This is a genomic window from Vibrio sp. 704 (assembly GCF_033339295.1).
In genome coordinates this window covers 57,672-173,014 of record NZ_JAWOUH010000010.1, presented here as the reverse complement: position 1 = coordinate 173,014, position 115,343 = coordinate 57,672, and the positions used below count along the sequence as shown (strand labels likewise).

Genomic DNA, 115,343 nt, shown 5'->3' with positions numbered 1-115,343 from the left:
AAGTAGCCAAAAGCAAAGTACAAACCTCAAAGCCTGTTCGCGACGCCGTCCGTGAACAGCAATTATTGGTCAAGCTGATTTCTAATGGCCAAGATAAATACGAACTTGACGCGCAGTACATCACCAAGCTTTTCCATACCATCATTGAAGACTCAGTTCTGCTTCAACAAAGTTATCTGCAAAATCTCGTTAACCCACAGCAAAGCCGTAAGCCACTTGCTCGCGTCGCTTTTTTAGGAGCCAAAGGCTCTTATTCGCACTTGGCAAGTCGCGAATACTTCAGTCGTAAAAATACGGAGCTTATCGAGCTCAACTGCGAGCACTTTAAAGAAGTGACTCAAACGGTTGAATCTGGCCATGCTGATTATGGCGTTCTGCCAATCGAAAACACCAGCTCAGGCTCTATTAATGAAGTGTATGACTTACTACAACACACGACGCTTTACATCGTTGGAGAGCTAACTCAACCAATCGAACACTGCTTGGTTGCGAAAAAAGACATTCGTCTGGAAGATATTAAAACGCTGTATTCTCACCCTCAGCCACACCAACAGTGCAGTGAGTTTTTAAGCCGTATGAAAGGGGTAAAGCTGGAGTCCTGCGCGAGCACAGCAGATGCAATGCAGAAAGTCCAAGAGATGGATCGTGATGATGTGGCTGCAATTGGTAGTGCATCAAGCGGTAAGCTATATGGCTTGCAAGCAATTCAAGGCAACATCGCAAACCAAACCGAAAATCATACTCGCTTTATCGTGGTTGCTCGTAAACCGGTTGAAGTTTCTACTCAGATTCCAGCAAAAACCACATTGATCATGTCGACCTCCCAAGAGGCAGGCTCATTGGTTGAAACACTATTAGTGCTGCAACGTTACGGCATCAATATGACCAAGCTAGAATCACGCCCAATTATGGGGAACCCGTGGGAAGAGATGTTCTACGTAGACTTGACATCACATCTTGCTTCGACAGAAATGCAACAGGCACTTGAAGAGCTAACAAAAATCACTAAGCACTTGAAAGTATTAGGCTGTTACCCGAGTGAGAACGTAAAGCCTACGCAAGTAAAATTGAGTTAATAGACACCAGTGAGTAAAAAGATCATGGCAACCCAAAAAGTCGTAATCGCATCGCTAAACCCAGCCAAAATTAATGCAGTTCAAAGTGCATTTCGTAATGCATTTCCGCATCAAGAGTTCAACTTCGTTGGCATCAGTGTACCTAGTGAGGTCGCAGATCAGCCCATGACGAATGAAGAAACTCATCGTGGTGCGCTAAACCGCGTTAAAAACGCAAAAGTAGAGATGCCAAACGCGGATTACTATGTCGGTCTCGAAGCGGGAATTGAAGCAAACGTGACGTTTGCTTGGATGGTGGTTGAATCAGAGACTCACCGCGGTGAATCTCGTTCTGCAAGCTTAATGTTGCCGCCAAAAGTCTTGGAAAAACTCAAGGATGCGAATGAGTTGGGAGATGTAATGGACGAAGTGTTTGGTACTGATAACATCAAACAGAAAGGTGGCGCTATTAGCCTGCTAACCCAAAACCAGCTAACTCGAAGCTCGGTCTATCACCAAGCCTTGATTCTGGCTTTAATTCCATTCACAAACCCTGAGCACTTTCCTTCAAATTTATAACACTCAGCCTAGTCTCTAGATACGCAAAAAGGGCGGATATTTCCGCCCTTTGTAACACGTTATCTTAGTCACTTGTAACACCAAGGCCTAAAAGCAAATTGGATATACTGTCTACTTAGATACCGCAACTTGTTCTAACAAGACTTTCAACTTGTCTTTTTCTTCATCAGATTTCGACTTTAGTTCGTTAGAGCCACGAGTAATGGTGGCAATGCCCACACCAAGCATCTGACTGATCTGACGTTGAGATAATTCTCCTTTAAGAAGTTCGTTAATTATATTAACGCGTGATATTAATGACTCTCTCTCATCACGTGACATCAGCATAGTTAACAGCATGTCATCTTGCTGGGTGCCCATACTTGTTCGAATTAGCTCAATAATCTGTTGCCAGTCTTTGTACTCGGGTTCGTGCGACATCAAGTTACCTCACTCAATACTTGGTATTGATCTCATGTTGATTCAAGAACGCGCCATCGATACCCAAAAGATCACGATAGTATGTTTCAAACATCAAGATGTTTTGTACATAACCGCGCGTCTCTTTAAATGGAATTGCCTCAATAAAGGCATAAGCATCCACTTTTCCTTGGGTACGCTCTCGCCACGTTTTTACTCTGTTAGGACCTGCATTATAAGCAGCAAGAGCAAAAATACGATTATTATCGTAATCCTCTAATAAACCTTGCAAATAATGGCTACCAATTTCGATATTTTTTCCTACATTGTAGAGATCCTGCGTACCTTGATAACTCAACTTATATTTACGTGCCGTGTACTTCGCCGTCGCAGGCATAATCTGCATAAGACCACGAGCGCCGACTGGAGAGCGGGCTTCAACATCTAACGCACTTTCCTGTCGAGCGAGAGACATCATCGTGATGGGATCAATGTTGTGCTTTTTCGCATAAAAGTTAAACCACCAGCGGTGTGCTATTGGGAACCTAAGTTCGATATTATCCCACATCTGCGCTTGAATACTCGCGGTCACCGTTAGGTTATGCCAACGTTTAAATGATGCATAAGCCGCCAACATCGCCTTTTCATCTTTCCCTACGCGGCGCAGTAAGTGTGCCCATTCACTCTTCGCTGCTGCGATTTTATCCGTCGCGATCAACTCTTCGATACGAGCTAGCGAGTCTTGATAGGGTTGAACAACTTTCTTATCCAGCTTAACCGTATGCGTTGGGTATTTGATTGATTGTCCGATTGCATTGGCGGCAGCCACACTGTAGAAGTTTCGTTGCCCAAGCAGAGTTGCTAAACGCTGTTTCCCCGCGATGTCATCACCTAATGCAATTTCACTTCTTCCAAGCCAATATTGCCAGCGTAGCGTGGCTTGTTCTTCTTTATTTAGAACAGCAATCCACTCTTGTACGCCTTTCCAATCTGCATTTTGAATCGCTAAGCGGATGCGCGTTTCAATCAACGGTAAGTACTGACTGGTTTTCGTTTTATCATCGCGCCATTTAGCTAATGACTCAGACTCCGTACGAGTCAATCGAAATGCAATATAGTCGGCAAGTTCTTGCGCTTTTTCTGGAGAAAACTTCTGTCCTTTAATGACGACATCGTACGCACCTTGAGCTTGGCTAGTGTTCATACGAGCCAACTTTTCTAACGCATATTCACTTTGCGCTCGATTAAAATCATTCGCAGGTTTTTTCTTCGCGAATTCCGCAACACTTGAAGGATTATCAAACAACGCTTTCATTTCTTTGGCTTGTTGCTTTGCCTGCGCTGATTTAGGCAGTTTGAGCAAGTAACTCATCAAACCGCCATTACGAGCATCAAACGCCAGTAACATACGCTGTAGAATCAGTTCATCGGTACGCTCACCCGCCTTGTCCCATGCCGCAAATAATGGGTCACACTCATCAGCAATGCTGATGCCACGTAACCACATATGTTCAGCCCCTTTAAATGCCGCGACTTTCTTGCCTTGCTTTAACTGAGCGACGTAGAAAATACATTGGTAACGCTCACCACTAGGAATGACTTTTTGAAACTCAGTAATAGTTTTCCAATCTTTTTGCTTATAAAGATGATTGAGGTATGGAGCGCGAACTCGACGAGAAAATGGAAAAGACTCGTACTCAGAAATAAACTCGTTTACCTGTTGTGGTGACTTTTCCGGTAACTGTCTAATAAAAGTGCGGTAATCCACATAAGGCGTTAGTGGATAGTTAGAAATTTTAGGACGAATCGAAAGGTATCCATCGATGTCATTTTTATCTAATAAATCTTGAGCTTGCTCATATACTTCGCGCTGCTTTTCCAAACTCAGCGCGGCATTAGCACTCAAACTCATAGCACACAACGCGGCGGCGCAGCATACCTTTTTAGCCAATTCAGATACGTTGAATCTCATTTGTGTCATTTTCCCCAGACATATACTGCCCTAAAGCCTAGTTTTGTTAGAGTTCATGTGATGTTAAGGCAATTTTCACACATGCATCTATTTACACAGAATGCAGATGTCCATGTAAAGCAACTTTGTGTATTAAAAATTGTACTCGTCAAACTTTTAAGACGATGGAGACAAAGCGTTTCTAACTCGCATAGAACACACTTCGTCATTCTTAACGAATAACAAAAGTGTATACCCTAACCGTGTAAGTTTCCGGTCAGCTCAAAATAAGAAATCCATTCGTTAGGGAAATTCTTGCAATGCGGTAACAAAAACAAAGCACTTGGTATAAAATGATGGGTTTGAATGACAGTTAATTTAGGAACGATCGGCAATGGCTGAATACGTATATACCATGTCGCGGGTGAGCAAAATTGTGCCACCTAAGCGTCAAATTCTTAAAGACATCTCTCTGAGCTTCTTCCCTGGTGCGAAAATCGGTGTTTTAGGTCTGAACGGTGCAGGTAAATCCACACTGCTACGTATCATGGCAGGTATCGACACGGATATCGACGGTGAAGCGCGTCCACAACCTGGTCTAAACGTAGGTTACCTACCTCAGGAACCAGTATTAGACGAATCAAAAACCGTTCGTGAAGTTGTTGAAGAAGCGGTTGCTGACGTTGCTGACGCTCTGAAACGTTTGGACGCAGTCTACGCAGCATACGCTGAACCAGATGCAGACTTCGACGCACTTGCAAAAGAGCAAGGCGAGCTAGAAGCCCTTATCCAAGCGAAAGATGGCCACAACCTAGAAAATGCGCTTGAGCGTGCGGCAAACGCACTTCGTTTACCTGAATGGGACCAAAAAATTGCGCACCTATCAGGTGGTGAACGCCGCCGTGTGGCTATTTGTCGCTTGCTACTTTCTAAGCCAGACATGCTATTGCTTGATGAACCTACCAACCACCTAGATGCAGAATCAGTTGCTTGGCTAGAGCGCTTCTTAGTGGATTACACAGGTACCGTAGTAGCCATCACCCACGACCGTTACTTCCTAGATAACGCTGCGGGCTGGATCTTAGAACTGGACCGTGGTGAAGGTATCCCATGGGAAGGCAACTACACCTCATGGCTGGAGCAAAAAGACGCTCGTCTACAACAAGAAGCCTCCCAAGAGAGTGCTCGCCAAAAGACTATCGAGAAAGAGCTTGAGTGGGTACGTAAAAACCCTAAAGGTCGTCAAGCGAAGTCAAAAGCACGTATGGCTCGCTTTGAAGAGCTACAAAGCTCTGATCACCAAAAACGTAATGAAACCAACGAACTGTTTATCCCACCTGGTGAGCGTCTAGGTGATAAGGTTATTGAAGTGAAGAACCTGACCAAGTCATTTGACGGTCGTGTTCTGATTGATGACCTGTCATTCAGCATCCCTAAAGGTGCGATTGTTGGTATCATCGGTGCGAACGGCGCAGGTAAATCGACGCTATTCAAGATGTTAAGTGGTACTGAACAACCAGACTCGGGCACAATTGAGATGGGCGATACAGTAAAACTAGCATCTGTCGATCAGTTCCGTGACAGCATGGACGATTCTAAAACCGTATTCCAAGAGATCTCTGAAGGTGCTGATATCATTAAGATCAACAACTTCGAAATCCCAGCTCGCGCATACTGTTCACGCTTTAACTTTAAAGGCAGTGACCAACAAAAGATTATTGGTGAACTATCGGGTGGTGAGCGTAACCGTGTCCACCTTGCGAAGCTGCTTAAAGCGGGCGGTAACGTGTTGCTACTCGACGAACCAACCAACGACCTTGACGTTGAAACACTGCGTGCTCTAGAAGAAGCGTTACTAGAGTTCCCTGGTTGTGCAATGGTTATCTCGCACGACCGTTGGTTCCTTGACCGTATCGCTACCCACATCATTGACTACCGTGACGAAGGCCAAGTTAACTTCTACGAAGGTAACTACACAGAGTACATGGATTGGTTGAAGAAAACATTGGGTCCTGAAGCCGCAGAACCACACCGTATCAAATACAAGCGTATTGCGAAGTAATCGCAACCCACAAAGTTTGATTGTAATTTGTACAAAGGCCGCTATCATAGCGGCCTTTGTTTTCTTTGTTATAAAAAGAGCTCATTAGCCCGTCTCGTTCGTTAAGAACATGACATAGCACTTACGTCACTCTGTAGCGACCTCGACACTTTTCAAACAACAATCGAACATTTTTTGTTCGTATTGATATACTATTCAATTCTGTTTGACGACCTGACGAGAATATTCATATGACAGAGAGACGACGCTTTTCACGTATTCTCCATCAAGCTCCAGCTAAGATAGAACAACGTGACTTGGCAATTGAAGCTAGGATTCAAGATCTTTCCTTGCATGGTTTACTCATGAAAGTGGAAGAGACTGAGGCTTTGGATCCAACCCTTCCAGTCCATGTGACTTTTTCATTTGATCAATCCGAACAAGTGATTACGTTAAAAGCGCAAGTTGTGGATCTCTCTAAGTGTGAGATTAGGTTGAAGATCGCTAAGATAGACATCGAAAGCATTAGCCAACTAAAACGATTTATAGAATTGAATGTAGGCAATAACGACCTTCTGAATCGAGAGTTAGAGCACCTCTCTGGTTTTTAGGAGAAAAATAAATGAACGCCTATTTAAGTAACAATAACTATGTCTAAAAAAATCATCATGCAGATCCCGACGAAAGACGGCGATCAGCAGTTCTATTTGGGCCGCAGTTCGGTCCTAGCAGTATTTGCTTCAGTATTGGCATTACCCGCCGTCGTTGGTGGCGCGTGGTACCTTAATCAGCAGCAGATGCACAATAAAGACGAACTAACGCAAATCATCGCCAAACTGGAAAGTGAAAAGGCCGAAGTGACGGCTCTTTACGAAGAACAGCTTGATACCAATCATTCGCTTTCCCAGTCTTTGACGGACAAAAACAATCAAATTCAGCTATTGGGCAAACGGGTATTCGACGTTGAATCGGTTTTAGGTCTCGCAGACGAAGAGTTGATGATCGATGAGAACAGCATGGGGTTAGAGGAGCGAATTGACGCAGCCGCTATCGATTCTGCTGTTCGCGCGACGATGTTCCGTTTGATACCAAATGACAGCCCAGTCACATACCAACGTATTTCTTCTTCTTACGGCAGTCGTATTAATCCGATTTCAGGTAAGAGGCATGTTCATACTGGTATCGATCTGACTTGTAAAAGAGGAGAAGAGATCCTGGCACCGGCTGACGGTGTGGTGGAAACCGTTCGCCCGAGCAATCGTGGTTATGGTAACTATGTCACCATTCGTCACTCATTTGGCTTTATGAGCTCCTTTGCTCATCTACAACGCTTCAAAGTGAAAAGCGGTCAGTTTGTTAGTAAAGGCGACATCATTGCTCAATGCGGTAACTCTGGCAACTCCACAGGGCCACACTTGCACTATGAAGTACGCTTCCTCGGACGAGCACTCAACCCTCAATACTTAATGGAGTGGACGCCAGAAAACTTCAATGACGTCTTTGAAAAAGAGAAAAAAGTGAAATGGGGACCTTTGGTTCAATTGATTGATAACGTTGTACGCCTACAAGTCAATTTAACCAATTCACCCTATCGCGATACCAGTATCAACACAGTATCAAGTGAAGATACGAGTAATACTGCGACGAACTGATTTGTCCATCAACACGAAAAAGAGCAGCTTACGCTGCTCTTTTTGTTTCGGACTCTGCACGGCTAAATGACCCGTGATTAGCCGCGATGAATATTATCATTCGCCTGTTTGAGTAAGTTTTGGCTCTCATTCATAAATTGTTGAGAATAAGTACCAAACCAATCACTCACCTGCTTAAAGCTTTCGATGAATCGCGCTTTGTCTCTGCTATCCAGAATCGCTACTGCATCACCTAAACGCTGATGGAATCGCTTGATCATATCGATATTCTCTTGAGAAGAGAAAATGATATCACCGTACAAGTTCGGATCCTGACCAAACAGTCGTCCCACCATCGCCAATTCAAGGCGGTAGATTGGCGAGCTTAACTTCAACAACTGATCGATGTTCGGATTCTCTTTGCTAAGGTGCATACCGTAAGCAAACGACGTGAAGTGGCGCAGCGCCTGAATCAACGTCATGCCATGATCGTGCTCTTGTGCATCGATTTGGCACAAGCTTGCGCCCCAAATCCCAAACTGTTGCAATAGCCATTGGTAATGCTCGTGACCACGGCCATCACAATACACAATAACCTGCTTGGCAAGGCTCGGAACATCTGGGCCAAACATTGGGTGCAAACCAACCACAGGACCTTGATGCACATTCAACATTGCTTGCAGAGGCTTCGATTTGATAGAAGTCAGGTCACACAGAATACAGTCTTGCGGCAAGTTCCCCAGTTTTTCGATCACCCCTTCCGTTAGATGAATCGGCACCGTGACCACGACTAAACCCGCGTTGTCTAGAATCTCATCCGCATGATCCCAGTCTTTACTACCGAGAACTTTGACCTGGTAGCCCGACAATTTGAACATACGCCCAAACAGGCCACCCAATTGACCATTACCACCAATAATAACAACTGAGCGTAAATCAGGGTTCAAACACTTAAAACCGGAATCTTTCTCGCTGGCATAAGACTCACGCATTGTTCGACGCAGAATATCTTCAATAAGCTGTGGAGGAATTCCCATTTTTTCAGCTTCAGCGCGACGAGAAGCTAACATCGCCGCTTCGCGGTCTGGAGCATAAATTGGCAAACCATGTTCGCTTTTTACTTCCCCAACTTTCTCTACGAGCGCTAAACGCTGAGCCAATAGCTCCAACATTTGCTTGTCGACTGCATCAATCTGATCGCGTAATGCGTTAAGTTCAACTGCCATTGATGTTCCTTAAATCCTGTATTAATTAGCCTTTAGACGATTTTCTAAGAAAGGCACTAGCTCTTCATGTGCATGACGTAATAGTGCCTCAGTTGAATCCCAATTGATACATGCGTCAGTGATAGATACACCGTATTTCATCTCTTCAAGAGCTAAGTCAGAAGATTGATTTCCTTCATTGATATGGCTTTCAATCATAAGACCGATAATAGATTTATTGCCTTCACGGATTTGATGAATCACATCCTCCGCGACTAATGGCTGGCGACGGTAATCTTTACGTGAGTTGGCGTGACTGCAATCCACCATTAATGAAGCATCAAGACCAGATTTCGCCATCTCCTGCTCACACTCAGTGACGGATACCGAATCGTAGTTAGTTTGCTTGCCGCCACGTAAGATCACATGTCCATTAGCATTGCCCTGGGTGGTCAACAGTGCGACTTGTCCCTCACGGTTAATTCCCATAAAACGGTGGCTAGAGGACGCAGCTTGCATCGCGTTAATTGCGGTTGCCAAACTGCCATCGGTGCCATTCTTAAAACCGATTGGCATAGACAGGCCGCTTGCCATTTCACGGTGAGTTTGTGACTCCGTCGTACGTGCGCCGATTGCAGCCCAGCTAAAAGTATCCGCCAGGTATTGTGGGCTAATTGGGTCTAGAGCCTCAGTCGCGAGCGGGATTTCCATTTCTGCCAACTCCACCAGAAGTTCGCGTCCAACATGCAGACCGTGTTCAATATCGAAACTGCCGTCTAGGTGTGGGTCATTGATCAGGCCTTTCCAGCCGACCGTGGTGCGCGGCTTCTCAAAGTAAACACGCATAACAATATACAGTTGGTCACTTAGTTGTTCAGAGAGTGCTTTAAGTCGCTTTGCGTAATCCTTCGCCGCTTCCACGTCGTGGATAGAACATGGACCGCATACAACAAGCAGGCGGTGATCCTTCTTGTGAATAATATTAGCGATAGTTTGACGAGACTCTTGAATAAAGCGACGTGCTTTTTCACTCAAAGGAAGCTTGGTTTTTAGTTCCTCCGGAGTAATAAGAACCTGTTCTTCGATAATATTAATATTGCTCAACTCACTTTTCTGCATAACTCTAACCTGTATATTTATTTTTACACCCAACCAAACCTTTGGTGAGACAACTAAGCTTTAACGACAAGATAACAGGCTAAAAAAGAAAAACAAGCGTACATAATAAAAAACATTTAGTGTAAATTAAAATTTACAGTCAAATAAAAAGCCAAAGCATAATTAACTTTGGCTTCTCATCGCTGTTTTGAATCTTTTACAAGAGGTTTAGCTAGTCAAGCGTTTCATCGCTTCACTCGCCGCTTTCCACTCTTGAGATAGCTTAAGTTCGCTTGGAGAAAATGACTGTTTTTTCAGTAATCCATCCGCGAGTGGCACGGTTGAAACCGGTAAGTTGTCTAATACCTCAACGTGCGCTTCTCGTTTATTACACATTAACAACATATCGCAACCAGCTCTCAATGCTTGAGCACCTCGCTCGGCTGGGCTGCCCATAATCGCAGCGCCTTCCATGGTCAAATCATCCGAAAAAACCAAACCTTTAAAACCCAATTGCTGACGCAGGACCTGTTTTAACCAGTATTCAGAACCGCTGGCTGGTTGAGCATCATAATGTGGGAAAATCACGTGAGCAGGCATCATGGCATCTAAAATACCGGCATCAATTTGTGCTTTGAAGATCGCCATATCTTGTTCAAAAATATCACTGCGCTCGTCGTATGGTGTTTCTAGATGTGAGTCTGCAATCACGCCACCATGTCCAGGGAAGTGCTTGCCTGTCGTTGCCATGCCAACACTCTTCATTCCCTGCATATATGCAGTGCTATAGCGAAGAATGGTGTCGGCATCTTCACCGAATGCGCGGTTACCGATCGCTTTACATTGATGGCCTTGGTCAAGTACCGGGGCAAAGCTTAAATCAATATCATGGGCAATCAGCTCTGCTGCCATTAACCAACCGCCCATACGAGCAAGCTCTTCACCATTTTGATGTTTAGCGTACTCATCAGCAGCAGGAATTAATGAGAAACCTTCACGAAAGCGCTGCACTCGGCCGCCTTCTTGATCCACACCGATCAAAAACGGGCGCTTAGCCGCCTTTCGGATGGATTGAGTAAGTGCTTGAAGCTGTTCGCTATCATGATAGTTGCGAGCAAATAGAATTAAGCCACCAACCGTAGGATGCTCCAAGATTTCTTTGTCTTCAGCGGTCAGTTCATACCCCGCAACGTCAACCCATAACGGTCCCATGTTTTCTCCTCAAAATCGGCTGAATATCTCGTATTCGATGAGGTTATTCGCTTCAGATTTGCTTTACAATAAGTGAATGAAGAATTGACGAGATCGGCTATGAAATTTAACGAACTGTACATTGGTGTGATGTCTGGAACGAGTATGGATGGCGTTGATACCGCTCTAGTTGAAATAAGCGATGAGCATGTTCGTCTGATTGCGCACGACGACTACCCAATGCCCGCAGCGCTAAAAGACATGCTGTTATCTGTTTGTACCGGTCAAGCAACAAATTTAAAAACCATAGGTGAACTTGACCACCAGCTCGGCCACCTATTTGCAGATGCTGTGTTACAGCTACTCAATAAGTCTGGCTACGTCGCAGAGCAAATTCGTGCGATTGGTAATCACGGTCAAACAGTGTTCCATCAGCCTACCGGAAACTTGCCGTTTACCACTCAATTGGGCGATGCAAACATTATCGCAGTCAAGACAGGCATTGATACGGTAGCGGATTTTCGTCGTAAAGACATGGCGCTAGGTGGACAAGGTGCCCCACTCGTCCCTGCTTTCCATAAAAGCATTTTTGCGATGCAGGATTCCACAATTGTGGTGCTTAACATTGGAGGCATTGCCAATATCTCGGTACTGCATCCAGAACAACCAGTCATTGGCTATGACACAGGCCCGGGCAATATGTTGATGGACGCATGGTGTGCGCTGCATACTGGGCAAAGCTTCGACGAAGATGCACAATTTGCACTTAAAGGAACGGTAAACGCTACTTTGTTGACTCAATTACTCAAAGAAGCTTACCTCGCCATGCCTGCCCCTAAAAGTACCGGGCGAGAACTGTTCAATATTGACTGGCTGCATCAACAACTGGCCCATCACAATTTACCAATCGAAGACGTACAACGTACACTTTGCGAGTATTCTGCAATTACCATTGCCAACGAAGTCGACAAGTTTTCTCATGGCATCACACCTCAACTATTAGTCTGTGGCGGTGGAGCAAGAAACCCGCTTTTGATGCAGCGACTAGCTAAGTTATTGCCACAATGGAGCGTTGCGACAACGGCAGAAAAAGGTGTTGATGGCGATTACATGGAAGCAATGGCGTTTGCTTGGCTTGCGCAGCGCCATATTCACGGCCTCCCTAGCAACTTACCGGAAGTTACGGGGGCAAGTCGTCTCGCTTCACTGGGTGTACTCTATTCAAAAAATTAAGGGCAATATATCCTAAACAAAAAGGCTTAATTCATTATGACGAACGATGCACTTATCGCAGCTTTATCCCATCTGGTATCTGAAGGGCGAAACCCAGACACCATGGACATCGACTTGCTGCCTTCTCTCGATATTGTTCAACGCATCAACCAACAGGACAAACTCGTTCCTCTTGCCGTTGAAAAAGTGTTGCCTGAGATCGCTGAAGCCGTTGATAAGATCACGGAAGCATTTAAGGTCGGAGGTCGGTTGTTTTACATCGGTGCGGGTACCAGTGGTCGACTTGGCGTTTTGGACGCTTCAGAATGCCCACCAACTTTTGGCACAGATCCAGAGATGGTCGTTGGTATTATTGCCGGTGGAAAAGAGGCAATGTTCCGTGCAAAAGAAGGGGCGGAGGACGACCCTACATTAGGCGAGCAAGATCTTAAAGAGAATATGCTAACACAACGCGATGTCGTCGTTGGTATTGCGGCAAGTGGACGAACACCTTACGTGATTGGTGGCTTAGAGTATGCGAACAAGCTTGGTGCCACCACTGTAGCACTATCTTGTAACCCTGACTCTCCGATTGCAGATATTGCTGATATTGCGATTAGCCCCGTTGTTGGACCTGAAGCGTTAACGGGATCCACTCGCTTAAAATCAGGGACAGCACAAAAACTCGTACTGAACATGCTCACTACCGCAAGCATGATTCGCCTGGGCAAAAGTTATCAGAACTTAATGGTAGATGTGAAAGCGACGAATGCAAAGCTAGTTGCAAGAGCGGCTCGTATTGTTATGCAAGCAACAGATTGTACTAACCAAGAGGCTAAAACGGCTCTCAAAGAAACGGACTACGACGCCAAGTTAGCTATTTTGATGATTTTAACCGGGCTGGATAAAGAAAGCGCGACTGAGCAACTGAAAGCCAAACAAGGATATTTAAGAAAAGTCGTGATCGCGCAAGCTAATCAATCTTAATCAATAAAGCGCCTCACTTATTTAAAAGTCAGGCGCCTTTTATGGCTTAATTTAGTAGTTCAATCGTTCAATGTGAGTAATACCGACTTTACCTTCAAGGTCGCTGAACATATGAACCATTGCTGGGTATGGTTGTGCTCCAGGGTAGACAACTTCTGCATTACAGAAAAACGCATAGTTTTGTCCGGCTACGACTTGAGTAGCCACAACCAAAGGGGAGTATTTGACACCGACAAACCCCTCGATACCTTTAGCAAATACTTCTTTATTCTCTGCTGTGAGTTCATGAAATGGACTCCAGCCACCAGCCATTTGCGTTGACATAATGTGATTCCTTTTTTTCTGTGCTCACTATCAAGCAATATGAACATAGTTTAATAAGGAGAATTTTGCCACATTTAGGTGATGCAGACAGTGTAACAACGGCTTTATTGACTATTAATTTGAGTATTCATTCCAACCACGTTGCCATTCCATGCGGAATTTTTGCGCTTGCTCAGTACCTTCACAAACCCCTTCGTAATACTGACCAGATAACCCCATTTGATACGCAAAAGCAGGATTACAGTACTCACGTAAACCTTCTAAATAACCTTGGTCGTAGTCACTTTGCTTAACACTACCCAACTCACGAAGCTCGCTCATCGTGCGCGATGTGTGTCCGGTTATGCCATCTTGATATCCGATCTGATGCCAATCTCCCGACTTGGCAAGATCTGCTGTCGTTGCTGTGCATCCTGCAAGTAAAGCCAGTGCCAGACCTACCGTTACCTTTTTCATGGTTCTTCCTTAAGTAATTGTTTTCAAAAATAAGCTTACCACTAATTATTGGCGCTTGCCGCTGAGCTTGCAGATTTAACCACTGATGACTCAAATCAGCCGCTCAAGACTGTCATCAACCTTTCGCCATTTTTAAAAACCGCTCAAGCAGCATATCGACCACTCAGTGCTCTATTCGACCACTCATCTACTAACCGAATGCATTTAACACAAGTGACGCATAACATGCATCCTGAGATTAAAAAATTACCCTACCCAACTAAGACCAAGGACAATTGCTATGATGTGGTTTCTAACCTGTGTCGCAGCCCTAATCGGCGGATACTTCATCTACGGCGCTTTCGTCGAGAAGATTTTCGGCATCAATGAAAAACGCCAAACGCCAGCTCACACCAAATCGGACGGTGTTGACTTCGTTCCAATGTCAACAAAGAAAGTTTACCTAGTTCAACTACTTAACATCGCAGGTGTTGGTCCAATTTTTGGCCCGATCATGGGGGCACTATACGGTCCTGCGGCGATGCTTTGGATTGTAGTCGGTTGTATTTTTGCTGGTGCAGTACACGATTACTTCTCAGGCATGCTTTCAGTGCGTAACGGCGGTGCATCTGTACCTACCATTACAGGTCGCTACCTAGGTAATGGCGCAAAACACTTTATGAATATTTTTGCCATTGTCCTATTGCTTCTAGTTGGCGTAGTGTTCGTTTCAGCCCCTGCTGGCATGATTACTAACCTCATCAATGATCAAACAAGCTTGAGCGTAAGCATGACTACAATGGTTATTGCTATCTTTGCTTACTACATCATTGCGACGATTGTTCCTGTCGATAAAATCATTGGTCGTTTCTACCCACTGTTTGGCGCCCTACTTATCTTTATGTCTGTTGGCCTAATGACAGCCGTTGCTTTCTCTAGCGAACACACAGTAATGGGTGACTTCCAAGTTTCGGACATGTTCTCTAACCTCAACCCAAATGACATGCCGTTATGGCCTGCATTGTTCATCACTATCGCATGTGGTGCTATCTCTGGCTTCCACGCGACTCAGTCTCCACTGATGGCGCGTTGTATGGAAAATGAGAAAAACGGTCGCTTCGTATTCTACGGTGCAATGATTGGTGAAGGTGTTATCGCGCTAATTTGGTGTGCTATCGCTCTGTCTTTCTTCGGCTCTCTAGACGCTCTATCAGAAGCTGTGAAAAACGGTGGCCCTGGTAACGTGGTATACAGCGCATCATTTGGTCTGCTAGGTGTGTTCGGTGGTATCCTTGCGTTCCTGGGTGTGGTTATCCTACCAATTACGTCTGGCGATACAGCGTTCCGTTCAAGCCGCTTGATCCTTGCTGAATACTTCAACATGGAACAAAAAACGCTACGTAACCGTCTACTGATGGCACTTCCACTGTTCGTTATCGGCGGTATCTTAACTCAAGTAGACTTCGGCATTATCTGGCGCTACTTCGGTTTTGCAAACCAAACAACAGCGGTAATGATGCTTTGGACTGCGTCCGCTTACCTACTGCGTCACAACAAGCTGCACTGGATTACCACTATCCCAGCTATCTTCATGACCACGGTATGTGTCACGTTCATCTTAAACAACAGCTCGCTAGGTTTTGGTCTGCCAATGCAACTATCAACTATCGTAGGTATTGTGTTTGCCCTAGCTGTGACAGGTTACGTTATCAAAACCTCTAAGGGTAAAGGTGAAACTGAACTGGCTGACGAAGAGAAACCACAAGCCGTATCAGAAACAGCGTAATACTCGTCACATCTGAGTGACTAAGATAGGAGCCTGCCAATTGCAGGCTCTTTTTGTTTTATACCCAAGTCACTTTAAGACTCAGAAAGCACAGCATCATTTACTTAGCTGTTCTTATCTATCTGAGCCAAGCATCTTGAGGTTACTTAGGTATACAATAACAACATTGATTCTAGGTTAGGTTCACTATGGAACTGGTCATCTCCCTTTTACAACAGATGTGTGTGTACTTAGTTTTGGCTTACATGCTAAGTAAAACGCCAATCATCTTACCTTTGCTGAGTATTTCTTCGCGCTTAAGCCACCGCCTAATTTGTTACGTACTCTTCTCTGGCTTTTGTATTCTCGGCACCTATTTCGGTCTGCACATCAACGATGCCATTGCCAATACTCGTGCGATCGGCGCAGTTATGGGCGGGCTGTTTGGTGGACCTGTTGTAGGTTTCGCCGTCGGATTTACTGGTGGCATCCATCGATACTCTCTTGGTGGCTTTACTGACCTAGCCTGCGCAATTTCAACCACCGCCGAGGGCGTAATTGGTGGCTTGCTCCACGTTTACCTTATCAAGCGAAATAAAGGCGCATTGCTGTTTAATCCAAGCGTCGTATTCAGCGTCACGTTTGTTGCAGAAGTGGTGCAAATGATTTTGCTGCTCGCCGTCGCGAAACCTTTTGATCAAGCCTATGAACTGGTGTCCGCTATTGCAGCGCCTATGATCATCGCGAACTCATTTGGTGCAGCGTTGTTCATGAGTATCCTGCAAGACAGAAAAGCAATCTTTGAAAAGTTTTCTGCGACGTTTTCGCGTCGAGCGCTCACCATTGCTGATCGCTCAGTGGGAATTCTAAGCAACGGCTTCAACACCGAAAACGCAGAGAAAATCGCACGTATTATTTACGAAGAAACCAAAGTGGGCGCTGTCGCGATTACTGACCAAGAAAAGATCTTGGCGTTTGTGGGCATTGGCGATGATCACCATAAACCGAACACGCCGATTTCATCGCAAAGCACATTAGACTCCATGGAGAAAAACGACATCATTTATCTTGATGGTGCGGAGCGTCCATACCAATGCTCCATTGCAAAAGATTGCAAGCTCGGATCTGCGCTGATCATCCCACTGCGTGCAGGGAAAGAGGTCATTGGTACCATAAAGCTGTATGAACCGAAGCGTAAATTGTTCTCGACGGCCAACATGTCGATGGCGGAAGGAATAGCCCAGCTTCTATCTAGCCAAATCCTTTATGGCGATTACCAACAACAACAAGCCTTACTCGCCCAAGCAGAAATAAAATTGCTTCACGCTCAGGTGAATCCACACTTTTTGTTTAATGCACTCAATACTATTAGTGCGATTACTCGTCGTGACCCTGACAAAGCGCGCGAGCTAATCCAAAATCTATCGCACTTCTTCCGCAGCAATTTAAAGCAGAACATTAATACCGTGACGTTAAAGGAAGAGCTTGCACATGTGAACTCGTACTTGAGCATCGAAAAAGCGCGTTTTACGGACCGCTTAGAGGTTGAAATCGATATTCAACCTGAATTGCTGGACATCAAATTACCAAGCTTTACACTCCAGCCTTTGGTTGAGAATGCCATTAAGCATGGCATTTCAAACATGCTTGAAGGTGGTAAAGTTCATATATACAGCGAAGCACACCCACAAGGTCACTTGATTACCGTCGAAGACAACGCAGGCAGTTTTGAACCGCCAAAAGAAAACCACTCAGGGCTCGGTTTAGAAATTGTCGACAAACGTCTCACTAATCAATTTGGACGTGATGCAGCGCTAAAAATTACGTGCGAGCCACATCAATTTACTAAAATGAGCTTTATCATTCCCCCAAAATCATAAAAGCACGCTGAAGCAATAAAGGTAATGTTGGATGTTAACCGCACTCGTCATTGATGATGAACAGTTTGCTCGTGAAGAGCTAGCAGAGTTACTGGATGAAACAGGCCAAGTTGAGGTCGTGGGCGATGCCTCAAACGCAATCCTTGGCCTAAAAAAAATCAATGAACTCAAGCCTGATGTGGTGTTTCTCGATATCCAAATGCCTCAAGTCACGGGGATTGAATTACTTGGGATGCTTGATCCAGAAACCATGCCTTATGTGGTTTTTGTCACGGCTTATGATCAGTATGCGATTCAAGCATTTGAAGACAATGCCTTTGATTACTTGCTCAAACCTGTCGACCCATGCCGGTTAACTAAAACGGTCAAACGACTCAACAAAGTCATTAGCCAATCCGCCCTAACGCAACAACTGTCTGCTATTACACCTGACACGTTGGATCAGATACCGTGCATCGGACACAACCGCATCGTTATCATGGCCACCGACACGGTGGAATGTGCTTACAGTGATATCAGCGGCGTGCATGTACGCTCCACCAGCCAAACCGCGAGCACCCAACTGACATTAAAAACGTTGGAAGAGAAAACCCCTCTAGTCCGCTGCCATCGTCAATACTTAGTCAGTATTAAAGCGATTAGCGAAATCAAGTTACTGGAAAATGGGTTAGCGGAAATCATTACCAAAACAGGCTTTGAGATACCAGTAAGCCGCCGCTACTTAAAGGTGCTCAAAGAGATGCTCGGCATTAGCCACTAACACAAAAACTTCACACATCATCGCTGAGTTTCCGCTAGCGTATAAATAGGACGCTCTGAAAAGACGAGGCGATGATGTATAAAGTTTTATTCATATGTAAGCACAACGCTGGACGAAGCGTCCTCGCGGAGTCAATCGCAACCAATATCCTGCCAGTAGATTTTAGTGTCACCAGTGGAGGCTCACATCCCACAGGCAAGGTGCACCCATTGGTGCAAAAATACTTAGATGACCACCAACTCCCCATTCCGCATATCCACACGCATTCATGGGAGGAGCGAACTCAGTTTCTTCCCGACATCGTTATTATTCTCTGTGATTCTTTACATCAAGAAACCGCTCCTCAGTGGCTTGCAGGTGGTGTTCGAGTAAACTGGCAAGTTGATGCTTTTCCGACCGATGGTTCTGATGAAGACATGTACGCACATTGCGAAAAGGTTGCTCAATCGCTTGAGCGAAGAATCACGAAGGTGTCTGATATGATTATCGATGGTTTAGGAAAAGACCAAATTCGTGATTACCTAAATGAGTTAAGAGAGATGTAAAAAAGGCGACCCCACAGGTCGCCTTTTGAATATTCGATAAATGGAGACTAATCCACTTGCTTGATTTGCAGTTCTTTAGGTACTTCAAAGAACATATTCTCTTCACGGCCAAGTACTTCATCAACCGCTTCGGCACCAACGAGTTCTTTGATTCGCTCTAGAATCTGATTAACGAGCTCTTCCGGAGCAGATGCTCCCGCAGTCACGCCGACCTTTGTTTTGCCTTCGAACCACTCAGGTTTGATATCTTCCGGACAGTCGGTTAAGTAGCCAGGTGTCCCTAGCTTTTCAGCTAGCTCTTTAAGACGTGTAGAGTTTGATGAGTTTTTAGAACCCACCACAACCATCACATCTACGTCACCAGCTAATTCACGTACGGCATCTTGGCGGTTTTGTGTCGCATAACAGATATCGTCTTTACGTGGACCTTGGATATCTGGGAACACGCGGCGTAGCTCTTCGATAACATCGGCAGTTTCATCGACAGAAAGCGTCGTTTGGCTTACGTAATGAAGATCGGATGGATCTTTCACAATCGCCTTCAGTTTCTCAACATCGGCTGGAGTTTCAACCAAGTACATACCACCGGTTTCACTGGCGTATTGCCCCATCGTACCTTCGACTTCAGGGTGACCTGCGTGACCAATCAGAACCACTTCCATATTACGACGGCTCGCACGCGCCACTTCCATATGCACTTTGGTTACTAGGGGACACGTTGCGTCAAATACGGTCAAATCACGCAGCTTGGCTTCCTGACGAACTGCCTGCGATACACCATGAGCAGAAAAAATCACAATGTTGTTGTCTGGCACTTCGTGCAGTTCTTCAACGAAGATAGCACCACGCTGTTTTAGACCTTCAACCACAAAACGGTTATGCACCACTTCATGACGCACATAAATCGGTGGCTGATACATCTCTAGCGCACGCTCTACGATGCTAATCGCGCGGTCAACACCAGCACAGAAACCACGTGGGTTAGCTAACAGGATTTTCATTTCATTGCTCATGGAAGTTATCTTTTATTTGGTTCGCTATTCTACTGACAAAATTTCAACTTCGAAAGTCACGTCTTGTCCCGCTAGAGGATGGTTGAAGTCCACAGTGACTGAATCGCCTGCAATTTCTGTAATAATGCCCGGGATTTCCATGCCATCAGGGCCACTGAAGGCCATGATTGTACCAACTTCCACTTCTGCATCACCTACAAATTTAGTGCGATCCATATAGTGAATATGATCAGGGTTTGGCATACCAAACGCGTCTTCTGCCTTTAGCTCAATCGCTTTTTGTGCGCCTGTTTCGAGGCCTATCAAGCACTGCTCAAAGTTTTCACTCAAGCTGCCATCACCCATAACAAATTTCGCTGGTTTACCCATGTTATGAGTACTATCTGCAACCGATCCGTCTTTCATTTTAATCGTAAAGTGAAGGGTTACTACCGATTCATTGGTTATTGTTGTCACGTTAATGCTTCCTTGTTCTTGGGTTATTACGCTGTCAGCTTGGTCTTTTTATATATTGATATGCTGATTGGCGCTCCAACATAATAAAAAGCGTCGCTCGAATCAATGGACGACGCTTAGGGTTATTCGATATACCGCAAAAGATTACTTGTCAGCGTCTTTTTTACGGAAGCCATCCAGAATAATCATTGCCGCACCAATACAGATCGCCATGTCAGCAAGGTTGAATGCTGGCCAGTGGTAGTTACCCCAGAAGAAGTCTAGGTAATCAACAACAAAGCCATGAACGACGCGGTCAAACACGTTGCCCACTGCACCACCAATAATCAGTGCATAAGCAATGTTGTTCCATTTTTCTTTTGCTGGAAGCTTACTCATCCAGTAGGTCAAAAGACCCGTAACAACAAACGCGATACCTGTAAATAACCAGCGCTGCCAACCAGCTTGATCGCTCAAGAAGCTGAAAGCGGCACCGTAGTTATGAACGTAAAGTAGGTTGAAGAATGGCAACACCTCAATTCGGTTTGCCCATCCGTAGCCCATGTTGTCCATCACCACCAATTTGATGCCAATATCTGCAATAAATACCAGAATTGCTAACCACAGCCAGCGAACTCCAGATTGCTTTAACGTCAGTGCTTTTTCACTCATTACTTTACCTACAAACAGCCCCAGTAAATACTGGGGCTGTTAATTTTAAAAAAAGTTCAGTCGTTCTAGGCAATTACGCGAATTTACGTACTTCACCTTCGCCGTCTACGTTAGACACACAACGACCACAGATCTTCTCGTGACCTTCAATTGTGCCTACGTCTGGCGTGTGGTGCCAACAACGGTCACACTTCTCGCCTTCAGCTGCTGCTACTTCTACAAACAAGCCTTCGATATCCGTCGCTTGTGCTGCATCCGTCTTCTCACCTAGAGGCTTAACTTTCGCAGCAGATGTTAGTAGAACAAAGCGCAGTTCATCTTCAAGTTTGTTGATCTTCGCCGCTAGTGTGTCATCAGCAAATAGAGTCACTTCAGCTTGTAGTGCACCACCAATGGTTTTCTCTTTACGCGCATCTTCTAGAAGTTTGTTTACTGCACCACGAACCGCTTGGATCTCAGTCCAGAATTCGTTGTTCAGCTCTTCACCTTCAGCAAGACCGAATAGACCGTCGAACCACTCACCAGTGAATACGAACTTGTCGCGCTCGCCTGGCATTTCGTTCCAGATTTCATCTGCAGTGAACGACATGATTGGCGCCATCCAACGAACTAGCGCTTCTACGATGTAGTAAAGTGCTGTCTGACAGCTACGTTGAGCGTTGCCGCCACGTTTTGCTGTGTACTGACGGTCTTTAATTACGTCTAAGTAGAAAGAGCCCATTTCGATTGAACAGAATTGCATTAGACGCTGAGTTACACCGTGTGTGTTGTACTCTTCGTATGCTTTAACAATCTCTTCTTGTGCTGCTAGTGCACGACCAACTGCCCAGCGATCTAGCGCAACCATCTCTTCAACAGGAACGATGTCTGTTTCAGGGTTGAAGCCGCTCAGGTTAGCTAGGAAGAAACGCGCTGTGTTACGGATACGACGGTAAGCATCTGCGCTACGTTTTAGGATTTCATCAGAAACCGCAACTTCACCAGTGTAGTCTGTTGAAGCAACCCATAGACGAAGAATGTCAGCACCTAGCTTGTTAGTTACGTCTTTTGGCGCAACCACGTTACCGATAGATTTAGACATCTTACGACCCTGACCATCAACCACGAAACCGTGTGTCAGTACTTGTTTGTAAGGCGCTTCGTCTTTCATCGCGATAGATGAAATTAGAGAAGACTGGAACCAACCACGGTGTTGGTCAGAACCTTCTAGGTATAGGTCTGCACTATTGCCGTTGTACTCTTCACGAGCATCAACAACAGAGAAGTGAGTGACACCTGAATCGAACCATACGTCTAGCGTATCTAGCACTTTTTCGTATTGGTCAGCGTCAGCACCTAGTAGTTCAGCTGCATCGACATCCCACCATGCTTGAATGCCTTTCTCTTCAACCAGCTTCGCGACTTTCTCGATCAGCTCTAGCGTGTTTGGATGAAGTTCTGCTGTTTCTTTATGAACAAACAGAGCAATTGGCACACCCCAAGTACGTTGACGAGAGATACACCACTCAGGGCGACCTTCGATCATACCTTCGATGCGGCTTTGACCCCACTCAGGCATCCACTCTACATTCTTGATTGACTCTAATGCTTTAGCACGTAGGCCAGCTTGATCCATAGAAACGAACCATTGAGGTGTAGCACGGAAGATGATTGGAGTCTTATGACGCCAACAGTGTGGGTAGCTGTGCTCGTAAGCGTGGTGGTGTAGTAGTGCACCTTTTTCTTTTAGTACTTCTACTACTGCATCGTTCGCTTTAAATACGTGCTGACCAGCAAATAGCTCTGTATCTGGTAGGTAAACACCGTTTGAGCCAACTGGGTTTGCTACTTCTAGGTTGTACTTGTTACCAACCGCGAAGTCTTCTTGACCGTGACCAGGAGCAGTGTGAACAACACCAGTACCTGAATCAGTCGTAACGTGATCGCCAAGGATCGCCGGTACAGTGAAATCGTAGAATGGGTGTTGGAATTGAGAAAGCTCTAGGTCCGCACCTTTAGCAAAGCCAAGGTTGTGGAAGTGCTCGACACCCGCACGGTCCATTACGTCTTTCGCTAGCTCAGCAGCAACGATGATACGCTCAGCGTTGTCGCCTTCTGTTTGGATAAGCACGTACTCTAGATCATCACGTAGACATACTGCGCGGTTTGCAGGCAGTGTCCAAGGTGTTGTTGTCCAGATAACGATAGATACGTCACCGTGACCTTCATGACCTTCTGTCAGTTCAAATTTAGATAGCAGTGCTGTTTCGTCAGCCGCTTTAAAACGAACGTCGATAGATGGTGATACTTTATCTTTGTATTCTACTTCCGCTTCAGCAAGAGCAGAACCACAGTCTGTACACCAGTGAACAGGTTTGAAACCTTTTAGCAGGTGACCATTGCTTGCGATCTTACCAAGAGCACGAATAATGTTCGCTTCAGTTGCGAAATCCATAGTGCGGTATGGCTTGTCCCACTCACCCATGATGCCAAGACGCTTGAAGCTCTCTTTCTGACCTTCAACCTGACCTGCTGCGTATTCACGACATTTCTCGCGGAATTCCGCTGCTGTCACTTTTTGGCCTGGCTTACCTACTTTCTTCTCTACCATTAATTCGATTGGTAGACCGTGGCAGTCCCAGCCTGGGATGTAAGGTGCGTCAAAACCTGAAAGTGTTTTGGATTTAATAATAATGTCTTTAAGAATCTTGTTTAGTGCGTGACCAATATGAATGTCACCATTTGCGTAAGGAGGGCCATCGTGCAATACGAATGACTTTTTGCCTTTCTTAGCTTTACGGATTTCACCGTAAAGATCTTCTTTGTACCAACGCTTAAGCATTTCTGGCTCACGATTGGCCAGGTTGCCGCGCATTGGAAACCCTGTTTCAGGTAAGTTCAGGGTATCTTTATACTCACTCATCGATTCTTAATTCCGTTATATTGGGCGAAAATTAGACATTATGTTGAACGGTGGAATAAACCGCTCAACGCTTAAGCTGACGCAGCCACACCCTTGCTGCTTCAGCATCCAATTCGATTTGTTGTTTAAGTGCTTCAAACGACTCAAACTTTTGCTCATCTCGAAGTTTATGCAAAAGTTCCACTTCTAGTTGCTTGCCATATAAATTGGCATGAAAGTCGAATAAGTGCACTTCTAACTGTTGGCGAACACCATTGACGGTTGGTCTTTGACCAATATTAGCAACACCACCAACTGGCTTATTTCCTAAGCCAAGCGCTTGAACAACATAGACTCCGGAAACCGGAGAAACACAGCGTTTCAAAGGAATATTTGCAGTAGGGAACCCAATGGTTCGACCTAGCTTTCTTCCGTGAGAAACACGACCGCTGATGCTGTAGTTTCTTCCCAGCATCTGTTGCGCGGAATGCAAATCGTCACGCGCCAGCGCTTGACGGATAGCCGTACTGCTGACACGTAATTGTTGTAAACAAAAGCTCTGGGTACTTACGACATCAAAGCCGTATTTTTCCCCTGCTTCCTGCAGCATTGCAAAGTTACCTGTACGGCCTTTGCCAAAGCAGAAATCATCACCAACGACAAGAAACTTAACACCCAAACGCTCGACCAACAAGTCACGGATAAACTCTTCCGCGGTTAAACTTGCAAAATGGCGATTGAAATTGACACACAGTAAGCGGTCAATATCGAGCTTACTCAATTGCACGAACTTATCGCGTAATCGCGTCAACCTTGCAGGTGCCTTGTCTTTGGCAAACAGCTCCATCGGCTGAGGTTCAAAGGTCATCACAACAGAAGGCAAGGATAGCCTGTCCGCTTGCTCAGACACTTGCTGCAATACTTGTTGATGGCCTTTATGGACACCATCGAAATTGCCAATAGTCAGCACACAACCATGATGTCGCGGGTTGATATTGTGAATGCCTCTAATCAGTTCCATTGGATACTGCTTTCTGCCTCTGTTTTACTTTACACTGTGTGAAACTGACGGATTATATACTAATCACCCTCAGTCTGTCCCAGCTTTTAGGTCTTTTAAACGCGCACCAGTTAAAAATAGAACCACTAGGTAAACTACGGCTCCTAAACCGATCAACATCCCTAGCACCGCGCTTCGGTGAGCAAAGCTCCAGCCCAGCCATACTGACATATCTTCCAGTTGCCATAAGATTGCCGCCACCATCGCCGCGCCAGCAATAGCTAAACGTATAATAAAGAAGACGGTTCGCTTAGTGATTTGGTATACCTCTGCGATGTGCAGGCCACGATACAGCAGTGCCATATTCACAAATGCCGATAGTGCCGTCGCGATAGCCAAGCCAACGTAGCCATAGAAGTACGCAAAAATTGCATTAAATACCATGTTGGTCACCATCGCAATGATGCCGTATTTCACTGGCGTTTTAGTGTCTTGACGCGAGTAATAACCCGGAGCGAGCACTTTAATCAGCATAAAGTTCAACAAGCCTGAAGCGTAAGCAAAGAGTGACAATGATGCTTGATGTACGTCTTGTGGCGAAAACTCACCTCGCATGAATAACACCATCAACATAGGTTTTGCCAGTACCATCAAACCAAGCATTGCAGGAAGGCCAAGTAAGATCACCATGCGCACCCCCCAGTCCATGGTTTGTGCGAATCCTTCATTTTGTGCGTCAACATGTTTGCGTGATAATGCTGGTAAAATCACCGTTGCAATAGCAATACCAAACAGACCTAACGGGAATTCCAACAAGCGATCTGAATAGTACAACCAACTGATCGAACCGGTTTGCAGAAAGCTGGCAATAAAAGTATCAAACAACAAGTTGATTTGGCTTACCGACACACCGAACAAAGCAGGAATCATTAAGGTTCGGATCTTCACCACGCCCGGATCGCGCCAGCCCCATTTCGGCTTAACCATAACCCCCGCTTTAATAAGGAAAGGGATTTGAAATAAGAACTGAACCAAACCACCAAGGAAAACACCGATGGCAAGGCCAATCTCTGGCTGTGACATCTGCGGCGAGATAAACCATGCTGCCAAAATGATCATTACGTTGAGGAAGACGGGAGTAAACGAAGAAACCGCAAACTTACCTAGTGTATTGAGAATGGCTCCCGATAGGGCAACAAAAGTGATGAACCATAAATAAGGAAAGGTAATCTTGAGCATCACGCTAGCAAGTTCGAACTTCTCAGCCGCGGGACCACCATGCATCCAGTCTAGGAACCAACCAAAACCAAACAGTGCAGTCACCACTCCGGAACCTAGAACACCTAAGATGGTAACAATTGAGACTATCACCCCTAATGTACCCGCCGCACGAGCAATGAGCTCCCGAGTTTTATCCATGTCGCCTTGAGCATGGCTTTCCGTTAAAACAGGTACAAACGCTTGGGAAAAAGCACCTTCAGCAAACAAACGTCGTAAAAAATTAGGAATTTTATTGGCGAAGAAAAAGACGTCTGCGCTTGCTCCTGCCCCCATTAAATTTGCCACTACAACATCACGAACTAGGCCAAGAACGCGGGAAATAAATGTCATAGCACTGACGATCATGCCAGACTTGAGTAGTCGTTTACTCACTGTAACCTCGGAATATCACCATAAGACAGCTAACCCTATACTGTTTCTCTGACAGGTGCTGCAAATAGACGTCAAAAATCTATCCGCGGGTTGTAAGGAATAAGTGTGCCTTTCGCGGATAATTATTAGCATTGGTATAAAAATGCTGTTAGAATCCCCGCCATCTTAACCGCGATAACCTCTCTTACCAAAATTTGTTTTGGCTTAGATCGGTTTTTGCACAAATCATTTGACATTTAAGCGCAAATGAGGGATATTCCTCGCCCTTAAATTGTCACAGAACTAAGTTTTTGGGAGTTAGACCCTTGGCAAATAGTAAATCTGCTAAGAAGCGCGCTATCCAAGCTGAGAAACGTCGTCAGCACAATGCTAGCCGTCGCTCAATGATGCGTACTTACATGAAGAAAACTGTTGCTGCTATCGAAGCAGGCGACAAAGAAGCTGCAACTGCTGCATTCGCTGTAGTTACACCTATCCTAGACCGCATGGCAACTAAAGGCCTTATTCACAAGAATAAAGCAGCTCGCCATAAGTCTCGTTTCGCTGCACAAATCAAAGCTCTTTAATAGAGTCCTGATTTTACAGTGAAGAAAAAACCGACCTTGTGTCGGTTTTTTTATATCTACAAAGTTTTCTTAATAAAAAAAGCTGGCAATGCCAGCTTTTCTTTTTCTGAATGTCCCATTTAAAGACATCAGCTTATTCATTACCCATATAACGCTCAAACTAGAAAGCACTAATAAAACACTTGAGAACAAAGCAAATTGGTCGATGAGTAGTACCCTATCATCAAAAGTTTAACGCCACTCTCAAATATTCCAACAAGTTAGATTCACACTCTAAGATGAGCAGTATATTAGGACTATTTAATTAATGTTGAGCACTCTCAGCACAATAAAGACTATGCAGTGTTTTTATTAACGCTTTCACTTCATCACTCTTTAATGTGTAGTACACCGTCTGTGCTTCTTTCCTTGTCGTGACTAACTCATCACGGCGAAGCCAAGCAAGATGCTGAGATAATGCCGACTGGCTTAGCTCTAACTTTGCACACAGCTCTCCCACGGACAGCTCTTGGTTATGCAGCATACAAAGGATTTGTAGGCGTCTCTCGTTTGCCATCGCTTTGAGCAACACGACGGCTTTTGCGGAGTTCTGCTCCATTTCTTGTAGATTCATGTGTTGGACCTCTAGCTACAACTTACTTATTCCAACCCTGGCCAGCTTGTTGTGTTGCACTGATTTATATATCTAAGAAAATCAAGATACACTTCCAGAGTCTTCATTATTAGAACCTCTAATTTAGTTGTTAGTGATACACCAATATTATCCACCAAGGATTTTAATTGGTGCGCCATCAATAATTAATAGTTTTGCTCACTAAAACAAGTATCTTGCTTACTTAGATATTATTTAGAATTATATTTTTATTGATAGTAATCTATTTATTTACGCAACGATACGGGTTTACTCAAACATTTGACTGAAATCAGCATCACAAACATTTTTTACCGCGGGGTGTTGGATCATTCGTTCCGCAAAAATCACGTAGTACTCTTCTTTTAGCCCATCGACATGGCCAATTAGCTGTAAATTTCGGTCGTCTTCAATCTCCGACATGTATACGGTCGGTGCCAAGAAAATCACATCATCGTGGTACCGAGCAAAAGCTTTCATCAACGCAACATCATCAAACTCCCCCAGCACATTGGGTTGAAGACCTTGACGATCAAACCATTGAATAACTTTACGCCCCATAGCCGTTCGGCTCGCGGGAATCAGAAGTTTTTTTTGTTCCAAGATCTCAGGGAATCGCACATTTTCAATTTCAGAAGAAGCAAAAAAGCTCATGCTACTTTCACCTAACTTTTTGCTATAAAGGCCAGGACTTTGAGTAGAATCAACGGGACAATCCGAAAGGATCATATCTAGCTTGTGCTGAGAAAGGCGTTCAAGTAGCAGTTCGTGGGTCGATTCATAACAGCGTAAATGAATACTGTTATCTTCCGGGACGGTCGTCATCAGTACTTTACTGACCAAGCGTTTAGATAATGCATCGGCTACACCAACTTCAAATAGAATGTTCGAGTGCTGGCTGTAATTGACGATATCTAACATCTCATAGCTCAAACCGAACATCCGGTCGGCGTACTTAAACACAAGCTGACCTAACTCAGTGGGCTCAACTGTACGACCATTGCGCTTGGTTAACTTTCCTTTCATGCGCTCTTCAAGCGCTTTAATCTGTCCTGTCACGGTTTGCGGTGTCAGGAAGAGCGCGTCAGCCGCCTTAGTTACAGAGCCCTGTTTGCACACCATCCAGAAATAATAGAGATGGTTGTAGTTTAGATGTGACATGATCGAGTCCCGAAAAGAAAGTGATACTTTTTATACCAAATGTGACAGAGACAAACAATAAACTCGACAAAACCATACAATACCTTACAAAAGCATAAGTTTTACCGAAAGTATAAAGTCAACACTGTCATAAAAGTTGAACTGAGGCGCATTTTCTCTACAAAAAAAACGCAAAAACCAAACAAAACTAAATCAAAATTTAACCATTAAAATCAACAAGTTAAAAATTAATTTTCTTCCTCTTTTACGCCATTATCAAAAAGAACAATAAAAATCTCTCACAGCAAGAAATCTGTAATATTACTGAAATATTTGTTCTCTAACATCGCCCGCAGATTCAACTACAGACCGAAAAATGAACTGAAAGGTCAACGGAGAAAATTATGATGAACCAAGCTACTTCAACAGTGGCACCAATTTCGAGCACAGCTCGTTGGTTACGCTGGGCTAACTTGGCATTCATGTTATATCTGCTTCTTCTAGCAGTATCTATGGTTGGTAGTGGCTTTAAATGGGCAACTGGCGATCAAGCTAAGGTGCTATTTGAATTTGCCGCACACCCAGTTGCAGGTCTAATGATCGGCTTGGTGGCAACAGCCTTAATTCAGTCTTCAAGTACTGTAACGTCTATTATTGTAGGCTTGGTTGCAGGTGGCTTACCTGTAGAAACCGCTATCCCTATGGTGATGGGTGCTAACATTGGTACCACAGTGACCAATACGCTTGTGTCTCTTGGCCACGTGCGCTGTAAAGAAGAGTTCAAACGTGCATTTGCAAGTGCAACCATTCATGACTTCTTCAACTTGCTTGCTGTCGCTATTTTCCTTCCGTTGGAAATGATGTTCGGCATTTTAGAGAAAGTTTCTCACTGGCTTGTTTCTCCACTGCTTGCTACTGGTGATATGAGCATTAAAGGCTTCAACTTTATTAAACCAATTACAAAGCCAGTCGTAGGCGCAATTAAAGAGCCACTTTCTACCTTCGGTGATACTGTTGGCGGCGTCATGCTTATTGCTTTGGGTATTGCGACTATCTTCGTTGCAATCACAGTGATGGGTAAATTGATGAAGAGCCTAATGGTTGGTCGCGCACGTGAAATTTTGAAAAACGCCATCGGTCGTGGTCCTATTCACGGCATCGTATCAGGCTCAATCGTGACCGTTCTAGTACAATCTTCCTCAACCACGACAAGTTTAATGGTTCCGTTGGTTGGTACTGGCGTGTTGAAAGTACGAGATATCTACCCTTTCACTCTGGGTGCTAACATTGGTACTTGTATTACGGCACTACTAGCAGCGACAGCGGTATCTGGAGAGTTCGCAGTATTCGCACTACAAATCGCTCTAGTCCACTTAGTATTTAACATCATGGCGACGCTGTTTATCTTTGGAATTCCATTCCTACGTGAGATTCCGGTTAAAGGCGCTGAGATGATTTCTGAAATGGCTATTAAGAATAAAGCAGTTGTTGGTGGTTACCTAATGTCAGTATTCGTTATTCTACCAGGTGCAATTCTAGCCCTAACAACGTAACAACAACGACATACCATCGCTTATTGTTTAGGCTCCACATCGTGGAGCCTTTTTTATGATAATTAAACTGTTCAAATCGATTGTCCGGTGATAATTTGAGCCACATCAGCATGCTTATGCTGAGCTATCTCATTTGGAGTCGACAACATGACGCAGCTTAATGACGCTATTTCTGATCAGCTACTCGCAATAGACGAAAACCTAACCCAACTGGTTGCTGATATTGATATCCTCAGTAGCGTGAATCCTCTTAATTATGCTCAAGAAAGAGAACGTTTCATTAAAAACAAATATTCTCAAGAGCCTAATTTTCAATATTCAATTACTAACGTAGATACCCACAGCGCAAAGCGACGTCTATATGAGCTACCTCTAGAAAACATTCAAGACACCCAACTGCAGAGGCTGTACGCGGATGTAATTCAGTCTTATGCAGATAAACTGGATCAAGTGAATACCATCGGCACGCAAGAGTTTCTTTATAACTCCTTACGCTATTATGGGGAACCGAGCGCCAAAGATATTGCCAACGCCCATTTCATATTGCACCTTCCTACAGAAGAAGAAAAAGAACCTCAGCACGATAGCCGTGCAATAGCACGTTTCATGCAAAATTTTGCTCAACGCAATGGGTATGAATGTGAAATACAGGTGTTGGACGGGATGTTAGCAAACGCACTAGTTTCAGGGTCTCGAGTCAAAATTAACCACGCGGCGTACATCACCACTGATGAGCTGGAGGCTCTTGCACATCATGAAATGGGAGTACATCTCCTAACTACGCTTAACGGTCGTCAACAACCGCTAAAAGTCCTGAGCTTAGGTTGTCCTGCCAATACCAACACTCAAGAAGGGCTGGCTATATTATGTGAGTATCTGTCAGGACATTTCAGTATCAAGCGCCTAAGAACCTTAGCCTTACGAGTTCTGGCAGTAGAGTCGATGATCAAGGATCGCGATTTCCGCCATACGTTCATGCTATTAAAAGAACAGTATAAAACTTCTGATCTTCAAGCATTTACAACGACTGCCCGAGTCTATCGAGGTGGAGGTTTAACGAAGGATTACTTGTATCTTAGAGGATTCCGAGAGGTGCTCAATGCCTATGATAGATTGGGCGATGACTTTTCACTATTGTTGTGCGGGAAAACAGAGCTGAAGTACTTTGAGCTTATCCGTTCATTAGTGAGTAAAGAAATATTCACTCAACCTAAGTTTATTAGCCCGGCACTGTCCACACCGATGCAGACCAACCCAATTCACCGTTATATTGTCAGTGCACTAAAATAATACCTTCTAAGTACAAAAAAGAAAAAAGCTCCATTCGGAGCTTTTTCTATATCTTGAAGAACGATACTCGTTACACTGAGAATGGGTAACGAATAGGATCGTGATGCTCGTACCCTTCAACCCAAAAGTCATCCAGTGTGACCCATGTTTCCAAATCTTCTAGAGATTTAATCTCTGGGTTGATATGGAACGTCGGCGCTTTTAATGGCTCACGTTTCAACTGAACATCGCGCATCAGTTCAAGCTGATCTTCATAAATGTGAGCATTCACAATCTTATGAAATGCCTGACCAGGTTTCTTGCCCGTAATTTGCGCCATAATCACCAAGAACACGTAAACTTGAACCATATTGAAGTTTAAGCCAAGCGGTACATCACACGAACGCTGAGTACTATTCAGGTAAAGCGTATCATCCAGCAATGAAAAATGGTGACTGTACATACAAGGACGCAAGCACCCCATGTGGAACTCACCCGGATTGTAGAAGTTCAAGATTTCACCGCGGTCATCAACACCACGCGTTAAGTCATCCACTATCTTACGTAGCTGGTCAACATGACCACCATCAGGTTTCGCCCAGGCGCGCCCTTGAACCCCATAGACACGGCCCATGTCGTCTTCACCTTTACGGTATGGGTTATTCAACCAGGCATCATTTAGGTTGGCATTGGCATCCCAGGTTTTCGTGCCCAGCTTACGAAAATCTTCCGCATTATCGTAACCACGAATATACCCTAATAGTTCTGCAACGGCCGCTTTCCAAAAACTTTTACGTGTGGTGACCAACGGAAATTGATTGTTCGCAACATCGTAGGTTAAATCCGCGTTGATTACGGTCAGGCAGCGCTTGCCTGTACGCTCATTTTCAACCCAAACACCTTGGTCAACGATGCGTTGACACAAATCTAAATACTGTTTCACACCAATACCTTACTTCGTCTTTTGTGGTAATTCGTCTTTGTAATGACCACGTTTGTATGCCCAAACCATCATGAGGACACCGATAACCACCATTGGCAGGGATAAAATCTGTCCCATGGAAATAAAGCCACCGAATAAACCCAAATGAGCGTCTGGTTCGCGCACGTATTCTACTAGGAAACGGAAGGTTCCGTAACCCGCAAGAAAGAGTCCTGAAACAGAACCTAGAGGACGAGGTTTCTTGATGAACCAATTCAAAATGAAGAAAAGGACGATACCTTCAAGCGCCATTTCATAAAGTTGCGATGGATGACGTGGCAGTGGACCGCCATTTGGGAAAACGATCGCCCAAGGCACATCCGTTACTCGGCCCCACAACTCGCTGTTCATGAAGTTACCTAAACGCCCCATACCCAAACCAAATGGCACAAGCGGCGCGATAAAGTCAGCAACACCGAAGAAAGTTCGCCCGTTTTTGTGTGCATACCAGAACATCGCGGTAATCACACCCAGTAAGCCCCCGTGGAAAGACATACCACCGGTCCACACTTTAAATAGATACAAAGGGTCAGCCAGGAAGAGCTCAAAATTGTAGAAAAGCACGTAGCCTACACGGCCACCAATCACCACGCCAAGGAAGCCTGCGAACAACAAATCAGAAACCTGCTCTCGTGTCCAACCACTTCCAGGCTTATCCGCACGTCGGTTAGCTAACCATAGAGCAAACATAAAGCCCACAAGGTACATCAAACCGTACCAACGAACCGAAACAGGACCAATAGAGATTAAAACCGGATCAATATTGGGAAATTCAATATATCCCTGAGACATAAATCATTCTCTTCTTATCACAACAAAATAAATATACCCAAGTAACCTCTAGATGCTTGGTCCAGCGAGAATGACTTGGGTACAAACTTAGAGCAGCATGGTCGCTGCAACAAACATTAAGAACACCGCGAATATCTTTTTTAATACCGCAGTTGGAAGGTTAGTTGCCAGCTTCGCACCCACTTTTGTTGTGAGCATCGAGGCCATAGCAATCGCTAATAAAGCGGGAAGATAAACATAGCCAATACTGTATGAAGGTAAGCCTTCCACTTTATAGCCATGTAAGATGAAGCCGATCATACCAGAAATGGCAATCACGCAACCACAAACGGAGGATGAGCCCACCGCTTTACGCATCTCTATCCCATGTTTATTTAAAAATGGTACCGACAGTGAGCCACCACCAATACCAGCAAGGCTTGATACGACACCAATTCCCGTGCCGTAAACTACAGTCACAGGGCTGCTCGGCATAGGTTTACTGCTCGTAACTTTAATGGAACGAAACATTTGTACTGACAGGCAAAGAACAATGACACCAAACACTTTCGGCAAATAGTGTGTAGGGATCCACTCAGCAATATTGGCACCAACAAAGCCACCAATGACCACACCAGGCATCAACCATTTTACGACAAACATATCGACATTGCCGAGCTTAAGGTGATTCATCGCCGATGAGCCAGACGTGACAATAATACTCGCTAACGAAGTGGCTAAGGCCATGTGCATACTCATTTCTGGAGAGATCCCAGCAAGAGGAAGCAAATACAACAAGGCAGGAACAACAATCAAACCACCACCGATACCGAGTAACCCCGCCATCACACCCACAAAAGCGCCTAGCGCCAACAATAACAAAAATAAAGAGACGGTCACGATTTCCTACTTTTTACCTGCACGGATAAAGCCCGCAAAGCCCTGTTGAATGAAAAAGTCATGCATCATTTGATGAATGTCCTCCCCATAGGACTTTGTCATTGCTTGCTCCGCTAATTTTTCTAATTCTTCTTGTTGGCTATGACGAATCAAATATTTCACCTTAGCCACATTGGAGGTGTTCATACTCAAACTGGTATACCCTACCCCAAGTAAGAGAAGAGCGCCAAATGGATCACCCGCTAGCTCACCACAAATACACACGGGCACCTGATATTTATCACACACCTCATGGATTTGCTTAAGCGCTAACAGTACCGCAGGATGCATAGATTCATAGACATCCGCTACGCGCGAATTGTTCCTATCTACCGCTAATAAATACTGAGTTAAATCGTTTGTCCCGACAGAAACAAAATCAACACGGTGAGCGATCGTTGGCAACAGATACACCATCGATGGTACTTCAATCATGACCCCAATTTGTGGGAATTGAATTCTATCATCAAGCAAAACGGCTTCGCTGTGAGCTTGATTAATCAAGCTAATGGCATCGTCTAGCTCTTTTACCCCTGACACCATTGGCAATAAGATACTTAAGTTTCCGCTTTCTGCACTCGCTCTTAACATTGCACGCAGCTGGATCAAGAAAATGTCTGGATGATCCAATGTAAAACGAATGCCACGCCAGCCTAGAAACGGATTATCTTCTTCGATGGGCAAATACGGCAAAGGTTTGTCACCACCAATATCCAAAGTACGCATCACTACTCGTTGATTCGGATAGCTGTTAAGTATTGCTTGGTATTGATGATACTGCTCATCTTCCGAAGGAAAGTGATGCTGAAGTAAAAATGCAATCTCAGTTCGGTACAACCCAACACCATCAACACCTGTGTTGATGGCAATATTACTGTCAGCACTGAGTCCCGCATTCAGCATAATTTCGATATGGTGATTATCTTGCGTAACCGCAGGGAGTGCGAGGTCCTTGTTTACCATGGCAAACAATTCAGACTCTTCGCTTACTAAGCTGCGATACTCTCGCAACAACTGGCGGTTTGGCTCTAAGAAGATCTCACCCGTATAGCCGTCGACTATCCCGAGTTTGCCATTCACCACATCCGGATTAATGTTGGCGCCCATGACTGCAGGGACCCCAAGAGCTCGAGATAAAATGGCAGCGTGAGAGTTTGCGCCTCCCTCTAATGATACGACAGCTAACAAAAACTCTTTAGGTACAGAAGCGAGCAAGGTGGCAGTGAGTTCATTCGCCACCAAAATAATGGGACGATCAATTGCAGAATTTTCTTGCTCGCTGTTGTGCAGAAAATAGAGCAGCCTTTGCCCTAACTCTCGGATATCTTGCGCTCTTTCACGCATGTATACATCCGACATTCTGGCAAATCGATTCGAGTATGATTCTACAACTTGGCGTAACGCCCAGTCTGCCCTATCTCCTTTTTCAATCTGCTTCTTCAAATCACCGCGAAGCATCGGATCATTCAGTAAGTGAGTAAACAGATCGAAGATCGCCAGCGCATCTTTGTTGATTTCACTGTCCAGTTTTTTCCGCATACGGCGAAAGTCATTTAACGCTCGCTCTATGGCCACCAGTAGTGTCTCGTGCTCGCGTTCCTTATCTAACGTGGACGAAGGGAAAACATCCGATAAACTCGGCTGGGTATTGTCGAACCAAAACTCTCCAATCGCGACACCAGTAGACGCAGGCAAACCTTTTAATACCGTGGGTTTAGATGCTAACTGCCAATGCCCAAGATTCTGCGCATGTGCAATGAGCACCGCTAACTGAGCGGATAAAGTAACAAGAAACGATTCTTCCATTTCACTAAACAAGCGCGGTGTTTTTTGTTGGATCACCAACACACCTAAAACTTGTTTACGATGAATGATTGGAGTAGCTAAAAAAGAGTGGTAAATCTGTTCGCCGAGTTGAGGAAAGAATTTGAACTCGGGGTGTTTTGAGGCTTCGGCAAGGTTAAGGGGTTCAGCGCTTCGTTTTACCAACCCAACCAAGCCTTCATTGAAGTTGATATGAATACTATCACCTTCAAAAATAAGGCCTTGAGTTGCCATTAACTCAAGGCGCTGCATTTCTTCATTAGCAAGATAGATAGTACAGCACTCAGTACTAAGGGCAGCACAAGTCTCTTTCACCAATATATCGAATGCCAGATGCACATCATCGACCCTGGAGACTTTCTCAACTATTTCCCTTAGCTGACTGAGCATGATTATCCTCTACGTTGCTTTTTTCTTTTCCCTTTCGCTTTTCTCTCTCGAAAAGGCATGGCTAAGGATGCAAATTCTTTCATCGCTCGTCGATAAACATCTCGCTTGAAAGAAACAACTTGCCTAACTGGATACCAGTAACTTACCCAGCGCCAACCATCAAATTCAGGGGATTTTCCGCGTTGCATATTAATGCGAGACTCATCGCATTCTAATCTCAGCAGAAACCATTTCTGTTTTTGGCCGATACAAACAGGCTTGGAGTCCCAACGCACCAATCGCTTTGGTAGCTTATATCTTAACCAATGACGACTTGTTGCAATGATCTTAACGTCTTTTTTCGTTAAACCGACTTCTTCGTATAACTCCCTGAACATGGCTTGTTCAGGGGTTTCACCTTCGTCAATCCCACCTTGTGGAAATTGCCATGAGTGTTGCCCGTATCGTTTAGCCCAGAAGACCTGACCATGGTTATTACATATCACAATACCAACATTAAGTCGGTAACCATCGCCATCTATCACTGGCTAACCTCTATGAATAAATTTTTTATTACCGTGATTTTTCCACATATCCCCATTACTAGCAAACTTACTGATGTGATATGAGCAAGATTTATTACCTTTTCAGCATTTTTGGATATCTTTTAATCAAACCATACCTTATCAACACAAGAGTGAGACATTGCCCACATTTATTCACCTTTTCTGTGAATAACTTTGTGAAGAATTCAATTCAAATGAGTAATTCAGTTCAATCCCATCAAATGAAAAACAAATGAATAAACAAAAAAACAAACATAAAACATTGATAAAAAAGTATTTATTTTTAAAAATAACGATAATTCGATCTTCAATTTCTTGATGATCTTTTCACCAAACTCAGATCGGTCAAAGATCCACCAACAGGCTATTTATCCACACTTACCTGCTATTCGTTTAGATGATTACAACAAAATCAACCCCAAAAATGCATTTTAACCCCTGTTTATTCATACAGACCCCGTCAGGATCTTATCAATACCTCCTCCACCTGTGGATAAGTTATGAATTGATCGTTCTTACACCGCCTCGGTGAAATCTTAAACAGTAGATTTGGTCGGAGTTTGATAAACTATATTTTTTGTAATACCACCTTGTAACTATGAAACCAGAACCACAAACAGAAGCAGAGCTATTGGAACGAGCGCATGATATGGCAGGACTCAGTTTTGCTGAGTTGGCCGCCGAGGCGAATATGATTGTTCCTGAAAACTTAAAACGTGATAAAGGTTGGGTGGGTCAATTACTCGAATGGCACTTGGGCGCTCCAGCTGGCAGTAAACCTCAACAAGATTTCGCAAAACTAGGGATCGAGTTAAAAAGTATTCCGATCAGTTACTCTGGCAAACCTTTAGAAACAACCTTTGTTTCTGTGGCCCCCCTCACTGGTGTTCATGGTCTTACATGGGAAACAAGTCATGTTCGAAACAAGCTATCTCGTGTGCTTTGGGTACCCGTAGAAGGAGAACGAGAAATCCCACTCGCTGAAAGACGTGTGGGCAGTCCACTCATTTGGTCACCAGATGAAGAAGAAGAACGGATTTTGCGAAATGACTGGGAAGAGTTAATGGAGATGATCGTCTTGGGAAGATTTGATCAAATTTCCGCCAGACACGGAGAAGCGCTGCATCTTCGCCCTAAAGCCGCAAATGCAAAAGCGCTCACCGAAGCATACAACTCAAATGGTAAGCCGATGAAAACTCTGCCCCGAGGCTTTTACCTTAGAACACAGTTTACTGAACAGATCTTACTCAAGCACTACATTAACACTCAACCAGAATAAAACCATATCAGCTATTTAGTGCGTCACGAGCGATAACTCAATATCGCAGTACGAGGCTGCCTCTTCAGTGCCACATTCGTCATACGCATTGCGCAGCCTTAAATACGCTTTATCGACCCCTAGCCTCAATAGTTCTTCTTTTACTAAGTCTAGAGAGCCAAAATGTATCGGGTCTTCACCGTCTTTAATCGGCTCAAGTTGATGCTTGTACTCCACAGCTAAAAGATAGTCAGAGACATCAGAACACCCAATCACAAATACTTTGGGAGTTTTATAAGTATCTTTATGTGGACCATGTAGCCACATGTCCAATTGATGCTTCTGCATAACATACCTCCTTCACACGATCATTTAAGTGTAGTTAGGCTAACTGTAGCTTTCGAGTTTGCTCTTCCTTTATACGTAAATCATTTGCGATTGCGGCTAAAAATCCCCTATATTGGAGTCACTTATTTAGTCGGTAACTCTTCAAGGACGTGATATGCAATACACAAAACTACCGCACTCATCACTTGAGATCAGTAAAATCTGCCTCGGCACTATGACGTTTGGCGAGCAAAACACAGAAAAGGACGCCTTTGAACAGCTCGACTTTGCCCTCGATCATGGGGTGAACTTCATCGATACCGCAGAGATGTACCCTGTACCGCCAAACTCGGAAACACAAGGGCTCACCGAGCAATACATCGGTAATTGGTTAGCAAAAAGCGGCAAAAGAGAGAAAGTAGTACTGGCAACAAAAGTGGCTGGCCCTCGCAATGTTCCTCACATTAGAGACAACATGAGCCTTAATCGTCGCCACATCCATACAGCAATTGATGACAGCCTTAATCGTCTACAAACCGATTATGTCGATTTGTACCAACTACATTGGCCGCAGCGTCAAACCAACTGCTTTGGTCAACTCAACTACCCATACCCTGACAAACAAGAAGAAGTCACGTTAATTGAAACGTTGGAAGCGCTTACTGAATTAGTGAATGCAGGTAAAGTGCGCTATATCGGCGTATCCAACGAGACGCCGTGGGGTGTGATGTCGCTATTGCGTTTGGCAGAAAAACACGATTTGCCAAGAATTGTCTCCATTCAAAACCCATATAACTTATTGAACCGCAGCTTCGAAGTTGGCTTGTCTGAAATCAGCCATTACGAAGGCGTTCAGTTACTTGCCTACTCTCCTTTGGCATTTGGCTGCCTGAGTGGTAAATACCTAAACGGGGCAAAACCTGAAGGCGCTCGATGTACTAAGTGGGAGCGTTTTGCGCGCTACTTCACTCCACAAGGTGTTAAAGCGACCGAAGCTTACGTCAATTTAGCTCAAGAGCATGGTCTAAACCCTGCACAAATGGCGCTCGCGTTTGTCAATCAGCGTCCATTTGTTGCTTCTAACATTATCGGAACAACAAACCTAGACCAATTAAAAGCCAATATCGACAGTATTGATTTGCAACTTAGCGACGAACTACTTACTGAAATTCAAGCAATAGGTACCACTTACTCGAATCCTTGCCCTTAACAGTAAAGCTCCCTTCAAACGAAAACAGCTGATCTTCAAGATCAGCTGTTTATCCAATGAAGTCATACTTCATATAAAAAGTTAAGCGTGTTGAATGACTCGTTAACAACTCAGTCAGTCCAACACGCTAACGATTACGTCATTATTCGCGACGTTAAAACTCGACGAAGGTGACGAACTCGACGTTCAACTTTAACTGCATCCGGAACATTGGCACGTGTAGAACGACCATCGCGATCTAAACCAATATCTCTCAATAGATGAACATTCGTCCATGGAATATCATGAGCAGTTCGGCGTATGGTGCGCTGCCATTGCTTTTCTTCGCGTTTAAGGTCTGCTTTCAATAGCAAAGTGGCCAATTGTAGGTAAATAGAGTGACGCATAATATTTTCTCCGATTATCGATGTATTCGACTGGGAAAAATAGTGCGTAAAATGAACAGAAATATTCTGTTGATACTAAGCCGCTACTTTCCCGCAGCCTAGTAATAAATATGATAGGTTACGGATTAATTTTTATCTTGTGAGCCAGTGGTATTGGTATCATCCGATTTAAGGGTTATCGGAGCGATAGGCATACGATCAGCGCAAGCAGTGGTGTTAACAACGTAATGTTTCATCTTGCGCCTCCTAGCTAAAAATTAATCCGTTTATGAAAGGTATAACTCATTGAGTTACGGTTAAATTGTAAGCTTTGATGAATATATATCAAACATTTTTTGCCTTTTTGATTAAAAACAAATCAATACACCGCAATTTAGTTTCATATACTTTTATGTATAACATATTCACCTGAGGAATATATAAATTTGCGGATTTTATAAATCAAACCAAACAAAAATAAAAAGAGCGGCTCTGTGGCCACTCTCTTTTATTGTATTTATTCGCCTATTTAACACAGGGAAAGGCCAACTACATGGCTTGTTCGGAAATCAAGTTATGTTTATTAAGTAGTCGATACATGGTTGCACGCGAAACTCCGAGCTCTTTCGCCGCATTTGAAACTTGACCAGAATGAGATTCCAAAACAACCAGCAACGCATCACGTTCACTCTTCTCTCGGATTGATTTCAAGCTGCGCTTTGAGTCATTACGTTGAGGTAAATCTAAGTGATGATCTTCAATCATTACGCTGTCGGACATTAATACCGCTCGCTTCACTTGGTTCATCAGCTCACGCACATTTCCAGGCCAGAAATAACGTGTCAGTGCCTTGAAGGCATCCTCAGAAAAGCTTTTTGCTTGCGAGTTGTACTCTTTTGAGAACTCTTGTAAGTAGAAACGAGCCAGCAATGCGATGTCACTCGCACGTTCTTTCAAGCTAGGGACATTGATGCGCAGAACGTTGATGTAATGGTAAAGCTCTTCATTGAAGTCACCGTCAATCAAAGCTTTTTCAACATCCGACGAGTTAGCAGCAAGAATACGCACGTTAACCGCTTTTACGCCATCTTTGGTATAAATGGTGCCTTCTTGCAAGAATCTCAGCAGATTCATTTGCTGCTCTTTTGAAATGGTAAGAATGTCATTAAACAACACGGTGCCACCATCTGCTTGTTCAAGCAGGCATGCTTCCATATCTTCATCGGCGTTAATACCAAATACTTCAGCTTGGAAACGTTGTTCATTGAGTGCGCGACAGTTAATTGCCATAAACGGTTTATGAGAGCGTGAAGAGACTTTATGGATGGCCCTAGCAACCGCCTCTTTACCAGTCCCACTTTCCCCAGAAATCAGAATGCTGACGTCCGTTGGACCAATGCGCTTCACTTGATCGCGTAAACGTTTCATCGGGATAGATTCACCGATCAAACCCATATCTAAACTGCTACCAAAACTAGGCCAAACTTTTTTCTCCAATTTAAGCATGCCAAGCTGGTGACCTATTGTGCTTAATAACTGTGCATCTGGGATCGGCGCTGTGAAAAAATCGATACAAAAGTTAACAATGAACTGGCATATGGTGTCAGTGCCAAGCTGAGATTCACGAATAAACGCTAACCAACGTACGTGTTTGTGAGAGCTGACTAAGTTCGCCAAACCATTCAAGCTGAACTCGTCATGGCTGAGATCAACAATACCGATACATGGACCAATATCTTCTAACAGCGTATTAGCTTTGCGTAAGTCACCTACTTGATGACACTTCCAGCCCACTTGCTCCAGTACCGATAACCAAGGCTCATAAGTACCGCCAACTACCACAAGCGATCCCGGGATGGAATCCATCTTAAACTGCCCAGCCATTCTCTAACCCTTTTTCATTGTTAATAGAAATTTTGTGCCACAAACTTATCTTTGCGAGCGGGTAACATTATCGAGACTCCGCCCCCTCACGTCTGTCTCAGTATTAAGACTATGCAATAGATTGAGATTTGGCGAATGTTTATTTGCATATCCCATTAAAAGGCAAGTGCAACAACTTGAATTACCTTAACTAAAAGGCAAAAAAAAACCACCCGAAGGTGGTTTTTTACTCATCCTATCGAATTACGCTTGCGGGCGCATTGCAGGGAATAGGATCACGTCACGGATAGTGTGCGTGTTAGTCAGTAGCATAACCAAACGGTCGATACCGATACCTTGGCCTGCTGTTGGCGGTAGGCCGTGCTCTAGAGCAGTGATGTAGTCTGCATCGTAGAACATTGCTTCGTCGTCACCAGACTCTTTCGCTTCAACCTGTGCTTTAAAGCGTGCATCTTGGTCTTCAGCATCGTTAAGCTCTGAGAAACCGTTCGCTACTTCACGGCCACCGATAAAGAACTCAAAGCGGTCTGTAAAGAACGGGTTGTCATCGCTACGACGAGCTAGTGGAGAGATATCTGCTGGGTAGCCAGTGATGAACGTAGGCTGCATTAGCTTAGGTTCTGCTGTTTCACCAAAGATCTCTTCAAGAAGCTGACCACATGTCCAGAAAGGTTCTACTTCAACGTGAACAGATTTCGCGATAGAAACCATTAGATCACGGTTTTGTAGGTCTTCTTCTGTTAGCGCTTGGATTTGCGCGTGGTCTGGGTTGTAGTGCTTGATTGCTTCGAACATGCTCATACGAGTGTAAGTACCACCAAACTCAACCGTTTCATCACCGTAAGGCATTGACGTTGAACCTAGAACTTCTTGCGCCACTGAGCTTAGTAGTTCTTCAGTTAGGTCCATCAGATCTTTGTAGTCTGCGTACGCCATGTAGAATTCCATCATTGTGAATTCTGGGTTGTGGCGTGGAGAAAGGCCTTCGTTACGGAAGTTACGGTTGATTTCGAATACGCGATCAAAACCACCAACAACTAGACGCTTCAGGTATAGCTCTGGCGCGATACGTAGGTACATTGGCATGTCTAGTGCGTTGTGGTGCGTGATGAATGGACGCGCACTCGCACCGCCAGGGATAACGTGCATCATTGGCGTTTCAACTTCCATGAACTGCTTAGAGATCATGAAGTTGCGGATTGCAGACATTACTTTAGAACGTACTACGAACGCTTGACGAGAGTCTTCGTTAACGATCAGATCAACGTAACGTTGGCGGTAACGCATCTCTTGGTCAGTTAGACCGTGGAACTTTTCTGGAAGTGGACGTAGTGCTTTGGTTAGCAACTCGTACTCTTCCATGTTCACGTATAGGTCACCTTTACCAGACTTATGAAGTGCACCTTTAACACCGATGATGTCACCGATATCTAGACCTTGGTATTTTTCTTTAAGTACTTTTTGAACCGCTTTGTCAGCGTAAGCTTGGATACGGCCAGAAGTTTCTTGAATTACCAAGAATGGACCACGTTTAGCCATGATACGGCCAGCGATTGCTACTACGTGGTTAAGCTCTTCTAGCTCTTCCTTCGTCTTTTCACCGAACTCTTTCTGAAGGTCGCCCGCTAGTGCGTCACGACGGAAGTCGTTTGGATGGCCGTTCGCTTTGCAGCTCTTTCGGATTGCATCCAGTTTAGCGCGGCGTTCAGCAATCAGCTTATTTTCTTCTAGTACAGTTTCGTTTTGAACAGCATCAGTCATTTTCGATGTATCCTGTTTTTGTCGGTGAAAAGCTTTATAGACCTGATTTCAGGCTAGCTTCAATAAATTTGTCCAGATCGCCATCAAGAACCGCTTGAGTATTACGGTTTTCAATGCCCGTACGGAGGTCCTTAATACGTGAGTCATCCAATACGTAAGAACGGATCTGGCTACCCCAGCCAATGTCAGACTTAGCGTCTTCATTAGCTTGTTTTTCCGCATTTTGCTTTTGCAATTCAAGCTCAAACAGCTTCGCTCGAAGCTGTTTCATTGCCTGATCTTTGTTCTTATGTTGAGAACGGTCATTCTGACACTGAACCACTGTGTTCGTAGGTACGTGCGTAATACGTACCGCAGATTCTGTGGTGTTTACGTGCTGACCACCTGCGCCTGACGCACGGTAAACGTCAATACGTAGGTCGGAAGGATTAATGTCGATGTCGATGTTTTCATCAATCTCTGGATAGATGAACGCAGAAGCAAATGACGTATGGCGACGACCGCCTGAATCAAACGGAGATTTACGAACAAGACGATGAACGCCCGTTTCAGTACGTAACCAACCGTACGCATATTCACCAGAGATGCGAACTGTTGCCGACTTAAGACCCGCGACTTCACCTTCAGAGACTTCAATCACTTCAGCTTTGAAGCCCTTCGCTTCTGCCCAACGTAGGTACATACGCAGCAGCATGTTAGTCCAGTCTTGTGCTTCTGTACCACCAGAGCCAGCTTGCAAATCGATGTAACAATCAGAGCTATCGTGGTCGCCAGAAAACATACGACGGAATTCAAGCTTTTCTAGCTTCTCTTCCAACTCAGCAAGTTCTGGTTCAATTTCGTCAAATGTTTCTTGATCTTCTTCTTCTACAGCCAACTCAAGAAGACCTTCTACATCTTCCACACCTTGCTCTAGTTGATCAATGGTTTCAACAACCGCTTCTAGTGATGCACGCTCTTTACCCAGTGCTTGCGCACGCTCAGGTTCGTTCCATACATCTGGTTGTTCAAGTTCTGCGTTGACTTCTTCTAGACGCTCTTTCTTCGCGTCATAGTCAAAGATACCCCCTCAGGACATTTGTGCGCTGAGACACGTCCTGCAGACGGTTTTTAATTGGATTGATTTCAAACATGTTTACTCAACATTTTAGAATAGAATTTAACCGAGAAATTCTACTGAAAAATGTGACCGAGATACAGGAAAATTTCGGATGAGAAATCAGATTGCGGTGAGAGAGAGCACGGTCATAAAATTTCACGTCCACTTAGGGGCAACCGTACTCTATAAGAAAGGTTAATCTAGGTATTACTTAGCTTCGATATGGTCGATCATCAATTGCAATGATTGATTACCACGAAATTCATTCACATCCAGCTTATACGCGAGACGTACTGTTTTAACCGATGCATCTGGCCATCGACGTAGATCAACATTGAATGCAATACCGTCGATCATCACATTGGTAGGGTGACCTTTATAAAGCGGCTCTAACATCAATTTAAGATGCTTCTCACCCACCAGCTTTTGATGCAGTACTTTAAACTCACCATCAAAGATTGGCTCTGGGAAAGCTTGTCCAAAAGGACCACCCGATCGCAGCTGTTCAGCAACATGCATAGAGAACTCTTCCGGCTTAAGTTCACCATCGGACATGATCACGCCTTTTAGCGCCGCTTCATCGAGTTCCTTTTTTACCACTTCATCAAACAAACGACTGAAACGCTCAAAATCCTGCTCTTTAATCGTTAAGCCTGCTGCCATAGCGTGTCCACCAAACTTGATGATCAAACCCGGGTTTTGTGTGTCGATGAAATCCAACGCATCGCGCATGTGTAGCCCCGGAATAGAACGACACGAGCCTTTAATCATCCCTTCTCCGCCATCAGCAAATGCAATGACTGGACGGTGAAACTTCTCTTTAATGCGCGAAGCCAAAATACCAATCACACCTTGGTGCCAATCACGTTGGAATAAGGCTAAGCCATAAGGAAGCTCATTGCCTTCACCAAACTGAAGGCGCTCACAGAAAGCCATCGCTTCTTGCTTCATGCCTTCTTCAATCTCTTTACGAGTTTGGTTCAAGCCATCCAATTCACTTGCCATGCGACGAGCAGCGTGGATGTTGTTACACATCAATAGTTCAACACCGAAAGACATGTCATCAAGACGACCTGCAGCGTTAATACGTGGACCTAAAGCAAAGCCAAAATCGGACGCAACTAAACGACGCGCATCGCGCTTCGCGACCTCAATTAATGCCTGGATGCCGGGACGCGCTTTGCCCGCACGAATACGTTGCAAGCCTTGGTGTACAAGAATGCGGTTGTTTTCATCCAATGGAACGACGTCGGCGACGGTACCCAGTGCAACAAGGTCAATCAGTTCCATCAACTTGGGCTCTTGCATCCCCTGTTCTGCAAACCAATTGTGTTTTCGCATATGAACGCATAGTGCCATCATGAGATAAAACGCGACCCCTACACCCGCAAGCGCTTTAGATGGAAAGCTACAGCTCTCAAGGTTTGGGTTCACCATTGCATCCACATCAGGCAACACTTGTCCTGGTAAGTGGTGATCGGTAACGAGCACAGTAATGCCATTTTCTTTTGCGTAACGCACGCCTTCGATTGATGAGACGCCGTTATCCACCGTCATGATCATCTCAGCGCCAAGCTCTAAGGCTTGGTCAACGACTTCTGGGCTTAACCCATAACCGTCTTCAAAACGATTTGGCACTAGGTAATCCACATTGTGACTACCAAGCATACGCAGCGCGAGCACTGATAATGCTGAGCTTGTCGCGCCATCAGCGTCAAAATCACCGACAACGATGATGCGTTTTTGTTCTTTTATCGCCTGAAACAAAAGATCGACAGCTTGCTCAATCCCCCCGAGTTTTTGATATGAATGCAACCCACGGGCAGACGTTTCTAATTGTGAAAGATCCGTTATCCCACGGTTGATGTAGATACGTTTAAGAATCGGAGGAATGGAATCAGGAAGAAGGGAAAGATCAGATTCAGGACGTCGTTGAATTTCTATCATGCTTAAAAGAGCCGACAACTTTGCCGGCTCTGCTCCTAATGGATTATAGTTGCTTTAAACGTTTCAATAGCTCTGCAGGTGGTAGGTAGCCACCAACCATTTCGCCATTCGGTAAGAAGATTGCTGGCGTACCAGAAATACCCAATTGGCGACCTAGATTGTAATGCGCCTGGATGGTTTCTTTACACTGTTTTAAGTCTTTCGCAGGGTTATCAAATGTACGATTCACTTTCGCGTTGTGCATTGCCGACGCCGGATCTTCAGCACACCAAATCGTTGCCATTTGCTCTGCCACAGGGCCAGTTGCACCTTGGCGAGGGTAAGCCATGTAACGCACTGTGATACCTAGATCATTATAGCCTTGCATTTGGCTATGCAGACGCACACAGTAACCACAGGTGATATCAGTGAATACGGTCACAACGTACTTTTCATCGTCGGCTTTGTATTCGATCATGCTATCGGAGAACTGCGCAATTTTCTCGGCGTTAAGCGGCGCTTGACGCTCTGCTATGACATCTTTGTAACTGCCATCATCATTAATGGCATAAAGCGTACCGGCGATAAAATGGCTACCATCATTTGAAGCAAACAGGATCCCGCCATTGGTTTGAATTTCCAATAAGCCAGCGACGTCTGATGGTTGAATATCAACGATAGATAAACCAAGCTTTGAGAACTTAGTTTTTAATGCTGCTTCATCAAAGCCGCTTTGTGCAGCTGGCGCCACTTGTTGCGCAGGAGTCTCCGTTTGAGCCTGACTTTCTTCTGCACCACAAGCGGTAACAAAAAATGGTAAAGTCAGCAGAGTTAGTCGGCGTAATACGCTCATGAAATTCACCTTAATGTAAAATCGTTTTTCCAAGAAGACATGGATGAATCTAACCATTGTTATGCTCTTGGGTGGTGTTGACTGTGGATCTGCTTCAATCGTTCAGTCGCCACGTGAGTATAAATTTGCGTGGTCGATAAGTCACTATGTCCTAAAAGCATCTGTACGACCCTGAGATCTGCGCCATAGTTCAATAAGTGCGTGGCAAAGGCATGACGCAGTACGTGCGGCGACAGCTGATCCGTGTCAATCCCTGCTATCAAAGCATAGTACTTAATACGGTGCCAAAACGTCTGACGAGTCATTTGTCTTGCGCGTTTACTAGGAAAAACAATATCAGATGATGTATCACCAAGTAACGCAGGGCGCCCTTGTTGAATGAACGTCTCGATCCAATCGACCGCGTTTTCCCCCATAGGAACCAGGCGTTCTTTGCCACCTTTACCAGTCACGCGCACCACCCCTTGGCGCAAGCTAACATTTTCCATGGTCAAACTGACGAGCTCTGTCACACGCAACCCTGTCGCGTAGAGTAGCTCTAGCATCGCTTTATCGCGCAATTCTATAGGGTCATTCGGGTCTGGCGCTTCAAGCAACGCGTCCACTTGCTCTTCACTAATATCTTTGGGTAAACGTTGTGGCAGTTTAGGGCTAACCAAGAGCGCACTCGGGTCATCAGCACGCACCTTCTCACGATGCAGGTATTGAAATAAACGACGAATAGCCGACAACATACGCGCACGGGACGTCTGTTTGTAATCTAAATCTACAAGGTGGCTTTGATATTCTTGCAAGCCAGACAAACTGATGAAATCAAGACGGTATCGATGTTTTTCCATCCACACGAGCAGCTTCATTAAATCGTTTCGGTAGGAAGCCAACGTGTTATCTGATAGGCCACGCTCCATCCACATCGCATCTAAGAATTGCTCAACAAGCGAAAAATCTTGTTGATTGACAGGCTGTTGTGCCGTCATGAATGCTTCCTTATCTGTTTATATTTACAGTATTTAGATTAAAGCACCTGCCAATCCAATACCATAAAAAATCATCCTACATAGGATATTCGCTGCAATCTTCCTCAATTTATGGTTAGATTCTTCCACAACAGCAACACAAATAACGACGAATATAATGAAAATCGGACTCTTTTACGGCTCAACGACCTGCTACACCGAAATGGCAGCAGAGAAAATTCGTACCCTTATTGGTGAAGACCTTGTCGACATTCACAATGTGAAAGAGACACCGTTATCACTAATGGCGGACTACGACTTATTACTCCTTGGCATCTCAACTTGGGATTTTGGTGAAATTCAAGAAGATTGGAACGCGATTTGGCAAGACATCGCGACCACGCCACTGAAAGGCAAAGTTGTAGCGCTGTTTGGTCTGGGTGACCAAGAAGGTTACGGAGAGTGGTATTTAGATGCGATGGGCTTACTTCACGATGAATTACAAGCCACAGGCGCAACCTTTATCGGTTACTGGCCAAATGAAGGCTACGAATTTGAAGCATCGAAAGCATTGATCGAAGATGGCAGCAAGTTTGTTGGACTTGCGTTAGATGAAGACTCACAGTACGAACTGAGTGATGAACGCATCGAAAAATGGTGTGAACAAGTTCTTGTGGAATTCCACGACACGCTTTAATAGCGCAAACACGTCATCATTAAAAAGTAAAAAGCCCGATGAAGTAATTCATCGGGCTTTTTATTATCTTGATAACGCGGAGTGATTACGCGGTTTCTTGTGCTAGCTCTGGGCGAGGTTTCGCGATGAAGAACATGCACACGATAGCCGCAAATGTTGGAAGCACCCAACCCATGCCGACTTCGAATAGTGGCAACATGTTAAACGCAGAAACATCAATACCCGATACTTTTGCCGCATCAACTAACGCAAACAGCAGAGATACAAGCAGTACTGCACGGTAAGCAAAGCGTGGATTCGGCAGTTTGCTGCGCACAAATGTTAGTGCAACCAACGCAATCGCCACAGGGTACAGCGCAAACAATACTGGCACTGACAGAGAAATCAGCTGCGCAAGACCAACGTTTGCAACCAATGCACAAACAGAACCATTAATCAGTACCCATTGCTTGTATGACAGTGGTGTTTTCGAGCTGAAGAAATCTGAACACGCAGAAATCAAGCCAATCGCGGTTGTCAGACACGCTAGCAATACGATGACAGACAGAACGATTTGACCGTATGGACCAAACAACGCTTGAACGTATTGGCTAAGCACTAGGCCACCATTATCAGCACCAGCAGCAACCGTTGCACTCGTCGCACCTAAGTAAAATAGTGAGATGTAAACAAACGCAAGACCAGCAGCAGCAATACAACCTGCATAGATCAGATATTTAGTAGTTGCAGAGCGCTCAGTAATGCCTTTACCGCGCAGTGCATCAACCATCAGCATACCAAACATCAATGACGCGAACGTATCCATTGTGTTGTAGCCTTCTAAGAAGCCTTTGGTCATAGGCTGCGTTAGGTATTCACCGTGCGCGCCTATCATATCGCCCTGAGGATCAAGGAAGACAGCGACAGCAAGAATGATCAAACCAACAAACAATGCTGGTGTCAGTACTTTACCGATAAGATCGATCAAACGGCCTTGGAACCATGAGAACATCATCGCTGCGATAAAAAAGATCACTGAGAACGCTGTCAGATGCGTTTGTGATGCCTCAAGGAAGAAAGGTTTCACCGCCATCTCGTAAGCCACTAGGCCAGTACGAGGCGCTGCAAACGCAGGACCAATGATGATGAAAATCAGTGCAGCCATAAGAACTGCCGCTTTTTTCGGAAGATCTTGCGTCAAGTGATCCCAAGAACCACCAGCAACAGCAATAGCAACGATAGTAATAAGAGGTAGACCTACCGCTGTTAGCAAGAAACCAAACATAGCTGGCATTAAGTTTTCACCCGCTAACTGACCCGCTAGAGGTGGAAAGATAATATTGCCCGCACCTAAAAAGAACGCAAATAGCATAAAGCCTACTGCGATAATATCTGTTAGTTTTAACGTCTGCTTCACAGATAACCCTTGTCTTTTAATTAATGAATGTTGTGTATGCTTAGACCACTTTTTGTATACCTAAAGTCAATAAGTACACGTGGTTCAATCTATAAAATTTTCGCCGCATAATGACGAAAGACTCATCATTTGGCAACCTTTAAGAAAAAAACACCATATTAATTTAGTTTTCAAACTTAAAAGCAGTGGATATAACCAGATCCAAATAACAGACCAGTTCTTTATCTCGATCAATTAACAATACAATTTAATAACCAACAAAACAACAATCTATACAATTAATAAACAATAGAGCAATCCACTTAATTATTGAGCAAATATAAAACAATCATGAAGAACAAAAAACTGAAAACTAAAGGCTTCAATTTTAAGCAATTTTGTATTGAGGGCGGCGAGAGTGGTATGCCAGTCAGCACAGATGGGGTAATGCTTGGTGCTTGGATTCAAAGCCCTAACGACGCTAAAATTCTCGATATTGGCACTGGCACTGGCCTGCTTGCCCTGATGTGTGCTCAACGCTTTACAGAAGCTCAAATAACCGCGGTCGATATCGAATTAACAGCCGTTGCTGCCGCGCAAAAAAATATGGCCCAGTCTCCTTGGTCAGATCGTGTAAGTGTGCATCACACCGACATACTGCACTTTACGCCGACACATCCATTCCAACGCATCATTTGTAACCCGCCCTACTTCAACAGCGGCGAGCAATCGAAACACAGTCAACGTGCAACCGCGAGGCACACTGATACGCTAGGCCATAACGCATTGCTACAGCGTTGCTATCATTTGCTTGATGACGAAGGGAGAGCTAGTTTTGTGTTGCCAATCACCGAAGGCGAGCAGTTCATTGAGCTAGCATTAAACCAAAGTTGGTATCTATCGCGGATCTGTCGTGTGCAACCATCAGAAAAGAAACCAGTACACCGACTGTTATTTGAACTGTCAAAACGACCTTGCGATTTGCAGACGTCACATTTAATTATCCGTTCAAATGACGGCTATAGTGATGATTTCATACAGTTAACTCGCGAGTTTTATCTTAAGATGTGAAATAACATGTGATCCTTATCACCAATCACTTTATAATGTGCGACCTTTTTGTATTCTATGCTGTTGTGGCGAACCATTAACCAAGCTTTGCTTGTGGAGAACTCATTGTGATCAGAACCTTTGCTGAACTTGATCTAGACCAAAACCTACTTGAAGCCATTGAAGAGATGGGTTACGAACGCCCAACAAAAATTCAGGCAGAAGCGATTCCACAAGCGTTGGACGGTCGTGACATTCTAGCGTCAGCGCCAACAGGAACTGGTAAAACGGCCGCCTTCGTCCTGCCAGCATTGCAATACTTGCAAGACTTCCCTCGTCGTAAGCCTGGGCCTGCGCGTATTTTGATCCTAACGCCTACTCGCGAACTGGCGATGCAAATTGCCGATCAAGCACGTGCTTTGGCAAAAAATACCAAACTCAACATTTTCACCATCACTGGTGGTGTTCAGTACCAAGAGCACGCCGACATCCTTGCAACAACACAAGACATTGTGGTTGCGACACCTGGCCGTTTAAAAGAATACATTGATGCAGAACGTTTTGATTGTCGTGCAATCGAATGGTTAATCCTTGATGAAGCAGACCGTATGCTAGATATGGGTTTTGCTCCTACTGTCGATCGCCTATCTAACGAATGTCGCTGGCGTAAGCAAACCCTTCTGTTCTCAGCAACGTTAGAAGGGAAAGGCGTAGAAGGCTTTACCGCTGATCTGTTGAATGACCCAGCAGAGATTGATGCAAAATCGCCGCTGCGTGAGCGTAAGAAAATTGCTCAGTGGTACCACCGAGCTGATGATGCTGAACACAAACTGGAATTACTAAAACACATTATTACTCAGCAAGCTGAGCGCACTATCGTCTTTTTAAAGACTCGTGAGCGTTTGGCTGAGCTACGAGCGCAGCTTGAAAGTGCACAGATTCCATGTTCTTGGATTCAAGGTGAAATGCCGCAAGATCGTCGTAACAATGCGATTTCTCGCTTCCGCGATGGAACTGTGAACGTGCTGCTCGCGACGGACGTTGCTGCGCGTGGTATCGATCTTCCGGATGTATCACACGTTATCAACTACGACATGCCGCGCACGGCTGATGTTTACCTTCACCGTATCGGCCGTACGGCTCGCGCAGGTAAGAAAGGTAACGCTATCTCAATCGTAGAAGCACACGACCAACCAATGATGGATCGCGTTGCACGTTATGTGAAAGAAGACATCAAAGAGCGTTTCGTGAAAGAGATGCGTCCTAAACACAAAAAGCCTGTGTTTAAGAAGAAAAAGAAAAAAGACGACAAGAAAAAAGTAGCGAAAAAGAAAACCGCTAAGAAGAAGTAATCTTGTTGGGGCCAAGTAGCTCAAGCTAGAAAATAACAAAGGGTTGGCAATGCCAACCCTTTTTCGTTTGTGCTGATAGAGATTAACGTAGACTACGTCTCAATCAGCTTTATTTTTGCTCTTCGCGTTTAAATACTAACTCTGTTGGCGTCGATTCATCTCCCACAAAGTAGTAACCCGCCGTATCAAACTTAGTCAGGTCTGCCACGCTCTCAACACGGTTTTCAATGATGTAACGCGCCATCATACCGCGCGCTTTCTTCGCGTAAAAACTGATGACCTTGTATTGACCATTCTTACAATCTTTGAATACTGGCGTGATCACTTGCGCATCTAAATTCTTTGGCTTAACCGCTTTAAAGTATTCATTTGATGCAAGGTTGATAAGGACATTATCGCCTTGAGCAGAAATCGCTTCGTTAAGCTTGTCCGTAATAACATTGCCCCAAAACTGGTACAAGTTCGTACCCTTGTCGTTTGCAAGCTTGGTACCCATTTCAAGGCGGTATGGCTGCATCAAATCAAGTGGTTTTAGTAAACCATAAAGACCCGATAGCATACGCAGATGATCTTGAGCATATTCGAAGTCCGCTTCAGATAAACTTTCGGCGTCTAGCCCTGTGTAAACGTCACCTTTAAATGCAAGAATGGCTTGTCGTGAGTTTTCCGTGGTAAACGTTTCACTCCACTCTTGGAATCGGCCCACATTTAAATCGGCAATCTTGTCGCTCACTTTCATTAAAGAGGCAACATCAGCAGGAGTCAGTTTGCGGCATACATCGATAAGCTCTTTTGAGTATTCGACCAACTCAGGTTGAGTAAATTTTTCTGTCGCTAACGGAGACTCGTAATCAAGAGTCTTCGCTGGAGAAACTACGATAAGCATGACTTTCCCTTCTCTAATTTTGTTTTTAATAGGGTACAAAAAAAGCCATGCATTGTCTGCATGGCTTTTTACATCGTACTAATAGCTTTCAACTATGAGTGATAGCTCACTTAGTCTTTTTTATCGTTGTACCAAATGCCTTCTTCAAGCTGAGATTTCAGCTCTGGGAAATCATTCGCATCAAATGTTGGCACTTTGCCTTCACCAAGCTGGCGGTTGTAATCTTTGGCCAGTTTAATCACGATGCCAGATAGCAAGATGATAGCCACTAAGTTAACTATCGCCATCAGACCCATAGAGACATCAGCAAGCGACCATACGACTGGTAACGAAGCTAGTGCACCAAACATCACCATACCAAGAACAATAACGCGGAAAATGCTTAAGCCCGCTTTATGATTGTGCTCTAGGAAGATTAAGTTCGTTTCAGCATACGAGTAGTTTGCAATGATTGAAGTAAACGCAAAGAAGAAGATTGCCACAGCAACAAAGATGCCGCCCCAATCGCCAACTTGTGAGCTCAATGCACGCTGAGTTAGCTCGATACCCGTCACTTCTGTTGCTTGACCGACATACTCACCAGACATCAGGATGATAGCCACTGTTGCAGAACAGATAACGATCGTATCCATGAACACGCCTAGCATCTGTACGTAACCTTGAGACGCTGGGTGTGGTGGGTAAGGTGTTGCTGAAGCTGCCGCGTTAGGTGCAGAACCCATACCTGCTTCATTCGAGAATAGACCGCGCTTGATACCGTTAATCATTGCCTGTGCAATTGCGTAGCCAAGACCACCTGCTGCTGCTTCTTGCAGACCAAATGCACTCTTAAAGATAAGCATCAATACATCAGGTAATTTCTCTAGGTTAGAGAACATGATGAACAGCGCTAGGGCTAGATAAAGTAGTGCCATGATCGGAACGATCATCTCAGCTACTCTTGCGATACGCTTGATGCCACCGAAAATAACAATTGCAGACAGTAAAACAACGGCAATACCAACATACAGGTTATTCCAACCAAATGCGTTGCTCATTGCATTGGCAATTGAGTTAGCTTGTACGGCGTTGAATACCAAACCAAAAGCGATGATTAGGAAAACTGAGAACAACACGCCCATCCAACGCATGCCCAGGCCTTTTTCCATGTAGTAGGCAGGGCCACCACGGTAGTTGCCATCATCATCTTTGGTTTTGTATAGCTGCGCCAGTGTGCTCTCAGCAAACGATGTTGCCATACCAAGCATTGCAATCAGCCACATCCAGAAGATCGCACCAGGACCACCCGCAGTCAATGCAACTGCAACGCCCGCCATGTTACCTGTACCAACACGTGCAGCAAGACTAGTACAAAGCGCTTGGAAAGAGGAAATACCAGCTTTGTCTGCTTTACGGCTGTTCTTAAGAACAGAGAACATGTGGCCGAAATGGCGGAACTGAATGAACCCTAATCGAACGGTGAAGTAAATACCAACACCAACAAGAAGATAAACCAGAATCGAGCCCCAGAGGAGATCGTTCATCAAATTGATTAAGTCTGTCATGTGTACCTCAAAGTGAGTTGCGCCAGTCTATGCGTCCTAGCCATCCACCAAATTGCCTGCTAAGTGTCAAAGTGTGCTTAGCTTTTTAAGTAATGTTTATGGGCAATCTAGAATCGTAAACGTCGCTTCATGCATCCATTTTACGTACCAGCGTATTTTTTGACGGGCGGATAATGCAACCTAGGAGCGCAAAAATCAATATGCAACAACAGGAATAACATTGTTATTTTTCACTATAAAGTCACCAAAAAATAACATAAATAGAAGACTTAACACTCAAACTGCGCAACATTTCAATTACCAAACGCCAACATAAATAATTATTCTTCATTAAATGGAATGGTAAACCGTATAAACAAGAACAAGCTAGTATTCACAAGGTGTTACATAAATTTACGCTAGTGACTTACCATCTAATTGAACACTATTTCATCAAACTGATTTTATGCAACTTTAACCTTTGCGCAGTGCACCCATTCATCAAATCGAATTAACATAGAAAATCTCTCTATTTAATCGTTTTCTTGAGATCGTTTGTGCATTTTTTATCCACATAGTTGCAATAAAAAGTGTGATTTTGAGAATATTTTTGCACGAAAATGTCATGCTACCGACACAAATGCGAAATATATCATGGTTATTCTCACGGCTATTGTGGTACTTAAAAAACTCCACAAGGACTGGTTACAACAGTTTAGCTTAAGAAAGGTAAAGGTGGCTTATGGAAGGCTTTCAACTAGATGACATTTTTAATCTGGATACTACCTCAACAACCAAATCTCGTGCCAAACCAGTAAAGCGAAAGTGGCGTGAAATAGAAGAGATGAACGACAGACGCAATTTGCTTAAAGAGCTGCGCGAACTTGATGTCTGTACCGATTATAACTTGGAAGACATTAAACTCTAATTCAAACAAAAGGCACCTTACGGGTGCCTTTTGTTTTTTGTTTACAGTGACCGTAAACACCGTGAGTTTATGTACCAAGGTTTAAGTATGAATACCATTATTACTCAATGAGAATCTTCCGTACTTTTTGCCGAAAAATATGCACACGAAATTTTCGGTTGATTCCCAATAAATAAGAAATGTATCTCACAAACCCGAGATACGACTTTCGCTCGCTCAGGTTTCATCATTCAGTCTTAAACATACTCAGTATCACTTTGACGAACACGTTCGGCCAACTGCTTATAACGATCAGCAATCGTGTCACCAAACACAGGGTCATCCTCACTGACGCTCCATAAGCTCTCGACATGCTGCCAATCTTCTGTGGTAAATAACTCTTCAATGAGAGGCAAAATTTTTCGCTCTTCTAGCTCCAAGTGGTGCCTTTGCGATTCTATGAAATCTTCTAGGTGAGCGACAAACATGTCTTGTGGCACAACAGCATCCTGAAGGATCATCTCTATCACGGATGAAAACTCTCTGGTTTTACTCGCTAACTCTAGATGTTCTTTCTCTAAATTTTCCATGGTTTGTTGCTTACCATAGTGTTCAAGAAAGTGATGATAGAGGATATCTTCCTTCGGGTGGTGTACTTTCTCCGAATGATTAGAGAGGTAATCAACAATCTCGCTTACTAACGCATAGTTGATTACACGTTCTTTTTTTATCTCATTAAGCTTATGGCGCAGTATCGCCAACAGACGAACCATATAACCATGTTCGCGTCGAATTCTTTCGATCATCATAGCGTCTCTCCTTAACACCTACTTTTAGTAAGTGTACATGAGAAATTTACTATCAGCCTCGAGCGTGCTCAAAAAAACAGCGATCATAGCATCCATGATCGCTGTCTCTTCATTTATACCGTTAATGGCAAATGCCAGTTAATTGGTGCTTTTTCTTGTGATGTAAGCAACTGGTTTGCTTGAGAGAAATGCTTACAACCGAAAAAGCCTCGATGTGCCGATAACGGCGATGGATGCGGTGCTGCCAAGACATGGTGTTTATTGCGATCGATAAAACGACCTTTCTTCTGTGCATGTGAACCCCACAGCAGGAACACTACACCTTCTTGATGCTGATTAATGGCTTCAATCACTCGATCAGTAAACGTTTCCCAACCTGTCTTTGAATGTGAATGCGCTTTACCTTGCTCCACCGTTAATACCGTATTGAGTAACAATACGCCTTGTTCAGCCCAGCTTTGCAAAAAACCATGCTGAGGGATTTGGAAACCTTCAATATCTTGCGCCAGCTCTTTATACATATTAACCAGTGACGGTGGCGTTTTAATGCCAGGAAGTACAGAGAAACACAGGCCATGCGCCTGATTTGGGCCGTGGTATGGGTCTTGTCCTAGAATCACGACCTTAACGTCTTTGAACTCGGTAAAACGAAACGCGTTAAAGACATCTTTTGCGGGAGGAAAAATAGCTTTGCCTGCGGCGCGTTCGGCTTCAACAAAATTCAAGGTGTCTACAAAGTAGCTCTGCTTTTTCTCTTCGCCGATCACATCGTGCCAAGTGGGTGACTGATTCATGGAAAGTTCCTGTCCTAAATTTTGCTTCTATTCTAACGAGCGAAACTCAAACAAACAAAAACTTACCACGAACTTGAGACAAGTAATAAAAGACTAATGCTTCTGTGGCGTTCGAAAATGCCCCTGTCCGGTAATGTGACGATTAGGCATCGGTAAGCGAAGCACACGACGAGTGTAAGTATAAGGAGTAAAAGAGAATGGTCGAGACATGTTGGCATCCTTCTTTGCTAATTCAGAGATTGATGTTCAGTGACTAAGAAAGAAAGGTGCCAACTTTGTGGTTACGCCATTAACTGTCAATGGCCGCTAAATGGAATTGACGCAACGTGTTGATCTCTTGCTGCCAAATATCTGGATCAATTGTTTCTAAAATCAGAGGGATACCATCAAAACGAGGGTCTTTCGCGATGTACTCAAAGCAATCCCACCCGATCTCTCCTTTACCAAGAGAATGGTGGCGATCTACTTTGCTGGCAAACTCTACTTTTGAATCATTTAGATGCATTGCTCTTAAATAGTGCATACCTACAATACGGTCGAACTCTGCAAAGGTGCGCTCGCAATCTTCTTTTGTACGTAAGTCATAACCAGCAGTAAAGGTATGGCAGGTATCAATACAAACGCCGACACGATCTTTATCTTCCACTTGCTCGATGATTTCAGCTAGGTGCTCAAACTTCCAGCCTAAGTTAGTGCCTTGACCTGCCGTATTCTCGATAACAGCGATCACATTCGGCACCGCTTTATGCGCAAGATTGATCGACTCGGCGATCGTCGCGAGACACTCCTGTTCAGAGACTTTCTTTAGGTGACTACCCGGATGGAAGTTAAGCAAAGTCAGCCCCAACTGATTACAACGCTCCATTTCATCAATAAATGCCGCGCGGGATTTATTCAGCTTTTCTTCTTCCGGCGCACCCAAGTTAATCAGATAAGAATCATGGGGAAGAATATGCTCTGCTCCGAAACCCAGCATTTTACAGTTCGCTTTAAACGCACTGATGGTTTTTGCTTCTAAAGGCTTCGCCACCCACTGGCGTTGGTTTTTTGTAAATAGTGCGAAGGCATTCGCGCCAATTTCACGAGCTCTCAACGGAGCTTGATCGACCCCACCAGCAGCAGAGACATGTGCACCAATGAGTTTATTCCCAAGCTTGTTTTTCATGTTTGTCATTTAATCACTTTAGACTTTCAGTATTGCTACCTAAATACAGATAGTTGCGTTAACCAGTTTAAACTTTAATCTCAATTTGTAGTAAATTTACAACAAAACCAGTTATTAAATATTTTTTATATTCTCAAATAAATTGTAATTAGTTTGTTTTCAAAGGTTTTATTGATTTAACTCAATAAAATCACCTTAATAAAAATAATGTTTTTGGTTGTTTTTTGACTTAAATCAATATTAAAGTAGTGGATATTAGCTATATAATACTCAGCTCAACGAAAATTCGAAAATTAACACCAATAATCACCACGTAAGTGGTCTAGGAGATAGTGATGATCCAAGGTATCCAAATTACAAAAGCGGCAAACGACGACCTACTAAACTCTATCTGGCTATTAGATAGCGAAAAAAATGAAGCTCGTTGTGTTGCTGCAACTGCTGGCTACGAAGCAGACCAAGTTATCGCAATCAGCGACCTAGGTGAATACGAAAGCCGTGAAGTTGCAATCGAAACTGCTCCTCGTATCGAAGGCGGCCAACACCTAAACGTGAACGTGCTTAAACGCGAAACACTAGAAGATGCAGTTGCACACCCAGAGAAATACCCACAACTAACTATTCGTGTTTCTGGTTACGCAGTACGTTTTAACTCGCTAACTCCAGAGCAACAACGTGATGTAATCGCTCGTACTTTTACTGAGACTCTATAATCTCTCAGTAAACTAGCTCGCTAGAATTTAAAAAGCTTGGTCTGCAATGACCAAGCTTTTTTTGTTTCAGAATCCTTCTAAACCCTTTCTATAATGGAAAGCAACTCGCCTCTAAGGTGCATTTCTTTGCGAAGGATCTTTCTGAAACGCTTGCGCTAAAGAGGTTGGATCACGCCTATCTCTTTGCAGTGACGCCCCTTCAGCCCACCAAATCAATTGATGCATAGTGCGATTCATATAGTTATCCCACTGCGTCTGCTCCGACTCATCCTCAGCAACGCCCTGTTCATCAAACACTTCTTGCGCTTTCGGAATGTGGATCATCGCAGAGACAGGTAGACATCCAAGTTCAGATAAGAAGGTACGCATAGAAACGGCAGCTCTAACACCACCCCATTGTCCGGCAGAATAGGTCACGATAGCACTCGGCTTGTAAGAAAACAGCGAACTGCCGAAATGGTTAAGCGTGTTCGCCAGAGCAGGACTCATCGAATGGTTATATTCCGGGCTAACCATCACATACCCATCCGCATGTTTGATTTTATCTGCCAACTCACTTAGGTGCTGCGGAACTTTAGAGCGGTGATAAGCAAACTCGGGCTTAAACACATCACCAAAGTCGTAATTCAAAGGGTCGATGATTTCGACCGTATGTTGCGAATGTTGACTCGCGATGAGTTTTTCACACGCTTTACTGACTCGCATTCCTAAACGGGCTGGTCGTGGTGGCGTGCTGTTTCTCACTGAGCCAAGAAAAATCAAAAAATGCATGCTTCTCTTTCCATCTCATTTAGTTAAGTTCGTTTCTCAATAATAAAGAGAGTCAAAACTTACCGACAATAAAAAAGGTGAATGATTACTCATTCACCTCTCGTTATTTCTGTTTTGATACTTACTATACTTTGAAGCTTATTGCACGCGGCGCAGTACTTGTTTCAATGCGTCAAAGTCTGCGTCGAGATCTTCCGATAGCAGCTCCATCGCAGCGTGCTTCGCTAGTGGTGCAGGAAGGTCGATATCGGATTCTAGAATATCATCCACCACTTCTTTGAACTTCGCAGGGTGAGCAGTACATAGGAACAGACCGGTTTCACCGTCTTGCAGTTGCTCTTCAAGAACGCGGTAAGCAATCGCACCGTGCGGTTCGCATAGATAGCCTAGAGCATGTAAGTCTTTCACTGACTGTGCGCTTTGCTCATCAGATACTGCACCTTTACCTAGCGTCTCCAAGCCCCACTCTTTCACACGGCATAGCTCTTCGATACGAGGCCAGTTGTTTGGTTGGCTCACGTCCATCGCGTTCGATGTCGTTGCTACTGTTGGTTTTGGCTCCCACTTACCTGTTTCTAGGTAGCGAGGAACCGTGTCATTGGCATTAGTTGCCGCGATAAAGCGTTTGATAGGCAAGCCCAGCGCTTTTGCCAGTAGACCAGCAGTTAGGTTACCGAAGTTACCGCTTGGTACTGATACCACTAGGTTTTCACGCTCTTGCTTGCTCATTTGCGCAGCTGCTTCAAAGTAGTAACAGATTTGCGCCATCAAACGGCTGATGTTGATTGAGTTTGCAGAGTTCAGACCGATCTCTTCACGCAGTGCAGAATCATCAAAAGCTTGCTTAACCAGTGCCTGACACGCATCGAAGTCGCCATCGATCGCGACAGTATGGATGTTCTTGCCAAGCGTACAGAATAGCTTCTCTTGCAGTGGACTGATCTTGCCTTTCGGGTAAAGAATCACAACGTTGATGTCTTCCATACCGTAGAAAGCATGCGCAACGGCTGCGCCAGTATCGCCAGAAGTTGCAGTCAGAATGGTGATCTTGCCGCCGTCCGAAACCGCAGCAAGAGATTGCGCCATAAAGCGACCACCAAAGTCTTTAAACGCAAGCGTTGGGCCATGGAACAGCTCCAGTGCGTAAACACCATCTCTTACTTGGTTGATAGGCGCAGGGAATTGGAATGCAGCATCAACAAGAGCATTCACTTTATCCTCTGTAAGTTCATCTCCAATTAACGCCGATAGAATCTTAGTGCTACGAGAGACAAAGTCTTCTGCAAGCAGCGCATCGATATCTTCAAATTTTGGTAATTCCGATGGGAAAAATAGACCTTGGTTACGGCCTAACCCTTGGCGAACGGCTTGGCCAAAGGAAACTTGTTCATCATTTTCTTTTATATTGTAAAGCTTCATAGCTCACTTCCTGTTACTTTCGAACCCTGCTTATCTAGACGACAAACGTGGACGAATCCTTCTTCGTTTTGTACGTAGTTTTGTTCTAACCAGCGAGCAACTCGCTCAGCGACATCTTTCTCTTTGCAAATACTGAACAGTGTCGGACCACTGCCAGAAATACCGGTTGCCAATGCACCCGCAGACGCTGCGTATTGACGTGCATTCGCAAAACCTGGAAGCAGTTTCTCACGATACGGTTCTGCGATCACGTCTTTGATCATTTTTGCAGCAAGTTCTGGCTGACCAGAATGACACGCATGAATAAAGCCCGCAAGGTGGCGACCATGAGCAATGATATCTTGTCGGCGGTATTGAGATGGTAGGATCTCACGCGCTTCCGCCGTTGATACCTTGATACCCGGATACGCCATCACCCAGTACCAATCATCAAAGCAAGGCACTTCTTGACTGATGATACCCAACTCTTCCAGCATCAGTTGCAAACCACCAAGGTAACATGGCGCAACGTTGTCGTAGTGAATACCACCAGAGATCTTGCCTTCCATCTCTCCCATCAGCGCCAATAATTCTGTCTCGTTAAGTGGCTGTCCATGGAATCGGTTCAATGCATCTAATGCAGCGACGATAGAACATGCACTTGAGCCTAAACCAGAGCCAATTGGCATGTTCTTTTCTAGCGTCATCTCAAGTGGTTTTAGCTCAACGCCTTTTTTGTCTAACTCACGAGCAAACACGAGCCAACAGTCGTAGACGATGTTCTCTTTTGGTTCAGTTGGCAATTTCTCAACAAAATCACCCGCCGTTTTAAGGCTGAACGGATCAGCCCCAGATTTCACCAATACACGGTCACCCAAAAGTGTGCCATCCACTGGAGACACGGCTGCCCCCAGCACATCAAAGCCAACGCTTACATTACCAATTGATGCTGGGGCATAAACCACTACATCCATATCACTTGAACTCATTATTGTTATACCCCTAGTTTCCAACCTAAAGTACGCATCACGTCAGAAAATACACCCGCAGCCGTTACTTCGGTGCCTGCACCATAGCCACGTAACACTAGTGGGATTGGCTGATAGTAACGGCTGTAAAATGCCAGTGCGTTTTCACCGTCCTTGATTTTATACATTGGATCGTTTTCATCCACCGCTGCGATGCTTACTGTGCACTTGCCCTCATTAATCTCACCAACGTAGCGCAGTACTTTGCCTTCTTCCGCTGCCTTTGCAGATAATTCTTTAAAGTAAGCGTCTGCTTCAGGTAAACGCGCCATAAATTCATCAACGCTACCAGAATCATCAAAACCTGGTGGCAGTGCTTGATCAACCACAACGTCTTCTAGTTCTAGAGACATGCCTGCTTCACGAGCTAGGATCAGAAGCTTACGCGCGACATCCATACCAGAAAGATCATCACGAGGATCCGGTTCAGTAAAACCATTTTCTTTTGCGATATTAGTAGCTTCACTTAGGCTCATACCTTCATCTAACTTACCGAAGATGTATGACAGAGAGCCAGAAAGAATACCGCTAAAGCGCTCTAGCTCATCACCCGCTGAGATTAGGTTTTGCAGGTTTTCGATTACCGGTAGACCCGCCCCCACAGTTGTTTCGTACATCAGCTTGCGACGAGAGCTGCGCGCAACATCGCGAAGCTGATGGTAGTAAGCCATGCTTGCTGTGTTTGCTTTTTTATTTGGTGTAACGACATGGAAACCAGCAGCTAAGAAATCAGCGTATTGGTTCGCGATATCTTCACTTGATGTACAGTCAACCAATACTGGGTTGATGATGTGGTTACGTTGAACCAAAGAAATCAAACGCGCTAGGCTGAACTCTTCTGTCGCTGCCGACATACGATCACGCCAATGCTCGAGTGGCAGACCTTCACTATCAAGTAAAAGACCTTTGCTGTTTGCCAAGCCACACACGCGAATAACGATGCCTTTTTCCGCAAGCTTCGCCTGTTGACGCTCGATCTGATCCACCAGCTCACCACCAACGCCACCAATACCAACCACGAATACGTCTAAGAAGTGCTTAGAGTTGAATAGGTTTTCGTGACACGCTTTGATCGCTTCAGAGATTTTATCTTCAGGAATCACGGCTGAGATAGCACGCTCAGATGAGCCCTGTGCGATGGCTACAATGTTTACGTTCACTTCAGCAAGAGATGAGAAGAAGCGAGATGCAACACCGCGCGATGTACGCATGCCGTCACCAACCAACGTTATGATTGAAACATTATCAATAAACTCGACCGGCTCTAATAAGCTATCTTTCAGTTCCAACTCAAACGCATCGGCCAGTACTTGTTGCGCTTTTGCTTTATCTTCTGCCTCAATACAGAAGCTAATGCTGTACTCAGAAGAAGACTGAGTAATAAGAACAATAGACACACCAGCGGAAGACATTGCGCCGAACACGCGGCTTGCCATGCCAACCATACCCTTCATACCTGGGCCGGAGACGTTAACCATAGTTAGGTCGTTTAGCGTCGTGATACCTTTGATCGCCAGATTGTCTTCACCAGTGTCTTGCCCAATCAGAGTTCCTGCACCTTGTGGGTTAAAGCTGTTTTTGATCAGACATGGGATGTGGAACTGCGCGATAGGAGCAATGGTCTTCGGATGCAAAACGGAAGCACCGAAGTAAGAAAGCTCCATTGCTTCTTGGTAGCTAAGAGATTTGAGTAAGCGAGCATCTTCCACTAAACGAGGGTCGCAGTTGTATACACCGTCTACATCAGTCCAGATCTCACAACAATCTGCGCGCAGACACGCCGCAAGAACCGCCGCCGAATAATCAGAGCCATTGCGACCAAGAGTTACCAATTCACCTTTCTCGTTACCTGCGGTAAAGCCTGGCATGATGTTCACATGGCCCTGAGGAAGAGGGTTTTGGCGGAAGTTTTGCGTTGAAACGTCTACATCAACCATGGCTTCAAGGTGATCACCTTTTGCGTATAGGTATTCAACTGGGTCGATAAGATGTGCAGGCTGGCCTTTGGCTTCTAACACCGCTTTCATCAATTGAATCGAAACGCGTTCGCCTTTGCTAATAATACGTGCATTAACATTGTTTGGGCACATGCCAAGAAGATTGATGCCATGAACGAATTGGCGTAATTGAGAGAGAGAAGTTTTCACTTGGTTATCGAAAGCTGAACCATCGATATTGGGTAGTACTGCTTGGACTTGAGTGAAGAGCGTTTTAAACGACTCCTCCAACTCTTTGATTTGTAGTTCTGCTTCACCATTGCGCAATGCGCCTTCAATGACCGCAACCAATTTGTTTGTTGTTTTACCAGGAGCGGAAAGAACAACCGCCACTTCTTCTTGTTGAGCGTTATTGGCAATAATGTCTGCCGCTCTCAAAAAGCGATCTGCATCAGCTAGTGATGATCCGCCAAACTTCAATACTCGCATCCCTTCCTCCGGTATATCTTCTTAAATTTGTCTAAATTCTGGATAAAAAAGCATAAAAAAAGGCCTGTATCTTGTTGGATACAGGCCTTTTTTGTGAATTTCTTTCGCTCAGCAGCCTGCCCCAACATGTGTCGTGTCGGTAATAATAATGGTCGTGGTCATTACTACTAGGCTGTTAGATGGCATAAATAAATATTCAACGTTAATTGTGTTTGCTTAACTCTACGTTTACCGAGTTTCTGATACATAGTCAACAAAAAATTGTTTGTTTTTCCATCTTTCAGAGAATTCTGCTAAGCAATGTCATTGATATTTATAGTTAATTACACATTATTGATCATTTAAAAATCTACAGTTAGTTTTTGTAAAGGACTTAACCATCATCACCAGTTCGGTTTTTTATCTAATAACTAGTCTGATCTTTGCCATAAAACGTACGATCAAATAATTCGAGAGGGTTGTGACACATAACAACAACTTAACTGTGACTTATGTTCATAGGATCGAATTATTTAGAAAATAGGTGAGCTAGCTTTCATATTCTATGCTTTAATAGTGAGAAGCTTTGGGCGCATACTAATAAAAAAGTTGACACAAGGAGTGGTGAACATGAAAAGAGGGCTTTTTCTGTTGCTGTTTTTTGTGCCTGGTGTTTGTCTAGCAAACGAGCTTCCGCCGCTTCCAGGTAAAACATCCCCTTCTCCTCATAAACTATTCATTTCCAGCGACAGTTATCAGTCTGACAGTTTTGATGTTTGGAATATCGATACGGGTTACGCTTACGAACTTTTTGATTCGGTAGACGTTTATGTCGGTGCGCGAGTCAATAACTCTCCTACCAAAAATCAAAGTGGTTTTTTGAGTGGGATCAGCTATCACTTTAATGATCGTGTCACGCTGAAAAGTACAGTTCGCTCTTACAAGAACGAAACAGCGGAAGGTATTCGCCAAGACGACAGTAGCCTCGCGGCTGAAGTATCAAGTCGCGTAAAAATTACCGATAAACTGGATCTTCACGCGACTCTTGATTACCAAGATTGGCAACAAGGCTTTGAGGTTGGTTTAGGCTTTCGTTTTTAGAAGTCCAGCTTTTGCTTAGAAATCAACACACCGTTCCAGTCCGCGTAAACGTAGTGCTTAGGTTGAACGATTTGGTTTTGCATCGTTAAGGTTACGTTTACCTCTCCTATCCCGCGTTTCTCTGTTTTAAACGGGTTGGTGCCAAGAGCTTGAACGCCAATGTCCATTTGAGATATTTGTGCTACGTCGCGTATTGCACCATAGACAATGATACCTTCCCACCCATTTTCTATTCCGAGTATCGCTAATTGATCGCCGAGTAATGCTCTCTGACACGATCCATGTCCGTCAACAATCAATACTTTACCCGTTCCATCTTCGCCCAGTACTTCACGCACTTTCGAGTTATCGTGATAGCAGCGCACCGTAACGATTTCACCGTAAAAAGCGCTACGTTGACCAAAGTTCTGCAATGGTAAAGTAAGCAAGCTCACTTGGTCTTCAAATTGGTCACAAATATCGGGTGTAATGTCTCTCATATTTCCTCCGTGAATTTTCTCACCCAAGCGGTGCTTCAGTGAGCAGTATCCTTTTCTATACCTTCTATACGAGCCGAGGTTTAATGGAGCCTAACGTATGAAAAACTTTCGGCTGCGAGCACGCAATAAGATAAAGTTGGTCATTAATGACGTAATAAATCGCGTTTTGTTGAAAGTCACTCGCCAATTCAACGGCTACCTCTGGCGACAACTCGACGGCAAAGCTTTCCTCATACCATGTAAAAGCGCTATCACCTACCGTGACAGGCGCGTAATTAACGTGCTGTAGCTGTTTTTCTAACGCGTGATTGTTTATGCTGTTCTCTTCTTTGGACCTCAAGTTACTGTATGGGTTCCAAGCGGTTATCACAGCATAGTTTGAAACACGCCACTCGGCTTCGAATCTGAAAAAAGATTCTGAATAAGCATTCCATAACGATGCGTCTATGTTCTTATTACTTTTTTCTATCATAAGTCTTAAACGATTAATAACAGTTACATTTCATCAATTGATATAAATCAACAAACTGAATGGAATTAACATTTGAGCATTGTTAGCATGCTGTTAACAATATAAAATCCGCTCAATATCTTAGGGTGTTTACGTTTCAGGCCCCACTGAAAGCAGGAAATGAAAGGTAAACAAGCCCTTTAGAATAAACGTCGCCATTGGATACTGGTGAGTTGGCAAAATTCCATGGAGGGCGGATAACTGAAAGAAGTGTTTTTTTGATCAACTTGATTTATTATCAAAATCACATTACCTGTATGTTATATTTTTGCCTAGAATTTATTCTATTAGCACAATTTTGTCACAAATTTAGGTACCGCCAATGCAAACCCCGCAGATTCTTATCGTTGAAGATGAGCAAGTAACTCGTAACACTCTTAAGAGTATTTTTGAAGCAGAGGGATACGCTGTTTTTGAAGCCAGTGACGGTGAAGAGATGCACCAAGTGTTGTCTGATAACTCAGTCAACTTGGTTATTATGGACATTAATCTTCCAGGCAAGAATGGCCTTCTACTAGCGCGTGAATTACGCGAGCAAGCGAACATTGCTTTAATGTTCCTGACAGGCCGTGACAATGAAGTAGACAAGATCCTAGGTCTTGAGATTGGTGCAGATGACTACATCACTAAACCATTCAACCCACGTGAACTAACTATTCGTGCACGTAACCTACTTAGTCGCTCAATGAGCTCTAACGCGGTGCAAGAAGAGAAGCGCTCGGTAGAAAAGTATGAATTCAACGGTTGGGTACTAGACATCAACAGCCGCTCTCTAGTAAGCCCTGCTGGTGATAGCTACAAGCTACCTCGCTCTGAGTTCCGCGCATTACTGCACTTCTGTGAGAACCCGGGTAAGATTCAAACTCGTGCAGATCTTCTTAAGAAGATGACTGGTCGTGAACTTAAGCCACACGACCGTACTGTAGACGTAACGATTCGTCGTATCCGTAAGCACTTTGAGTCTGTTTCAGGTACGCCAGAAATCATCGCCACTATCCACGGCGAAGGTTACCGCTTCTGTGGCGATCTAGAAGACTAGATTTAACCGCTAATATGCAAAGGGCTTGCTCATTGAGCAAGCCCTTTTTGTTTTAGGTCTAACGACTAATGCAACATCATTGCGGTTAATAAACCTTGTTAATCTTCACGTACTTTTCGACTAACCAACGCTGTTTACCCGCATCGTCTAGAAGCACTGCGATATCAACCGATTTTTCTGTGTTCACATCAATGTGAGACGAGAACGCCACCTCCCATCGGCTTTCACTGTGCGTTCGAGTATCTAAAGACGCACTGTCCACCAACCACTCTTTTTGCCCCTGTTTAATAATAAGAGCTTCTGCCGTTAGATTTGCAGGAAGTAACTGATCTCCTTCGAGGTAAAGTGCACCTTGAATACTTTGCTCTTCCACGTCCCCAATATTCGGCATGAGGTTCACCCATAAATTACTTTTGAGCTCAACATTAACCTCATTAATCGTAATCTGACTGTTTTGTTGCCAATTCACATTTGGAACGGAACTACAGCCTGCCATCAATGCCATGGCTAATGCCAATGGTGCGATTCTTTTCATGTTATTTCCTTTGTTCCAACCAACTTTTGAGGACTTGAATATCGTTTTGGTATTCATTTTTGATCTCTTCAACCCAGTCTGAAATGTTTTCCCACCATGCTGGCATATCGGGCGATTGCGCTTTTTGCGCCACACTTTGGATACGTTTCAGGCCAATTGAACCTGCAGCACCTTTGATTTTATGCGCTTCAGAAACAATCCCATCTTGATCTTTCGCTGTCATGTTCGAATCTAAGACATCGATATAGTCTGGCATCATATCTTCAAACATTTTTATGCTGTCGTAGACAGGTTTTGCACCAACAATGTCGACGTAAGACTCTAACATATCCATATCGAGCAAATGTGTCTCAATCACAGGAGAAGGCACTGGCTCTTCCACTGTTTCGGGACCGCTCACCACTTCCTTAGGTTGTTCTAACTGGTGAGCGAAGAATTTATCAATCACTGACTGAATAGCATTCACTGCCAGCGGCTTACTGATCGCATCATCCATGCCGTTATCTAAGTATTCACGACGATCTTTCATTACATTAGCAGTTAAGGCGACCAATGGAGGAAGATTGTTATAATGCTTGCGGTAATAATTGGCGACATCAAAGCCCGTCATATCAGGCAGTTGGATATCCAACAACGCTAAGTCGTATTTTTCTGGCACAAAGTTCACTAACGCTTCTTGGCCCGTCATTGCCACGGTGACAGAGTGCCCTAGGCTCTCTAGTAACGATTTAGCCACAGTTACGTTAAGCTCGATGTCTTCGACCATAAATATGTTGAGGCGCACATTGTCGCGTTTCGCATCAATGACTGGCTCAGCTAGTTCAACAATCGGAACGTGGATCGATACAGTAAAAGTGCTACCAAAGCCTTCCTCACTGGTAACCGTAATGTCACCATCCATCATATTGATCAGTTGCTTAGATACCGCCAAACCAATACCTGTACCGACCGCATGCAGGTTGTCCTTGCCTGATTTCACTTGGTAGTACATCGCAAAGATCTTATCTAGCTCTTCGTCTGGGATACCAATACCTGTGTCTTCCACTTCCATAATAATGGTCGCAAAATCGTCTTCGACATCCGCGCTCACTGTCATCACAACGCCACCTTCCTTGGTGAACTTCATTGCGTTGCTGACCAAGTTCCAAATCACCTGACGTAGACGGGTTGCATCCACTTCAATTGCTTTTGGCAAGTCGCTTAAACGTTCTAAGTCAAAGCGTAACCCTTTTTGTTCCGCCATCAGAGCTGAGATACTCTCAATCTCTGCGACGAAGTCTTCGAAGTTAAGTGGCGCAGGTAATAGTTCTAACTTACGGCGATCAAATTTATCCATATCGATAATATCGTTGAAGATGTTACCTAGAGTAATCGCACTCACATTGATGGTCTGCATGTGTTTACGCTGCTCTTCTGTCAACGGACTATCTAGAAGCATACGACTTAAGCCTACAATGCCATTCAGCGGCGTTCGCAGCTCATGACTGATGGTTGAGATGAAGGTAGTTTTGTCGCGGCTTGCTTTCTCTAACGACTCTTCATGGCGCTTACGTTCAGTGATATCACGACCGAACCCAACGAGACCAAGGTGGCGGCCATCTTTGCTGTAAAATGGCACTTTACGCAGCTCAAAGTAATGCTTGCGACCATCTGGGTATTCGAGCCATTGCTCGTAAGTAATTGCTTGATTATCGGCAAAAACCTTTTGGTCAGTATCAACGATATGCTCGGCGATTTCTTTGCTATACACATCCCAAGGGCTTAATCCGACTAACTGGTGCTCTTTCTTGCCCGTTAGCTCTTCCATCGCGCGGTTACAGCCAGAGAAAACACCATCCGCATTGCGGTAGTAAATTAAGTCTGGTGAGGCATCAATAAATGAACGCAGTAATGCGGTACGTTCTGCCAACTCTAATTGAGTACGTTCGCGTTGGAACACCTCATTTTCGAGGTCTTGCATCGCCTCTTCACGTGCTTCTTCCGCTTTAATACGCTCTTCAATTTCTTGGTTAAGCTTTTCAATGTTTTGTTGAAGTTGGTAATTCAGCTCTTGATCTCGCGAACGCATGTCCTTCAGTTTGGACACCAGCTTAGTTAAACGCTGGCGAGACTCTTCTAGTTGATCGACAACCACAGAGAGGAAGTAAACCGCCCAAGGGGTGATCAATAGACCAAAAAACACCGAACGGACAATGTCGATATCATCTACTCGCCCTTTGAGAGCTAAAGTAATCCCTACCTGCACCACAACAGCTAATGCCACCAGCGCAAGGGCTAGCAAAATAGAGAAGCGAACAATCCCCAGTTTGACTAGCAAGTCGACATAATACTGGGCGAGATTTTTCATGGGTTTCATTAACTACTCCATGGTGGTGGCTAGATAGCGCCATTCGATGATGAAAAACAGGTAAATGCACTCGACCTAACGCAATTTAGGTCTGTTTGATTAGTGAAAAACACACGGTGCGATCTGCTCTTGTGATACGAGATAAAAAGATAAACCAACGAGCGCACAGGCTTGTGTAAGTTTAACGTGTTTAATACGGTGATTTAAACAATCAGCTATCAACTTAGAGCAAGCGGTCACAAAGCGTTAGCAAGAACTGGGGTGAATACAAGTGCGATTACGTCCATCAGCTTTAGCTTGATATAACGCACTGTCAGCCATAGCGATGCCCATTTCGGGTTCATCACCATGCTGAGGAATGTAAGAGACCAGACCGATACTGACGGTAAGGCGTTCAGATGCTTCTGAACTGTCGTGTTCCATATCAAGCTGTAGAATTTTCTCATGAATACGCTGTGCTACGTTGCGCGCACCTTCCGTGGTGGTATTCGGCAAGATAAAACCAAACTCCTCGCCACCATAACGCGCAACACAATCCGAAGAACGATTGATGACTTGTGTAAACACGGTAGCAACACTGACTAACGCTTCATCACCTTGTTGGTGACCGTAACAGTCGTTGTAATCTTTGAAAAAGTCGATGTCACATAACATGATGGTGAGCGGCAGCTTTTCTCTAGCATGGTGGTACCACAATACCTGCAGTTGTTCATCGAAACGGCGTCGGTTCGATACTTGAGTTAAGCTATCCATAAAGCTCAATTTTTCTAACTCTAGGTTGGCTTTTTCCAACTTTTGTTCTGCAAGATAACGCTCAGAAATATCACGCGCCATGATCAGCACACCATTCGTTCCTGATGCTTTATCTTTAAAAGGCGATTTCACCACATCAAACCACGTACTTTTACCATCACTACTCACGACTTTATCTATGTATCGAACTGGCTCTAACTGGCGTAATGCTTCTAAGTCACTGTCTGCTAAGCGCGCGTACATCTCTTTAGGAATCACGTCTTGGAGGCGCTTACCTATCAAATCAGAAATTTTTGAAATTCCTAACGCCTTAACAAAAGGCTGATTACACGCTTGATAGACCATGTTCTCATTGAAAATACCAATAGAGTCCGGACTGGCATCCAGAATCGTTTGTAAGATAGTATCTCTTTGCGCTAGCGCCACCTCTGTATCTTTGCGACGCTCCATTTCATCTCGCAGATTCTGTTGCATCTTGTGCCATTCAGTCACGTCATGACTAATAGACAGCGTACCGATAAGCTCACCACTCGGCGAAACAAGAGAGTTTTGATTGACTTCCAGTAAGCAACTTCGACCTTGTGGATCCGTTGTCCATTTACGTTCGCTTTTTCTGGTCATCTCACCCAAGGTCTTGGATGCGCAAGCTTCTTCCCTTCGCCCTTGCCAGAATTGATCAAATGCTCGATTGGTCGTTAACAGATTGCCTTGGCGGTCTTGGGTACAAATCAGCTCTGAAAGTGAGTCTAATGCCGAACGTGCGATGATTAATTGTGCAAGTTCTTGTTGCTGCTCTTGGTGAGTGGCTTGATATGGCTGAGCATAAAGAATCCAAACTCGATGATTGCGCAATAAACTCTTTCTGCCTGACAGCTCCACTTTAATAGATTCACTATCAGATAGTCGCCAGTCAAAAGCCTGCTGACGAAAATGACTACTAGAGAAGCGATCGAGAAACTGCTCAAGCTCATGAATATCGAATAAAGCAGGATACAAATACCCCGTTCCCAAAGAGCGAATGCCTAATAACTGCATCGCAGCCTGGTTAGATAGCAAGAGCTGAGCATGGCTAGTGTCCACCACTATGACTGGATAGGGAGAATCCGTTACTAGTTGCTTAAGTGACGTCTGAAAGTGCAAATAGATCAGTGCTAACGCGCACACGCCTGCGATTAACAACAAGACGACATAGCCATAACCGCCTTGACCACCCCAAAGCCAATTGAGTAACTGATCCATCGTTTAAACCTTCAAAGAACACTGGTTAAAATATATCAGTTATTTATTGAGCGATCTGCTATTAATTCCGGTTTAGTATAGATAAAGGTATTCCCCGTAAGACTCCCTTGAGCACCATGAGCACTGAGATCTCGACCAATTTCCGTCATCGCTAGCCAACGGTTTTCACACCACAGAGGCGATAATAACGTGGGCCTCCTGGCTGCTGATGAAACGCGATGATAAATCACATCTGGTGGTGTCATACGAATCATTTCACTGGCGATCGCAACATATTCTTCTAATTCAGGGGCTTCTAGCTTTCCAGCACGCCAAGCTTTCGCCATGGTGCTACCTTCGACAATATGCAAGCCATGTAACTTGATGCCATCCGTTCCCACGGCCAACACTTTTTGCAGCGTTTCAATATTTTCGGCGCGGGTTTCTTTGGGTAAACCCACAATTAAGTGAGTACAAACCTTGATTCCGAGTGTTCGAGCACGCTTAGTGATTTCGGCATAACACTCAAAGTCATGACCACGATTGATACGTTTGAGGGTGTCGTTGTTGGCGGTTTGAAGACCTAGTTCTAGCCAAATTTCATAACCTTGCTGTACATAGCCCGACAGTAAATCCAATACCGCATCAGGGACGCAATCAGGACGCGTCCCCACACAAAGACCAACCATGTCTGCAGCCTTTAGTGCTTCCTCATACATGTTTTTGAGAACTTGTACTTCTGCATAGGTACTGGTGTAGGCCTGAAAATAAGCGAGATACTTCTTCGCTCTGTGAATTTCACCTGCGCGATCTTTTAACTGTTCGTGAATGCTTTTTATCTGGACTTCTTCATCTGCAAACGAAGCCACATTGCAAAATGTACATCCTCCCCGCCCAATCGTGCCATCGCGGTTAGGGCAACTAAATCCACCGTGCAATGTTAACTTATGAACCTTTTCACCGTATCGACGCTGAAGATCTTGGCCGATTGTATTGACCAACTCATGTAACTGCATAAATTCTCACCAACAATAAATCGTAATCAATCTCACTACGATCTGTGTAAATAAATTACATCCCTGCAAGAAAAAACACACAATATTAATCAATTCAAACACCCATCATGCAGGTCAAAATCAATAAACTTGCATAATTAAAGACAAAAATCGTTCATGTTGCGTAAATGTTAAACTAAAAATGCATAATTAAACGAAAAAATTGGGTCACAACGCCGACTTTTTCATTGCATTCTGAAGTGACAAAATTGTAGGATACTTACACAACCCCGTTATTTTTGTGACTTTTATTACAAAGCACACTGCGGGATTTGTCGGTGTTATCCCACTCCTACCTATATAAATCACTAGATAGTGATAATAAATAAAGGGATACCACCAAGGATTGTTTTTCTCGCAAAACTTTTCCTGCGAGATACGGAAAGGAATCAAGACCGGTCAACCTAGATCGGTGGCGATAATAAATATAAAGGACAAGACGTAATCAATAGTCTAGGTAGTATTTGCTGCCCGGTACTTTTGCGTCGACATTGAACTGGAAGGATGTATCTATGGTAGATAGAGAGCAAAATCCACAGGGTCTGTACACTCCGGAACTGGAGCATGACGCTTGTGGTATCGGTTTTGTTGCTCACCTTAAAAACCGTAAATCTCATGAAGTAGTGACTCAAGCATTGGATATGCTGGCTCGCATGGAACACCGTGGTGGTCAAGGTTGTGACCCATGCAGCGGTGACGGTGCGGGTATCTTGCTACAAAAACCTCATGAATTCCTATTAGAAGAAGCCGTTAAGCTAGGCATTAAACTGCCTTCGTTTGAAAAGTATGGTGTTGGTGTCGTTCTTTTCCCGAAAGACGAATACAAACGCGAACAATGCCGTGACATTCTAGAACGCAACGCACAGCGTCTAGACCTTGAAGTTATCGGCTACCGCGTATTACCAACCGACAACTCCATGATTGGTGCCGACCCTCTAAGCACAGAGCCTCAATTTGAGCACGTGTTTATCTCCGGCGGCCCTGGCATCACGCCTGAAGAGCTAGAACGCAAACTGTACGTACTTCGTAATTACACCGTACGCGTTTGCCTAGAAAGCGTTTCGAACATTGGTGACGACTTCTACATTAACTCCATGTCTTACAAGACATTAGTGTACAAAGGTCAGTTAACGACTGAGCAAGTACCTCAGTACTTCCTCGATCTGCAAAACCCGACCATGGTGACTGCACTGGCACTGGTACACTCTCGTTTCTCTACCAACACCTTCCCGAAATGGCGTCTTGCACAGCCTTTCCGTTACATTGCCCACAACGGCGAAATCAATACAGTTCGCGGTAACTTGAACTGGATGAAAGCCCGTGAAGCAATCCTAGAATCAGACCTGTTCACTCAGGCTGAAATCGACATGCTTCTTCCAATCTGTCAGGAAGGCAGCTCGGATTCATCTAACTTTGACATGGCACTTGAGCTCCTAGTTCTGTCTGGTCGTAGCCTGCCACACGCATTGATGATGATGATTCCTGAAGCATGGCAAGAAAACAAAAACATGGATCCTAAACGTCGCGCGTTCTATCAGTACCATGCGAACATCATGGAACCATGGGATGGCCCGGCTTCCGTATGTTTTACTGATGGTGTTCAAGTTGGTGCGACACTAGACCGTAACGGTTTGCGCCCTTCTCGCTACACAGTGACCAAAGATAACTTCCTAGTGATGGCATCTGAATCTGGTGTTGTGGATATAGAACCAGAAAACGTTGAGTTCCGTGGTCGCCTACAGCCAGGTCGTATCTTCGTTGCAGACCTAGAACAAGGTCGAATCATCTCTGATGAAGAAGTGAAAGACACCATCGCAACGGCACAGCCTTACGAGAAGTGGGTAGAAGAAAACCTACTGAGCTTGAAGAAGCTGCCAGATGCGAGCAACCAGTTCAGCCAACCTAAGCCAGAACACCTTCTACACCGCCAACAAGCGTTTGGCGTAAGCACTGAAGAAGTGAACGAAATCATCGTTCCAATGGCGAATGACGCGAAAGAACCATTATCAGCAATGGGTGCCGACTGGCCTCTTGCGGTTCTATCTCATCAATCTCAGCACCTTTCAAACTACTTCAAGCAGCTGTTTGCACAAGTAACTAACCCACCGATCGACCCGATCCGTGAGCGCATGGTTATGTCGCTGAACACTTACTTGGGTAAAGACCAAAACCTTCTGACTGAAACACCACTTCACTGTCAGAAAGTAGAATTGGAATCGCCTGTTCTAGCCAACTCTGAGCTTGAAAAATTGCGTGCGATCGATAACGAGCACCTACAAGCGAAAACGTTGGATATCGTATTCCAAGCTAGTGAAGATCAAGGCAAACTTGAGCGTGCATTAAAACGTATCTGCCAATACGCAGAAGACGCGGTTATCGATGGTTATTCAATCATCCTACTCACTGACCGCGCAGTGAATTCAAACCACGCGGCGATCCCAGCAATGCTGGCAGTTGGCGCAGTACACCACCACTTGATCCGTAAAGGTCTACGTGCGAAGTGTGACATCGTGGTTGAAACTGGTGACGCGCGTGAAACGCACCACTTTGCAACGCTACTTGGTTACGGTGCGAATGCGGTTAACCCTTACCTAGTGATTGAAACCATCATTGAACTTCAACGTACGAAGAAGTTGGATCCAGAAGCGAACCCTCGCGATCTGTTCAACAACTACCGTAAAGCGATCAATGGCGGTCTTCTGAAGATCTTCTCGAAGATGGGCATCTCTACGCTACAGTCGTACCATGGTGCGCAAATCTTCGAAGCATTGGGTATCCACAAATCCGTGGTCGACAAATACTTCACAGGGACGGTTTCTCGTATCCAAGGTCTAACCCTTGATGATATCGCCAAAGAAGTACTTATCCGTCACCGCATCGGTTACCCACAACGCGAAATCCCAATTCAAATGCTGGATGTTGGTGGTGTTTACCAATGGAAACAGCGTGGTGAGAAGCACCTATTCAACCCAGAAACCATTTCTCTACTGCAAGAGTCTACGCGCAACAAGAACTACGATCAGTTCAAGCAATACGCGACTGCTGTAGATAAGCAAGGTGACAACGCGGTAACCCTGCGTAGCCAACTTGAGTTCATTAAGAACCCCGCTGGTTCTATCTCTATCGACGACGTCGAGCCAATTGAAAGCATCGTGAAACGCTTCGCGACCGGTGCAATGTCATTCGGTTCTATTTCTTACGAAGCACACTCCACACTGGCTGTTGCGATGAACCGTCTTGGCGCGAAATCGAACTCTGGTGAAGGTGGTGAAGATCCAATGCGTTTCGAGCGCAAAGAGAACGGCGATTGGGAACGCTCTGCAATCAAGCAGGTGGCTTCTGGTCGTTTCGGCGTAACCTCTTACTACCTAACTAACGCTGATGAGCTGCAAATCAAAATGGCTCAAGGTGCGAAGCCAGGTGAAGGTGGTCAGCTACCAGGCGATAAAGTAGATGACTGGATCGGTGCAACGCGTCACTCGACTCCGGGCGTTGGCCTTATCTCTCCACCACCACACCACGATATCTACTCAATCGAAGATTTGGCTCAGCTTATCTACGACTTGAAGAACGCGAACCGCGCAGGCCGTGTAAACGTGAAGCTGGTATCAGAAGCAGGCGTAGGTACGATCGCTTCTGGTGTAGCGAAAGCGAAAGCGGACGTTGTACTAATCGCAGGTTTCGACGGCGGTACAGGTGCATCACCAATGTCTTCAATCCGCCATACAGGTCTTCCTTGGGAACTTGGCTTGGCAGAAACGCACCAAACGCTACTGAAGAACGGTCTACGTAACCGTATCGTGGTTCAAGCGGATGGTCAGATGAAGACACCTCGCGACCTTGCAGTGGCAACACTACTCGGTGCAGAAGAATGGGGCGTGGCAACCGCAGCATTGGTGGTTGAAGGTTGTATCATGATGCGTAAGTGTCATAAGAACACCTGTCCTGTTGGTATCGCGACTCAAAACAAGACACTTCGCGAGCGCTTTGATGGCCGCGTAGAAGACGTCGTAACCTTCTTCCAATACATGGCACAAGGTCTACGTGAAATCATGGCTGAACTTGGCTTCCGCACTATCGATGAGATGGTCGGTCAAGGTCAGAAGCTGAAGATTCGCCAAGACGTTTCTCACTGGAAATACAAGAACCTAGATCTGTCTCCTGTTCTCCACGTTGAGCAACCACGTGAGGCTGATGGTGTATTCAACCAAGCTCAGCAGAACCACAACCTAGAAGAAGTGCTAGACCGCAAACTGATTCAAGCAGCGATTCCTGCACTCGAGAAAGGCGAAGCGGTAAACGCCGAGTTCCCTATCGTCAATACGGACCGCTCTGCAGGTACCATGCTGTCGAACGAAATCTCGAAAGTGTACAAAGATGCCGGTCTACCTCAGCCAATGAATGTGAAGTTCAAAGGTTCTGCGGGTCAGTCATTCGGTGCATTCCTAGCTAAGGGCGTGAAGTTCGAAGTGGAAGGCGATGCGAACGACTACTGGGGTAAAGGCTTATCTGGCGGTACGTTAGTACTTTACCCAGATGCGAAATCAAGCATTGTCGCGGAAGACAACATCGTGGTTGGTAACGTGTGTTTCTACGGTGCAACTTCGGGTGAGTCTTTCATTCGCGGTATGGCTGGTGAACGTTTCTGTGTTCGTAACTCAGGCGCGAAAGTAGTAGTAGAAGGCGTCGGTGACCACGGTTGTGAATACATGACTGGCGGTGCAGCCATCATCCTTGGGTCAACAGGTCGTAACTTTGCCGCAGGTATGAGTGGTGGCGTGGCTTACGTATGGGATAAATCAGGTGACTTTGAGTCAAAACTGAACCCAGAGTTAGTAGACCTAGATCCAATCGAGAAAGAAGACAGAGATCTATTACTCGACATGCTAACTAAGCATGTTCAATTCACAGGAAGTGAAGTCGCTCAGTCTTTCCTAGACAACTTTGAAGTTAGCCTAGCCTCTATGGTTAAGGTAATGCCGCGTGACTACAAAGCGGTTCTTCAAAAGCGTAAAGCTGAAGCACTGTCTCAAGGAAACGAAACTCAAGTGGAGGCCGTATAATGGGTAAGCCTACTGGATTTTTAGAGCATGGTCGTGAACTACCACAGAAGATCGACCCAGCTGAACGCATCAAGAACAACAAAGAGTTCGTTCTGAACGAGGAGTTTGGTGACAAGATCAATACTCAGGCTTCTCGTTGTATGGATTGTGGTGTGCCGTTTTGTCATAACGGCTGCCCTATCGGTAACATCATCCCAGAATTTAACGACGCGGTTTATCGTGATAGCTGGGAAGAAGCATGGAACATTCTAAGCTCAACCAATAACTTCCCAGAGTTCACTGGTCGTGTTTGCCCTGCTCCATGTGAAAGTGCTTGTGTACTTGGCATCAACCAAGATCCAATCACTATCTGTAATATCGAGAAAACCATCGTAGAAACGGCGTATCGTGAAGGGTACGCCAAGCCAAAAACGCCACGTTCTCGCACTGGTAAAACGGTGGCGATCATTGGTTCTGGACCTGCTGGTCTTGCGGCTGCTGAGCAGCTAAACAGCGCAGGCCATACCGTGACAGTATTCGAGCGAGACGAAAAAGTGGGCGGTCTGCTACGTTTTGGTATCCCAGACTTTAAACTGAGCATGGAAGTCATTGATCGCAAGATCAATCTAATGGCAGAAGCTGGCATTGAGTTTAAAGTAAACCAACACGTCGGTGTTGATGTAAATGCTCAGCAACTGCGTCAAGAATTCGATGTGGTTCTACTGACGGGAGGCTCAACAGTTCCACGTGATTTGCCAGTTCCGGGTCGTGAGCTCAAAGGCGTTCACTTCGCAATGGAATTCCTAGGTCAAAACAACCGCCGTGCAAATAACATGGACCTAAAAACGGAAGAGATTCACGCAAAAGGTAAGCATGTGGTTGTCATTGGTGGTGGTGATACCGGTTCAGACTGTGTAGGTACGTCAAACCGTCACGGCGCAGCAAGCGTAACTCAAGTAGAAATCATGCCGATTCCACCAGAGAAGCGCCCAGCCAATATGCCTTGGCCTCAATACCCAATGATCCTACGTACTTCGACCTCTCATGAAGAAGGTGTCGATCGTCACTGGAACATCCTGACCAAAGAGTTCATCGGAAATGACAAAGATGAAGTCACAGGCCTTCGTCTTGCTGATATCGTTTGGCAAGATGCAAAACCAGGCGAGCGCCCAAGCTTCAAAGAAGTAGAAGGCAGCGAGCGTGTGATTCCATGTGATATGGCACTTCTAGCGATGGGCTTCCTACACCCTGAACCAACAGGCGTACTTGCTCAACTGGATATCGCACTAGACGATCGCGGTAACGTAGCAACTCAAGATTTTGCTACTAACCAAGAAGGCGTATTTGCTGCTGGTGATATGCGAACAGGCCAATCTTTGGTGGTTCGTTGTATCAATGAAGGCCGCGAATGTGCCCGTGCTATCGATGATTATCTAATGGGTGGCACAAACCTAGAAGCAAAAGCAGATTCACTGATGCTTTCTGCTTAACGAAGCAGTCATGCTTCTCTCTTTCAATTGCCTAATAGCCATCAGCAATATCGATGGCTATCGGTGAAGAAAGAAAACAATTCCTTCCAATCTTTCTATTTTGACCAGCATTTTATGCTGGTCTTTTTTATCTCCCACAGAATCAAATGTTACTTTTTTGTAACAATCAATTTTCTATCTATTTGAAATTATTAAACTATTTTAACTTATTAAATGGTAAATCGTATATTCACGTGATGATCCACTAATAACTTGACCTTTTTTACAATAAGCTATAGCTTGTGAAGTTGATGAAAATAAAACACTCAAAAAATGTTAAATATTTCACAACTTTTACTGAATAATTATACATAAAGCTATAAAGATGACGCATAGTTAGTCATCGATATCAACGTAAGCAGTGTTGATATATCTGTCGGGATGACGGATAAGCAAAGGGAGAATTGCAATGGCTCTTTATGATCCAAGTCTTGAGAAAGACAACTGTGGATTTGGCTTGATCGCGCATATGGAAGGCGAACAAAGCCACAAGCTGGTACGTACAGCAATTTCTGCACTTGACCGCATGACTCACCGTGGTGGTATCGCCGCCGATGGTAAAACTGGTGATGGTTGTGGTCTTCTATTACAAAAGCCCGATTCCTATTTACGTCTTATTGCCGAAGAAAATGGTTTCAACCTTGGCAAGCAATACGCCGTAGGGATGATTTTCTTCAACCAAGATCCAGTCAAAGCTCAACTCGCTAAAGACATCGTCAACAAAGAACTGGCGCAAGAGACGCTAACTGTGGCTGGTTGGCGTGAAGTACCAACTAATTCAGAAGTACTCGGTCCAATTGCGGCCAACTCGCTTCCAAATATTCAGCAAGTCTTTATCTCTGCACCGGCAGGTTGGCGCGAACGCGACATTGAACGTCGTCTCTACATCGCACGCCGTCGCATCGAGAAACAAATCACCGAAGATCCGGATTTCTACATCTGTAGCTTATCGACTCAAGTTTTGGTGTACAAAGGCCTATGCATGCCTGCGGACTTACCGCGCTTTTATCTTGATCTTGCCGATCTACGTATGGAATCTGCTATCTGTCTGTTCCACCAGCGTTTTTCTACCAACACTCAACCGCGTTGGCCATTAGCTCAACCGTTCCGCTACCTTGCTCATAATGGTGAGATCAATACCATTGAAGGTAACCGACAATGGGCACGCGCTCGTGCTTACAAGTTCTCGTCACCACTGCTGCCTGACCTACAAACTGCAGCACCGTTTGTGAACGAGACAGGCTCAGACTCGTCTAGCCTAGATAATATGCTAGATCTCTTTTTAGCTGGCGGCATGGATATCTTCCGTGCCATGCGTATGCTTGTGCCGCCAGCATGGCAAAACCACCCTGACATGGATCCGGATTTGCGTGCGTTTTACGATTTCAACTCCAAACACATGGAACCATGGGATGGCCCAGCAGGTATCGTACTGTCCGATGGTCGTTATGCTGCTTGTAACCTAGACCGAAACGGTCTACGTCCTGCGCGTTATGTAATTACCAAAGACAAGTTGATCACTCTGGCGTCTGAGGTAGGGATTTGGAATTACGCCCCAGATGAAGTTGCCAAAAAAGGTCGTGTAGGTCCGGGGGAATTGCTCGTCATCGACACTCGTAAAGGTAAGCTTTGGCAATCTAGCGAGATCGATAATGACCTGAAATCTCGTCACCCTTATCGCGAATGGATGGAGAACAACGTTCGCAAACTAACACCGTTCTCTCAGCTGCCTGAAGATCAAGTAGGTGAGCGCAGCTTTGATGAAGACTTGCTTAAGACTTATCAAAAGCAGTTTGCTATGAGCAATGAAGAAGTCGATCAAGTATTGCGTGTCCTCGGTGATATGGGGCAAGAAGCCGTTGGTTCGATGGGTGATGACACCCCGATGGCGGTTCTTTCTTCGAAAGAGCGCTTGGTGACTGATTACTTCCGTCAGAAGTTCGCGCAGGTCACCAACCCACCAATCGATCCACTGCGTGAGAAACACGTCATGTCGCTGGCGACCAGCATCGGCCAGGAGATGAACGTCTTCTGTGAAACCGATGGCCACGCGCATCGTGTAACCTTTGATTCTCCAGTACTGCTCTATTCAGACATGCAGCAACTACTAGAGCTGAGTGACGATCATTACCGTAATACCATTCTCGATATCAACTACGATCCACAACAGAAAGATCTCAAACAAGCCATTGATGATCTGTGTGAGCAAGCAGAACAAGTGGTGCGTGAAGGCACGGTTCTAGTCGTGCTTTCAGATCGCGCTTTAGTCAAAGGCAAGCTGCCAATTCCTGCAGCAATGGCAGTCGGCGCCGTTCAAACTCGTCTGATTGACGCGAACTTACGTTGCGATGCCAACATTGTTGTCGAAACCGCAACAGCCCGTGATCCACACCAATTTGCCGTCTTACTTGGTTTTGGTGCCACTGCGGTTTACCCATACCTTGCTTATGAAGCGTTAGGTAAACTGATTGATGATAAAGCACTAGAGAAAGACTACCGCGATGTGATGCAAAACTACCAATACGGCATCAACAAAGGCCTGTACAAGATCATGTCGAAAATGGGGATCTCAACCATCGCCTCTTACCGCTGCTCACAACTGTTTGAAGCAGTTGGCTTGAGCCAAAATGTGGTCGATCTGTGTTTTAAAGGCGTCACAACTCGAATTGAAGGCGCGAATTTTGACGACTTCCAGCAAGATCTTACAAACTTATCTCGTAAAGCATGGGCGAAACGCAAATCGATTGATCATGGCGGCTTGTTAAAGTACGTCCATGGAGGTGAGTATCATGCTTACAACCCGGATGTCGTCGGCACGCTGCAACAGGCCGTTAAATCTGGCGAAAGTAACGACTATCAGAGCTTTGCTAAGCAGGTAAACCAACGCCCTGTTGCCATGCTGCGTGACTTAATGTCGCTGAAAAAATCAGACTCACCGCTGCCACTTGAGCAAATAGAACCACGCACTGAACTGTTCAAACGCTTTGACTCAGCGGCAATGTCCATTGGCGCACTTAGCCCAGAAGCGCATGAAGCACTTGCAACGGCGATGAACCGTCTTGGTGGTTACTCTAACTCGGGTGAAGGCGGTGAAGATCCTCGCCGTTTCGGTACTGAGCGTAACTCACGTATCAAACAGATTGCTTCTGGCCGATTTGGTGTAACGCCGCATTACCTGACTAATGCGGATGTACTGCAAATCAAGGTGGCACAAGGTGCGAAACCGGGTGAAGGTGGACAGCTACCAGGACACAAAGTCACCGCAGAAATCGCAAAACTGCGTTATTCGGTACAAGGCGTGACTCTGATCTCCCCTCCTCCGCATCACGATATCTATTCGATTGAAGATTTGGCCCAACTGATCTTCGACCTTAAACAAGTCAACCCGAATGCGCTGGTTTCGGTAAAACTCGTCTCCGAGCCAGGTGTCGGCACCATCGCAACGGGTGTAGCCAAGGCTTACGCTGATCTTATTACCATTTCGGGTTACGACGGTGGTACCGCAGCAAGCCCATTAACTTCGGTAAAATACGCTGGTAGCCCTTGGGAGTTGGGGTTGGCAGAGACACAACAAGCTCTGGTTGCTAATGGTCTGCGTCATAAGATCCGCCTACAGGTAGACGGTGGTCTAAAGACTGGTTTAGACGTAGTTAAAGCCGCAATTTTAGGTGCAGAAAGCTTCGGTTTTGGTACTGCGCCAATGGTCGCTATGGGTTGTAAGTTCCTACGAATTTGTCACCTCAACAACTGTGCAACTGGGGTTGCGACTCAAGACGAGACACTGCGTAAAGAATACTTCAAAGGTCTACCAGAAATGGTGATGAATTACTTCATCGGCCTGGCAGACGAAGTGCGCGGATTACTCGCCGAACTTGGCGTTGAAAAGCTGACGGACTTGATTGGTCGTACCGATTTACTTGAGGCAGTAGAGGGATTTACAGCGAAACAGACCAAGCTGGATCTATCCAATATTCTAGAAGCTCCAGTATCACCTGAGGGCCATCCGCTATTTTGGACAGAGCCAAACAAACCGTTTGATAAAGCTGAGCTCAACCAAAAGATCGTTGATGATGCCATGCATGCGGTCGAAAACAGTCAATCGGCAAGTTTCTTCTACAATGTCATCAACACTGATCGTTCTGTTGGTGCACGCTTATCTGGCGAAATAGCAAAACGCTATGGCAACCAAGGGTTGGCGGCTTCCCCTATCAAAATCTATCTTGACGGCACCGCAGGCCAGTCCTTTGGTGTTTGGAACGCAGGTGGTGTAGAGCTTTACCTCACGGGCGATGCGAACGACTACGTGGGCAAAGGCATGGCGGGTGGTAAAGTGGTTATCAAACCTCACCTTGGCACTGCATTTAAGTGTAATGAAGCAACCATCATTGGTAACACCTGTCTGTACGGCGCGACCGGCGGTAAACTATTTGCAGCCGGTAAAGCAGGTGAGCGTTTCGGCGTACGAAACTCAGGTACGATAGCCGTCATTGAAGGTGCTGGCGATAACGCTTGTGAGTACATGACTGGCGGTATTGTTGCCATTCTTGGTGCGACAGGTGTGAACTTTGGCGCGGGTATGACTGGAGGCTTTGCCTATGTTCTGGATGAGAACCAAAGCTTTGAAGGTCGAGTTAATACTGAGTCTGTCGAAGCCATCTCATTGTCCGATCTTTACATCCACCAAGAACATTTGCGTGGCCTAATTGCGGAACACCTTGAAGAAACAGGGTCGAGTCATGCTGAAAATATTTTGGCGAACTTTGATGAATGGATTCCAAAGTTCTATTTGGTGAAACCACAAGCGGCAGATCTTCGCACGCTACTTGGTCACCAGAGCCGCAGTGCCGCAGAGCTGCGTGTTCAAGCACAGTAATCATGGAGGATGTTTGAATCATGAGCCAGAACGTTTATCAATTTATCGATGTGCATCGTGTAGATCCTGCGAAAAAGCCTATCAAAGTTCGTAAGATCGAGTTCGTTGAAATCTATGAACCGTTCACTAAACAACAGGCGACTGCACAAGCGGATCGCTGCTTAGATTGTGGCAACCCATATTGTGAATGGAAATGCCCAGTCCACAACTACATCCCTCAATGGTTAAAACTTGCCAATGAAGGTCGTATTCTTGAAGCGGTTGAACTATCGCATCAAACCAACAGCCTACCGGAAGTATGTGGGCGCGTTTGTCCTCAAGACCGCCTATGTGAAGGTTCATGCACGCTTAATGATGACTTTGGTGCCGTCACCATCGGTAACATAGAAAAGTACATTACCGACAAAGCGTTTGAAATGGGCTGGAAGCCAGATATGTCCAAGGTGGAGTGGACCGATAAAAAGGTCGCAATCATTGGAGCAGGCCCAGCTGGCTTGGCTGCCGCAGATATCCTAGTGCGCAATGGCGTTAAGCCCGTCGTGTTTGACCGCTACCCTGAAATTGGAGGCCTTCTGACCTTCGGCATTCCTTCATTCAAGCTTGAAAAAGGCGTGATGGAAAACCGCCGCCGTGTGTTCACTGAAATGGGCGTCGAGTTCCGCATGAACATGGAAGTAGGCAAAGATGTCCAAATGCAAGAGCTACTTGATGAATACGATGCTGTTTTCTTGGGCGTTGGCACCTATAAATACATGCGTGCAGGTCTAGATAATGAAGATGCGCCGGGTGTGTATGACGCGCTGCCATTTTTAGTTTCGAACACCTACAAAGTCATGGGTCTTGAGAGTAACCAACCCTTTATCGATATGGCAGGAAAGAAAGTCGTCGTACTGGGTGGTGGTGATACCGCAATGGACTGCGTTCGTACCTCAATTCGCCAAGGAGCCTCCAACGTAGTTTGTGCTTATCGTCGTGATGAGGCCAACATGCCAGGCTCTCGTCGCGAGGTAAAAAACGCAAAGGAAGAAGGCGTGAAGTTCATGTTCAACCTTCAGCCTTTGGGAGTTGAAGTGGATGCGTCAGGCAAAGTCTCGGGGGTCAAAGTGGTGAAAACCGCACTTGGTGAACCTGATGAAGCGGGTCGCCGACGTCCAGAGCCCGTTGAAGGCAGCGAGCACGTTCTACCAGCAGACGTTGTTATCATGGCGTTTGGTTTCCAGCCGCACAAAATGGACTGGTTAGCACCGTTTGATGTCGATTTGGATCAATGGGGTCGTATCAAAGCCCCAGCGAAGCAAGAGTTCCAGTTCCAGACCAGCAACGAAAAGATCTTCGCGGGTGGCGATGCGGTACGAGGTTCTGATCTTGTCGTAACCGCAATTGATGAAGGACGAAAAGCGGCAGAAGGCATTCTCGATTACCTCGAAGTTTAATCACTGTTAACGTCTCAAAAAGGATCCTACTATTGGATCCTTTTTTCTTTTATTACATATAATTAAATTCCTATGATAAGGGATAAAACCAATGAAAAAAGCCGCTCTCCTTTCCATTACTTTGCTCGGCTTAACCGCTTGTAGCCAAGGAGTCAAAACCATGACGGATCGTTCTCAATCACCTTGTGGTGACAAACCAAACTGCGTCTCCACCCAAGACACGCGAGAAAAATACAACCTAACGCCATTCATCTTAGTGGATTCAGCGAACATCGACGCTATTGAGCAAGTTGCGCTTGAACTGCCAGGCGCGAAAACCGCGGTGAAAGAAAGCAACTACCTTCGTATCGAGTGCACATCTAAAATCATGCGCTTCGTGGATGACCTCGAACTAAAAATAGCAGGAGACCAACTGATTGTGCGCTCGGAGTCTCGTGTGGGCTACTCTGACTTTGGCGTAAACAGAAAGCGCGCCGATCAATTACGAGAAAAGCTCACTCAAGCTAAGCTCATCAAATAGAAAACTGCCAACGGGGAGTGCTATACTCTCGGCCAACTAAAATATTTACCCAAAGAGAGTGTTATGAAAGTTGGTATCATCGGTGCGATGGAACAAGAAGTGACCATCCTGAAGCAAGCAATTACAAACTGCAAAACTGTAAATAAAGCAGGTTGTACGTTTTTCTCTGGTCAAATTAACGATGTTGAAGTCGTCGTACTACAATCGGGCATCGGTAAAGTTGCAGCGGCAGTGGGCACGACAATCCTTCTTGATGAATACCAACCAGACGTGGTGATTAACACAGGCTCTGCTGGCGGTTTCGATTCAAGCTTAAACCTTGGCGATGTAGTTATCTCTACAGAAGTTCGTCATCACGATGCAGACGTAACCGCTTTTGGTTATGAGATTGGCCAAATGGCCGGTCAACCAGCTGCATTCAAAGCGGATGACAAGCTAATGGACTTAGCCGAAAAAGCCCTATCACAAATGGAAAACACTCATGCGGTTCGCGGCCTAATTTGTACTGGCGATGCGTTTGTTTGTACTGCTGAGCGTCAAGAGTTTATTCGTAAACACTTCCCGTCAGTTATCGCTGTAGAAATGGAAGCATCTGCTATCGCTCAAACTTGTCATCAATTCAACACTCCGTTTGTTGTTGTGCGTGCAATCTCTGATGTCGCTGATAAAGAATCACCAATGAGCTTTGATGAGTTCCTGCCTCTAGCAGCAAAAAGCTCTTCCGAAATGGTATTCAAAATGCTGGAACTCATTAAGTAAACGACTCATTCATGGAAGAAGTTTTTCAGTCATTTTATGCCAACGGTGCGCTCCTCATTATGTGGGGTGCACTGATCTTGCACCTTTTAGTGCCAATCCCCCATTCAGCGCACCCCATCACTTTATGGCGAAAGCTAGCAGAGCAGCTAGCTAACAAAGTGAACAATAATCACAATTACTCACAGAGTGTAATCTCAGGCAGTCTTGCACTAGGCTTGATGCTGTTTCCTTGCTTGATATTACTGATTGCAGTAAAGCCATTTGTTTGGCAAATCCGTTTATATGAACTGGTTCTATTGATCCTTGCGCTAGACTGGCGCAACAGCGAAACGTTAACGAAACAGCTCGTCACAAGTATCTCTTCGGAAGACAAAGCTCAGTGTCGAGCATTACTGAGACCATATCTTAATCGCGATACTGGTAGCCTCTCGATCGTTGGCATAGGTAAAGCTGGCTCAGAAACCCTGATTATGGCATACAGCCGCAACGTGATCGGTGTGCTATTTTGGTACGCACTAACAGGTGGTATTGGTGCGTTAATGTATCGACTCACAACAGAATTAGCGCGAGTGTGGTCCCCTAGCCGACGCCAATATTTGCCCTTTGGTAAACCTGTGATTCAATTGGTTGCTACTCTGGATATTATTCCACTTCGTCTCTTTGCCATACTTTTAGCTGCCGGAAAGAATACAAGTAATGTGCTCTCTGGAATACAACAGCAAGCGAAGTCTTGGCCCTTACCAGGACCTAGTTGGGTGTTATGTACTATCGGACACAAACTACAACTGTCTTTATGCGGCCCTGCTATCTATCAAGGTGTGCGTGCAGAGCGCGCAAAAATCGGTGGGCGCATTGCGCCATCGGCTATTCACCTTTCACAAATACATACGCTGCTCGTTTGGCGCGTCCTGGCTTGGGTCGCAATCCAAAGTTTGCTTTTAGGAATAATTTATCAAGGATTATGATGAATAAATTATGCTTCGCATTAACGCTATTTGTTTCGACAGCGACCTTCGCTCAACCCGCTCAACCCGCTCAACCCGCTCAACCCGCTCAACCCGCTCAACGCATTATAAGTTTAGCTCCACATGCCACCGAAATTGCCTTTGCAGCAGGGCTAGGAGAGCAGCTTGTTGCTGTCAGCGAAATGAGCGATTATCCAGAACAGGCAAAGCAGCTAGAAAGAGTCTCAAATTATCAAGGAATTAAATTAGAGCGCATTATTGCTCTTCAGCCGGACTTAGTGATTGCTTGGCCAGCCGGAAACCCCGCTAAAGAGTTGGAGAAAATTAAACAGTTCGGTATTCCTATCTATTACTCCACTACAGGTTCATTAGAAGATATCGCCAATAATATCGAGCAACTCAGCCAATACAGCGAAACTCCACAAGTAGGAAAAAAGGCCGCTGAAGATTTTAGAACGCAGCTGAGTACACTAAAAGAACAGTACAACACGAACGAGAAAGTTAGTTACTTTTATCAGTTGAGTGAAAAGCCTATCATCACTGTCGCCGGAAAGAACTGGCCAAGTGAAGTCTTTACTTTTTGCGGTGGTGAGAACATTTTCGCCGCATCTAGCGCGCCTTATCCTCAAGTTAGCATCGAGCAAGTCATTACTCGCCAGCCAGAGGTTATTTTTACTTCTCGTCACGCAATGAGTAACGATGGTATGTGGGCTGAGTGGAGTAATGAGCTTCTTGCTCTTAAAAACAAACACATCTGGTCCCTAAACTCTGATTGGATTAACCGTCCCACACCACGCACATTGAACGCGATCAAGGAAGTGTGTGAGCACTTTAAAAGCGTTCGTCAAAAACGCTAACGATTTCGTGGCAAATACCGTACAATTTCCGCCCATTTTTTCTCACACTATTTAAAGGTACTAAGTAACATGGACTCCATGCTGCTTTATATGATCGATTTGTTCGGTACCGCTGTTTTCGCTATCTCTGGCGTATTACTGGCGGGCCGTTTAAAAATGGATCCATTCGGCGTTATCGTGCTCGGCAGTGTGACTGCTATAGGTGGCGGAACAATCCGAGACATGGCGCTTGGTGCCACTCCCGTATTTTGGATAACAGATACGACTTACTTATGGGTGATATTTGTTACGTGTCTACTAACCATGCTTGTTATTCGAAGACCCAAGCGACTCTCATGGTGGGTATTACCCGTTTGTGATGCCATCGGTCTCGCTGTATTTGTAGGAATAGGAGTAGAAAAGGCACTCGCCTACAATGCTTCTGGGATGGTCGCGGTGATAATGGGGGTTATTACTGGCTGTGGCGGTGGCATTATACGAGACGTGCTGGCTCGCGAAGTTCCTATGGTATTAAGAAGTGAAGTCTATGCTACGGCATGTATTATTGGCGGCATCTTCCATACGATGGCGATAAACATGGGTTATGACCACTCAACGGCTTTACTCGCTGGTGTAATCTCAACGCTCATTATACGTCTCGGTGCGATTCGTTGGCATCTATCCCTGCCAACTTTCGCCATTAACCGTTAAACACCAACAACATCACTCATCATGGAGTCGACCAAGTGTCGGCTCCTCTCATTTATGCTCATTTGATTCGCCAATTCTTGGGCAATTCGCTAAATTATCTCAACCATTCCTAACTTTCATTAATCATTATGTTGCTTGAAGGTATTGAAACGTTACTTGTCCTCAGTAAAGAAAAAACCATGAGCCGCACGGGCAGTCAACTCTATATTAGTCAATCTGCCGTGAGTAAACGTATTTCAAATCTAGAGAAGAAGTTAGGAAAAAAATTAATAGAGCCAAATGGTCGGCACATAAAGCTGACCTCCGATGGCCTTGCGCTCATCAACACGATCGAGCCAACGTTCAATGAGTTAAGAGGTCAGATCTATGATCAACAACAAATAGAAGATACTTCTTTGATCAAGATAGACTGCTCTGAAACCTTAGTCGCTGGATACCTCAGCATGATCATGGCAGAACACTTTGCCCATGATCAATACATACGAATATCGACCAATCATACGCCACGCATTATTGAGAATGTGAAATCAGGCAAAGCAACATTGGGATTTTGCGCTGGCTATCTACCACCTCATCATGGATTAATGAGCCTTCACCTCGCCGATGAACCTTTCTCAATTGTCAGTCGACATTCACTTTCACAACTACCTAAAGCTATTTTGACCAATGACCTAACTAACCCTGCCAACACATATCAACAAGCTATTTTATCCAAACACGGAATCGAACCTTTGATGGAAATGGATTCGTATACTGCGGCAGCACAACTGGCTTTGGGAGGTATGGCTCCCGCTTTAATCCCTAAATCTATCCTAACGACACTTAATATCACACCTAAGTTCTGCTATGACTTTGAAGAGCTAGATCAGTTAGTTCGACCAATACATATCTGCTTACGTCACAGCACATATCGTAGCGAGCGAGTTAAAGCACTGACAGAATCCATTGCTGATGTTGTTGCCAAAGAAGTTTCGTTGCCATAAGCATCGACATCACTATAACTAGAGGACGAATCCATTTTTGCCCTTTACTTACCACGACCTTCGCCCCTAACTGAGCACCAAGAAAACAGCCAACAGCCATAGTTAAGCCAAGCTTCCACACTGGCAACCCAGCTAAGATAAAAAAGAGTAGTGCCGCAATGTTTGACGTGAAATTGAGGATTTTGGTTCTAGCTGTGGCTTCGACCAAAGAAAAGTGACCTAGTGCAACAAAACAAACAGTAAAAATAGATCCAGTCCCAGGGCCAAAAAAGCCATCATAGAAGCCGATCCCGCCACCAATGCATAGCGCAAACATCGCTTCAGATAACTTTGGTTCTCCATCAATTTTTCGCGTACTTGGCGCGAGTAAAAAATAGAGGGAAATGGCTATCAAAAGAACAGGGATCAAACTGGTGAGTACGCTAGCATCAATAAACTGCACAGCCTCGGCACCGATTGCAGCACCTATAAAAGTGCAGAGTATCGCAAAACGCATTTCCTTTAAGCTGACAATACCGTTACGCACGAAATACCAGCTAGCAGAGAAACTGCCAAACGAACTTTGTAACTTATTGGTAGCTAGAGCTTGAGTCGGACTCAACCCCGCAGCCAAAAGCGCAGGGAGCGTAATGAGCCCTCCCCCACCAGCCATCGCATCAATAAAGCCTGCGGCAGTCGCAACCAAAAATAAGGCCAACAAAATTTCAACCGTGATTTCCACTACACTTCCTTTTTGAAGAGGTATCAAAGAGGAAGAAACGGTAGCATTTATTCACAAAACTACCAATGGAAAGTCAAGACACCAATCTATTCCTAATTTTCATAGAATTAATGCTTAAACTTGACTCCAAACTTTTATATAAAATTTAGTTGTCAGAAAGAATTGAATCACTGTCACAAATCTATTCCTGATAATGAGATCAAACGCTTACCTTTAAATATAAAACTAGACGAATATGAAAGATCTGTTCAGCATGTAGAGTTTACATTGTCAGCGCTCAAGGCCCGATATCTGAGGAAAATACATGACTAGCAACTACCCTTTATCACGACATCAATCCTCAAAAAATAGTGGTAGTATAAGCACCTACCCACTTTATAAATCAAATCATCAACATCGAAATCAAGAAACCATTATCTTATCTATCGAGAGCTTCGATATTGTTGTCAAGAACAATGTAAAAGATAAAGCGAAATTAGAACGTTGGGAAAAGATAAAGGGAATGTTTGAAAATACAGCAAACTATTATGCTACAGGACAGGACTTAGTTTTTATAACCAACTTATCAAACTATTTGTACGGAAATAATAGCTCTGTTATCGTTAAAAATTATTCTGGAGCTCCACATATCATACTCACAGGCTCCCCTGCTATGCACTCAAAGCTTTCTGGATTAGGAAAATTTCTTCCCACTCCAACTGTGGCAAAGTTCGCTGTTGGACCAGAAGGGGCATTACAATCCATTAGAAGTGGGGGCATAATAACAATTATCTTAATATCCACATACAGAGTGATTGACTTTTTCCTCAATGACCGTCAAACCTTAGCCAAACTATTTGGTACTTTAGCTAGTGATATAATCACTATCGGGTTATCGTCAGCTGCAGCAGCTATATTTGTAAACTTTGCCGCAGCAGTGGGTGGCAGTGTTGTAACTTTAAGTGTTGGCCCATTATTAGGGGCTATTTTGATAAGCTCGGCTGTAGGTCTTTTATTGAATAGAGAAAATGATAAACGAGGTTTAACACAGAAGTTAATAGCCTCTATAGATATTTACTTAAAGCAAAGAGATATAGAAGCAAAGAGAAGAGCAAAAGAAGAATATAATGAAATTCAACGTAAAACTCAAAGTATGATTTTCTCGCAAGAAATACAGCGAGGTTTGTTACGATGAAAAAAGGGAGTTACGACCGAACGCAAGTGTTTTTTTATTTAATAATTTTATTAGCATCAGCAATATCACTGTTAATATATGGTTTTGATGGATTGTCAGACTTTTATCTTAACATCTATAATAATGAAAGTTATTCATCTTTTGATCAGGCTGATATTTTGATTATAGGCTCTAGTTTGATCTTATTTGAATGCTCTATAATGTCCGTAAAAACATTAAAATCAAATGATTTCCTAACTAAAAGTGAGTTTAAAAGCTCTAGTAAGATATTCCTAACCATATCGATAACTAGTTTTTTTCTTCTTTATCCCTCGCTACTAGCAGCAGATGTTTTTGCAAAAAGTAACGGATACTCTCTTGATACTGAAAAATCAACTTATAACTTAGTCTTAGAAAAAAGAACATATCGAAGCACTCCATAGTTAGTATGTTTTTAAGCTCGACACTGCTTATTTTAACTTTTTCTAATTACCTATCTGCTTAAAGAGTTATGGTCGGCTTAATATCTCAGTCCTACAGCATTAATTTTGTTGCAGCAAGTGGTAGTACTATTTCTTCCTCTTTGGGTACATCGCTTGCCATCATTAGCTTAATTATCTTCAAAAGCGAAGCATACCAATCGTTCCTAGCACACTTTAATGCTCTTCATTTTAGAAAAACCTCGATATAAAAAAAAGCCCGCTCAAATGAGCGGGCAATGAGGTTGTCATGCAAGCCCTGATTAATGAGCTTACTGATTTTTATCTGTTACGCGTCTAGACTCGCTTTCACTTTAGCGTGTAACTCTTGAACCGAAGTTACTGACGCTTTTGCGTCTGCAGTATGAGACATACATGTAGCGAACGCTGCATTCAGTGTCGTTGTGTAGTTCACTTTTTCTGCCAGTGCACCACGGCGTAGAACTTTCGAATCTTCAATCGCTTGACGACCAGCAGCCGTGTTTACGATGTAGGTGTATTCGTTGTTCTTGATGCGGTCAAGAATGTGTGGACGACCTTCGTGTACTTTGTTTACCAAACGTGGGTTAATACCCGCTTCGCCCAGAATTACAGCAGTACCGTGTGTCGCATCCAACTGGTAACCCAGTTTCACTAACTTAGAAGCTAGGTCAACAACACGCTCTTTATCACCTTCACGTACAGACAGTAGCGCACGACCACCTTCAGGATAAACCGCACCGCAACCTAGCTCTGCTTTCGCGTAAGCTTCTGCGAACGTTGCACCCACACCCATTACTTCACCTGTTGAGCGCATTTCAGGGCCCAATAGAGGGTCAACACCAGGGAATTTGTTGAACGGCAGAACCACTTCTTTCACTGAGTAGTAAGGAGGGATAATCTCCTTAGTAAAGCCTTGTGACTCTAGAGATTGACCCGCCATTACACGTGCAGCGATTTTCGCTAGAGGAGCGCCTGTCGCTTTCGATACGAATGGTACCGTACGAGCAGCACGAGGGTTCACTTCAATTAGATAAACGTCGTTATCTTTCACAGCAAACTGCGTGTTCATCAAACCGCGCACACCGAGTTCGAATGCTAACTTCTCAACTTGCTCACGCATCTTGTCTTGAATTTCCTGACTTAGCGTGTATGCAGGCAGTGAACATGCAGAGTCACCAGAGTGAACACCCGCTTGTTCGATGTGCTCCATGATACCGCCGATAACGACGCGTTCACCGTCACAGATAGCATCAATATCAACTTCGGTTGCATCATCCAAGAAACGGTCTAGCAGAACTGGAGACTCGTTCGATACGCTTACTGCTTCGTTGAAGTAGCGACGCAGGTCTTGCTCGTCGTATACGATTTCCATCGCACGACCACCGAGTACATAAGATGGACGAACAACTAATGGGAAGCCAATTTCTTTCGATTTCTCAACCGCTTGCTCCATCGTTGTTACTGTCGCGTTTTCTGGCTGAAGTAGACCTAAACGGTCAACAGCGGCTTGGAAGCGTTCACGGTCTTCCGCACGGTCGATAGCATCTGGGCTAGTACCAATGATTGGCACACCAGCCGCTTCTAGAGCACGAGCCAGTTTAAGTGGCGTTTGACCACCGTACTGAACAATCACACCTTTTGGTTTTTCAACGCGAGCGATAGACAGTACATCTTCCAGAGTTACTGGCTCGAAGTACAGACGATCAGACGTATCGTAGTCAGTAGATACCGTTTCTGGGTTACAGTTAACCATAATGGTTTCGTAACCGTCTTCACGCAGCGCAAGTGATGCATGAACACAACAGTAATCGAATTCGATACCTTGGCCGATACGGTTTGGACCGCCACCAAGAACCATGATCTTATCTTTGTCTGTTGGGTTTGCTTCACATTCTTCATCGTAAGATGAGTACATGTAAGCCGTGTCAGAAGAAAACTCTGCTGCACATGTATCCACACGTTTGTAAACCGGATGAATATCAAACTGCTCACGAGCACGGCGAATTTCACTTTCAGCGACACCAAGCAATTTAGACAAGCGAGCATCAGAGAAGCCTTTGCGTTTCATCTGACGAAGCACTTCTTTGGTCAAACCTGCGTAGCCGCCCGCCTTGACTTGTTCTTCGAGTTTTACAATTTCTTCGATTTGAACCAGGAACCAGCGGTCGATTTGAGTCAAGTTGAACACACCGTCGACTGACATACCCGCTCGGAATGCATCGGCGATGTACCAGATACGCTCTGCACCTGCTTCTTTAAGTTCGTGACGAATCTTAGTCAGTGCATCTGGCGCTTCCAGATCGACCATCTCATCAAAACCAGTTGCGCCAACTTCTAGGCCACGCAGTGCTTTGTGAAGAGATTCTTGTTGGTTACGACCAATCGCCATTACCTCACCAACCGATTTCATCTGAGTTGTCAGACGATCGTTTGCACCAGCAAATTTCTCGAAGTTAAAGCGAGGGATCTTAGTTACGACGTAGTCGATAGTTGGTTCAAATGACGCAGGTGTTGCACCACCTGTGATGTCGTTTTGTAGTTCGTCTAGCGTAAAGCCAACAGCCAGTTTCGCGGCAATTTTCGCGATTGGGAAGCCTGTTGCTTTTGATGCTAGCGCAGAAGAGCGAGATACACGCGGGTTCATCTCGATGATGACCATACGACCATCTTTCGGGTTGATACCAAACTGTACGTTTGAACCACCTGTTTCAACACCAATCTCACGTAGAACGGCTAGCGATGCATTACGCATAAGCTGGTATTCTTTGTCAGTCAGTGTTTGTGCTGGAGCAACCGTGATTGAGTCACCCGTATGGATGCCCATTGGGTCAAAGTTCTCGATTGAACATACGATGATACAGTTGTCCGCTTTGTCACGAACGACTTCCATTTCGTACTCTTTCCAACCGATTAGCGACTCATCGATAAGAAGTTCGTTGGTCGGAGATAAGTCCAGACCACGACGACAGATTTCTTCGAACTCTTCTTTGTTGTACGCGATACCACCACCAGTGCCACCCATGGTGAACGATGGACGAATGATACAAGGGAAGCCAACCATATCTAAAACTTTGTAAGCTTCTTCCATGCTCTTCGCTGTATCTGCGCGAGGACACTCAAGGCCGATAGACTTCATCGCTTTATCAAAACGAGAACGGTCTTCCGCTTTGTCGATTGCATCAGCCGTTGCACCAATCATCTCTACGCCAAACTCTGCGAGAACGCCGTGCTTCTCTAAATCTAACGCACAGTTAAGTGCTGTCTGACCACCCATAGTTGGCAGAACTGCATCAGGACGTTCTTTCTCGATGATCTTGCGTACAACTTCCCACTGAATCGGCTCGATGTAAGTCGCATCTGCCATCTCTGGGTCAGTCATAATCGTTGCTGGGTTAGAGTTAACCAGGATAACTCGGTAGCCTTCTTCACGAAGAGCTTTACACGCTTGTGCGCCAGAGTAGTCAAACTCACATGCCTGACCGATAACAATCGGACCAGCACCAAGAATTAGAATACTTTGAATGTCAGTACGTTTTGGCATTATCTACTACTCCGAATTAAGCGCTGTGTTTTTTGATTAGTTCGATAAAGTGGTCAAATAGCGGTGCCGCGTCATGTGGACCAGGGCTCGCTTCTGGGTGACCTTGGAAGCTAAATGCTGGCTTGTCTGTGCGGTGGATACCTTGCAAAGAGCCATCAAATAGCGATACGTGAGTAGCACGTAAGTTTTCCGGTAATGTTGCTTCATCTGCCGCAAAGCCGTGGTTTTGCGAAGTGATCATCACAACGTTACGCTCTAAATCTTTTACTGGGTGGTTTGCACCGTGGTGACCAAACTTCATTTTCACCGTTTGCGCACCTGATGCTAGCGCCAGAATTTGGTGACCTAGACAAATACCAAAAATTGGCAGGCCTTTTTCTAGGAACACTTTGGTTGCTTCAATCGCGTAAGTACATGGTTCTGGGTCACCTGGGCCGTTCGATAAGAATACGCCATCTGGATTTAGTGCCAGAACTTCTTCCGCTGACGTTTCTGCAGGTACAACCGTTAAGCGGCAGCCGCGGTCAACCAACATTCGTAAGATGTTGCGTTTTGCGCCAAAGTCGTAAGCGACAACGTGGTATGGCAGCTCGCTGTCATCTTTCGCCTCTGGAAGTCCACCTTCAAGCGTCCACGAACCTTGCTTCCATTGATACGCTTCTTTTGTTGTAACTTCTTTCGCAAGGTCCATTCCTTTTAAGCCTGGGAATTCTTTTGCTTTCGCTAGTGCCAAAGCTTCGTCTAGGTTGTTGCCCGCAACAATACAGCCGTTTTGAGCACCTTTTTCACGCAGGATACGAGTGAGCTTACGAGTATCGATATCAGCGATGCCAACGATATTTTGAGACTTAAGATAATCAGAGAGGGATTGTTCGTTACGGAAGTTAGAAGCGATTAGAGGAAGATCGCGAATCACAAGGCCTTGTGCATGAATGGAAGAGGATTCTTCATCTTCGGAAGTGGTTCCGGTATTGCCAATATGAGGATAAGTGAGAGTGACGATTTGCTGAGAATAGGAAGGATCAGTGAGGATTTCTTGATACCCCGTCATCGAGGTATTAAAAACGACTTCACCAACGGAAAGACCATCTGCCCCTATGGACACTCCGCGGAACACTGTCCCATCTTCTAGGACCAACAGTGCTAATTTACCCAAGACAACCTCCAGAATAAAAATGCAAAAAAAATAAATCAAACTGCAAACATGCCTTCCTTTACCTATAAAATCTACATAAATAGGTATTTCAGACAAATTGGCGGTATTCTAAAGTTGGACTCGAAACCTGTCAACCTACAATCAAAAATAAATGATTAATTTCTAGCGAGTAAGGTCATTTTGAATCAGTAAGGCCCAAAAAGATAACTTTTACATGCTATTACATAGAGAGGCATAGAGGTTTAATGAATTTTACAAATTTGAACTTTTTAGAGATCACAAAAAAGTATGAGTTTTTCACGCAAACGTTCACTCGACAAAAAAGACATTAGTTTTTAGACATCAAAACCCAAAACACCCACAAAACAACCAAAACAACAACAAAAGTAAGCACCAAAATACTTTCTGTTAGAATCATTTCATTTACAAATAATTCTATAGATATAAAAAAGCCGGCTACCGCCGGCGAATAATTATGTATTTAGAGTTCATTCAATCCCAAAACATCTGTCATGGTATAAAAGCCCGCTGGTTTGGCACTCAACCAAACAGCGGCCTTGACGGCGCCATTAGCAAACGTCATACGATCGGTCGCTTTGTGCGTTATCTCCACTCGTTCCCCGATATCAGCAAACATGGCTGTGTGCTCACCGACGATATCGCCAGCGCGAATTGTAGCAAAGCCGATCTCATCTTTAGTACGTTCACCTGTGATACCTTCTCGCGCATAGACAGCTACATCATTCAGCTTGTTGCCCATCGCACCAGCAATGGCTTCGCCCATCCCGATAGCGGTACCAGAAGGAGCATCAACTTTATGACGATGATGTGCTTCGACAATCTCAACATCGCAGTAGTCGCCCATCACTTTGGCTGCTTTCTCAAGAAGCTTAAATACTAGGTTCACACCAACAGAGTAGTTAGGAGCCATGACAACAGGCACTTGCTTAGCGGCTTCGTCAATCAGTTCACGCTCTGCATCACTGAAACCAGTCGTCCCAATCACAATACTCTTTCCATGCTTCTTACACAGTTCAAGATTCGCCAACGTACTTACTGGGGCAGTAAAATCGATGATTACATCAAAATTATCGACGTCTTTAGCAAGATCATCCGTTAAGAACACATCGAATTTGCCTTCACCACAAAGTTCACCGATATCGACACCGACAAGTGAGGACTCAGGTCGTTCTGATCCCGCGCTCACTGTCGCCTCTGGGTTAAGGTGTGAAGCTTTAACCAAATTACGGCCCATTCGGCCTGCTGCTCCTGCGATTGCAATACGAACCATTGCGCTTTCTCTCCTTCTCTGGATAACGAGGTTTGCTCTCGTTCTCTCGTTTCGCTTAATCTGTTTAAACTAACAACATACCGTGGTTACCACAAGCAAGTTCATCAGGCTTAAGCGAACTCTTTTACGACACGCTCCAAGATAGGCACGTTCGCTTCAGGAAAGGCATAGTTACCCAATTCTCTTATCTCAACCCAGCGACCTTCTTGACCTTCTCGGCCGTAAGGCTCATTACTGAACTTAGATACCGTAATAAAATCAAACTTAAGTGATTTGTCTGGATAGTCATATTCCAAATGCTCGAAAAGGGCTTGCTCAGTAACTTCAATTCCTACTTCTTCTTCAAGTTCTCTTGCTAGAGCATGTTCAATACTTTCTCCTGACTCGACTTTCCCGCCGGGAAACTCCCAAAACCCGCCTTTATGCTTGTCGTCTGGACGCTTTGTAATAAAAATTTTTGATTTGTCTTGGTTAAAAATAATAGCCGCGACTATGTGAATTCTTTTCATAGGGGTTCCTAACTCTCAAGCCGTTACACTTCAACGGTCTTTGAATCTCTATAACTATCCGATGCTATCAAAACTTATGAAATTCGACAGCCACAGAATTTGCTTAAAAAAAGAGCCGCCTAGGCGACTCTTTAAAAAATAATCTGACTAATACGTTAGTCGATTTTGCCGTGGCACTGTTTATACTTCTTACCACTACCACAAGGGCAAGGCTCATTGCGACCTACTTTACGTTCATCACGTACCATTGGCTGACTTGAACCTTCTTCAGATTCATCACCTTCAGAAAGAGGGTTTTGTGCTGCTGCGTGTTGCGCTTGAGCACGACGAGCGGCCTCTTCAGCTTGCGCACGACGTTGCTCTTCCATACGTTCAACTTCTTCTTGTTGCTGAACTCGAACGCGAGATAGAACAGTAATCACATCAGTTTTCAGCGCTTCTAGTAGACCTTCAAACAGTTCAAACGATTCACGCTTGTATTCCTGTTTCGGGTTCTTCTGCGCATAGCCGCGTAAGTGAATACCCTGACGCAAGTGATCCATTGCTGCCAAGTGCTCTTTCCAAAGCGTATCCAGAGTTTGAAGCATAACCGATTTCTCGAAGTTACGAAGCACTTGGGCACCCACCACTTCCTCTTTCTCTTTGTACACTTCAACGGCTAGATTGATGATCTTCTCGCGTAGCGCCTCTTCGTAAAGCTTATCGTCTTCTTCAAGCCATTGCTTCACTGGTGCATCAAGATCGAAGTCTGCTTTCAAGCGCTCTTGCAGACCTTCAACGTCCCACATATCTTCTAGTGATTGTGGCGGGATGTACTCATCAATAACCGCTGTTAGCACATCTTCACGGTTTTGCTCGATCATACCGCTGATGTCTTCAACGTTCATCAATTCGTCGCGCAGCTCGTAGACAACCTTACGCTGATCGTTCGCCACATCATCGTATTCTAGTAGCTGCTTACGGATATCAAAGTTACGACCTTCCACTTTGCGCTGTGCTTTTTCAATTGAGCGAGAAAGCATTTTCGATTCAATAGCTTCACCTTCTTCCATACCACTTTGAATAAGGCTCGCCATACGATCAGAAGTGAAAATACGTAACAAAGAGTCTTCCATAGATAGGTAGAAGCGCGATGAACCCGCATCACCTTGACGACCAGAACGACCACGTAGCTGGTTATCAATACGGCGAGATTCGTGGCGCTCAGTACCAATGATGTGTAGACCACCAGCATCTAATACTTGATCATGTACAACTTTCCACTCTGCTTTAATCGCATCGATTTGTTCTTGAGTTGGGTTCTCCAAAGCTTCCACTTTTGATTGCCAACTACCGCCAAGCACAATATCCGTACCACGACCGGCCATGTTGGTCGCGATAGTTACCGCACCAGGCATACCCGCTTCAGCGACAATTTCCGCTTCCTTCTCATGGAATTTTGCATTCAATACGTTGTGTTTGATCTTAGCCTTCTTCAATGCGTTAGAAAGAAGTTCTGATTTTTCAATCGATACGGTACCAACCAATGTTGGCTGACCTTTCGCAACGCGCTCTTTGATATCTTCAATGATTGCAGCAAACTTCTCAGCTTCGGTACGGTACACCACATCCGGCATATCGTTACGAATCATAGGTTTGTTGGTTGGGATAACCACCGTTTCCAAGCCATAAATAGATTGGAACTCAAACGCTTCAGTATCCGCAGTACCTGTCATACCAGACAGTTTTTCGTATAAGCGGAAGTAGTTCTGGAAGGTAATCGAAGCCAAAGTTTGGTTTTCGTTTTGAATCTTAACGCCTTCTTTCGCTTCTACTGCTTGGTGAAGACCTTCAGACCAACGACGACCTGGCATTGTACGACCAGTATGTTCATCAACAATTACTACTTCACCTTCGTCAGTAACGATGTAATCAACGTTGCGCTCAAACAACACATGAGCACGCAAAGCGGCATTCACGTGATGTAACATGCTGATGTTAGTCGGAGAGTAAAGTGTGTCACCCTCTTCCATAAGACCATTTTTCACCAACAGTTCTTCAACGTACTCTTGGCCCGTTTCTGTGAGGTATACTTGCTTTGATTTCTCATCAACAGTGTAGTGACCATCACCACGATATTCTTCAGAGTCTTCTTTGTCTTGCTTTTTAAGATGCGGGATCAAAAGGTTGATTCGGGTGTATAGCTCAGAGCTATCTTCAGCAGGACCAGAAATGATTAAAGGGGTACGAGCTTCATCAATTAGGATTGAGTCCACCTCATCGACAACTGCAAAGAAGCGTTCACGTTGTACGCGATCTTCGCTACGGAAAGCCATATTGTCACGAAGGTAGTCAAAACCAAATTCATTGTTCGTTCCGTACAAGATGTCAGCTTGGTACGCTTCTTTTTTCTCTTGAGGAGGCATGTTTGGCACGTTTACACCAACAGTCATACCTAAAAATTCAAATAGAGGGCGGTTTGTCTCTGCATCACGTTTAGCTAGATAATCGTTCACTGTTACAATGTGAACGCCTTTACCAGCCAGGGCATTTAGGTAAGCAGGAAGCGTTGCCGTCAGCGTTTTACCTTCACCCGTACGCATTTCAGCGATTTGACCCGCATTTAGAACCATACCACCGATAAGCTGGACGTCGAAGTGGCGCATACCGTAGACACGCTTAGATGCTTCACGAACCGTAGCAAAAGCTTCTGGAAGTAGTTTATCAAGAGTTTCACCCTTCTCTAGGCGCTCACGGAATTCAACCGTCTTTGCTTTTAACTCTTCGTCACTTAGAGCTTCGAATGTTGGCTCAAAGTTATTAATTTCTTTTACAATTTTTCTAAGGCGGCGCAGTGTTCGGTCGTTGCGACTGCCAATCACTTTTGTCAGTAGCTTAGTTATCATTTTTCGTGAATCTCTCTTTATTCAGACCGTTCCCGATCTACTCATAATGCCTTCAGTCTCTGCCAGTTTGGAACTAAGAATACTGAGATAAATCATTTATCAAAGATATTGAGTTCAAACATCCATATTTCAAGGCTAAGTTTTGAAACAATGTGGCTTAGTGTAAGGATTTTTAATCGATACAACCATAAATAGACGTATTTGTTTGAAGCACTCTGAAGTTTTTACTTAAAGTGGTGACTGATTAGCCGATATTGCATACCGCAATATGTGTAATCCATCCAGAGCAAACTTTGCTTTTTACCTTGCTACATTGTAAAACTGAAGCTAAAGACGTTAATGTAAACTATACCTTGATAGAAAGCTGCTCTAGAATAGCTATATCTCAACAAAATTAGATTTTACCTATGCGTGATCACCGTCCAACCTCGACTGAAGATGTTATTGCTGAGTCACAGTTCAAGCAGATTCAAGAACATGCTGGAGAAATCTTACAGCTTAACCAAGCTTTGCAAGAGATCTTACCCATGGGGACGGCCGATCATTGCCGAGTAGCGAATGTTCGTAACGGCCATCTATTGATCGATGTCTCTAGTGCCGCAATCAAAATGAAGATCGATTACGATCGCCTCATGATCCTAAATAAACTTCGTACTCAAGGCTTTGCCAAGCTGATGAGCGTTGAAGTGAGGATCAATCCTTCACTATATAGAAACCGCTTTCAACAAGACGACAGACCTAAGCGTCCACCACTAACAGAATCTGCAGCAAAGTCATTAATGACGATTGCCGACATGGCGCCACCTAAAATTCAAGAGCGTTTAAAACGATTAGCCGATATGGCAGAAAAGGAAGATCGTAAGTGAACGTTATTTCAATATGCTGAAAGCTTGAATGTTATTGATAAGTAGAAGATTAAAGCCAAATAGCAAAAAACCAGGCATAAGCCTGGTTTTTTATTAATTCTAATGCCAAGTATTTACGCAAGCACCATATTTGGTTCTGCGAATGCTACTGGTGAGCCGACTTCTTCTTCGAATGTAGTCCACTCCCACGCTTCCTGATCTGCAAGAACAGCACGTAACAGTTGGTTATTTAAACCGTGGCCAGATTTAAAGGCACGGAATTCACCAATGATTGGGTGGCCACACATGTAAAGGTCACCAATCGCATCCAACACTTTGTGAGTCACAAACTCATTTTCAAAGCGTAGACCTTCTTCATTAAGAATACGGTAATCATCCAAAACGATAGCATTGTCAAAACTACCACCCAAAACTAGGTTTTGAGATTGTAGATATTCGATATCACGCATAAAGCCAAACGTACGTGCTCGAGAAATCTCACGAACAAAGCCTTTTGACGAGAAATCAAACAGCAAACGTTGCTCGTCTGATTCAATCGCTGGGTGATTAAACTCAATTTCGAAGTCCATACGGAAGCCGTTAAATGGTACAAATTCTGCCCATTTATCACCATCTTCAAAACGAACTGGCTTTTTGATACGGATGAAGCGTTTTGGCGCATTTTGCGTTTCGATACCTGCTTGTTGTAGCAAGTATACAAATGGGCTTGCACTACCATCCATGATCGGAATTTCAGGTGCGTCTACTTCGACAACAATGTTATCGATGCCCATACCAGCAAGTGCCGCATTCAAGTGCTCAACAGTTGAAATACGCACACCTTCATCGTTTACCAATGCAGTACAAAGCATGGTGTCACGAACTGAAGCTGGATCAGCTGGAAAATCTACAGGTGGATTTACATCTGTACGACGGTAAATGATACCTGTATTTGCAGCAGCCGGGCGCAGAGTAAGTGTGACTTTACGACCAGAGTGGAGACCCACACCAGTTGTTTTCACTATTTCTTTCAGAGTACGTTGTCTGATCATCTGCTTGCCTCTCAAAAATTTGCTACAAAACACGGCCGTCTGTAACGTCGACCGTGAATGCTACCATAATTTTGAGCCATGTCAAATTTATGGGTTAAAGATTAATCAGCCTGACGACGCAAAAATGCCGGTATATCTAAATAACCACTTTCCTTTTCTTGCTTTGGAGCCGCAGAACTTTGGCTCGACGAAGCTGGAGAAGAAGGAGCAGTGTTTGTCGGCTGAGGAGTTACCTGTGGCTTCTCTTGCACTTGATTATTTTGCAAGGTCTGTGCCGGTTTTTCTTCAGCTTGCGTTGCCGCTGCTTGTTGCTGTGGTTGAGCTTGCGGCGTCGGTGCCACTTTCGCTTTACCACCCGCAACTAGCGTGATATCTGGCTTTTTCTCATTACCAATACCTGTCGCTACAACTGTTACGCGGATTTCGTCAGTCATATCAGGGTCTAGAGAAGTACCGATAACAACAGTCGCATTGTCAGAAGCGAATGCCTTCACTGTATTACCAACCGTCTCAAACTCGTCAAGACGCATATCCAGACCAGCAGTAATATTGACAAGAACACCACGAGCGCCCGCTAGATCGATGTCTTCCAGAAGTGGGCTAGAAATTGCCATTTCAGCCGCTTCTTCAGCACGGTCTTCACCTTTGGCGATGCCGCTACCCATCATTGCGTGACCCATTTCAGACATTACAGTTCTTACGTCCGCAAAGTCGACGTTGATCATGCCAGGGCGAGTAATTAGCTCAGCAATACCTTGAACGGCATTCTTAAGAACATCGTTAGCGCTTGCAAAAGCTTCTAGTAGTGTTACACCACGACCAAGTACTTTAAGTAGCTTTTCGTTTGGAATCGTGATCAAAGAGTCAACATGCTTAGAGAGCTCATCGATACCTTGCTCAGCAAATGCCAAACGCTTTTTACCTTCAAAACTAAACGGTTTAGTTACTACCGCTACTGTTAGAATGCCAAGCTCTTTAGCCACTTCAGCAATAACAGGCGCTGCACCAGTACCGGTACCGCCACCCATACCAGCTGCGATAAACACCATATCGGCGCCAGTCAGGGAATCTTTAATTCGATCTCTGTCTTCGAGAGCTGCGTCACGGCCAACCTGTGGATTAGCACCTGCACCCAGACCTTTAGTGATATCACCACCGATCTGAATAACATTGCCAACGCTTGTCTTACGAAGTGCTTGCGCATCAGTGTTGACGCTGATGAATTCCACACCTTCGATGGATTCACGCACCATGTGTTCAACGGCGTTACCACCGCCGCCACCAACCCCAACGACCTTGATTACTGCATCGTCAGACATTTCCATCATCGGTTCAAACATGTGTTGTCTCCGTTTATCCTGCAACTCAGGTTAAAACTCTTTTTGTATCCAGTTACGCAATTTATCGAAAAAGCCAGTTACAGATGAGCGTTTAGGTTCATTATAATCGCTATCGTCGCTAGACTGCATGTCTCTTGCGTAATGAAGTAATCCAACTGCCGTAGAATGGTACGGCTCTTTTACATAGTCAGTTAATCCGCTGACTTCGAGCGGTTTGCCGACCCTTACTTGATTGCGGAATACGCGTTCCGCACATTCTACCACTCCGTCCATTTGCGCAGCACCGCCAGTGAGTACAACTCCCGCGGCGAGATGGTGCTTGATACCCTCTTCGCGCAATTTTGCTTGTACAGAGTCGATAGTTTGGTTAACCAGTCCCATAAGCTCAGAGTAGCGTGGCTCAATCACTTCTGACAACGTTTGACGTTGCAGGCTACGTGATGGTCGTCCACCTACGCTTGGTACATTAACCGTGTCATCCTTACTGACCAGTTCACTCAAAGCACAGCCATATTTGACTTTTATTTCTTCAGCATCGCTCACTGGCGTACCAAAAGCAAAAGCAATATCACTGGTTACAGCATTTCCTGCGTACGAAAATACTTCTGTGTGACGTAACGCACCGCCAGTCCAGATGGCCACATCCATCGTGCCGGCGCCAATATCAACCACACAAACTCCAAGCTCTCTTTCATCCTCGGTGATTACTGCATTGCTAGCAGCAAGCCCAGAAAATACGAGTTGTTCTACTTTAAGGCCGCAGCGTTCTACCGCCTTAATAATGTTGCGTGCCATGTCATTATGGCATGAGATAAGGTGGACACTCACTTCCATTCTTACCCCAGATAAACCAAGCGGATTTTTGATTCCCTCTTGGTAATCAATGGTGAACTCTTGCGGGATCACATGAAGAATTCGCTGTTCATCACCGATTTTAATCGATTTTGCGGTATGGATAGCGCGATCCATGTCTTCTTGAGACACCTCTTCATCAGAAATAGTGCCCATACCTTTTTCAATTCGGCTTGCGATATGCTTACCAGACAACGAAATGAAGACTCGGCTGATCTGGCACTCTGCCATTAATTCAGCTTGATCAATTGCACGTTGTACTGATTTTACAACCGACTCCAAATCATTCACGCCACCTTTATCCATTCCGCGTGAGGGGCTACTACCTGCGCCAATAATATTAATTTGACCGTCTGGTAAAACCTCACCCACTAGAGCCGATACGGTTGCAGTGCCTATATCAAGACCAACAATAATGTTGTCATCAGCGGCCTTAGTCATCTGTACTCTCTTCTAACTCTTGTTCAGGGAACCAACCAACTGCGGCCCCTGTATCGTACCTAAGATCGATATAACTGATTCTTTGCGTGTCACTGCCAAGCTTGTTATAGAGCTTAAAAAAGCGCTCTATACGCTCAAGAAGAGACTCTTTACCGAGCTCTAATCGAATACCGTTATCAAGGATGATTTGCCAAGCTCGTCGCTCGTTTAATACCAGAGACGATATCGCTAAACCCAATTGCTGAAACTTAGGACTCAAATCACGGTAAGTCTGTAAGACTTCCGGTCCGCTATCTTTGGGTCCGTACAGCTTCACTTTTTCTTCTTGCAACAGAGCAACATCTCCATCAAAAACGAACCCGTTTTTATCTAACAGTTCGTTGCCATTCCAAATGGCTTCTGGTTGATGCTCCGTCAAAAAAACTTTTACTGTATCCGGCCACTGCTTTCGGATTGCGGCATGCGCTACCCATGGCAGAGCTTCGACACTTTGCTGTAATACATCAATATCCTGGGACATAAATGTACCGATGTGATCAATTCGACTAAATGCAGCCTGCACATCGTCAGCTTGGACATACTCCAGTTTCCCCTGAAGTACTATTTTGGAGAGAGGTAACCTTTGGTCATCCCACATCCAACTGATCGCCGCGTACAAAACAGAACTAATTAAAGTCACAACCACAACGAAAAATAACGCACCCAAGATTTTTTCTTGGCGACCAGGGTTGTTACCCGTATTTGGTCGCTCGTCATTCAGTGCAATATTCAACAACGTCTTCGTTTCCTGACTTTTGTCGTGTACTTTTTACCCATATAATTACGCAGAGGTAAAAGTCTTGACTTTAACCTTGGGATTATACTGAGCTCTTGTAAACTATCAAACACTGATAGCAATAAATCACAATGATATTGACGCAAAATCGAGATCTGAGTCTTTATCTGTCCTTCGCATCAACAATATGTGTCAGCCAAGCATCTTGTTTATATTCAATTTAAGACCTGCCAGCTGTTTCGCCACTTTACCAATATCACCCGCACCTTGCGTTAAGATTAGGTCGCCGTCTTGTATAACGTTAGCTAAAACTGAAGGTAATTGCTCGATTTCTGGAACAAAAATCGGGTCTACCTTGCCTCGGCTGCGAATTGTGCGACATAAAGCGCGCCCATCAGCACCTGCAATCGGCTTTTCACCCGCTGCGTAAACATCCAGCATGATCAATACATCCACCTGTTCAAGCACATTCGCGAAATCATCGTATAAATCACGAGTACGGCTATAACGGTGCGGTTGGAAAATCATCACCAAACGCTTGTCTTGCCAACCACTGCGTGCTGCATTAATGGTTACATCCACTTCTGTTGGATGATGGCCGTAATCATCAACAAGCATTGCATGGCCGTTGCCAGTATCAAACTCGCCAAGGTGATCAAAACGTCTTCCCGTACCTTGCGTACCAGCCATTGCCTTTAGGATCGCATCGTCTTCAATGTCATCTTCAGTAGCAACCGCAATCGCAGCAGACGCATTCAATGCATTGTGACGACCTGGAATATTCAGCGTGATATCTAAGTTAGCTCGCCCTTTACGTACTACCGTAAATTTGCCTTGCTGTCCCTCTTGACGATAATCTTCAATACGTACGTCGGCATCTTCAGAAAAACCGTAAGTTATCACTTGACGACTAATACGTGGGATTAACTCTCGAACCACAGGATCATCAATGCAAACAATTGCTTGGCCGTAAAACGGTAGATTATGAAGGAAATCGATGAAGGTTTGCTTTAAGGTTTCAAAGTCACCACCATAGGTATCCATATGATCGGCTTCGATATTGGTAACAATGCTCACCATTGGTTGCAAGTGCAGGAATGACGCGTCACTTTCATCTGCCTCTGCAATTAGAATACGACTCGAGCCTAGACGCGCATTTGTACCTGCGCTTTTCACCAAACCGCCATTCACAAACGTTGGATCAAGACCGGCTTCAGAATAGATTTGAGTGACAAGAGCGGTCGTCGTGGTTTTACCGTGTGTACCCGCAACGGCAATACCGTGACGGAATCGCATCAATTCAGCCAACATCTCTGCACGGCGTACGATAGGGATGCGTAATTCACGTGCCGCCATCACTTCTGGGTTTTCTTCGTTGATCGCCGTTGACACAACAACCACACTGGCTTTTTCTACATTACTGGCTTGATGACCGATAAATACCGTCGCACCTTTTGATACCAAACGCTCTGTCACAGCGTTCTCTGATAGATCAGAACCTGTGATTTGGTAGCCTTCGTTCAACAGCACTTCTGCAATGCCGCTCATGCCCGCACCACCAATACCGATGAAGTGGATGGATTTCACGCGGCGCATCTCTGGCACCATTGCGCGAATCTGAACTAAGTCTTGTGTATGTTGGATTGTCATCAATTCTATTCTCAATAATTCGGTTAACGCTTTTCGGTCAAAGCGACAATGGCTTGTGCGACAACTCGGTCAGCATTCAATTTTGCAGCGCCACGCGCTTGCTCAGCCATTGTAAGTAAAGCTTGGCGATCCAATTGTTGGATCTGCTGAGTCAGAGACTCAACGGTTAAATCTGGTTGTTCAATCATTTTCGCCGCGCCGCAATCCACCAAGTGGTCTGCATTAAGTGCTTGCTGGCGGTCTTTGTGCATGAATGGAACAAAAATAGCGCCTACACCTGCCGCCGAGACTTCAGAAACGGTTAACGCTCCAGAGCGACAAACTAAAAGGTCAGCCCATGCGTAAGCTTCTGCAACGTCATCAATGAATTCCATTACTTCTGCATTTACCAGACCTTTAGCTTGGTATGCTGCATTCACTTCTTCGGCAGCACCTTTGCCCGCTTGATGACGAATACAGTAATCTTCGCCCAATTTCGACATCACGTCTGGCAGAGTTTGGTTAAGAATACGTGCGCCTTGGCTGCCACCCATCACCAAAATGCGAATTGGACCTTGGCGCTCTTGCATGCGCTCAGTTGGCGCTGCTAATTGAGTCACGTCTTCACGAACTGGGTTCCCAACCACTTCGGCATTTGGAAAAGCGCCTGGGAAAGCCTGAAAAACCTTCTTAGCGATTTTCGATAACCATTGGTTCGTTAAACCTGCTACTGCATTTTGTTCATGCAGAACAACAGGAATGCCACTCATCCAAGCGGCAATACCGCCCGGGCCGCTAACATAACCGCCCATACCAAGCACTGCGTCTGGCTGCCAGCGTTTCATGTGAGCACGAGCCTGCATAATGGCATTGATAATTTGAAATGGTGCTGCAAGAAGACGTTTAACGCCTTGACCTCGTAACCCTTTCACTTTGATAAAGTCGATTTCAATGCCATGTTTTGGCACCAAATCCGCTTCCATTCGATCCGCCGTACCTAACCAACGGATCTCCCAACCTTGCTCTTGAAGCTGTTTTGCTACCGCCAAACCTGGGAATACGTGACCGCCAGTACCACCAGCCATCACCATCAAACGTTTATTTTGTTTCATTAGCTTGTTGTTCTGATTGTTGTTGCTCGCGTTTCAAGCGGCATTCGTAATCGATACGCAGTAGTATGGACACTGCGACGGACATAATTATTAGACTAGAACCACCATAACTGATGAGTGGAAGTGTTAAACCTTTAGTTGGAACAATACCGGCGGCAGCTCCAACATTAACCAAGGTTTGAAACGCAAACCAAATACCAATTCCGAAAGCCAGATAACCTCCGAACATTTCGCCTTCTTCAAATGCACGCTTGCCGATGTAAACCGCTTTTAGCACCAAGCTAAAAATCAGCATTAAGACCAGCACTACGCCCACGAAACCAAGCTCTTCAGCAAGTACGGCAAACACAAAGTCGGTATGCGCTTCCGGTAGATATTCCAGTTTTTGAATTGAATTACCGAGACCTTGTCCGAACCATTCACCACGACCAAACGCCATCAAAGACTGAGTCAACTGATAGCCACTGCCAAATGGATCTTCCCACGGGTCAAGGAAGGAGGTTACTCGTCGCATACGGTATGGCTCGACGAGAATCAAACCTACTACAGCGCCGATACCTGCCACCATCAAGGCGAGAAACTGGGTTAGTTTTGCACCTGCGATAAAAAGCATGCCAAACAGCGTGACCAGCATCACGACCACCGTCCCCAAGTCTGGCTGACCAAGTAGTAATACTGCGAAGAAGGCAAACACCATGATTGGCTTCATAAAGCCACCAAAGAACGTTTGTCGTACTTCGTCTTGCTTTCGAACTAAGTAACCAGACATGAAGATAAACAGCGATAGCTTCGCGACTTCCGCTGGCTGAAGGTTAAACAGCCCGAGGGGAATCCAACGAGACGCACCATTAACCGACTTACCCGCCAAGAGCACGATGATCAACAGTGCGAAAGAAGCCCAAAGTAAGTAATGGCTCTTCTTAAACCACTCTTGCAAAGGCACTTGCAAAATAACAGCGGAGGTCCCTAACGCCAGCACGAGAAATGTCGCATGACGAAACATAAAGTGGAACGGCTGTTCCGTTAATCGAGAGCTGATTGGAAATGATGCAGAGGTTACCATGACCAAACCAGTCAACATCAAACCCAGTGCAATCCACACTAACTGACGATCAAACATCGCCTCTGGGGCTGGATGCTTGAGCCAATTGCCAATACTGCGTTTAACGTTACCTAAACCCACGAAGTGTGTAACCTTTAATTATGCATATTTCTGAGCAAGAGCAGCGAAAGCATCACCTCTTGCCATAAAGTTGTCGAATTGATCAAAGCTAGCACATGCAGGAGACAGCATCACCATATCACCTGGTTTTAACTGCGAAGATACTTGTTGAATCACATCTTCCATAGTGTCGAAACGTATTGCAGATTCATGCAGTGGCATAAATTCATCGCCATCAGCGCCAAAGCAACACAGTTGCAAGTTAAGCGTCGCGAAGATCGGTTTTAATGGCGAGAAGTCAGCACCTTTGCCAACACCACCAACGAGTAAGTAGAGCTTGCCTGTCGATTCCAAACCAGATAGCGCAGCCATAGTGCTGGCAATATTAGTTGCTTTAGAGTCATTCACCCATTTGACGCCTTGATTATCCGCAACCACCTGGCATCGGTGTGTCAGTCCTGTGTAATTTTTAAGTGCATTCAATGCTTTGTGATAGTTTACGTCCGCAGCTTTTAATAGCGCTAAAGCAACCAGAGCGTTAGATAAGTTGTGCTTACCAACCAACTTAAGCTCATCACTTGCGACAACTCGTTGACCGTGATCGAGCAGCCAAGTACGGTTGCCATCCACCTCGAGACCAAAGTCCTGATTGTCGCTGCCAAATGTCACCAATGGCATCTCTGCGTCTGGGAAGGTTTCTTGATCATCACGGTTCACGACTGCAAGAGCAGCATGGTTAAAAATACGCAACTTAGCTTGTCGATAGTCAGACATGCCTTGATAACGATCCATATGATCTTCAGAAAGATTCAGAAACGCAGCGGCTTTGAGCTTTAAGCTTGACGTCGTTTCTAACTGGAAGCTCGAGAGTTCGAGTACATATAGGTCTGCGTCTTGTTCTAACAAATCCAGTGCAGGCACACCGATGTTACCACCAACGCCAACATCCAAACCTGCAGCCTCAGCCATCACACCTGTGAGGTCGGTTACTGTGCTCTTACCGTTTGAGCCCGTAATCGCAATCACCGGTTTCTGCACCGCCCAAGCGAATAACTCGATATCACCTACTACGGCCGTACCTTTTGCTAATACGGCTTGGATCTCTGGTGTCGCTAGCGCAATACCAGGGTTGGTCACGATAAGATCCGCGTCAGAAAGCCAGTCTGTATTCCAACCACCACTATGCAGTTGAACACTTTCCGGCAAGCGCTCTGCACCTGGAGGGTTTACACGAGTATCAATGACTTTGACCACAAGTTGTGGCTGATTTTTTCTTAGGTGTTTAACGACAGAGAGCCCGGTAATACCGAGCCCTACGACGACAACACTATGTATGTTTTGCCAACGTTCCATATTTGATCACACTGTAAATCTTGTTCTTGGAAAGCGCGATTAACGCACTTTCAATGTCGCAAGACCAATCAGAACAAGAACCATAGAAATAATCCAGAAGCGCACGATTACGCGAGGTTCTGGCCAACCTTTCAATTCGTAGTGGTGGTGAATTGGTGCCATACGGAAAATGCGCTGACCACGTAATTTGTAAGAACCTACCTGCAGGATGACTGATAGCGTTTCCATTACAAATACGCCACCCATGATCACCAACACCAACTCTTGACGAACTAGAACAGCAATGGTGCCCAATGCACCGCCAAGCGCTAGTGAGCCCACATCGCCCATGAACACTTGTGCTGGGTACGTGTTAAACCACAAGAAACCAAGGCCTGCACCTACGATTGCTGTACATACGACAACTAACTCAGAAGCATGTGGTAAGTATGGTATATGAAGGTATTCAGAGAAGTTAACGTTACCGGTCGCCCATGCAATAACCGCGAAGCCTGCTGCAACAAGAACCGTTGGCATGATTGCCAAACCGTCTAGACCATCAG

General features: G+C 44.9%; 96 protein-coding genes and 1 other annotated feature (2 of these 97 cut by a window edge). Of the genes, 36 read left to right on the top strand and 60 right to left on the bottom strand.

Features of this window, described 5'->3' with window-relative positions:
- Both pheA and yjjX read left to right on the top strand, forming a co-directional pair.
- A protein-coding gene (pheA, locus tag R7R24_RS15150) for a prephenate dehydratase (protein ID WP_054576676.1) crosses the window boundary here: on the top strand, window positions 1–1,076 show its 3' portion. It extends 103 nt beyond the left edge of the window; the window shows 1,076 of its 1,179 coding nt (coding positions 104–1,179); the start codon falls outside the window, past its left edge; it ends in the stop codon at window positions 1,074–1,076.
- Window positions 1,077–1,100: 24 nt separating this feature from the next.
- Entirely contained in the window at window positions 1,101–1,634 is a 534-nt protein-coding gene (yjjX, locus tag R7R24_RS15145) for an inosine/xanthosine triphosphatase (protein WP_005381891.1), read from the top strand.
- A 111-nt stretch (window positions 1,635–1,745) separates the two neighbouring features.
- On the opposite strand, the gene trpR is transcribed toward yjjX, so the two are convergent.
- Both trpR and R7R24_RS15135 read right to left on the bottom strand, forming a co-directional pair.
- Window positions 1,746–2,054, bottom strand: a complete 309-nt coding sequence (gene trpR, locus R7R24_RS15140) for a trp operon repressor (protein WP_005381892.1) — start codon at window positions 2,052–2,054, stop codon at window positions 1,746–1,748.
- Window positions 2,055–2,067: 13 nt separating this feature from the next.
- Window positions 2,068–4,014 carry a transglycosylase SLT domain-containing protein gene (locus R7R24_RS15135; RefSeq protein ID WP_411978822.1) on the bottom strand — a complete coding sequence of 649 codons (1,947 nt, stop codon included), beginning with the start codon at window positions 4,012–4,014 and terminating at the stop codon, window positions 2,068–2,070.
- A 364-nt stretch (window positions 4,015–4,378) separates the two neighbouring features.
- Between R7R24_RS15135 and ettA the strand changes: the two genes are divergently transcribed.
- From ettA to R7R24_RS15120, 3 genes are all read left to right on the top strand, one after another.
- Window positions 4,379–6,046 (top strand): energy-dependent translational throttle protein EttA, encoded by a 1,668-nt coding sequence (gene ettA, locus R7R24_RS15130; RefSeq protein ID WP_005381894.1) that lies wholly within the window; start codon window positions 4,379–4,381, stop codon window positions 6,044–6,046.
- Between the two features lie 230 nt (window positions 6,047–6,276).
- Window positions 6,277–6,636, top strand: coding sequence for a PilZ domain-containing protein (locus R7R24_RS15125; RefSeq protein ID WP_033906113.1), 360 nt, complete (start codon window positions 6,277–6,279; stop codon window positions 6,634–6,636).
- Between the two features lie 39 nt (window positions 6,637–6,675).
- A complete protein-coding gene (locus R7R24_RS15120) occupies window positions 6,676–7,677 on the top strand; it encodes a M23 family metallopeptidase (RefSeq protein WP_005381900.1) in 1,002 nt (333 codons plus the stop codon).
- Between the two features lie 77 nt (window positions 7,678–7,754).
- On the opposite strand, the gene tyrA is transcribed toward R7R24_RS15120, so the two are convergent.
- From tyrA to nagZ, 3 genes are all read right to left on the bottom strand, one after another.
- Window positions 7,755–8,882 carry a bifunctional chorismate mutase/prephenate dehydrogenase gene (tyrA, locus tag R7R24_RS15115; RefSeq protein ID WP_005381901.1) on the bottom strand — a complete coding sequence of 376 codons (1,128 nt, stop codon included), beginning with the start codon at window positions 8,880–8,882 and terminating at the stop codon, window positions 7,755–7,757.
- A gap of 21 nt (window positions 8,883–8,903) precedes the next feature.
- Window positions 8,904–9,980, bottom strand: a complete 1,077-nt coding sequence (locus tag R7R24_RS15110; protein WP_005381904.1) for a 3-deoxy-7-phosphoheptulonate synthase — start codon at window positions 9,978–9,980, stop codon at window positions 8,904–8,906.
- A gap of 207 nt (window positions 9,981–10,187) precedes the next feature.
- Entirely contained in the window at window positions 10,188–11,171 is a 984-nt protein-coding gene (gene nagZ, locus R7R24_RS15105; protein WP_005381905.1) for a beta-N-acetylhexosaminidase, read from the bottom strand.
- 99 nt (window positions 11,172–11,270) lie between these two features.
- On the opposite strand from nagZ, the gene R7R24_RS15100 reads away from it, so the two are divergent.
- Both R7R24_RS15100 and murQ read left to right on the top strand, forming a co-directional pair.
- Complete coding sequence (locus R7R24_RS15100; protein ID WP_033906112.1) at window positions 11,271–12,383, top strand: anhydro-N-acetylmuramic acid kinase; 1,113 nt, start codon at window positions 11,271–11,273, stop codon at window positions 12,381–12,383.
- Window positions 12,384–12,419: 36 nt separating this feature from the next.
- Window positions 12,420–13,349, top strand: a complete 930-nt coding sequence (gene murQ, locus R7R24_RS15095; protein ID WP_136976983.1) for an N-acetylmuramic acid 6-phosphate etherase — start codon at window positions 12,420–12,422, stop codon at window positions 13,347–13,349.
- A gap of 51 nt (window positions 13,350–13,400) precedes the next feature.
- On the opposite strand, the gene R7R24_RS15090 is transcribed toward murQ, so the two are convergent.
- Both R7R24_RS15090 and R7R24_RS15085 read right to left on the bottom strand, forming a co-directional pair.
- On the bottom strand, window positions 13,401–13,673 hold the full coding sequence (locus R7R24_RS15090; protein WP_005381911.1) for a hypothetical protein: 273 nt from the start codon (window positions 13,671–13,673) through the stop codon (window positions 13,401–13,403).
- A 114-nt stretch (window positions 13,674–13,787) separates the two neighbouring features.
- Window positions 13,788–14,129, bottom strand: a complete 342-nt coding sequence (locus R7R24_RS15085) for a DUF2799 domain-containing protein (protein ID WP_005381912.1) — start codon at window positions 14,127–14,129, stop codon at window positions 13,788–13,790.
- Between the two features lie 280 nt (window positions 14,130–14,409).
- Here R7R24_RS15085 and R7R24_RS15080 point away from each other — a divergent pair, with 280 nt between their 5' ends.
- From R7R24_RS15080 to R7R24_RS15065, 4 genes are all read left to right on the top strand, one after another.
- Window positions 14,410–15,894, top strand: coding sequence for a carbon starvation protein A (locus R7R24_RS15080; protein ID WP_005381914.1), 1,485 nt, complete (start codon window positions 14,410–14,412; stop codon window positions 15,892–15,894).
- 188 nt (window positions 15,895–16,082) lie between these two features.
- Window positions 16,083–17,753: a sensor histidine kinase gene (locus tag R7R24_RS15075; RefSeq protein WP_005381915.1), complete on the top strand. Its 1,671-nt coding sequence runs from the start codon at window positions 16,083–16,085 to the stop codon at window positions 17,751–17,753.
- A gap of 31 nt (window positions 17,754–17,784) precedes the next feature.
- Complete coding sequence (gene btsR / locus R7R24_RS15070; protein WP_005381917.1) at window positions 17,785–18,513, top strand: two-component system response regulator BtsR; 729 nt, start codon at window positions 17,785–17,787, stop codon at window positions 18,511–18,513.
- A gap of 71 nt (window positions 18,514–18,584) precedes the next feature.
- Window positions 18,585–19,058 (top strand): low molecular weight phosphatase family protein, encoded by a 474-nt coding sequence (locus R7R24_RS15065; protein WP_054578529.1) that lies wholly within the window; start codon window positions 18,585–18,587, stop codon window positions 19,056–19,058.
- 47 nt (window positions 19,059–19,105) lie between these two features.
- Here the strand turns inward: R7R24_RS15065 and ispH are convergent, their stop codons facing one another.
- The 6 genes from ispH to murJ all read right to left on the bottom strand — a co-directional run bounded on the left by ispH (window position 19,106) and on the right by murJ (window position 26,712).
- The gene (gene ispH / locus R7R24_RS15060) at window positions 19,106–20,071 is read right to left on the bottom strand and encodes a 4-hydroxy-3-methylbut-2-enyl diphosphate reductase (protein ID WP_017636164.1); all 966 of its coding nucleotides are present in this window, start codon (window positions 20,069–20,071) and stop codon (window positions 19,106–19,108) included.
- Window positions 20,072–20,095: 24 nt separating this feature from the next.
- Complete coding sequence (gene fkpB / locus R7R24_RS15055) at window positions 20,096–20,527, bottom strand: FKBP-type peptidyl-prolyl cis-trans isomerase (RefSeq protein WP_005381922.1); 432 nt, start codon at window positions 20,525–20,527, stop codon at window positions 20,096–20,098.
- Between the two features lie 144 nt (window positions 20,528–20,671).
- On the bottom strand, window positions 20,672–21,178 hold the full coding sequence (gene lspA / locus R7R24_RS15050; RefSeq protein ID WP_005385948.1) for a signal peptidase II: 507 nt from the start codon (window positions 21,176–21,178) through the stop codon (window positions 20,672–20,674).
- A gap of 73 nt (window positions 21,179–21,251) precedes the next feature.
- Window positions 21,252–24,080 (bottom strand): isoleucine--tRNA ligase, encoded by a 2,829-nt coding sequence (gene ileS / locus R7R24_RS15045; RefSeq protein ID WP_054578528.1) that lies wholly within the window; start codon window positions 24,078–24,080, stop codon window positions 21,252–21,254.
- Between the two features lie 64 nt (window positions 24,081–24,144).
- Window positions 24,145–25,080 (bottom strand): bifunctional riboflavin kinase/FAD synthetase, encoded by a 936-nt coding sequence (gene ribF / locus R7R24_RS15040; RefSeq protein ID WP_005381933.1) that lies wholly within the window; start codon window positions 25,078–25,080, stop codon window positions 24,145–24,147.
- A 69-nt stretch (window positions 25,081–25,149) separates the two neighbouring features.
- Window positions 25,150–26,712, bottom strand: coding sequence for a murein biosynthesis integral membrane protein MurJ (murJ, locus tag R7R24_RS15035; RefSeq protein WP_005381936.1), 1,563 nt, complete (start codon window positions 26,710–26,712; stop codon window positions 25,150–25,152).
- 305 nt (window positions 26,713–27,017) lie between these two features.
- Between murJ and rpsT the strand changes: the two genes are divergently transcribed.
- Complete coding sequence (gene rpsT, locus R7R24_RS15030; RefSeq protein ID WP_005381938.1) at window positions 27,018–27,278, top strand: 30S ribosomal protein S20; 261 nt, start codon at window positions 27,018–27,020, stop codon at window positions 27,276–27,278.
- 304 nt (window positions 27,279–27,582) lie between these two features.
- Here the strand turns inward: rpsT and R7R24_RS15025 are convergent, their stop codons facing one another.
- Entirely contained in the window at window positions 27,583–27,891 is a 309-nt protein-coding gene (locus tag R7R24_RS15025; protein WP_005381940.1) for an ArsR/SmtB family transcription factor, read from the bottom strand.
- A 288-nt stretch (window positions 27,892–28,179) separates the two neighbouring features.
- On the bottom strand, window positions 28,180–29,070 hold the full coding sequence (nhaR, locus tag R7R24_RS15020; protein ID WP_005381942.1) for a transcriptional activator NhaR: 891 nt from the start codon (window positions 29,068–29,070) through the stop codon (window positions 28,180–28,182).
- A gap of 386 nt (window positions 29,071–29,456) precedes the next feature.
- On the opposite strand from nhaR, the gene R7R24_RS15015 reads away from it, so the two are divergent.
- Entirely contained in the window at window positions 29,457–30,602 is a 1,146-nt protein-coding gene (locus R7R24_RS15015; RefSeq protein ID WP_025768431.1) for a Na/Pi symporter, read from the top strand.
- Window positions 30,603–30,749: 147 nt separating this feature from the next.
- Entirely contained in the window at window positions 30,750–31,892 is a 1,143-nt protein-coding gene (locus R7R24_RS15010) for a flavohemoglobin expression-modulating QEGLA motif protein (protein ID WP_054578527.1), read from the top strand.
- 70 nt (window positions 31,893–31,962) lie between these two features.
- Here R7R24_RS15010 and R7R24_RS15005 read toward each other — a convergent pair whose 3' ends face one another.
- The 5 genes from R7R24_RS15005 to rppH form a co-directional block, all read right to left on the bottom strand.
- On the bottom strand, window positions 31,963–32,814 hold the full coding sequence (locus tag R7R24_RS15005) for a thymidylate synthase (protein WP_025768429.1): 852 nt from the start codon (window positions 32,812–32,814) through the stop codon (window positions 31,963–31,965).
- Between the two features lie 9 nt (window positions 32,815–32,823).
- Window positions 32,824–33,645, bottom strand: coding sequence for a prolipoprotein diacylglyceryl transferase (gene lgt, locus R7R24_RS15000; RefSeq protein ID WP_005381948.1), 822 nt, complete (start codon window positions 33,643–33,645; stop codon window positions 32,824–32,826).
- Between the two features lie 87 nt (window positions 33,646–33,732).
- Window positions 33,733–34,524: a sulfite exporter TauE/SafE family protein gene (locus R7R24_RS14995; protein ID WP_005385965.1), complete on the bottom strand. Its 792-nt coding sequence runs from the start codon at window positions 34,522–34,524 to the stop codon at window positions 33,733–33,735.
- Window positions 34,525–34,530: 6 nt separating this feature from the next.
- Complete coding sequence (gene ptsP / locus R7R24_RS14990) at window positions 34,531–36,777, bottom strand: phosphoenolpyruvate--protein phosphotransferase (RefSeq protein ID WP_191116199.1); 2,247 nt, start codon at window positions 36,775–36,777, stop codon at window positions 34,531–34,533.
- A gap of 2 nt (window positions 36,778–36,779) precedes the next feature.
- Window positions 36,780–37,301 (bottom strand): RNA pyrophosphohydrolase, encoded by a 522-nt coding sequence (gene rppH, locus R7R24_RS14985; protein WP_005381953.1) that lies wholly within the window; start codon window positions 37,299–37,301, stop codon window positions 36,780–36,782.
- Between the two features lie 619 nt (window positions 37,302–37,920).
- Here rppH and mutH point away from each other — a divergent pair.
- A complete protein-coding gene (gene mutH / locus R7R24_RS14980; RefSeq protein ID WP_017821501.1) occupies window positions 37,921–38,601 on the top strand; it encodes a DNA mismatch repair endonuclease MutH in 681 nt (226 codons plus the stop codon).
- 15 nt (window positions 38,602–38,616) lie between these two features.
- Here the strand turns inward: mutH and R7R24_RS14975 are convergent, their stop codons facing one another.
- Window positions 38,617–38,928, bottom strand: a complete 312-nt coding sequence (locus R7R24_RS14975; RefSeq protein WP_005381772.1) for a DUF6482 family protein — start codon at window positions 38,926–38,928, stop codon at window positions 38,617–38,619.
- A gap of 154 nt (window positions 38,929–39,082) precedes the next feature.
- Here R7R24_RS14975 and R7R24_RS14970 point away from each other — a divergent pair, with 154 nt between their 5' ends.
- Window positions 39,083–40,117 (top strand): NADP(H)-dependent aldo-keto reductase, encoded by a 1,035-nt coding sequence (locus R7R24_RS14970; protein WP_054578525.1) that lies wholly within the window; start codon window positions 39,083–39,085, stop codon window positions 40,115–40,117.
- Window positions 40,118–40,251: 134 nt separating this feature from the next.
- Here R7R24_RS14970 and R7R24_RS14965 read toward each other — a convergent pair whose 3' ends face one another.
- The 7 genes from R7R24_RS14965 to xerD all read right to left on the bottom strand — a co-directional run bounded on the left by R7R24_RS14965 (window position 40,252) and on the right by xerD (window position 48,982).
- A complete protein-coding gene (locus R7R24_RS14965) occupies window positions 40,252–40,503 on the bottom strand; it encodes a hypothetical protein (RefSeq protein WP_005381776.1) in 252 nt (83 codons plus the stop codon).
- A 528-nt stretch (window positions 40,504–41,031) separates the two neighbouring features.
- Complete coding sequence (gene vpsR / locus R7R24_RS14960) at window positions 41,032–42,366, bottom strand: cyclic-di-GMP-binding transcriptional regulator VpsR (protein WP_054578524.1); 1,335 nt, start codon at window positions 42,364–42,366, stop codon at window positions 41,032–41,034.
- A 243-nt stretch (window positions 42,367–42,609) separates the two neighbouring features.
- Window positions 42,610–44,127 carry a lysine--tRNA ligase gene (gene lysS / locus R7R24_RS14955; RefSeq protein ID WP_005382861.1) on the bottom strand — a complete coding sequence of 506 codons (1,518 nt, stop codon included), beginning with the start codon at window positions 44,125–44,127 and terminating at the stop codon, window positions 42,610–42,612.
- 34 nt (window positions 44,128–44,161) lie between these two features.
- Window positions 44,162–45,260, bottom strand: a protein-coding gene (gene prfB, locus R7R24_RS14950; RefSeq protein ID WP_100068604.1) for a peptide chain release factor 2 whose coding sequence is annotated in 2 segments (ribosomal slippage) — window positions 44,162–45,184 and window positions 45,186–45,260 — 1,098 coding nt in all. Because the reading frame shifts where the segments join, the coding sequence is not laid out codon by codon here.
- Between the two features lie 173 nt (window positions 45,261–45,433).
- On the bottom strand, window positions 45,434–47,173 hold the full coding sequence (recJ, locus tag R7R24_RS14945) for a single-stranded-DNA-specific exonuclease RecJ (protein WP_054578523.1): 1,740 nt from the start codon (window positions 47,171–47,173) through the stop codon (window positions 45,434–45,436).
- Window positions 47,174–47,216: 43 nt separating this feature from the next.
- Complete coding sequence (gene dsbC, locus R7R24_RS14940) at window positions 47,217–48,005, bottom strand: bifunctional protein-disulfide isomerase/oxidoreductase DsbC (RefSeq protein ID WP_005381786.1); 789 nt, start codon at window positions 48,003–48,005, stop codon at window positions 47,217–47,219.
- A gap of 59 nt (window positions 48,006–48,064) precedes the next feature.
- Complete coding sequence (xerD, locus tag R7R24_RS14935; protein ID WP_054578522.1) at window positions 48,065–48,982, bottom strand: site-specific tyrosine recombinase XerD; 918 nt, start codon at window positions 48,980–48,982, stop codon at window positions 48,065–48,067.
- 157 nt (window positions 48,983–49,139) lie between these two features.
- On the opposite strand from xerD, the gene fldB reads away from it, so the two are divergent.
- Entirely contained in the window at window positions 49,140–49,658 is a 519-nt protein-coding gene (gene fldB, locus R7R24_RS14930) for a flavodoxin FldB (RefSeq protein WP_005381790.1), read from the top strand.
- 85 nt (window positions 49,659–49,743) lie between these two features.
- Here the strand turns inward: fldB and brnQ are convergent, their stop codons facing one another.
- Window positions 49,744–51,054, bottom strand: coding sequence for a branched-chain amino acid transport system II carrier protein (gene brnQ, locus R7R24_RS14925; RefSeq protein ID WP_054578521.1), 1,311 nt, complete (start codon window positions 51,052–51,054; stop codon window positions 49,744–49,746).
- Window positions 51,055–51,384: 330 nt separating this feature from the next.
- Between brnQ and R7R24_RS14920 the strand changes: the two genes are divergently transcribed.
- The gene (locus R7R24_RS14920; protein WP_017635070.1) at window positions 51,385–52,104 is read left to right on the top strand and encodes a tRNA1(Val) (adenine(37)-N6)-methyltransferase; all 720 of its coding nucleotides are present in this window, start codon (window positions 51,385–51,387) and stop codon (window positions 52,102–52,104) included.
- A 107-nt stretch (window positions 52,105–52,211) separates the two neighbouring features.
- Window positions 52,212–53,435: an ATP-dependent RNA helicase SrmB gene (gene srmB / locus R7R24_RS14915; protein WP_005381797.1), complete on the top strand. Its 1,224-nt coding sequence runs from the start codon at window positions 52,212–52,214 to the stop codon at window positions 53,433–53,435.
- Window positions 53,436–53,544: 109 nt separating this feature from the next.
- On the opposite strand, the gene yaaA is transcribed toward srmB, so the two are convergent.
- Together yaaA and R7R24_RS14905 are read right to left on the bottom strand one after the other, a co-directional pair.
- Window positions 53,545–54,321 (bottom strand): peroxide stress protein YaaA, encoded by a 777-nt coding sequence (yaaA, locus tag R7R24_RS14910; RefSeq protein WP_054578520.1) that lies wholly within the window; start codon window positions 54,319–54,321, stop codon window positions 53,545–53,547.
- A gap of 110 nt (window positions 54,322–54,431) precedes the next feature.
- Complete coding sequence (locus R7R24_RS14905; protein WP_005381800.1) at window positions 54,432–55,865, bottom strand: alanine/glycine:cation symporter family protein; 1,434 nt, start codon at window positions 55,863–55,865, stop codon at window positions 54,432–54,434.
- Between the two features lie 721 nt (window positions 55,866–56,586).
- Between R7R24_RS14905 and R7R24_RS14900 the strand changes: the two genes are divergently transcribed.
- Window positions 56,587–56,772, top strand: coding sequence for a DUF3545 family protein (locus tag R7R24_RS14900; protein WP_005381805.1), 186 nt, complete (start codon window positions 56,587–56,589; stop codon window positions 56,770–56,772).
- 236 nt (window positions 56,773–57,008) lie between these two features.
- On the opposite strand, the gene R7R24_RS14895 is transcribed toward R7R24_RS14900, so the two are convergent.
- The 3 genes from R7R24_RS14895 to nfo all read right to left on the bottom strand — a co-directional run bounded on the left by R7R24_RS14895 (window position 57,009) and on the right by nfo (window position 59,528).
- On the bottom strand, window positions 57,009–57,560 hold the full coding sequence (locus R7R24_RS14895) for a hemerythrin domain-containing protein (RefSeq protein ID WP_005381807.1): 552 nt from the start codon (window positions 57,558–57,560) through the stop codon (window positions 57,009–57,011).
- A 113-nt stretch (window positions 57,561–57,673) separates the two neighbouring features.
- The gene (ung, locus tag R7R24_RS14890) at window positions 57,674–58,354 is read right to left on the bottom strand and encodes a uracil-DNA glycosylase (RefSeq protein WP_005382846.1); all 681 of its coding nucleotides are present in this window, start codon (window positions 58,352–58,354) and stop codon (window positions 57,674–57,676) included.
- A gap of 289 nt (window positions 58,355–58,643) precedes the next feature.
- Window positions 58,644–59,528, bottom strand: a complete 885-nt coding sequence (nfo, locus tag R7R24_RS14885; RefSeq protein ID WP_017821508.1) for a deoxyribonuclease IV — start codon at window positions 59,526–59,528, stop codon at window positions 58,644–58,646.
- 326 nt (window positions 59,529–59,854) lie between these two features.
- Here nfo and grcA point away from each other — a divergent pair, with 326 nt between their 5' ends.
- A complete protein-coding gene (grcA, locus tag R7R24_RS14880) occupies window positions 59,855–60,232 on the top strand; it encodes an autonomous glycyl radical cofactor GrcA (RefSeq protein ID WP_005381814.1) in 378 nt (125 codons plus the stop codon).
- A 111-nt stretch (window positions 60,233–60,343) separates the two neighbouring features.
- Here grcA and R7R24_RS14875 read toward each other — a convergent pair whose 3' ends face one another.
- The 5 genes from R7R24_RS14875 to thrL all read right to left on the bottom strand — a co-directional run bounded on the left by R7R24_RS14875 (window position 60,344) and on the right by thrL (window position 66,041).
- A complete protein-coding gene (locus tag R7R24_RS14875) occupies window positions 60,344–61,003 on the bottom strand; it encodes an NADPH-dependent FMN reductase (protein WP_054578519.1) in 660 nt (219 codons plus the stop codon).
- A 138-nt stretch (window positions 61,004–61,141) separates the two neighbouring features.
- Complete coding sequence (gene thrC / locus R7R24_RS14870) at window positions 61,142–62,422, bottom strand: threonine synthase (protein ID WP_054578518.1); 1,281 nt, start codon at window positions 62,420–62,422, stop codon at window positions 61,142–61,144.
- Window positions 62,419–63,375 carry a homoserine kinase gene (thrB, locus tag R7R24_RS14865; RefSeq protein ID WP_054578517.1) on the bottom strand — a complete coding sequence of 319 codons (957 nt, stop codon included), beginning with the start codon at window positions 63,373–63,375 and terminating at the stop codon, window positions 62,419–62,421. The genes thrC and thrB overlap by 4 nt, the downstream gene beginning before the upstream one ends.
- A gap of 20 nt (window positions 63,376–63,395) precedes the next feature.
- Window positions 63,396–65,855, bottom strand: a complete 2,460-nt coding sequence (gene thrA / locus R7R24_RS14860) for a bifunctional aspartate kinase/homoserine dehydrogenase I (protein ID WP_054578516.1) — start codon at window positions 65,853–65,855, stop codon at window positions 63,396–63,398.
- A gap of 53 nt (window positions 65,856–65,908) precedes the next feature.
- Window positions 65,909–66,028 (bottom strand) — a sequence feature (Thr leader region).
- A complete protein-coding gene (gene thrL / locus R7R24_RS14855) occupies window positions 65,964–66,041 on the bottom strand; it encodes a thr operon leader peptide (protein WP_074192076.1) in 78 nt (25 codons plus the stop codon). Its footprint overlaps the feature before it by 65 nt.
- A gap of 423 nt (window positions 66,042–66,464) precedes the next feature.
- On the opposite strand from thrL, the gene R7R24_RS14850 reads away from it, so the two are divergent.
- A complete protein-coding gene (locus R7R24_RS14850) occupies window positions 66,465–66,935 on the top strand; it encodes a hypothetical protein (protein WP_005381821.1) in 471 nt (156 codons plus the stop codon).
- Here R7R24_RS14850 and R7R24_RS14845 read toward each other — a convergent pair.
- Together R7R24_RS14845 and R7R24_RS14840 are read right to left on the bottom strand one after the other, a co-directional pair.
- Window positions 66,932–67,414, bottom strand: coding sequence for a putative 4-hydroxy-4-methyl-2-oxoglutarate aldolase (locus tag R7R24_RS14845; protein WP_005381822.1), 483 nt, complete (start codon window positions 67,412–67,414; stop codon window positions 66,932–66,934). The two genes, R7R24_RS14850 and R7R24_RS14845, sit on opposite strands and share 4 nt — an antisense overlap.
- A 64-nt stretch (window positions 67,415–67,478) precedes the next feature.
- Window positions 67,479–67,886 carry a DUF3293 domain-containing protein gene (locus tag R7R24_RS14840; protein WP_005381823.1) on the bottom strand — a complete coding sequence of 136 codons (408 nt, stop codon included), beginning with the start codon at window positions 67,884–67,886 and terminating at the stop codon, window positions 67,479–67,481.
- 361 nt (window positions 67,887–68,247) lie between these two features.
- Between R7R24_RS14840 and arcA the strand changes: the two genes are divergently transcribed.
- A complete protein-coding gene (arcA, locus tag R7R24_RS14835; protein ID WP_005381824.1) occupies window positions 68,248–68,964 on the top strand; it encodes a two-component system response regulator ArcA in 717 nt (238 codons plus the stop codon).
- A gap of 85 nt (window positions 68,965–69,049) precedes the next feature.
- Here arcA and R7R24_RS14830 read toward each other — a convergent pair whose 3' ends face one another.
- The 4 genes from R7R24_RS14830 to R7R24_RS14815 all read right to left on the bottom strand — a co-directional run bounded on the left by R7R24_RS14830 (window position 69,050) and on the right by R7R24_RS14815 (window position 74,833).
- The gene (locus R7R24_RS14830) at window positions 69,050–69,499 is read right to left on the bottom strand and encodes a hypothetical protein (protein WP_005381825.1); all 450 of its coding nucleotides are present in this window, start codon (window positions 69,497–69,499) and stop codon (window positions 69,050–69,052) included.
- 1 nt (window position 69,500) lies between these two features.
- On the bottom strand, window positions 69,501–71,855 hold the full coding sequence (gene arcB, locus R7R24_RS14825) for an aerobic respiration two-component sensor histidine kinase ArcB (protein WP_005381826.1): 2,355 nt from the start codon (window positions 71,853–71,855) through the stop codon (window positions 69,501–69,503).
- Window positions 71,856–72,092: 237 nt separating this feature from the next.
- Complete coding sequence (locus R7R24_RS14820) at window positions 72,093–73,838, bottom strand: GGDEF domain-containing protein (protein ID WP_017633632.1); 1,746 nt, start codon at window positions 73,836–73,838, stop codon at window positions 72,093–72,095.
- Window positions 73,839–73,873: 35 nt separating this feature from the next.
- Window positions 73,874–74,833 (bottom strand): TIGR01212 family radical SAM protein, encoded by a 960-nt coding sequence (locus R7R24_RS14815; protein WP_017633631.1) that lies wholly within the window; start codon window positions 74,831–74,833, stop codon window positions 73,874–73,876.
- Between the two features lie 551 nt (window positions 74,834–75,384).
- Here R7R24_RS14815 and gltB (R7R24_RS14810) point away from each other — a divergent pair.
- The 10 genes from gltB (R7R24_RS14810) (at window position 75,385) to R7R24_RS14765 (ending at window position 92,523) form a co-directional block, all read left to right on the top strand.
- On the top strand, window positions 75,385–79,935 hold the full coding sequence (gltB, locus tag R7R24_RS14810; RefSeq protein ID WP_054578515.1) for a glutamate synthase large subunit: 4,551 nt from the start codon (window positions 75,385–75,387) through the stop codon (window positions 79,933–79,935).
- Complete coding sequence (locus R7R24_RS14805) at window positions 79,935–81,404, top strand: glutamate synthase subunit beta (protein WP_054578514.1); 1,470 nt, start codon at window positions 79,935–79,937, stop codon at window positions 81,402–81,404. The genes gltB (R7R24_RS14810) and R7R24_RS14805 overlap by 1 nt, the downstream gene beginning before the upstream one ends.
- A 448-nt stretch (window positions 81,405–81,852) precedes the next feature.
- Complete coding sequence (gene gltB / locus R7R24_RS14800; RefSeq protein WP_054578513.1) at window positions 81,853–86,316, top strand: glutamate synthase large subunit; 4,464 nt, start codon at window positions 81,853–81,855, stop codon at window positions 86,314–86,316.
- Window positions 86,317–86,336: 20 nt separating this feature from the next.
- Complete coding sequence (locus R7R24_RS14795) at window positions 86,337–87,749, top strand: FAD-dependent oxidoreductase (protein ID WP_054578512.1); 1,413 nt, start codon at window positions 86,337–86,339, stop codon at window positions 87,747–87,749.
- Between the two features lie 91 nt (window positions 87,750–87,840).
- Entirely contained in the window at window positions 87,841–88,269 is a 429-nt protein-coding gene (locus R7R24_RS14790) for a DUF1499 domain-containing protein (RefSeq protein WP_017633627.1), read from the top strand.
- A gap of 63 nt (window positions 88,270–88,332) precedes the next feature.
- Entirely contained in the window at window positions 88,333–89,028 is a 696-nt protein-coding gene (mtnN, locus tag R7R24_RS14785) for a 5'-methylthioadenosine/S-adenosylhomocysteine nucleosidase (protein ID WP_054578511.1), read from the top strand.
- Between the two features lie 11 nt (window positions 89,029–89,039).
- Complete coding sequence (locus R7R24_RS14780; protein ID WP_054578510.1) at window positions 89,040–89,993, top strand: cobalamin biosynthesis family protein; 954 nt, start codon at window positions 89,040–89,042, stop codon at window positions 89,991–89,993.
- A complete protein-coding gene (gene btuF / locus R7R24_RS14775) occupies window positions 89,993–90,850 on the top strand; it encodes a vitamin B12 ABC transporter substrate-binding protein BtuF (protein ID WP_064376563.1) in 858 nt (285 codons plus the stop codon). The genes R7R24_RS14780 and btuF overlap by 1 nt, the downstream gene beginning before the upstream one ends.
- Window positions 90,851–90,919: 69 nt before the next feature.
- Window positions 90,920–91,540: a TRIC cation channel family protein gene (locus R7R24_RS14770; protein ID WP_054578508.1), complete on the top strand. Its 621-nt coding sequence runs from the start codon at window positions 90,920–90,922 to the stop codon at window positions 91,538–91,540.
- 128 nt (window positions 91,541–91,668) lie between these two features.
- Window positions 91,669–92,523 (top strand): LysR family transcriptional regulator, encoded by an 855-nt coding sequence (locus R7R24_RS14765; protein WP_005387379.1) that lies wholly within the window; start codon window positions 91,669–91,671, stop codon window positions 92,521–92,523.
- On the opposite strand, the gene R7R24_RS14760 is transcribed toward R7R24_RS14765, so the two are convergent.
- A complete protein-coding gene (locus tag R7R24_RS14760; RefSeq protein ID WP_054578507.1) occupies window positions 92,465–93,244 on the bottom strand; it encodes a TSUP family transporter in 780 nt (259 codons plus the stop codon). The genes R7R24_RS14765 and R7R24_RS14760 overlap by 59 nt on opposite strands.
- Before the next feature lie 304 nt (window positions 93,245–93,548).
- On the opposite strand from R7R24_RS14760, the gene R7R24_RS14755 reads away from it, so the two are divergent.
- A complete protein-coding gene (locus R7R24_RS14755; protein ID WP_054578506.1) occupies window positions 93,549–94,418 on the top strand; it encodes a hypothetical protein in 870 nt (289 codons plus the stop codon).
- Complete coding sequence (locus R7R24_RS14750) at window positions 94,415–94,840, top strand: hypothetical protein (protein ID WP_054578505.1); 426 nt, start codon at window positions 94,415–94,417, stop codon at window positions 94,838–94,840. Before R7R24_RS14755 ends, R7R24_RS14750 begins: the two co-directional genes overlap by 4 nt.
- A gap of 325 nt (window positions 94,841–95,165) precedes the next feature.
- Here the strand turns inward: R7R24_RS14750 and carB are convergent, their stop codons facing one another.
- The 5 genes from carB to secA all read right to left on the bottom strand — a co-directional run bounded on the left by carB (window position 95,166) and on the right by secA (window position 104,240).
- Window positions 95,166–98,399, bottom strand: a complete 3,234-nt coding sequence (carB, locus tag R7R24_RS14745; protein ID WP_005381854.1) for a carbamoyl-phosphate synthase large subunit — start codon at window positions 98,397–98,399, stop codon at window positions 95,166–95,168.
- A gap of 16 nt (window positions 98,400–98,415) precedes the next feature.
- Entirely contained in the window at window positions 98,416–99,555 is a 1,140-nt protein-coding gene (gene carA, locus R7R24_RS14740; RefSeq protein ID WP_017821483.1) for a glutamine-hydrolyzing carbamoyl-phosphate synthase small subunit, read from the bottom strand.
- A 481-nt stretch (window positions 99,556–100,036) separates the two neighbouring features.
- Window positions 100,037–100,846 (bottom strand): 4-hydroxy-tetrahydrodipicolinate reductase, encoded by an 810-nt coding sequence (gene dapB / locus R7R24_RS14735; RefSeq protein WP_005381860.1) that lies wholly within the window; start codon window positions 100,844–100,846, stop codon window positions 100,037–100,039.
- Between the two features lie 110 nt (window positions 100,847–100,956).
- Window positions 100,957–101,355, bottom strand: a complete 399-nt coding sequence (gene mutT, locus R7R24_RS14730; RefSeq protein WP_005387387.1) for an 8-oxo-dGTP diphosphatase MutT — start codon at window positions 101,353–101,355, stop codon at window positions 100,957–100,959.
- Window positions 101,356–101,510: 155 nt separating this feature from the next.
- Window positions 101,511–104,240 (bottom strand): preprotein translocase subunit SecA, encoded by a 2,730-nt coding sequence (gene secA / locus R7R24_RS14725; RefSeq protein WP_054578504.1) that lies wholly within the window; start codon window positions 104,238–104,240, stop codon window positions 101,511–101,513.
- A 407-nt stretch (window positions 104,241–104,647) separates the two neighbouring features.
- On the opposite strand from secA, the gene R7R24_RS14720 reads away from it, so the two are divergent.
- Complete coding sequence (locus R7R24_RS14720) at window positions 104,648–105,106, top strand: DUF721 domain-containing protein (protein WP_054578503.1); 459 nt, start codon at window positions 104,648–104,650, stop codon at window positions 105,104–105,106.
- A gap of 113 nt (window positions 105,107–105,219) precedes the next feature.
- On the opposite strand, the gene lpxC is transcribed toward R7R24_RS14720, so the two are convergent.
- The 9 genes from lpxC to mraY form a co-directional block, all read right to left on the bottom strand.
- The gene (lpxC, locus tag R7R24_RS14715) at window positions 105,220–106,137 is read right to left on the bottom strand and encodes a UDP-3-O-acyl-N-acetylglucosamine deacetylase (protein WP_005381871.1); all 918 of its coding nucleotides are present in this window, start codon (window positions 106,135–106,137) and stop codon (window positions 105,220–105,222) included.
- Window positions 106,138–106,238: 101 nt separating this feature from the next.
- On the bottom strand, window positions 106,239–107,477 hold the full coding sequence (gene ftsZ / locus R7R24_RS14710) for a cell division protein FtsZ (RefSeq protein ID WP_017633617.1): 1,239 nt from the start codon (window positions 107,475–107,477) through the stop codon (window positions 106,239–106,241).
- 30 nt (window positions 107,478–107,507) lie between these two features.
- Window positions 107,508–108,770 (bottom strand): cell division protein FtsA, encoded by a 1,263-nt coding sequence (ftsA, locus tag R7R24_RS14705; RefSeq protein WP_005372946.1) that lies wholly within the window; start codon window positions 108,768–108,770, stop codon window positions 107,508–107,510.
- The gene (locus tag R7R24_RS14700; RefSeq protein WP_025768409.1) at window positions 108,763–109,545 is read right to left on the bottom strand and encodes a cell division protein FtsQ/DivIB; all 783 of its coding nucleotides are present in this window, start codon (window positions 109,543–109,545) and stop codon (window positions 108,763–108,765) included. Before R7R24_RS14700 ends, ftsA begins: the two co-directional genes overlap by 8 nt.
- 192 nt (window positions 109,546–109,737) lie before the next feature.
- Entirely contained in the window at window positions 109,738–111,195 is a 1,458-nt protein-coding gene (gene murC, locus R7R24_RS14695) for a UDP-N-acetylmuramate--L-alanine ligase (protein ID WP_054578502.1), read from the bottom strand.
- A 23-nt stretch (window positions 111,196–111,218) separates the two neighbouring features.
- The gene (gene murG, locus R7R24_RS14690; protein WP_054578501.1) at window positions 111,219–112,286 is read right to left on the bottom strand and encodes an undecaprenyldiphospho-muramoylpentapeptide beta-N-acetylglucosaminyltransferase; all 1,068 of its coding nucleotides are present in this window, start codon (window positions 112,284–112,286) and stop codon (window positions 111,219–111,221) included.
- Window positions 112,273–113,469 carry a cell division protein FtsW gene (gene ftsW / locus R7R24_RS14685; RefSeq protein WP_005372933.1) on the bottom strand — a complete coding sequence of 399 codons (1,197 nt, stop codon included), beginning with the start codon at window positions 113,467–113,469 and terminating at the stop codon, window positions 112,273–112,275. The genes murG and ftsW overlap by 14 nt, the downstream gene beginning before the upstream one ends.
- Before the next feature lie 18 nt (window positions 113,470–113,487).
- Window positions 113,488–114,801: a UDP-N-acetylmuramoyl-L-alanine--D-glutamate ligase gene (gene murD / locus R7R24_RS14680; RefSeq protein ID WP_053306876.1), complete on the bottom strand. Its 1,314-nt coding sequence runs from the start codon at window positions 114,799–114,801 to the stop codon at window positions 113,488–113,490.
- 39 nt (window positions 114,802–114,840) lie between these two features.
- A protein-coding gene (gene mraY / locus R7R24_RS14675; RefSeq protein ID WP_005372931.1) for a phospho-N-acetylmuramoyl-pentapeptide-transferase crosses the window boundary here: on the bottom strand, window positions 114,841–115,343 show its final stretch. 580 nt of this gene lie beyond the right edge of the window; only the last 503 of its 1,083 coding nucleotides appear in the window; its start codon lies beyond the right edge, outside the window; its stop codon occupies window positions 114,841–114,843.

Bases quoted from the DNA above. Each gene is read 5' to 3' on its own strand.
- yjjX (WP_005381891.1), top strand. From the start codon at position 1,101: ATGGCAACCCAAAAAGTCGTAATCGCATCGCTAAACCCAGCCAAAATT.
- trpR (WP_005381892.1), bottom strand. From the start codon at position 2,054: ATGTCGCACGAACCCGAGTACAAAGACTGGCAACAGATTATTGAGCTA.
- R7R24_RS15135 (WP_411978822.1), bottom strand. From the start codon at position 4,014: ATGACACAAATGAGATTCAACGTATCTGAATTGGCTAAAAAGGTATGC.
- ettA (WP_005381894.1), top strand. From the start codon at position 4,379: ATGGCTGAATACGTATATACCATGTCGCGGGTGAGCAAAATTGTGCCA.
- R7R24_RS15125 (WP_033906113.1), top strand. From the start codon at position 6,277: ATGACAGAGAGACGACGCTTTTCACGTATTCTCCATCAAGCTCCAGCT.
- R7R24_RS15120 (WP_005381900.1), top strand. From the start codon at position 6,676: ATGTCTAAAAAAATCATCATGCAGATCCCGACGAAAGACGGCGATCAG.
- tyrA (WP_005381901.1), bottom strand. From the start codon at position 8,882: ATGGCAGTTGAACTTAACGCATTACGCGATCAGATTGATGCAGTCGAC.
- R7R24_RS15110 (WP_005381904.1), bottom strand. From the start codon at position 9,980: ATGCAGAAAAGTGAGTTGAGCAATATTAATATTATCGAAGAACAGGTT.
- nagZ (WP_005381905.1), bottom strand. From the start codon at position 11,171: ATGGGACCGTTATGGGTTGACGTTGCGGGGTATGAACTGACCGCTGAA.
- R7R24_RS15100 (WP_033906112.1), top strand. From the start codon at position 11,271: ATGAAATTTAACGAACTGTACATTGGTGTGATGTCTGGAACGAGTATG.
- murQ (WP_136976983.1), top strand. From the start codon at position 12,420: ATGACGAACGATGCACTTATCGCAGCTTTATCCCATCTGGTATCTGAA.
- R7R24_RS15090 (WP_005381911.1), bottom strand. From the start codon at position 13,673: ATGTCAACGCAAATGGCTGGTGGCTGGAGTCCATTTCATGAACTCACA.
- R7R24_RS15085 (WP_005381912.1), bottom strand. From the start codon at position 14,129: ATGAAAAAGGTAACGGTAGGTCTGGCACTGGCTTTACTTGCAGGATGC.
- R7R24_RS15080 (WP_005381914.1), top strand. From the start codon at position 14,410: ATGATGTGGTTTCTAACCTGTGTCGCAGCCCTAATCGGCGGATACTTC.
- R7R24_RS15075 (WP_005381915.1), top strand. From the start codon at position 16,083: ATGGAACTGGTCATCTCCCTTTTACAACAGATGTGTGTGTACTTAGTT.
- btsR (WP_005381917.1), top strand. From the start codon at position 17,785: ATGTTAACCGCACTCGTCATTGATGATGAACAGTTTGCTCGTGAAGAG.
- R7R24_RS15065 (WP_054578529.1), top strand. From the start codon at position 18,585: ATGATGTATAAAGTTTTATTCATATGTAAGCACAACGCTGGACGAAGC.
- ispH (WP_017636164.1), bottom strand. From the start codon at position 20,071: ATGAGCAATGAAATGAAAATCCTGTTAGCTAACCCACGTGGTTTCTGT.
- lspA (WP_005385948.1), bottom strand. From the start codon at position 21,178: ATGAGTGAAAAAGCACTGACGTTAAAGCAATCTGGAGTTCGCTGGCTG.
- ileS (WP_054578528.1), bottom strand. From the start codon at position 24,080: ATGAGTGAGTATAAAGATACCCTGAACTTACCTGAAACAGGGTTTCCA.
- ribF (WP_005381933.1), bottom strand. From the start codon at position 25,080: ATGGAACTGATTAGAGGCATTCACAATATCAACCCGCGACATCATGGT.
- R7R24_RS15025 (WP_005381940.1), bottom strand. From the start codon at position 27,891: ATGAATCTACAAGAAATGGAGCAGAACTCCGCAAAAGCCGTCGTGTTG.
- nhaR (WP_005381942.1), bottom strand. From the start codon at position 29,070: ATGTCACATCTAAACTACAACCATCTCTATTATTTCTGGATGGTGTGC.
- R7R24_RS15015 (WP_025768431.1), top strand. From the start codon at position 29,457: ATGAACCAAGCTACTTCAACAGTGGCACCAATTTCGAGCACAGCTCGT.
- R7R24_RS15010 (WP_054578527.1), top strand. From the start codon at position 30,750: ATGACGCAGCTTAATGACGCTATTTCTGATCAGCTACTCGCAATAGAC.
- lgt (WP_005381948.1), bottom strand. From the start codon at position 33,645: ATGTCTCAGGGATATATTGAATTTCCCAATATTGATCCGGTTTTAATC.
- ptsP (WP_191116199.1), bottom strand. From the start codon at position 36,777: ATGCTCAGTCAGCTAAGGGAAATAGTTGAGAAAGTCTCCAGGGTCGAT.
- mutH (WP_017821501.1), top strand. From the start codon at position 37,921: ATGAAACCAGAACCACAAACAGAAGCAGAGCTATTGGAACGAGCGCAT.
- R7R24_RS14975 (WP_005381772.1), bottom strand. From the start codon at position 38,928: ATGCAGAAGCATCAATTGGACATGTGGCTACATGGTCCACATAAAGAT.
- R7R24_RS14970 (WP_054578525.1), top strand. From the start codon at position 39,083: ATGCAATACACAAAACTACCGCACTCATCACTTGAGATCAGTAAAATC.
- R7R24_RS14965 (WP_005381776.1), bottom strand. From the start codon at position 40,503: ATGCGTCACTCTATTTACCTACAATTGGCCACTTTGCTATTGAAAGCA.
- vpsR (WP_054578524.1), bottom strand. From the start codon at position 42,366: ATGGCTGGGCAGTTTAAGATGGATTCCATCCCGGGATCGCTTGTGGTA.
- lysS (WP_005382861.1), bottom strand. From the start codon at position 44,127: ATGACTGATGCTGTTCAAAACGAAACTGTACTAGAAGAAAATAAGCTG.
- recJ (WP_054578523.1), bottom strand. From the start codon at position 47,173: ATGATAGAAATTCAACGACGTCCTGAATCTGATCTTTCCCTTCTTCCT.
- dsbC (WP_005381786.1), bottom strand. From the start codon at position 48,005: ATGAGCGTATTACGCCGACTAACTCTGCTGACTTTACCATTTTTTGTT.
- xerD (WP_054578522.1), bottom strand. From the start codon at position 48,982: ATGACGGCACAACAGCCTGTCAATCAACAAGATTTTTCGCTTGTTGAG.
- fldB (WP_005381790.1), top strand. From the start codon at position 49,140: ATGAAAATCGGACTCTTTTACGGCTCAACGACCTGCTACACCGAAATG.
- R7R24_RS14920 (WP_017635070.1), top strand. From the start codon at position 51,385: ATGAAGAACAAAAAACTGAAAACTAAAGGCTTCAATTTTAAGCAATTT.
- yaaA (WP_054578520.1), bottom strand. From the start codon at position 54,321: ATGCTTATCGTAGTTTCTCCAGCGAAGACTCTTGATTACGAGTCTCCG.
- R7R24_RS14905 (WP_005381800.1), bottom strand. From the start codon at position 55,865: ATGACAGACTTAATCAATTTGATGAACGATCTCCTCTGGGGCTCGATT.
- R7R24_RS14900 (WP_005381805.1), top strand. From the start codon at position 56,587: ATGGAAGGCTTTCAACTAGATGACATTTTTAATCTGGATACTACCTCA.
- R7R24_RS14895 (WP_005381807.1), bottom strand. From the start codon at position 57,560: ATGATGATCGAAAGAATTCGACGCGAACATGGTTATATGGTTCGTCTG.
- ung (WP_005382846.1), bottom strand. From the start codon at position 58,354: ATGAATCAGTCACCCACTTGGCACGATGTGATCGGCGAAGAGAAAAAG.
- nfo (WP_017821508.1), bottom strand. From the start codon at position 59,528: ATGACAAACATGAAAAACAAGCTTGGGAATAAACTCATTGGTGCACAT.
- grcA (WP_005381814.1), top strand. From the start codon at position 59,855: ATGATCCAAGGTATCCAAATTACAAAAGCGGCAAACGACGACCTACTA.
- R7R24_RS14875 (WP_054578519.1), bottom strand. From the start codon at position 61,003: ATGCATTTTTTGATTTTTCTTGGCTCAGTGAGAAACAGCACGCCACCA.
- thrC (WP_054578518.1), bottom strand. From the start codon at position 62,422: ATGAAGCTTTACAATATAAAAGAAAATGATGAACAAGTTTCCTTTGGC.
- thrB (WP_054578517.1), bottom strand. From the start codon at position 63,375: ATGGATGTAGTGGTTTATGCCCCAGCATCAATTGGTAATGTAAGCGTT.
- thrA (WP_054578516.1), bottom strand. From the start codon at position 65,855: ATGCGAGTATTGAAGTTTGGCGGATCATCACTAGCTGATGCAGATCGC.
- thrL (WP_074192076.1), bottom strand. From the start codon at position 66,041: ATGCCATCTAACAGCCTAGTAGTAATGACCACGACCATTATTATTACC.
- R7R24_RS14850 (WP_005381821.1), top strand. From the start codon at position 66,465: ATGAAAAGAGGGCTTTTTCTGTTGCTGTTTTTTGTGCCTGGTGTTTGT.
- R7R24_RS14845 (WP_005381822.1), bottom strand. From the start codon at position 67,414: ATGAGAGACATTACACCCGATATTTGTGACCAATTTGAAGACCAAGTG.
- R7R24_RS14840 (WP_005381823.1), bottom strand. From the start codon at position 67,886: ATGATAGAAAAAAGTAATAAGAACATAGACGCATCGTTATGGAATGCT.
- arcA (WP_005381824.1), top strand. From the start codon at position 68,248: ATGCAAACCCCGCAGATTCTTATCGTTGAAGATGAGCAAGTAACTCGT.
- R7R24_RS14830 (WP_005381825.1), bottom strand. From the start codon at position 69,499: ATGAAAAGAATCGCACCATTGGCATTAGCCATGGCATTGATGGCAGGC.
- arcB (WP_005381826.1), bottom strand. From the start codon at position 71,855: ATGAAACCCATGAAAAATCTCGCCCAGTATTATGTCGACTTGCTAGTC.
- R7R24_RS14820 (WP_017633632.1), bottom strand. From the start codon at position 73,838: ATGGATCAGTTACTCAATTGGCTTTGGGGTGGTCAAGGCGGTTATGGC.
- R7R24_RS14815 (WP_017633631.1), bottom strand. From the start codon at position 74,833: ATGCAGTTACATGAGTTGGTCAATACAATCGGCCAAGATCTTCAGCGT.
- gltB (WP_054578515.1), top strand. From the start codon at position 75,385: ATGGTAGATAGAGAGCAAAATCCACAGGGTCTGTACACTCCGGAACTG.
- R7R24_RS14805 (WP_054578514.1), top strand. From the start codon at position 79,935: ATGGGTAAGCCTACTGGATTTTTAGAGCATGGTCGTGAACTACCACAG.
- gltB (WP_054578513.1), top strand. From the start codon at position 81,853: ATGGCTCTTTATGATCCAAGTCTTGAGAAAGACAACTGTGGATTTGGC.
- R7R24_RS14795 (WP_054578512.1), top strand. From the start codon at position 86,337: ATGAGCCAGAACGTTTATCAATTTATCGATGTGCATCGTGTAGATCCT.
- R7R24_RS14790 (WP_017633627.1), top strand. From the start codon at position 87,841: ATGAAAAAAGCCGCTCTCCTTTCCATTACTTTGCTCGGCTTAACCGCT.
- mtnN (WP_054578511.1), top strand. From the start codon at position 88,333: ATGAAAGTTGGTATCATCGGTGCGATGGAACAAGAAGTGACCATCCTG.
- R7R24_RS14780 (WP_054578510.1), top strand. From the start codon at position 89,040: ATGGAAGAAGTTTTTCAGTCATTTTATGCCAACGGTGCGCTCCTCATT.
- btuF (WP_064376563.1), top strand. From the start codon at position 89,993: ATGAATAAATTATGCTTCGCATTAACGCTATTTGTTTCGACAGCGACC.
- R7R24_RS14770 (WP_054578508.1), top strand. From the start codon at position 90,920: ATGGACTCCATGCTGCTTTATATGATCGATTTGTTCGGTACCGCTGTT.
- R7R24_RS14765 (WP_005387379.1), top strand. From the start codon at position 91,669: ATGTTGCTTGAAGGTATTGAAACGTTACTTGTCCTCAGTAAAGAAAAA.
- R7R24_RS14755 (WP_054578506.1), top strand. From the start codon at position 93,549: ATGACTAGCAACTACCCTTTATCACGACATCAATCCTCAAAAAATAGT.
- R7R24_RS14750 (WP_054578505.1), top strand. From the start codon at position 94,415: ATGAAAAAAGGGAGTTACGACCGAACGCAAGTGTTTTTTTATTTAATA.
- carB (WP_005381854.1), bottom strand. From the start codon at position 98,399: ATGCCAAAACGTACTGACATTCAAAGTATTCTAATTCTTGGTGCTGGT.
- dapB (WP_005381860.1), bottom strand. From the start codon at position 100,846: ATGGTTCGTATTGCAATCGCAGGAGCAGCAGGCCGAATGGGCCGTAAT.
- mutT (WP_005387387.1), bottom strand. From the start codon at position 101,355: ATGAAAAGAATTCACATAGTCGCGGCTATTATTTTTAACCAAGACAAA.
- secA (WP_054578504.1), bottom strand. From the start codon at position 104,240: ATGATAACTAAGCTACTGACAAAAGTGATTGGCAGTCGCAACGACCGA.
- R7R24_RS14720 (WP_054578503.1), top strand. From the start codon at position 104,648: ATGCGTGATCACCGTCCAACCTCGACTGAAGATGTTATTGCTGAGTCA.
- lpxC (WP_005381871.1), bottom strand. From the start codon at position 106,137: ATGATCAGACAACGTACTCTGAAAGAAATAGTGAAAACAACTGGTGTG.
- ftsZ (WP_017633617.1), bottom strand. From the start codon at position 107,477: ATGTTTGAACCGATGATGGAAATGTCTGACGATGCAGTAATCAAGGTC.
- ftsA (WP_005372946.1), bottom strand. From the start codon at position 108,770: ATGACTAAGGCCGCTGATGACAACATTATTGTTGGTCTTGATATAGGC.
- murC (WP_054578502.1), bottom strand. From the start codon at position 111,195: ATGACAATCCAACATACACAAGACTTAGTTCAGATTCGCGCAATGGTG.
- murG (WP_054578501.1), bottom strand. From the start codon at position 112,286: ATGAAACAAAATAAACGTTTGATGGTGATGGCTGGTGGTACTGGCGGT.
- murD (WP_053306876.1), bottom strand. From the start codon at position 114,801: ATGGAACGTTGGCAAAACATACATAGTGTTGTCGTCGTAGGGCTCGGT.